Genomic DNA, 113,057 nt, shown 5'->3' on the forward strand with positions numbered 1-113,057 from the left:
CATGTCTGATGCTACCCACAACCAGTCGCCTGAGGACCCGGTCTGGGACGCGATGACCCCTCAGGACGAGACGGCTGAAGCGCCCGACGGCGCTGATCACGAGTTCACAAACAACACCAATGGGCTCGCCGACGAGCCGGCCGAGGAGCCGGAGGCTGAGTCAGACACTGATGACGAGGACATCGATGACATCGCTGGCCTGAGCTGGGCGTTGCGGCAGGGGCTGCTGCGTGGTTACCGGCTGATGGCGGTGTATGAGCATCTGCGCCAGGCGGTCGACTGGATGGCCGCGGAACTGAAAGCGCAGGAGCGGATCCTCGAAGACGCCCGTGACCTCGACGTCGACGACGCCGATCGAGGCAAGGGCGAGGCGGTGTTCGCCGATGCCACCGCGATGACCGCGGCGATCGCCGGCGAACGGGATCGTGCCGCGGAAGTGGTGTGCGCGATCTTCGGTCAGAACGCGTTCAAGACGGGCCAGGTCCACAAGACCTTCTACAAGGCCCAAGCAGCCCTCGACGACGTCGCACGCGCAACCTCCGACACCCATGGAGGTGGCAACGATGCCGCGTAAACGAGGAGGCCGCAGTAACCGGGCGCGTGCGGTGGAGAACGTCAAACCCCGCATCCACCAACGCTGGGGCGCGCAGCTGCTGCTCGCGTTCTGGCGGTGGCTGCCCGAATTGGCACTCGCCGGCACCACAGGGACGGTGTTCGTGTATCTGGTCCAGATGGACCTGCCCGCCTGGGCAGCCGGATCAGTGATCGTCGCACCCGTCGCCGTGGCGCTGGTGGTGCCGTACTCGGGCAGGGTGCTCGTGGCGGTGTTCTGGGTCGACGTGACCCGGCACCGGCTACGCACCTTCATGGCCGAGAACGGGCTACGCAACCGGTCCGGCAGGCTGCCGTGGCTGCTGTTCATCTACCCCACCAGGGTCGGTGAGCGGGCATGGATGGTCCTGGTCGGCGGGATCTGCGTGGAAGACGTCGAGGAACGCATCCGCTCCCTCGGCTCCACCTGCTACGCACGCTCCGGCCAAGTCCAGGTCCACCGCAAGTGGACGCACCTGATCCGCATCGACATCACCCGCCGGGACCCACTCGACTCCAAGACCCCTGTCGAGTCCGGCCTCATCCCCAAGGGCACCGAACAAGCCCTCATCCCCGCCAACATCCCCACCGCCGACCAGGCGGCTGGTGTGCGGGCTTCTGAGTGGGCCGTCGGCATCGGCCTACCCCTCGCCGACAGCGAGGACACAACTGAGATCCCCAGCCGTATGGGCGTCCGAGGTGGCGCCGGCGGCAAGGCCAACGGCCAGGCGACCGACACCACTTCTACGTCGGGGTTCGCCGCTGCGAAGGAGACCACCAGGAAACGAACCACGACCAGAAAGGAGACCCCGGCACCGACGCCAGATCGACCGGCTCCGGTGTTGTCGGCCTCCGGTGAGGACGTGTCCGATTATGTCTAGCCGCCATCTCGGCGGAACGGTTCTCCCCGGCCCACGGGCCGGGGGCAACCCCCCATCCGCCCTCAACGAACCGACTCAGATCCTCCCCACCTACCCGCCGGCCGACGAACTCGCGCCGGCGCCTGCCGTCCCGCGGCGGCTGCTGCGTCGTCGACTCCGCCGTAACGGCGCGTCGGTGTCGGGGCTGTCGGCCTACGACAAGGTGCACTTCGGCATCGACGAGTACGGCCGCCCCCTGCGCGTCGAGCTCGCCTCCCGCAGCCTCCTGGCTGGCGGGTTGTCCCGCTCCGGCAAGTCGGGGTTCATGTCTAACGGGGTCGGTCACATGTCCCAGTGCACCGACGCCCGCATCATCCTCATCGACGGCAAGATCGTGGAACTGATCCTGTGGAAGGAGATCGCCGACTTCTTCGTCGGCCCCGACGCCCACCTCGCCAATCACGTCCTCCAAGTGCTCCAGCAGGAGATGGACCGGCGGTATGAGTGGCTGACCGAACGGCGGCGGCGGAAGGTCGTCAAGGGCGACGGCATGGACCTGATCACCGTCTGGATCGACGAACTCTCAGTCTTCACCTCCGTCTACGGCACCAAGGAGTCCCAGGAGCGGTTCCTGTCCCTGCTCATGGACCTCGTACAGCGAGGACCGGCCGCCGGGATCGTCGTCGTCGCCGCGACACAGCGCCCGTCGGCCGACATCGTGCCCACGAGGGTGCGGGACGTGTTCTCCTACCGGGTCGCCTTCCGCTGCGCCACCGAAGCGTCCTCCGACATCATCCTGGGCACCGACTGGGCCGCCCAGGGCTTCGACGCCTCCAAGATCCCGCCGAACCGGCCCGGCGTCGGGTACTGCCTCGCCGACGAAGGCCGGCCGTTCCGGTTCCGGTCGGTGTATCTGACCGATGACGAGATCGACACCCTCGTCGCCCGCTCCCTGTCCATCCGCGGCGGCCTCGGCGGTGCCGCATGACCACGTACAAGCATGAGGCCGCGGCTATCCAGCTTCCTTACGAGGATCTGGCCGAACTTGCCCGCCGTATCGAGGCGCAGCGCCTGACCAGCTGGGACTACGCCTACGGCTACGTCGACCCAGGCGGCCCGACCGAGAAACAGATCCAGGCACACAAAGACGCAGCCGGGCAGGTCGCCGAATGGCTGATCCGCCACGGCTACGACTACCTCCGGGCTCACGCCGAGAAGAAGCGGCCATGAGCATCTACAACGGACCCCGCAACGGCGGGCGCCGGCGGGCTCGTCGACGTCCTGGTGCTCGTCGACGTCGACGACTCGACACCCGCTTCTACGACCCGACCGGCGCCAGCCACGGCGGCACACCCACCTACCCGTGGCGGATGGCACCCGACGGGCTCGCCACCAGGCGGCAGCTGCTCGCTCTCGAGCTCCGACCGGGCGGCCAGCCCATCGCGGCGCAGATCCTGTGGATCCGTCGCGGGAAGCCGGCTGTGGCCTACCTGTACCGGGTCGAGCAGGCGAAGCCGAAGCGCATCCCGTCGCTGGCGCAGCTGCACGCCATCGAGAAGGCCCTCGCGGCACGACGGGTCTGTCCCGACTGCGGCAGGGACGTCGGTTACACGATCCCGACGTCGCTGGGCTGCTGCGTCGACTGCCACCAGGCCCACCAGGCCGCTTCGGGCAGCAGGGCAGCGGCATGACTACGGGCGACAACGGCGCCGGCCGGGAACAGGCATACGCACAAAGGTTCAAGGCCCGGCTGATCCAGCGGGGCTATGACCGCGACACCGAGCAGGGCAACGCCTACACCCTCGGCGTCCTGCACTACATCCTCACCTCCGCCAAGGCCGCCCCGACGGTCGACCTGATGCGGGCGGAGGTCGACAAGGGCCTCGACGTCCTGGCTGCACTCGACGAGCTCACCGACCACCAAGACACCAACACGACGAAGACGAAGAAGGGAGGTGGCAGGCCATGACCGTGCGCTCGTACCAGGTGTGGGGCGCGGCGTGTGACTCCTGCGACGCCGAGTTCGAAACCAGCCACAATGAGCTGCCCTGCGACCGCGAAGACCTCGCCGACTTCGGCTGGGCCGTCGACGGAGACAACGCCCTCTGCCCCGCCTGCGCCGCCAGGGAGGGCACCCGACCCGAAGACCGCAAAATCACCCACCTCGCCGACAGGCGCAACAGCGCTGGACGGCGCGGGTGACCGACTCGACGACGACCATCACCCCCGACACCACACCCACGGTGCCGGGGGCGGTGGCCGCTGCCGAGAACACCACCACCACCACCACCACCACCAACCGAGGTATCCCGTGGCTGGCCGACTACGACGAATGGCTCGCCGGCCGGGCGGAGCTCGTCGACGACCAGGACCGCTTCGCCACCCATTCGGCGATGCGACGGGCCACCCGCGACGACTACGGCCGCTGGCTGTCCCACGTACACTCCGCTGCTGGCTGCACCAACCCCGTCCGTCTTGCCGGGAAGTTCCGTACCGCGACCGTCAACACCACCACCGGCGAGGTCACCGGCGAGGGCCTGGCACGTGCGACAGCTGACATGCCGGACGGGGTGATCTACAAGGCCTGCGGCAACCGCAGGGCGAGCGTGTGCCCGTCGTGTTCGGAGATCTACCGGGCCGACGCCTATCAGCTCGTGCTCGCCGGAATGCGCGGCGGCAAAGGCGTGCCCGAGACCGTGTCCGGGCATCCGGCGGTGTTCGCCACCGTCACCGCCCCCGGCTTCGGCATCGTCCACACCACCCGCACCAGCAAGAAGGGCCAGCCCGCACCCTGCCGGGCCCGCCGGACACCGGACCTGTGCCCGCACGGTGTCGACATGCGATGCATGACACGACATGGCGACGGGGACGAGCGGCTCGGCCGGCCCCTGTGCCCGGACTGCTACGACTACGACCACCACGCCGTTTGGAACGGCCTGGTCGGCGAACTGTGGCGCCGCACCACCATGAAAGCCAACCGCGAACTCGGCAAGTGGGCCCGTCGCCACGGCTTGGCTGAGCGGGTCGTGAACCCGAAGACGGGCAAGGTCACCTCGAAGGTGCCGGTGCGGATCTCGTTCGGGAAGGTCGCGGAGTTCCAGCGCCGCGGCCTGGTCCACTTCCACATCCTCGCCCGCTTCGACGGTATCCACCCCCTCGACCCCGACCAGGTAGTCGCGCCACCGGAGTGGGCGACCGTCTTCCTCCTGAGATGGATCCTCGAACACGCCGTCGCCGACACCACCTGGCGAACACCGCCCCTCGTCGTCCACGGCCGCCACGGACGCCTCCTCGTCGACAAGCCCGACGGCTGGCTCCTGGCGTGGGGCGAACAGGTCGACGTCCGCCCCGTCCGCCTACGGGGTGAGGACCAGCTCACCGGTGAACGGGTCGTCGACGAGCTCGACCACGCCGACGGGGCCAGCCAGACCGACAAGCACGGGCGCCGGCGGCTCCTGTCCGGCCCGGCTGTGGCCGGATACCTCGCCAAGTACGCCACGAAAGCGACCGAGGCGACCGGGCACACCTCCCGCAAGATCACCGACGAGACGGTCGACTTCTACGCCAACGACACCCACCCCGGCCGCATCATCGAGGCCTGCTGGCGGCTCAGCCAGAAAGGCCGACAACCAGCGCAGGAGTGGCGCGACAGCTGGTACTACGCGCTACGCAGATGGGCGCACATGCTCGGCTACGGCGGCCACTTCTTCTCCAAATCCCGCCGCTACTCCACCACCTTCAAACGCCTCCGCCAAGCCCGCATCGACTACCGCAGGGCCCACCACCAAACGTCGGATCACCTCGAGGAAAACGAGGTCCTGGAAGTCATCGGCGAACTCGTCTACGCCGGCACCGGCTGGCACACCACCGGCGACGCCATGCTCGCCAACACCGCCGCCGCCATGGCCCGCGAACAACGCCAAACTGCACGACTTGAGATCGCAACATCAGGTTGACACCACAATTCCCCAGCAAGGAAGGAGAAAACGCCGCATGGAACAGCTACTTCTGACGACGGCAGAGGCCGCGGAACGTCTCCGCATCGGCAAGAGCACCTTGTACGACCTGATCAGGTCCCGGCGCCTGCGGACGGTGAAGATCGGCAAGCGCCGGCTCGTGCCCGTCGACGCGCTGCCCGAGGTTATCGCCCGCCTGGTCGAGGAGGAGTCGGCGGCATGACGGAGCGGCAGCGGGAAAGCCGCAAGCGTCGCGCCAACGGCAACGGCACCGTCTACCAGCGCAGCGACGGGCGCTGGGTGGCGCGGGCGTACGTCCTCATGCCAGACGGCACCACTGTCCGGCGTGATTACTACGCCACCAACGAGAAGGCAGCAAACCGCAAACTCGTCGAGGCGATGTCCAGGTCACATCAGGGGATCCCAGCCGAGGCCACGGGCTGGACTGTCGAGCGGTTCCTGCTCTACTGGCTCGAACACGTCGTCCGGCCAGCGCGTAAGCCCAAGACACATCAGGGCTATGGCGTCGTGGTGCGCGTGCACCTGATCCCACAGCTGGGGCGGAAGAAGCTCCACCTGCTCACTGGTGTCGACGTCCGGCAGTTCCTGGCCAGGCTCCGCAGCACCTGCCTATGCTGCCTGCACGGCGTCGACGGCCGGCGACCTGAGGGCGAGCGGAAGTGCTGCGCGATCGGACGGTGTTGCGAGCGGGTTCCGTCGGACCGCCTGGTCCAGCAGGTGCACTCGGTGCTGCGGAACGCGCTGCAGGCCGCCGTCCGAGAGGAGCTGTTGGCGCGGAACGTCGCGAAGCTCGTCCAAGTCTCCGCTCCCACGTACGAGGTGAACCGCGGCGTCGGTGTCGCCGAGGCGAGAAGGTTGCGGGCCGTCGTCGAACATGACCGGTTCTACGCGCTGTACGTTCTAGCGCTGTACGTCGGGCTGCGCCGCGGCGAGCTGCTCGGGCTCCGCTGGGAGGACCTCGACCTCGACGCCGGGCTACTCGAAGTTCGTCGAAGCCTGCAACGGGTCGACGGTCAGCTCCAGGCAGTGACACCCAAAACCAGAACGTCGCGGCGGACCGTGCCGCTGGTCGGGGTCTGCGTCGACGCGCTGAAGGATCACCGGGAGCGGCAGGGCAGAGAGCGGCAGCTGGCCGGCACGGCGTGGGTGGACTCCGGGCACGTGTTCACAAGCAGGACCGGGACGCCGGTGGAGCCGGACAACCTGCGGCGCAGCTGGTATCCGATCCGAGAGGCGGCCGGGCTGAACGGGGTCCGCTTCCACGACCTGCGGCACAGCTGCGTGACCTTGCTCCTGGAACTCGGCACGCCCCCGCACATCGTCCGGGACATCGTTGGGCACTCCGACATCGACGTCACGATGACCATCTACGCGCACGCGTCATTGGAGGAGAAGCGAGCAGCGCTCAGGAGGCTCGATGAGCGACTCCAGTAAGGCCGGCGGACGCTGTTGGCGTCAGCGCTGGCGTCATTCCGGCCAGCGCGGATTCACGTCGAAGGTGAACCCGCAGGTCAGAGGTGGTGGGCAGGGGCGGGGTCGAACCGCCGACCTTCCGCTTTTCAGGCGGACGCTCGTACCAACTGAGCTACCTGCCCATACAACAAGGTGATCGGCTGTGCCGATCACCCAGCGACCCCGACGGGACTCGAACCCGCGGCCTCCGCCGTGACAGGGCGGCGCGCTAACCAACTGCGCTACGGGGCCATGCGTCATGCGTTCTTGCCTTGCGACGTTGAATGCTATCGCACCCATCGTGCGTGCCCCCAACGGGATTCGAACCCGTGCTACCGCCTTGAAAGGGCGGCGTCCTAGGCCTCTAGACGATGAGGGCAAGTCCAGCCGGATCTCTCCGCCGTCAGGGACCGCACAAGTGTATGGGTAGGCCGTCTGGCGGGCCAAACCGGGCACCCTCGAGCGCCCACGCTACCCGAGCTGGCCCCGCTGACCTGCGGATTTGCCCCTATTGAGGCCGATCAGCGCCGGTCGACGGCCAGATCATCCCGGGTTCGGTACGCCCTGCCTGGCCGCCCCGGCCGGCTCCCCGCCCGGCGAGGAGGTTTCGGACGGAGTGGCGGGCGGCGACCCCGCCGGAGTCTCGCCCGGGGTCTTCGACGGCTCCTCGGTCGGCAACCGGGTGATCGTCGGGGTCGGCAGCGGCGAGTCGGGGTACGGCCCGGTCGGGGTGGGCACCGGGCTCGGCGTGGTCGCCTTCTCCGGCTTGACCTGGTGGCGTTCGATCTGGGCGGACGTGAGCCCGAGCCCGCCGAGGGTGATCTCGTCCCAGGCCTCGAGTTCCTGCGTCGACTTGTCGAGGTACAGCACCGACATCTCGATCGGCGCGGGCTTGGACTTCTCCAGCGCCCGCAGGCCGGCCCCGCCGGTCGTACCCTCCTGCATCAGCAGGCTCCCCTTGGGCAGCGTGAGGTTCAGCCGCTTGTGGGCGTGCCCGGTGAGGATCAGCGACGCCTTGCCGTCGACGATCGCTGCGCCCGCGCTGTCGTGGTAGACGATCGCGTCGATCGCCGGCCGCGGGTTGAGGATCGGCTCGCCGTTCGGCCCGACCGTCTGGCCGGGCGAGGGCGTCGATCCAGGGGTCTCCCCGGGTGTCTCCCCAGGCGTGGCGGTGGGGTCCGGCGTCGCCCCGAGCTCCGACGGCGGCTCGTCCTTGTGCGACGCGTCGTACTTGTCGGCGACCCTGCCCAGCCCGATCGCCTGACGTACGACAGCCTCGGTCTCGGCCGGGATGTTCCGGTTGCTCCGGTCGGGGGTGAACCTCGGGTCACCCGCGCCCAGGAAGGTGATCCCCTTCACCTTGCGTACCGAGCCGTCCAGCACCACGACGTTCGGCAGCGCCTTCATCGCGTCCTCGGTGACGGTCGAGTCGTGGTTGCCGCGCACCCAGACGTAGGGCACCTTCAGCGACGGGATGCGGTTCAGGAAGACGTTCTCGGCGCTCGTCCCGTGGTCGGTGATGTCGCCGGAGTCCACGATGACGTCGACGCGGTACTGCTTGACCACGGACGCGATCACGTCCCACGCGTGCTCGCCGAGGTGCAGGTCGGAGACGTGCAGGACGCGGGTGACGTTGGAGTCCGGCTGGTACGCCGGCAGGGTGGCGGTGACGTCGTACAGCTTGGTGACGTTCGTGACCAGCCGCACGAGCTCCTTGGAGTACGCGTCGAAGTTGTGCGCCAGGTCCTCCGCGTCGCCGATCAACGACGGGGCGCCGGTCAGCAGTCCGGTGTAGCGGGGCTCGGCGATCGCCCGGGGATGCAGCGTGAGCCCGGCGAACGAGTAGATCCCCGCGATCGCCACCGCGGCCGCCCCGCCGGCCACCAGCGTCGGCCGGGGACGCCGGACCGCGATCAGCGTCACCAGCATCGCGCAGGCGGTCCCGGCGACCAGGCCGCGCCCGGCGGTGGCGTACACACCCTTGCGGACGTCGTTGATCACCTCGCCCTCCAGGCCGGCGAGGACGGTCGGGTCCTCGAAGATCCGCTTGGCGGCGTCCTGGTTGATCCGGTCCACGGTCACGTCGAGTTGCAGCGGCCCGTCGTGGCTGTTGATCGCCAGCGTCCCGAGTGGCGGGAGCGACAGGACCGACTCGCCGTGCAGGGACGGCGCCAGCCGCATGGACGTCTCCACCGGACCGATCGGCCGGCTCGTCGTACCCAGCACCGCCATTCCGAACCACGCGCCGGCGCCGGCGAGCAGCACCACCCCCGCGACCATGGCGGGCCGCCGGAGGTACGCCCCGAGCAGGACGAGGAGTTGCGCCACCGCCCGTACGGCATTGGTCACCGTGCGCCTCAGCGCGGCCGTACGGGCGGCGAGATCGGAGCCGGGGGGCTGGTTCGGCTGGTCAGGCATCCCCACCGTTGTACCCCACGTCGCCCACGCCGTCGTACGGAGCGGCAGGGGAGCCGGGGGTGCCACGGCAGCTTGCCGGGTCCGATCCGGATTCACCGAGCATGATCAAGCGTCCAGCCGGGACCGTCCCGTTGTGCTCGAATGAGTACGTGCTGGAGATCTCCCGCGAGCAGTTCGAGGAACTCGTCGGCATCGCCTTGGACGAGGTGCCGCCCGAGCTGGCCGCCCTGATGGACAACGTCGCGGTCTTCGTGGAGGACGAGCCTCCGGCGGGGGAGCCGGACGACCTGCTCGGGCTGTACGACGGGACACCGCTCACCGACCGGGACCACAGCTACGCCGGGGTGCTGCCGGACCGGATCATGATCTTCATGCACCCGACGCTGCGGATCTGCGAGACGTACGACGACGTGGTGGACGAGGTGCACGTCACCGTCGTGCACGAGATCGCGCACCACTTCGGCATCGGCGACGCCAGGCTGCACGAGCTGGGCTACGACTGACCCCGAACGTGCGGCACCCGCCGGCCAGGACCCTCCATGGTCTTGACCGGCGGGTGCCGGTGTCGCCTCTCAGGCGGCGCGTCAGCTACCGGCCACCTGCACGATCTCGACACTGAGCTCGCCGACAGGTGCGGCGTAGGTGACCTTGTCGCCCACCTTGTGGCCCATCAACGCGCGACCGAGAGGGCTGCTCGGGGTGAGGGCGACCACGTCGTCGGCCTGTTCCTCGATCAGACCCACCTGGTAGGTCTCGGTGCTGCCGTCGTCGAAGCGGAGCGTGACGACGGATCCGACCGCAACCGTGTCTTCGGGTGCGTCACTGGCCACGGTCGTCGCCGACAGGAGCTCGCGGATGCGGCTCAGCCGGCGGTCGATGGACTCGATCTCGATCTGCTGCGTCGCGAAGGACGCCTGGTCGACGAGATCGCCGCCGGTCTCGCTGCCCTGCTCGGCGACGAGCTCGGCCCGCCGGGCGGTGAGGTCGATTTCGTCCTGCTGCAGCCTCTTGCGCGCAGATGCGGAGAGCTGGTGTATTTGATGGTCGAGGACACTCACGGCGACCACACTCCCTTTTACCCCCAGACGTGCCCGCGGGCAGGCGCACACACACCTGTCGGACCCCGGTACGCCGTCGTCGATGAAGGCACCTATCTTCTCACGGCGAAGGCGATCGCGCTGCTACGTATCAATGCCTGGACGCCGTAAGTGAGTAGCCGGTTACGCACCGCTGGCATCGGATGGGACGGGGTGGAACCCGAGTGCAGCCAGCGTGCGACCGGCGTGCGACCGGCGTGGAACCGCCGCCCGAGGTGAAATGTCGTGGCCGGACCGGGCAGAGTGAAGGGCGTGTCCGAGACCGGAGGCGAGATCCACGCCGAGCACCCGTTCCTGCCGCCCCCGCACGAACGCAACCCGATCCGCCGGCTCCGCGGCCGGCTGGCTGCGCCGGTCACGTTGTGGACGGCCGCGCTGGGTTCGAGGCGCGCGGGACTGCCGGTGTCCGGACTGGTCGTCGCGGACGGCGAACCCGGCAAGGTGCTCGGCCTGGTGGACGAGGACTCCGACCTGTGGCCGGTGGCCGAGGCTTCCGGCAGGTTCGCGTTGTCGGTGCTGCGCTGGGAGCACCGGTCGCTGGCCGACGCGTTCGCGGGCCTGATGCCGGCGCCTGGCGGGGCGTTCCGGCTCACCGAGTGGCGCGACACCGACTGGGGTCCGGTGCCGGTCTCGGTGCAGACCTGGGCCGGCTGCCGCGTGCTGGACACCCGGCCGATCGGCTGGGCGCTCGCTGTCGAGGCCGAACTCGAGCACATCGAACTCGGCGAGGAGAACGACCCGCTCCTGCACCGGCGCGGCCGCTACTTCACCGCGTCGGGGGAGTAGCCGGGGCCGGAGGACAGCCGGCCGAAGACCGCCGCCGACCTACATGCCGTACGTCTCGAGCAGTCGCAGCCAGACCTCGCTGACCGTGGGGTACGCCGGAACCGCGTGCCACAGCCGGTCCAGCGGCACCTCGCCCACGATCGCGACCGTCGCCGCGTGCAGCAGTTCGCCCGCGGCCGGGCCGACGGCGGTGAACCCGACCGGGACCAGTCGCTCCTGGTCGACGACCAGCTTGGCGTGCCCGGTGTAGCCGTCGACGTAGAGCGCGGCGCCCGCGACGTTGCCGATCTCGTACTCCGCGACACGTACGGTCATCCCCTGGTCGATCGCGGCCTGCTCGGTCAGCCCGACCATCGCCACCTCCGGGTCGGTGAACACGACCGCCGGCACCGCGCCGTGGTCGGCGGTGGCGGCGTACGGCGACCAGGCCACCGGCGCGGCGTGCTCCCCGCGCGCCCGGGCGGCGATGGCGTCGCCGCAGACCCGCGCCTGGTACTTGCCCTGGTGGGTGAACAGCGCACGGTGGTTGGTGTCGCCGGCGGAGTACAGCCAGCCACCCTCGACGCCGTTGACCCGGCAGCTGTCGTCGACGTCGAGCCACCTGCCCGGCTCGAGCCCGACGGTCTCCAGGCCGAGCTCGCCGGTGGAGGGTTCGCGGCCGGTGGCGGCGAGGATCTGGTCGACGACGATCTCGCCCTGGTCGGTCTGGACGCTGAGCGGGCCCACGTCCCCCTCACCGCCGCCTGTGCCGGCGAGCCGGGAGACCGACTGCACGGTGACGTTGGTGCGTACGTCGATGCCGGCCTCGACGTGCGCCTTCGCGACGTACTCACCGGCGAATGGTTCCAGCGTGGGCAGCATCCGGTCCTCGGCGACCAGGAGCGTGACCTGCGATCCGAGGTCGTTCCACGCCTGGGCCAGCTCGCTGCCGACCGGGCCGGCGCCGATGACGGCGAGCCGGCGGGGCGCCTCCTTCGCGCTGGTCGCGTCCCGGCTGGTCCAGGGGCGGACCTCGCGCAGGCCGGGGATGTCGGGGATCCGGGGGAGCGAGCCGACGCAGGCGGCCACTGCGTGCCGGGCCTCCAGCGTGCGTTCCTCCCCGCCGGTGCCGCCCGTGCCGCCCGTGCCGCCGTTGCCGGCGTTGCCGTCGTTCAGACGTACGACCACCCGCTTGGGGCCGTCGAGCCGGGCGCGGCCCTTCAGGACGGTGATCCCGGCGCCGTCCGCCCACTCCCGCTGGCTGGAGTCGTCCCAGTTCCTGGTGAACGAGTCGCGGCGTTCGAGCACCGCGGCCGCGTCGAGTTCGCCGGTCACCGCGGCCGAGGCGCCCTTGACGTTCTTCGCCGCGCGGAGCGCCTCGCCACTGCGCAGCAGTGCCTTGCTCGGCATGCACGCCCAGTAGGAACACTCGCCGCCGAGGAGCTCGGACTCGACGATCACGGCCGACAGGCCCCGCTTGACGACGCGTTCGGCGAGCACCTCGCCCACCGCGCCGCCGCCGATGACGATCACGTCGTAGGTGTTGTCGGCCATCGGTGAACGACCCGCCTTCCGGGAGAGATCAAGGCTATGAGAGTAGTTACCGTTTCCTCCTGCGACCAACCACGCGGCGCCAGGGAGCGTCGGGTAGGGGTCGGGACCTGAAAGGCTTGGTGCGTGCACGTTCGGATGTTGGGCCCGCTGGAGCTGCGGGACGACGAGGGGCGACCGGTCGAGATCGGCGGGTCGCGACTGCGTGCACTCCTGATCCGGCTGGCCCTGCACCCGGACGCGATCGTCACGGTCGAGGCGCTGATCGACGGGCTGTGGGGTGAGGAGCCGCCGTCCGGCGCGTTGAACGCGCTGCAGTCGCTGGTGTCCCGGCTCCGGCGCGCGCTGTCGCCGGGCAGTCCGGGCCCGGGCTCCAACGCGGGTGCGGGCTCGGCGGCCGGCGGCCCGGCGCTGATCCAGTCGCATCCGGCGGGATACCGGCTGGTGGTGGACCCGGATCACGTGGACGCGCACCGGTTCGAACGCCTCGCCGCGAGAGGGCGGTCCGCGCTGGCGGCGGGAGAGTACGCCGAGGCGGCCGCGGTGCTGCGTACCGCCGAGGATCTGTGGCGCGGGCCCGCGCTCGCGGACGCGTTGGACGCTCCCTTCGCCGAGGCGGCCGCGGCCCGGCTGGCGGCTCTGCGACTGTCCGCCACCGAGGACCGGCTGGAGGCCGACCTGGCCTGCGGCCGGCACGCCGACGCGCTCGCCGAGCTGGAACGCCTCGCCGCCGCCCATCCGCTGCGAGAGCGGCTGCAGGGCCAGGCGATGCGCGCGTTGTACGCGGTGGGGCGGCAGGCGGACGCGCTGGCGACGTACGAACGGGTCCGGGTCGCGCTGGCCGACGAGCTGGGCGTCGACCCCGGCGCCGGACTCGCCGACCTCCACCTCGCGATGCTGCGGCAGGACCCGAAGTTGCTGCCGGCGAGCGCGGCCGGAAGGACGGGGTTGGCGGGGGCGGACGGGACCTCGGCGGGAGTGGGTGGCGGTACGACTCACGAGGCCGGTTCCGACGCCGGTTCCGACGCCGGTTCCGGTTCCGGTTCCGAGGCCGACGCCGACGCAGGCTCCGGCTCCGCACGCGAGCAGGCGCGGACCAACCTGCGCGTACCCCTCACCAGCTTCGTCGGCCGCGACGCCGAACTACGCAGCCTCGGCAAGCTGATCACGGAGGAACGCCTGGTCACCGTGGTCGGCTCCGGCGGCGCCGGCAAGACCCGGCTGGCCCTCGAGCTCGCCGCCCGCACCACGCCCGGGCCGGCCGAGGAGACGTGGTTCGTCGAGCTCGCGGCGATCGCCGAGCCGGGCGAGGTGCCGCAGGCGGTCCTGTCCACGCTGGGCGTACGCGACCTGGCGTTGCTGGCGTCGTCGCAGCTCACCGGGGCGCAGCTGGAGTCGGTGCCGGTACGCGATCCGGTGACCGTGCTGGTCGAGGCGTTCCGGGCCAAGCAGATCCTGCTGATCCTGGACAACTGCGAGCACCTGGTGGACGCGGCCGCCGCGCTGGTCGACCGGCTGCTCGGCGCGTGCCCGGGGCTGCGCGTGCTGGCCACCAGCCGGGAGCAGCTCGGCGTACCAGGTGAACGTCTCTATCCGATCCCGCCGCTCGGCCTGCCGCCCGAGCCCGAGGTGGCGAGCACGGATCCGGTGGCCGGCGCGCTGGCGTACCCGGCGGTCAGGTTGTTCGCCGACCGTGCGGTCGCGGTGCGCCCGGAGTTCCAGATCACGCCGGACACGCTCGGGTCGGTGGTGGAGATCTGCCGGCGCCTGGACGGCATCCCGCTGGCGATCGAGCTGGCCGCTGCCCGGCTGAGGTCGCTGTCGGTAGGCCAGATCGCCGCGCGGCTGGACGACCGGTTCCGGCTGCTGACGGCGGGCCGGCGTACCGTCCTGGCACGGCACCAGACGCTGCGCGCGGTGGTCGAGTGGAGCTGGGACCTGCTGGAGGAGCCGGAGCGGATCCTGCTGCGGCGGCTGGCGGTGTTCCACGGCGGCGCGACGCTGGAGTTCGCCGAGCTGATCTGCGCCGACGACGGCGGCTGTGCCGCCGATGGTGCTGGCGACGGCGACCTGCCGCGGGAGGCGGTGCTCGACGTACTCGCAGCGCTGGTGGACAAGTCGCTGGTGGACGCGGTTATCGACCGGCGGCGCGGTGCCGGTGGCAGCGGCAGCGGTGGTGGCGCGGGCGCCGGCGGCGACGCCGGGGAGGTGCGGTACCGGCTGCTGGAGACGGTTCGGGCGTACGGACTCGAACGCCTCACCGAGGCCGGTGAGTCCCAGGCGATGCACGCGGCGCACGCCCAGTGTTTCGCCCGCCTGGTCGAGGAAGGCGTCCCCTACCTGCGCGGCGGCGAGCAGGTCGAGTGGATGGCCCGGCTACGCGCCGAGCACGACAACGTCCTCGCGGCCATGCGTACCGCCGTGGACTCCGGAAACGCCGATCTGGCGGTACGCCTGGTCGCCGGGTTCTCGTGGTTCTGGTTCCTGGAGGGGCACCGCTCGGCTGCCACGAACTGGACCCGCGCGGCGCTCGCCGTACCCGGGGAGGCCCCGCCCGGACCACGCGCCCTGCTGCTGATGCTCGCCGGGTTCGGCTACCTCACGGCGGGGGACGCCGACGCCTGCAAGCGGTCGCTGCGGGAGGCGCTCGCGCTCGTCGACGCGCCCGGGTCGACGATCCGGGACGAGTTCCCCGAACTCGGGTTGCTGGAGTCGATGGCGCTGACGTTCGAGGGCGACAGCGAGGCCGGGCGGCGCCGGCTGGAGGAGGTGTTCCCCGCCCTGCGTCCGTGGGGGCAGGGAATGGCAAAGCTGTTCCTCGGCAACATCGAGGACAACGCCGGCAACACCGAGGTCGCCGAGGCCCATCTGCTCAGCGCACTGGACCGGTTCACCGAACTCGGCGACCGGTGGGGGCGGGCGTCCGCGCTCCGCAGCCTGGCCGGGTTGTGGGGGAGAGCCGGCGGGTACGCACGGGCGATCAACGCACGGGAGGAGGCGCTGGCGCTGCTGAGGGAACTCGGCAGTGACGCCGACCTGCCTGTTGCTCTGACCCAGATCGCCGGCGACCGGGCCCGCACGGGGGACCTCGAAGGCGCCCGGGTCGACCTCGCCCGGGCCTACGCCCTCGTGGAGGCGGGGCAGGCGCCGGAGCTTGCGGCGTGGGTACGCCTGGGAGGGGCGGAGCTCGCGGTCCGTACCGGCGATCTCGCCGAGGCCCGGCGGCAGGCCGACCTGGTGCGCACGGACCTGGCCGGGCGCAGGCCGATGCCGCTGCCGATGCGGATCGTCATCGTGGCCGGACTGGGGTTGGTCCTGGCCGCGGCGGGCGAGGTCGACGCGGCGGCGGACGTCCTGCGGGACGCGAGAAACTTCGCCGCCCACGGCCACGACCGGCCCATGCGGGCGATGGTCGTCCACGGCCTGGCGGCGGTGGCGTACCGGTCGGGTGATCCCTCGCGGGCTGCCTTCCTGCTGGGGGTCGCCGAGGCGGTCCGCGGCAGGCCGGACCGCAGCGGCGACGACCCTGGTCGTACGGCGGAGGAGGTCCGATCGCTGCTGGGGCCGGAGACGTACGACGCGGCCTACGCGCGGGGTGCGGGAATGTCGGACGAGGAGATCGTCGCCCTGGTCGGGCTGGAGCAACCGGCACCCTGACCTGGGCTCATCCGCGTCATTTGGCGGGCAGCACGGAGCGGAGCCTGTCGGCGAACGCCCGTGCCCGGCCGAGGTATCCGGTGTGGTCCCCGGCGAACTCCACGAACTCGGCGTACTCCGATCCGAGGCGTTCGGCCAGGGTCGCGCTCGCGCGATACGGGTAGTGGGCGCTGCTGCCGTGCCCGCCACCGAGGACAAGCCGGAGGCCGGCCTTGAAGCTGCGGTACGCAAGGCAGCGAGGTCCGGCTCGTAGCGTACGACCGGCAACAGCTCACCCAGGAACGTCTCGACGTTGTCCCCGAAGCGACGCTGGAGGTCGGGATCGGGCGGGAACTCAGGGTCGTACTCGAACTCCGGAGCGTCGCCGCCGGAGTAGTCCGCGACGAACGCGGCCATCGCCTGGTCCGAGCCCTCGCTGAGGTAGAGCGCGTGGATCTGTTCGAAGCGGGCCAGGCGTTCCTCGGCCTCGGGGAGCACGGTGACGACCGGCGGTTCATGCGCGACGAGGGTGCGTACCCGCTGCGGGTGCCGCGTGACGAGGTCGAGGCCGACGATCGCGCCGCTGCTGCCTCCGAGGACGTACGCCGGGACAGGCTCGAGCTCGTCCGCCTGGGCTCTGCCGTACTGGCCGGCGTCGCCGACCGCGTCCAGGATGGCCAGCGCGTCGGCTGTCTGCTCCTCGATGCGGGCCTCGCGCGGTGGGCTGGCGACGGTGCTGCGGGAGTTGCCACGCCGGTCGTACGTCACGACCCGGTAGGTGTCGGCGAGCGCCGGTGCGAGCGAACTGAAGACGCCGGCGTCGCCGAGGCCGCCCGGGATCAGCAGCAGGAGCGGTTTGGTGGAGCGCTCGGAGTTGTCTAGGCGTTCGAAGCCCCAGGTCTCGTAGTACAGGTGCGCGCCGGGCACTTCGAGCGTGCCGGCCGTCCTGCGCGGCCTGGTGGTGGCGGGGCCGACGTTGTGGCTGCTCATCCGGGTTCCTCTCGGGCGTTGGCGGGCGGGTCCGCCCTTCACAGTGGCCGGAGGCGCTGAGAATCCCCGTACAGCCGACTGACGCCTGCTGACGATCAGGTCCGGTACGCCGTCAGTGGACGCGCCGCGGGCGGTCGGTGCGGTTCCGGACGCGCCGTGACCAGGCGTACGCCCAGGCGCCATCAAGGCCGTCCCGCCCGGTAGGCTGCCGGATCACCGGGCCGTTAGCTCAACTGGCAGAGCAGCGGACTTTTAATCCGCGGGTTCTGGGTTCGATCCCCAGGCGGCCCACCGCGAAATGACCTGCGACAGCCCGTCCACCTGTCTCAGTCCGGATACGTGCGTGACACCAGCCATGGCACGAACTTGCTGATCTTCGTGTCTCTTCTGAGGTCCTCTGGACCTCAGAAGAGACAGCGCGGCTCGATCGACGTGCTACCGAGCGGGGCACTTTGAGTCCGTGTCTTCGCCGGAACCGATCCGCTCACCAAGCGCCGGCTCAGCCTCACGGAGGTTGTGCCGCCCGGTCCCAAGGCAGCGGCGCAGGCAGAGGGTCAGGACGCGCCTGCTCAACCAGGTCGACGCTGCGGACCTACCCGGGCTACGTCGAGAGGCACATCCGGCCGCTCATTGGGCACGTGAAAGGTTGGCGCCCTGGACGCCGACTGATGGACTCGTTCTACGTCGAACTCCGACGCTGCCGCGGTCATTGCGATCAACGTACCGAAACCCGGCGCCAGCGCACCGCCGTCTTGAAGGCCCCATGGATACTGCTTCGACCTCGGCAGCGGGCCAACGATCTTCCTGGTCAAGGTAAAAGAAGGCGGAGACGCGAGAGTTTCGTACCTTACCCATGACTGGGAAGGCCCTGATTACGATATGCAATTGGTTACCTTCGGATCCAAGGACACAGAAGACACGTGGCGGAAATTGAAAGAGCACGACGTAACGGGTCCTGAATTGAGAACATACGATGGAAATCGAAAGAATTTCAATTCTACGACTTGAACGAAAACAGATTCGACGTTGGTCGGCTTCATTGTGCTGCTAGATCAACTCCTGACAGACCTTTGCGGAACTGGACTTTCTGGTGGGGTTGATGGAACCCCGGCCGGTCCATCTGGTCACCCTCGCGCCGAAGGTGGAGGTCTGCCGGCAGCGGAACGCGACCCGTGAACTCAGCGAACGGTGGGAGTTCGACGGCTGCTGCCTTCGGCGCCCTCGTACTTGACGCCTACCATCCCCGATGACGGCCTATGCCCGCCGGTAAACGTTAGGCAATGAGTCTGACAACTTGTGCGACTCCCCTTGATCATGAGGGGACGTGGCGCGCATTGAAAGGGCTGGGGGCCGCAACATGAAAGTCACTCGTCATCGGGTTGCCGGTTGCTGCCGTGAGGCACGCACGCGATAGGGCACCGGGGATCCTGACTCGATAGTTCACCGCAGGCGAGTTCACCGCGGGCGGTTCTTTCCGCCTGTCACAAGCCGGAAACGAGACACCCCGGCGTCGTCCCTGCTCGCTCCGTCGCGCCCGCTCACTGCCATGCCCGACCGCTCTCGTGACTCGCTTACCTGGTTCAAGGAAGGAACACGATGGATTCCGCCCGCAACGACGCTTCCAATGACACGGGTGCCATGGAAGCGGGGTTCGCGCCGCAACCGTTCCCCGGCTGGCCGTTCCCGCACCGGCCGTTCCCGCCGGACCCGCAGCCGACCCCAGCGCCGCCGGCGTTCCAGGCAGCGCACTACACCGCCCGGTTGGAGTCGATTCAGATCCTCAACACCCGGTCACGACACGAGGACAGCGACAAGGCCTCGGTGACGGTTGCCGTCAACAACAATCAGCCGGTGACCGTCACCAAGGACCTCGGTGACCTGAACAACGGCACGTACCAGGTCGGCCTCCAGGTGCCGAACGTGTCCATCACCGCGCCGACGGACAAGTTCGCCTTCAACTATCTCGTGGTGAACAGCGGACACGCCGACTGGGAGAAGACCAACGCCACGCTCCACCAGATCGGCGGACAACTGGCGTCCGCTGGTGCCAAGGCAGCCACCACAGCCGCCGGCACACTCATCGGCGCATCCATCGGCGGCCTCGTCATGCCGGTCATCGGCAGCATCCTCGGCGCCGCCGCCGGCTGGCTCGTCGACCAGGTCACCTCCCTGCTCACCGCGAACTGCGACGGCCCGGTCGCTCTCGAGCAGGTGGGGCTCACCGGTGAGCAACTGTGGTTGAACACCCTGCACGGCGCCTTCCGGCACACCACCTACCACCCCGGCATCGATTCCAACGCCGGCTGCGGCAGCAACTCGATCTACCTCGCTACCTGGTCGATCAGCCGCAGCTGACGCCAACCCAGGCGTTTCCCCGACCGCGTGGATCCGAGCCGTCCACGCGTTGGACGGAGTCGGCTGGGCTCGACGGTTCGAGCAACACCGAAGGGGCGGCCGAGCGCGGCCACCGCCACCTGGCGGAAGGTCACCCGGGCGCCCCTTCGCATGCCCGGACCCGAACACCGGCAGGTGCGTGCAGCACGACCTCTTCACATTGCCGGAGTGCGACGAGCGCACCAACCGGTTGGTGCCGGCTGCGGCCGCCTTGGGTAGGGATGACCACCTGGCCGGGTCGTGACAAGGGCGGAGGCGGCCACCCCTGGACGCGCGCCAGTCTCGTGCAGCGGGTTAGCCTGGGCTCGTGGTCGCCCGATGAGAACCTTCCGGTTGGCGCGATCACTCTCCCCGGCGGTGCAGGTGCTGCTGGTCAACTCGTTCGGCATCGCGTTCGGGTTCTTCATTCTCATCCCCTTCCTCGCCACGTACCTTCGCGACGAGCATCACCTCACCGCGGCCGCCGTCGGTGCAATCCTCGGCCTCCGCGTGTTCTGTCAACAGGGCCTGACCCTGGTCGGGGGTATAGCGGCTGACCGGTTCGGCGCGCGGCCGGTGATCATCATCGGATGCGGGTTGCGTTGTGTGGCGTTCGGCATGTTCGCCGTCGTCGACCAGGTGGTCGGACTCGTCGCGGCGTCCATGATGGTCGGCCTCGCCGGTGCCTTCTTCAGTCCGGCGGCGCGGGCCTACATAGCGGTCGAGGCGGGAGAGCGACGCCTCGACGCCTTCGCGTTGCAGAACATCGCGAGCACTGTCGGTGCGCTCACCGGCCCGTTGTTGGGCAGTGTCCTCGTCGCGGTGGACTTCCGGTGGACGGCCGGCGTCTCGGCTGGCATCTTCGCCATCCTCACCGTCTGGCAGTGCTTCGAGCTGCCGTACCGCCCGGTCGAACCGCTCGCCACCAGAGCGCTTGGCGTGGCGGTGCGCGACGCCCTGCACAACCGTTCGTTCCTCGGTTTCGCCGTAGCGACGTCCGTGCTCTTCCTGCTCTACAACCAGTTCTATCTGTCGCTTCCGCTCGAGGCCACGCGCGTCACGGGATGGGCAGGTGCGGCCGGGTGCGTGTTCCTCGTGTCCACGCTCCTGACCCTGGGAACCCAGCTCCGGATGATCAAGTGGCTCCACCGACTCCTCGCACCGGGGATGGCGATCGTCTGCGGTCTCGTCGCCATCGCGGCGTCGTTCGTCCCGTTGGCGTGGAGTACTACGTCGACGCCGGCGGACAGTTCGGGCAGTCCGTCCACAGCGTGGGCCGTCGGCATCCTCGTAGCGGCGGCGCCGGTGCTGGTGGCGACACTGCTGTTGACGTTGGGGCTCGACGTCGCGCAGCCCTACGCGCTCGACCTCGTGACCGGCTTCGCGCCGGTCGGGCTCACCGGGACCTACATCGGGCTCGCGACGACTGCGGCGGGTATCACCACAGCGCTCGGCAACACCGCCATCGGCTATGCCGACGACCTCGGCCGGCAGTGGTCGACACCCTGGATCAGCCCCGTCATGTTGGGAACCCTTGCAGTCGGGGCAGCGATCGCCGTCGCGGTGTTGCAGCGACGGGGACGGCTCAGCCTCGACCCACCGGCGTCGACCTGACAGTTCCGACGTCCGCAATGGCCACGACGCAGCGGCGACCTTCCGCTCTTCAGGGCCACGGACACACGTTCGCCCGATCGTCGAGGCTCAGCCGCCTACCGCGTTGTGCGGGAAAGCTTCGGCGGCCAACGTCCGTCCAGGGCGCATCCGCGGTGCCGTCGGCATCACGATCGCGCGGCGGACCGGAGACAGGCGGGCCATCAGCTCCTCCGACGGCAGGTAGTTCATGCGCGGTGCGAGTAGATGCGGTGCGTACCGGTAGATCAGCACCCGCCGCTCGCCCGGATTCGTACGCGGCATCGAACCGTGGCAGATCCCGTCGGTGAACATCACTGCGTCACCGGCGCGCAGGTGCACCTCTCGCATGCCGATCGCCTGGTCCGCGCTGTGCCCGGCACTCCAGTTGCTGTGCGGATGCACGCTGTGCGCCTTGTGGCTGCCCGGCACGATCGTCGTCGCGCCGTCGCCGTAACCGATGTCGGTCAGCGCCATCAGGACGTTGATCTGGCCGACCGCCCAGTTGCCGTTGTGCCAGCGGAACAGCCCGGTGAACCGTACGTTGTCGCCGCCGGAATGGATCGGGATGTAGCCGCCACTGCGCCGGACGTTCAGGAAGCACTCGTCGATCCGCAAGTGCTGGTGCGCGCCGGAGATGATGTAGCGCCGCACCTCGTCGATCCATGATGGATGGTCGATCAGTTCCTCGAAGGCCGGCCCACCCTCGATGATGTTCTGGAAGTTGACGCCATCCTCCGCGCCGTACGTGTGCACCTCGACGTCGCCGATCCATTCGCCTGGACGCAGGGCGCTGGGGTCCTGCGCGTCAACCCAGGCGTTGATCGCCTGCAGCTGGTCTCCGCTGAGCGCGCCACGCAGGACGCGGTAACCGTTGACGTCGAAGAGGTAGTCGCGTTCCTGCCGCGTGAGCGCTTCGTCGCTGGGCGAGACGACATCGGCGTTGGCCACTGTGGTCATCTGGTAACCTCCGAACGGATGGAGCCGCCTTTGCTACCGCAACAGGCTGACATGCTCCAAAGCGTCTCCGCATTACCGCTCGTTCTGTCTTTATTGCATCTGGTCAGGTGAGCTCACTATGCCGGTACGCGCAGCGGCCGAGCTCCAACCCGCCACCGATCTGCGGATCGCGCCGGACCGGGACGGTTGGACGAGCCTGCACCAGGCATGGGCGGTACCCGCCATGCGTCGGGATCATCGGCACGACGAACTCGAAGTCAACCTCGTCCTGGACGGGTGGGCGGAGTACCTCGTCGCCGGGCTGCGGGTCCACCTGCCGCGCCATGGCCTGGGCTGGTTGCTGCCCAGCCAGCCGCATCGGCTGATCAACCGTTCTCCCGACCTGCAGATGTGGATCGGTGTGTTCTGTCCCGCGCTGGTCGCGTCGAACGCCACACCTGCGGCCGACGGCGCCGGCCCTCCGGTCGCGTGGCTGTACGAGTCGCCGGAGGAGACGCTGGTCCGCGTACCCGGCACGTCCGAAACCCGTGAGTTGGCGAGGCTTTTCGCGCAACTGGACGATCCAGGCATGTCCACGAAGCGGCATCGGATCGGGCTGGCATGGCTGCTGGCGGAGTGCTGGCGAGCATTCCAGAGTGCCGATCTCGCACTCACCGGAGATCACCTGCATCCGGCTGTCGAGCTCGCAGCGCGATGGCTGTTCGACCATTCCGGCGACGCCGAGGCCAACGACTTGGAGGCGCTGGCTAGCCGCTGCGGGGTAAGCCGTCCGTGGTTGAGCACCCTGTTCCAGCAACAACTCGGCGAGTCGATGACCGACTTTCGCAACAAGCAACGCCTGCAGCGTTTTCGTGAACTGATCGCCCACCCGATGGGCATGCCCATGACAGCAGCCAGTTTCGCCGCGGGGTTCGGCAGCTACGCCCAGTGCTACCGCACCGTACGCCGCTACACGGGACTCTCCCCACACGATCTCCTCACCGAGGCCCTCGCCGACGGCAACAGATGATCGCCGCCGAGCCGATGAATGCCGGGGTCACGGTCAGGTTCGCAAGATGACGCACAGCGCGGACAGCTATCTTGATCAAATCCGCGAGTTCTGGGTTCGATCCCCAGGCGGCCCACCAATCCCCAGGTCCGAGCGGGTCCCCCGCTCCTCGTCCTGGCGGGCAGGCCAACCGGGCGAAAGGAGCACCGGTGTTTTCGATTGACGAGCTCGCAGCTTGTGTGGATGCGGACCTTCGCGCACTGAGCGACCGCTGGTCGGTCGAGATCGTGACGACGGAGGGCGTGCCCGATCAGGTACGCGAGACCGCGGCCTCGCACGGGTTGAGTATTCCGGAGCTTTTCCCGCAGGCAGTGTCGGTTCGGCATGACGGATTTCCGTACAGCCGGTTGACCCTGAGTTCTGGGCCCGACGAAGGCGGCGAGCAACTCGAGGCGTCGATCGAGCAGCTGAAAACCTTCGTCGCCGAGGTGACTACCGAGGAATGGCCGGGATGCCCGCACCACCGCCATGCACTGGTGCCGACGTACGAAGACGGCTCGCTCGGCTGGGCATGTCCGTCGTCACACGAGGTGCTTGTCCCGCTCGGTGGCCTGTCCCAGCTCTGAACACGTCCGGCGTGTACGTGGCCGGGCTGCTCGTCGGCACGCTCACGCACGTGAGCGACCTCGTCCGGTATGGCCTGTATCCGTACGCCTGGGCGCCGGACTGGCTGAACGTCTGCTGGACCTCGCCTTCCTCAGCGTCGTCACCGACCTCGCCGCCAACTTCTACGCCACGTACGGCAACCAGCACCTCGACCTCGGATCCGCCCCGGGGCTCCAGCGGCTCACGGCCTTCACCCTTCTCCTGCTGGGAACGGCACCTCTCGTACGCAGGCATCTCGTAGGTCCTTGCGCAGCAGGACGCACGTCGTCTCGATCCGGGTGACCGTGCCGTCGGCCAGTTCGTCGTCCCACGCGCTGGTCTTGCTGCGCTGGTCTTGCCGCGCTGGTCTTGGTGCCGTACGTGCCCAACAGGTCGCGAATCGTGACGTCCAGGGTCATACGGACGGGTTCGGTTGCTCGTCGCTCGTTCACCCGCCCGATTCTGCTCCGCGAGCCTCGGGCGGAGGTGAGGTCAGGACGGGGTGCCCGGGCCAGGTAGCCTCGACGGTCGACGGCACCGGCGCCGTCGTTCCGACATCCACACTCGGCTGCTGACCCCGGCCGGGACGACGTGTGCCTGGAGGATGCGCGGTGCGCGACCTCGACGAGAAGCTTCACGACATCTACGCCGAAGTACTCCGCCGCAACCCTGGCGAGCAGGAGTTTCATCAGGCTGTCCGAGAGGTCCTGAGCAGTCTCGGGCCGGTGGTCGCCAAGCATCCGGAGTACGCCGACGCGGCCGTCATCCGCCGCCTCTGCGAGCCGGAACGGCAGGTCATCTTCCGCGTACCGTGGGTCGACGACGCCGGGCAGGTGCAGCTCAACCGCGGTTTCCGCGTGCAGTTCAACTCCGCACTCGGGCCTTTCAAGGGCGGATTGCGCTTCCACCCGAGCGTCTACCTCGGAATCGTCAAGTTCCTCGGCTTCGAGCAGATCTTCAAGAACGCCCTCACCGGGATGCCCATCGGCGGCGGCAAGGGCGGCTCCGACTTCGACCCGAAGGGCCGAACGGACGCGGAGGTCATGCGCTTCTGCCAGTCGTTCATGACGGAGCTGTGCCGGCACATCGGCGAGTACGTCGACGTTCCGGCCGGCGACATCGGCGTCGGTCGGCGCGAGATCGGCTACCTGTTCGGCCAGTACAAGCGGCTGACCAACCGGTACGAGTCCGGCGTCCTCACCGGGAAGGGCCTGGCCTGGGGTGGTTCGCAGGTACGCCAGGAGGCCACCGGCTACGGCGCGGTCTTCTTCGTCAACGAGATGCTCAAGGCGCGCGGCGAGACGTACGACGGAAAGCGCGTCGTGGTGTCCGGATCCGGCAACGTCGCCATCTACGCGATCGAGAAGGTGCACCAGCTCGGGGGCACCGTGGTCGCGTGCTCCGACTCCGACGGCTACGTCGTCGACGAGAAGGGCATCGACATCGAGTTGCTCAAGGAGATCAAGGACGTACGGCGCGGCCGCGTCCGCGACTACGCCGAGGCGCGCGGCAGCTCGGTCGACCACGTGGTGGGCGGGACGATCTGGGACGTTCCCTGCGACATTGCCCTGCCGTCGGCGACGCAGAACGAACTCAACGGCGCCGACGCCCTCACCCTCGTCAAGAACGGCTGCCGGGTCGTGGGTGAGGGCGCGAACATGCCCACCACGCCGGACGCGATCAAGGTCTTCGACGACGCCGGGGTCGGGTTCGCTCCCGGAAAGGCCGCCAACGCGGGCGGAGTCGCGACCAGCGCGCTGGAGATGCAGCAGAACGCCTCGCGCGACAGCTGGAGCTTCGAGCACACCGAGGAGCGGCTCGAGGAGATCATGCGATCGATCCACGATCGCTGTGCCGAGACCGCCGAGGAGTACGGCACCCCCGGCAACTACATCGCCGGCGCGAACATCGCTGGGTTCATCCGGGTCGCCGACGCCATGCTCGCCCTCGGCATCATCTGATCTCGCTTATTGCACGCTTGGTACGCCGGGCGCTGGATCAGTGCCGCTTCCTCATCTGAGGCGCATTGGACTGGTCCGGGATCGAGTTGTCCCGGGCCCCGTCGCGCGCGGATTTTACCGCGCGGCAACCGACCAGGCCGTAGCTGCTGTGTTCCGGGCTTCCAGTCCGGGACATTGTGGATCCAACGGCCTTGAGCGCCGACCCGAATAATCTCGTGACCGCACGCGCAGGAGGTGGTCTGCACCAGATCCTGCGTCAACCGCTGCGCTGGCGTTAGGGCCTCCGTTCCGTGGTGTCTTGGCTTGCTGTCGCCCAGTGGAGTCGAATCCGGCTCGCGGCGGCGCACCGGTGACACGGGCTGCTTCGGCGCGTACACGGGTGGCGGTCTGCGAGACCAGCGCCACGCGGGTGGAGCCGGTCCAGATCCTGCACGAACGCCATCTCGCGCAGGTCGTGACCAGCACTGAGGTTACTTTTGGGTACTCCCAGCGCGACGGCTGGTGCGCCTATACCTGCAGTGCTCGTGGTGAGCTGCACGGCCAGGTTGCCCACGGTGCCGCCCCTTCGGCACTGACCGGCCGAGGATTTACCCTCACACTGACTAACCCGGCACCCATTGAGATGACTCACCCGCCCATGCGGTAAAGCAGGTGATTCGCCGACTCGGGCCATGCCAGCGTCACGTCATACTTTGCGGCCAGGTCAATCCATCGGTGCTCTCTAGGCTTGCCTTCAACGTACAAAACCGGACTAACGTCCTCCCCGCGCGTCGTGAGTGTGTCCGTGTAATCAAGTACCTGTCCGAGGCCCATACGGAGTTGACGCACCTGGTTCGCAGCAGTGAGACTTTTGACTTCAACTACGACCATCTTGCTGCCGGCATGCCAGGCGAGGTCGAAATCGGGGTCATGGACCGAAGGTGATAGCGGGGTTAGGCCGGAGTCCTTAACATGTGCCGCGAGGAGATTCTGAAGTCTTCGATGGGCCGACAGGCCGCGGCCGTAGGAGTCTGGATCAGGGCTACGGGGTTCACTCAACTTGGGAAGGACGAGCTCGTCCTGGTGTCGGTACGGTGCCCCTAGGTCCTTCTTCGGTAGTGACGTTGGAGGGGACGAGACCGGGCGCAGGCGGAAGATGATCACCTTTCTGAGCTTGTCGCTATCGGTCTGGGCGGCCATCGCATATTGATACGGCTGTACATCGTCGAGGACGAACTCGCCAACGTACGTGACAAATCCGCCGGCACCTTCAAAAAGCCGGAGGGCCCGACCATCCTCTGCGTGGTCCCGGATGGCTTTATTGCCGCTAACGAACTGTTGATCGCCGCGTTGACCGCGGCCCGTGTAAAGGAAACTGCCGTCCGTGTCCCACTCGTCTTCGTAGCCATGTCGTGACCCGGACCTGGGGTCAGTAAATAGGAAGACATTAGCGCTCTGGCGCGAAGGGCTTACTCCGTCCTGACCGGAACCACCATATTGGGCATGAAGCTCAGTTCGCTTGATAATTTCGCCCGGCACCAAGTGCCACTCTTTTGCTGATGTGGAGAGGCGCGACTGTTCAAATGATCCTTGGAGTCCCTCGGGGTTAGCGACGGTGAAACCGAGTTTCTCAAGGAGGGAAAGAACCGTCTTCTCGCCACCAGAGAATTCGGACGCAGTAAGCGCTCGCTCACCCGGGTACTGCTTCGAGTATGCCACTCCCACGATCGCCTTGGAAGGATATCTCCTGTCTCCCAAATAGAGTTCATATGACCTTGCTCGGCCAAAGCCATATCGCTTGTGGAACGTCTCTTCGCCAAGCTCGTCATACTCAGCAGCTGCCGCAATAATCGCTGCCGAATCCGTGACATCCGATAGTCGACGCGTGCCCAACTTAGGTTCCCCCCGGAACGCCCGTGCACCCCAGCAGCCAGGCGGTCCGGTTAGGCCAGCGCCAGCTGCTCCATGATCATCTTCGTTGATCTTACGGCACCGCTCCGCCAGAACGCCGTCTTTGTCAAGGTCCGATGACCGCCCCAGATACGTTGCGGGCGGCCACGCCGGGTTACCCGACGCGCTCGCCCTGCATGCGGTGTCAACGTCGTAGAGCATCCGAGCGACCGCGTTCGTGGGGCGACTGCTATGGGCGCCCGCCGTTGACCGGTGAGCGCCTGTAGCTGCAGCGGAGGACTACTGCTGGCCGAGCCAGAGGTCGGGGCCGAAGACCTCGTAGTGGATGGCTTCCGGAGTCAGGCCGAGGGCCAGCAACTGTCCTCGTACGGCTCGCAGGAAGGGCAGCGGCCCGCAGAGGTATGCGGTCGCGTCGGACGCGATCGACAGCCCGCTCAGATCGACGAACCCCGTCCGCTCAGCCGGCCACTCACCCTCAGGAACCTCGTACCACACCGCGGCCTGGGCGTTGCCCAGCTTGGCGACCAGCTGTTCCAGGTCGGAGCGGAACGCGTGCGTCGCGGGGGAGTAGTCGCCGTGGGCGACGGTGACGTGCCGGGCGGAGTTCGTGGCGGCGAGGTGGTCGAGCATGCTCATGATGGGCGTGCAGCCGATGCCCGCGGAGGCGAGCACCACCGGGCCGTCCGCGTCGTCCAGGCTCACGTCGCCGAACGGCGCGCTCACCCGCAGGACGGCGCCCTCGTGCACGCGGTCGTGCAGGAAGTTGGAGACCTCGCCGTCCGGGGCGCCGACGATCCGCTTGACCGCGAACCGCAGGGCGTCCGGCGCGGTCCCGGACAGGCTGTACTGCCGGATCTGGTGCGCACCGTCGGGCAGTTCCACCTGCACCGAGACGTACTGTCCCGGACGAGCCGGCGGCAGCGGGCCCTCGTCCACCGGGCGTACGAGGAACGTCGCCACGTCCGCGGTCTCCTCATAGCGTCCGACGACGCGGTACTCGCGCCAGGTGTCACCGTTGACGGCGCCGGCCTCGGCGTAGAGGCGGGACTCGATGGCGATCAGTGCGTTCGCCATCAGCCAGTACACCTCGTTCCACGCCTGCGCGACCTCGGGCGTGACCGCCTCGCCGAGCACCTCCGCGATCGCCTCGAAGAGGTACCTGTGCACGATCGCGTACTGGTCACGGGTGATGCCGAGTGACGCGTGCTTGTGGGCGATCCGGGAGAGCATGGCGTCCGGCCGTACGTCGGGATGCTCAACGAGTGCCGAGGCGAACGCCGCGATGGAGCCGGCGAGCGCCTGCCGCTGGGTGCCGTTCGCCTGGTTGCCCCGGTTGAACAGGTCACGGAGCAGTTCGGGGTGGGCGGCGAACATCCTGTCGTAGAAGAGACCGGTGATGTCGCCGATCGCCGCGCCGACGGCGGGGAGAGTGGCACGAATCATGGCAGCCGACTGCTCGGACAGCATGGCCTACCTCCAAGGTGACTTTGGGTCGGGACAGTGGTGAATCGCGTTGCGGTGTTGATGCTTCGCGCACATGCGCACTCAGCTCGCCGCGGATCGTGCGGTCAAACTGAGAAGAACTGGGCCCGTGGGTGAGGCCACGAGATCGTCGACAGTGACGGGATCGAGCGTGGCGTAGAACGCCTCCTGCGCCTTACGGAGCAGCGAACGCAGCCGGCACGCGGCACGCAGCGGACAGGGCGGGTCGTCCTCGCAACCCACGACATCGCGCACGCCTTCGAGTTCGCGAACGAGCCAACCCACGGAACTCGCGCGGCCGGCCTGGGTGAGTGTCAACCCACCGTTGCGTCCGCGCCGGGCGTCGACGACGCCGAGGTGCTGCAGGCGAGTGACGACCTTCGCGGCGTGGGTGTACGGGACCGCTACGGCATCCGCCACCTCGCGGGTGGTGGGCATCGAGGTTACGCCGCCGTTCCCGTCCTCGTCCCCGTTCGCCACGGCCAGCCGCATCACCACGCGGAGGGCCAGGTCGGTGCTCGCCGTCATTCGCATGGCTTCAGTGTAGATAAAGACGATTCTAGGATTCCACTTTTGCTGAGTGTTGGGTACGTCACGCCCGGGTGGACGGCTGGCTGGGTGGGTCAGGCGCGGGCGAGCAGGCTGACGCCGAGGCCGAGCAGAGCGATCACTTTCACGACCTCACAGGCGACATACGCGAGGTGGCCGTGCGAGCGGGGCTGCTCGGATTCGGTGCGTACGTCCGTTCCTGTAGGGGTCTCCGCTTCGGCTCCTACGTCGAGACGAGCGCCGGCGAGAACCACATCCGAACGGCGGTTCAGCCGCGGACGGATCACGGCGAGCTGCACAGCTAGCAGTACCACCACGACTGCGGTGAACGCGACGACAACCGCCGAGGGGTCGCTCAAGGCCACTGCGACCACGATCACCAGGGCGAGCACCGCCTCGACGGCGTTGAGCGCCCGGAAGACCAGCCTGCCAATGCCGAGCCCGATTGGAATCGTCACGCCGGGAGCGCGGAACTTCAACGGCGCCTCGAGGAACGAGATGGCGAGCACCATGCCCAGCCACACGAACGTCACGGCGCCCGCGACGGCAGCAGCAGTCGAGCTCATCAGGGGACCCGTCCTCGCTCTCGCCTTCCCGCATTCAGCCGTACGGCATCGAGATTACGTCCGTCATTCGGGGGGTGAAACAGGGCCCTCGCCCGCCCGACCCCGAGGCTACGCCCCGCTGGTCGTGCGGCGGTGAAGGCCGACACGCTGTCAATCGTGGCTTTCCGCGATGCCGGTCAACTCCTGGTTGATCGACAAGGGCATCAAGGAGAAGATGTAGCCGCGTTGCCGAAGCGGTCAATCGCCGGTTGCGATGATGCTCGGACTGCGCTGTTCTGCAGCGGTCCGAACAGCACCGGAAAGGTCTCGCCAGTGCTCGCCTCGCCCGGTACGCTCGCGACGTTGTTCGAGGCCGGGAGTCGTGACGCTCGACGTGTGGCGATCCGGCGGTCCAGTTTGAACGTTAGGTTTCGTCAATGGCATGTCGGATCAGTGAGCTCGTACTCGGTTGTCGTGACCCTGAGACGCTGGCGAAGTTCTGGTGCGAGGTCCTGGACTTCGTCGTGCTCGACCGCGAGGGCGACGACATGTTCGAGATCGGGCCGCGGGAAGGGTTCGGTGGCCCGCAGCCGACAATCATCCTCAGCCGCAGGGATGAACCGGAGAAGGGCAAGTCGCGGTTGCACATCGATGTCAACGCCACCGATCGCGATCAGGACGCCGAGCTCGAACGCCTGCTCAAGCTCGGCGCTCGCCGAGCGGACATCGGGCAGACGGGAGAGGAGTCCTGGCATGTCCTGGCCGACCCCGAAGGCAACGAGTTCTGCCTGCTGAGGGCCCGACTCGCTCCGCTCTGACGCCCGCCGCTCACAGGCGGCTACCCGGCGTCGTCCCGGAACCAGCGCCGGCCCCGCTCGCAGAACGCCTCCACCTGCTCGCGCGGCGCCTCGTAGTCCGTCACCATCATCGCTGCCTGCAGCTGCTCTGATCGCCGTCCGCCAAAGGCTCGTACGACGTCAGTCGTCACCGGCTGTACGACGAAGTGCAGGTGCTTGCGCGCGGGCTCACCATGCGACCACTGGCACACGTACACCTGCTCGGGCTCGCACAGCGCCTCGACCATCCGCGAGGCGTCACGCAGCACCCGTCCCAGCTCCTCCGCGGCCTCGACGGACAACTCGGCGACCGCCACCACGTGCCGGCGCGGCGCCACGACGAGCGTGCCGAGGTTCAGCGGGCCCACGACGTGGTTGACCACCCAGTGATCGGTCTGGTGGATCACCCCGCCGGGAAGTTCACGTCTGCCCGCCAGCAGGTCGCACCCGAGACATCCCGTTACGTCGTTCTGCGCGTCCATGCCACCAAGCCTTCCACCGGCCACCCGGGTGCCGATCATGGGCCGGCACGCCGCTTGCGCGTGAGGCGAGAATCAGGCGCCCGCCCGAGGAAGACAGGTCCCTCCGACGAGCGAGCCGGCCAGCCCTCCGCTGGGAGAGGTTCGAGTGGTTGTCCATGGGAAGCCTCGTGGGAACCGCGGCCGGGAAGCTTCCGGAGTGGTTCGGACCCTGGGCCGGGGATCGCGCACGGTTCGACCTCGACGCGCACGGCGATCCGATGAACACCACCGGCACGTTCAGGGTGTTCCACGGCGTGGGTACGACCGACGAGGCCCGGGCCGAGTTCGAGGGCGACATCACCTGCCTCACGGTCGCCGGCCCGGCGGCCATCGCCACCGGCGTCATCACCCACGGCTACGCGGACCTTCCCCCACTCCCTGACCCGGACGTGACGGGGAAGAAGGTCTCCTTCACGGTGCTCGACCACGGCGGCCGGGACCGGATGTACTGGGCGTGGGAGTTCGTCGGCGCGCCGATCAACGACTGCCAGGGGCTCGCTCCGATGTTCAGGCCCAGCCACGGTGGCTTCCGGGTAGGCACCGACGACTGACCGTCACCAGGACCAGCCCCGGCCACGGGGGCTTCGCCACGGGTGCAAGTCCCGGCAGGTGTGGTAGCTTCGATCCCGGTTGGGCAGCTAGCCATGCGGCGTCGCCGCGGCAACTTCGAGCTGCGAGGCGAAGCATGAGCGAGCCCGCCAAGTTCCGCGAGTCGGCCCGGATCCCTTTCTACGAAGGGAAAACTCTTCGCGCCGTCCTCGCCACGGACGATCGTCGACTCGGCTTCCGACGGCTCCGACGCCTACCTCGCCGATGCGCACCGAGACAAACCATGGCGCCCCGAGCGTCCGATCACCCACATCCAGACGTGCACCCAGACCCTGTGCCTACCCGGTGGAGACCCGAGCGGCGACGACGCCTCCCGGATGCAACCCGCCCATTGGGCAGCCGACCCGGACCCCGTCGGCTGCCCACCCATCCCGATCGGGGTACCCGAGGAGTCGTTGTGACCGACCTCGACGAGCCCCGGCAGGGGAGCGCGGAGCCACGTTCGGCTCTCGCCGCCAGGAACGTGACCGGGCATCAAGTTCTGCTGATCACCATCGACGAGGACCTCGGGACCGCCAAGTACACCTACGGCTATCGGGCAGTCTCCGACGTCATCACCGGCCCGGACGGACGGCGGACAGTGCAGGTCACCCCGGACTCCACCCGTCCCACGCGCGCGAACAGCGTCACCTGGCCGGCCGAACTCGTGCTGGTCACCTGCGCCCCGGGATGCGCCTGCCAGTCCTGACCGCCGGTCAGCCGGTCGGTCAGCCGAGCTCCTCGTCGTCGAGCGGGACCCGCCGGGCCACGACGTCGCGTGCGAGTGCGAGCAACGGCCGCTCCTCGGCGTAGGCGCGGGCGCGCAGCCGCGTGAACGCCTCGTCGAGTTCCACGTCCAGATGGGCGGCCAGCATCCCGGTGGCCAGATGCACCTCGTGGTACGACAACGGCAGCTCGCCATTGTCCTGCGCGGGATCCGCTTCCTCCTCCGTGGATCCACTGCTGTCGGGTCAGCGACCTGACGCAGGAGCGCGGACGTTGCCAGGTCGGCGAAGATCGCGGCGTCGGTCAGCGCCTGAGCCGCCAGGCGGCCGGCCTCCCGGCTGTAGAGGTCGAGGGTGCCCAACCGGATCGCACCGACCTGCATGGGAAACGCGAAAGCGGCACCCAGTCCGAGACCCGTCACCGCCTGGGTGAACGCCGGCCAGCGGGTTCGTTCGGAGGCGAGAAAGGGAGCGAGAACGACGTTCCCGCTCTTGAACGCCTCCTGCCCCGGACCTTCGCCGAGGGTGTACTGCAACTCCTCCAGGCTCGCCGCCCAGTCGTCGCTGGCACCCCAGGTCTCCTGGACACGCGAATCCACCCGCATGGTCAGCGCGGCGGCGTCCACACCGTCGACCAGCGACACTGCAGCCACACACACCGAACCGGCCCAGTCGGCCGATCCGGAGGTCTCCGCCCGGTCGGCGATGGTGCGCCAGAGCTGTTGGTAGCGCTCCTCGTCCAAAAGACCTGCTCCTGACTGGTCAGACGGGCACCTTCCTTACCCGGCAAAACGCGTTCTCACAGGCGGTGCTCAGCGGCCCCAGACGGGGCAAAAGCCGCCACCGCTTGGTGGTTGGGTCGTGTCTCGTCTCCTCGACAGTTGGTGCCTCAGGCCTGCTCGGCCGACGGGTCCAGGTCGGCCGGACGCAGCGATCCGCTGGTGATGGCATGGGCCACGATGTGCAGGGCCACGTGGTGACTGCGCGCGTGGTGGCGGACGATGGTCCAGGCTCGGTCGACGTCGATGTTCAGGCCGCCGGCGACCATGCCTACCGCCTGGCCGAACTCTGCCCGGGCGTTGACCGCGGCCAGCGTGCGTTCGAAGAGTCTTTCCGTACGCCGCACACTGGGCTCCTGGGCAAGCCCCAGGGCGGCGAGGGAGGCCAGCGACCGCGCGGCGTCCAGGCGCCACTGCGGGGCCTCGCCGGGGTCGGCGAAGAGGAGGTTCAGGCCGCCGACCGGCTTGCCATCCAGCCGTAGAGGGACCGCCTCCACAGCATGGAAACCGGCCGCCATCGCCGCCGGGGCGAAGCTGGGCCATCTGGTGGTTTCGCGGGACAGGTCGGTCGCCACCACGAGCTCACCGGAGCGCACGCAGTCCACGCAGGGTCCCTGATCGATCTGGGCCTGCAGCAACTCCACGAACTCCGCCCGCTCGTCGGACGCGGTCACCAGCCGGATGATCCCTCGCGGGTCGACCATGAGCAGGCCGGTGGCAGAAGCGCCCAGCACGTCCACGCAGGCGGTCGTGACCTGGTACAAAACTTCCGGATCGCCTCGCTCGTCAGTGAGGCCGTCGGTGATCTCCACCATGCTGGCGGCGAGACGATCCGTCATCTCAGACACACCTACCAGCCTACTCTGAGGCGCGGGCCGGTGACCGGTCCGGCTTCGGAGCGGTTATCACCGCGCACCGGGAATCTCGCCGGTGTAGATGATCTGGTGTGCCACCTCGCGCAACTTGATGTTGCGGTGCTGGGAGATCCGGCGCAGGACGTCGAAGGCTTCCTGGCTGTTCAGGCGATAGCGTTCCATGACTATTCCGACCGCTTCGCTGATGTCGGAGCGGGTCTTCAGCGCCTCGGTGAGCGTCTCCGCCCGGCGGGCCGCCGCGATCGCCACGCTCGCGTGTGCGGCGAAGATCGCGCCGACGGCCCGGGACTGCTCGGTGAACGCCAACGGCCGATCGGCGTACAGGTTGAGCGCCCCGATCACCTCGTCGCGCGCACTCAGGCGGAACGACAGCATGGCCGCCACCCCGAGCTTCGTCGCGGCCGGACCGAACCTCGGCCAGTGCGGATCGTTGGCCAGGTCGTTGGCGAGGTTCACCAGGTTGTCGTCCACCGAGGCCACGCACGGGCCTTCGCGTAGTGCGTACTGCGCCTTGTCGACCTCGGACACGAAATCGTCGGTCGCAGCCGCGGTGTCGAACCGGCCGCGGGCACGTCGCAACGAAACGCCTGCCGCGGAAGCCCCTGGAACGCTGGTGGCGGCGGCCTTCACCACCGAGAGTAAAGTGGACTGTTCGGAGTCCGCCGCCCACAGCTGTTCCATCAGTTGGGCGAATCCCAGGGCCAGGCGTTCACCCTCGAATCCCTGCGCATCCATAAGGCGGGACTACCCGGCCAGTTGCCTGCAAAACGACAGCCGTGCCCACGAAGGAACGGGTCGCTATGCGTACAGGGGTTGCTGGCGGGTAGCCACGGAGGTGATGTTCCCGCCGGCTCAGAAGGAGCGCCAGATGATCAACGCCACTGCCGCCCTCGGCCGACTGGCGAACGAGGAGCACGCGTACGAACACGGCCACGAGCGGCCACTGCGCGGGTACCTCGCGGCGATGGCGGTGTTCGCCGGCGGCACCGGAGCCGTCGCCGCGCTGGCCCGGATGACCGGCCGGCAACTGCCCGAACGCATCGCGCTCACGGACGTGATCCTCGGCGGCGTGGCCACCCACAAGTTCGCGCGCATCCTCACGAAGGACGCGGTGACCAGCCCGGCCCGGGCGCCCTTCACCCAGTACGAGGAGCCGGCCGGCTCGGCCGAGCTGAACGAGAGCCCGCGCAAGGACAGCGAGCTGCGGCACGGGATCGGGGAACTCGTCACCTGTCCGTTCTGTCTCGCGCCGTGGATCGCGACCGGGTATGTCGCCACGCTGACGTTCGCGCCGCGGGTGGCCCGGGCCTGGTCGGCGGTGATGACCACCGTGGCGATCTCGGACGCCCTCCAGCACGTGTACGCGCGGATCCGCACGGAGTGAGGTGGACCACTGCCGCGAGTGCGGGTCGCGTCCTCGTGTACGGGGGTAGTCATTGCCCTACAGGGAACTCGACTGGATCGCGTCGACGAAGGATCCGTCCGGTGGAGCGAGGGCACGTCGGTGGAGGTTGTCGAGCTGGCACCGCGCGTTGTAACAACGCACCCAGGTGGCGGCGACCTCGGCCGTACTCCGCTCTGCCGCAGAGAACGCACGGCAGCGCTCGTAGTCGTCGAGAAACGCTCGGACCTCCGCCGCCGTCGGTGCGTCCGGCGGCACCGGTGACCCCTGTGTGAAGGCGCCGGCGCTGAGCCCGACCACCACTGGCTCGGGGGCGTACACGAGGCTGTCCCAGTCGTATCCGGCGACGAATGCACCGTCGACGACACAGACGTTCTGCCATACCCAGTCGCTGTGTCCGATCACGTTCGGACTGTGGTGGGTGGAACGCAGGACGGCCGCGGCGGAGTCGGCGGCTTCGTCCAGCCACTCGTATCCGGGGACCGGGGTGGAGAAGTCGAAGACAGAGTCGTGCGGCACTGGCCACGCGCCCCCACTCCAGTCCGCCCATGCCGGGCGGCCGGCGACGAGATCAGTGCCGTCCACAGTGCGCAGGGCATCGATCTGCGCCGCGAGCGCGGCCGCCATGGCGGTCCTTGCCCCCGGATCGTGCGGGCTGCCGGTCGAGGTGCAGGAGAGGCGTTCCTCGACCACCGCGAGTACGCCGTCCGTACGTGACGGGCCGTCGAGGACACGGGCGCAGCCGAATCCCGACACGGCAAGCGCGTTCTGGGCGCGTACGACGGCCAGCAGGCGACGGGCGTCCGCACCCGGCCGCAGTGCCTTGAGTACCACCTCTCGACCGTCGCGCAGCCTCAGCCCGAAGACCGCGCCAATGTCGCCGCCGGTGAACAGAACTCGGTCGATGTCGGCGCCGAGATGCTCGCGCACGTGGCGGGTCAACCAGTCGGACACCTGCGAGGCGGCGTCCGCGCCGAGGACTGCCCGCTGCACACCGCTGACCTCATCCATGCTGCACAACGCTACGGCTTGCCCGAGCCGAGTGCAGGAGCGAGCACGACTGTCAACGAGCAATTGCGTGACGCCCAGCGCCCGGCACAGTCGATGCGGCGGCGAGGCGGACCCTTGCCGCCCGGCACCGGAAAGCCGAAGGTGGGGAGCCCGTCTTCGGACTCCCCACCTGTCAGCAAGCGCGACAGCTCGCCTTACCTAGCGGCTCTGACCACCCTCGCGGCCTGCTTCGCTGGCACGCTGCGGGTCGTTGGCGAAGTTGCCGCCGCTCGCGTGGCCGCCCTTGCTCGCGATGTCCTTCTGCTGCTCCTCGGACATCCCCGCAAAGCCACGGTTGCTGTTGTCCTGCGCCATGGTTCGTGCCTCCGTCCTTCTGGACTTCAACTTGCTGACTCCCATGTACCTACGCTCATGATCGGCAAACGGGGGGATCCAGCGATTTCTGGTTCCTCTTTCTGGGAACGGGGACAAGCTGCCGAACAACCGCCCAGCAGCTCACGCAGGTGTTCTTTCCGTACGCAGATCTGTTGCCTGTAAGACGATCCGCCCGAGCGAACGCTCGGGGGGATCGTCATGGGTGGTGCGGGCAGCCGACGGGGGCTTGAGCCGACTGCCCGGTCCTTGGGAGGAATCTCCGACCGGTCAGGTGGAGTGGAGTGGACGCCCTGCTCCGGTCGTGGAAATGGATATGGCCTCGCGTCGAGCGACCCCGGGGCCAGAAGGCGAGAAGCAATGTCGAGGCATGCCGACCTCACGCCCGTCGTGCGGGAGGAACCGCATCGGCTGACTGCTCAACCAACAGCGCACCTACCCGGGTCGATCGATCACAACCGTTCGCGGCGGAAAAAGATCGCAGCGGTTCGCGAACGAGCGTCACATCCGCTGTTCGGACACCTCGCTCGGGCGGGCCGCGGGGTTGCGCCGGCTGCGGTCGGCGTTCCGGATCCGGACGGTCGTCTCGTCGAGGGAACTGACGCGTTCGGCGAGGGCCCGGTGCTTACGCCGCAGCGCCGGCTCGGTGGCGCGCAGAGGTGCGAGGAGTGCGGCGGCGTCGTCGTGACCGAGCGCGGTGTGGATGGCCTCGCGAGTGGCCCGTCCACCCTGGTCGCGTACCGGGAGCGCGCTGATCTGCCCGGCCAGCTCGCGAAGTTGCGCGGCGTTGGCTCGGGCCCACGCGGCGACGGCCCGGTCGCCCGAACGCCGGTCACGGGTGGTCTGGACCCGCTGCTCACGGGTCGTTGCGGCCTGGTCCCCGGCCTGGGGGTTGAGCCGCAGGAAGCGGCGTTCGGCGGCCTGGCGGCTGGCGAGGCCGAGCGCCGGCGCGATCTCGGTCCAGGTCAGGCCCTGTGCACGGGCAGCCTCGATGAGGGCCGGCTCCCAGGTCGCCAGCTGCTCGCGGAGGCGGCGGAGCGTGCCCAGAGCGTCCAGGATCGCCTGCCCGTCGGGCACCTCGTCGGGCACCCCCTCGGGAGCCCCCTCGACTGGCCTCGGCCCGCCGGCTCCCGGCGCGTACGCCTGGTCGAGCCGGGCCATCACCTCGACCAGGCCGGCCAGCGCCTCCGTCGCGGCGCCCTCCCCGGCACCGGTCGCTGCCGCGACCGGTGCCGAGCGCCGGGTCCGCCGCGGCGTCGTCCGCCTGGGTGAGTCTGGCGTTCGGACCATCGGCGCTCCCGGGATCGAGGAATTGTCAGCGCGATGCTGACGTACGGGGTTGTCATCGATTCGATGACATGGTACAAGGAACTCGTGCATTGACGAACTCCCGTCCAAGTCGACGATCAGGAGGTGCAGGGGACGATGTTGATGCGCACAGACCCCTTCCGGCAGTTGGACCGGCTCGCCCAGCAGGCCTTCGGTGGGGGTAACTCTCCCGGTACGTGGTCCCGGCCGAACCCGATGCCGATGGACGCCTACCGCTCCGGCGACCACTTCGTAGTCGCGTTCGACCTTCCCGGCGCCACCGCCGACGCGATAGAAGTCGACGTCGAGCGCAACGTTCTGACCGTGCGTGCCGAACGCCGCCCGCCCGAGGTGGGCGAGGATGTGGAGATGCAGGTCTCCGAACGGCCACTCGGGGTGTTCTCCCGGCAGCTGTTCCTCGGTGACACGCTGGACACCGACCACCTCGAGGCCTCGTACGAAGCCGGCGTTCTCACATTGCGGATCCCCGTCGCCGAGAAGGCCAAGCCCCGCAGGATCTCCATCTCCAGTGCCGATTCGGAGAAGAAGCAGATCAACGCCTGAGTGAGCACTCCGGCGCTGATCGATGAGGAGACGACCCGCAGCGGACGTGGTGAGAAGGGCTGGTGCGGACAGTGGCTGGTACGCACATCGCCGGCGAAACGGCGGCTTTCCTTGACCTCATCTGCGACGACCCGGCCCTGCTCCGCGCGGAGTTCGACGAGCTGATGGCGGCGTGCTGGGAGGATCCCCCCTCTCCGCCCGCACGCCGCCCCAGCCCACCACGGCGGCCGCCTCGGCGACCGCGAGGGCCGAGCGGTGTGCGGCGGCGGACGCGCCCAGGTGGGTACGACTCCTCGGCAGCGACCCGTCGCCCAGGTGGCCGGCAACGAGGCCCGCCGAGCGCGGTTCGCCTGCGGATGCACAGGTGAAGAGCGATGACCAGTGACGACCCGTGATGAACCGGGAGGTGATGTCCACCCGTCCGAGAACCTCTCAACGCACATGATTCCGATCCTGAACGCGATGCGGTGCCGGCCGGGTCTCGCGCGACCCGAAGGCGACGACGCGCACAGCTCTCGCTCATCTGTCCAGAACTCCCGGACGCCGGCCGGCCCCGCATCGCGCGCGAATAGCCGAGGCAGTCCATATCCATGGGTGCGCGTGCCCATGGCAGTCACGACCCGTCAGGTCCACGGAGGAAGCTCGACATGGCCGTCACCGATCTTGCCCCCGCCGCGAAGTCGCGGACCACGAACGCCGAGCCCCTCGCGCGTCGCCTGCGCTGGCTCGAGGACGTTCTGGACACCCTCGCGGCCTGGGAGGACGCTGACGACTTCCTGATCCTGCCCGAGCCACTGGCCGGACAGCAGACACTGCACGCCGTGCGCCGCGTCCAGGACGGTCTGGTCACCGGCCGGCCCGTTCGGAACGCCGACGTCCACCTGCTACGCCGCGCGCTGCACGTCCTGCGAGACGGTGCCGCTGACGGTGACGAGAACCTGGCCGAGGCGCTGCGCGTTCACGCCCCTCTCGGCCGGTCACCCGTCCACCCGCTCGCCGAACTCCTCGGCGACCTCACCGACCTGGGCGCGCTAGCCGACCTGTCCGCACTCTCCGACTTCGCGGCCGTCGAGCCCGCGCTCACTCGGTCGGCGGCATAGTCGGCCACCGGGTCGACCAGTCGTCGTGAAGGCTGCGACCCCAGCCCGGGGCACCTGTGGCTCACCACATTGGAGGAGGCAGAGTGTCGATCGGCGGACACCTCGTTCGTCACTGTCGTGAACGGGCCGACCGGGCCCCACCCGAAACGGACAAGTCATGGCGAAGTATCTGGTTCTCATCTACGGCGACGAGCAGAAGTGGGACGCGTTGACGGCCGAGGAAGTGCAGGACTACATGAGGGCGCACGGCGAGTTCGCCGCCGCGGCCGGGTCCGGCCTGCTCGGCGGGAACGAGCTGGAGTCGACCAGCGCGGCGACCAGCCTGCGGAACGATTCCGCCGGGCGGCTGATGGTCACCGACGGGCCGTTCGTGGAGACCAAGGAGGTGCTCGGCGGCTACTACCTGCTGGAGGCCGCCGACCTCGACGAGGCGATCAAGCTTGCCTCCCAGCTGCCGGAGGTGCAGACGCGTCACGGCGGGGTCGAGATCCGGCCGGTCCGCGTCCGGAGCTGACGCCTGCCTGACCACACGAGCCGGCGTCAGCGGTTCAGGCCGGCGACGAGGTTGATCAGAAGTGCCAGGATGACCGCGCCGAACAGGTAGGACATCAGTGCCTGGCGCAGCACGTAAGCACGAAACGCGGAGTTGCGCAGTTCGGTGTCGGAGACCTGATAGGTCATCCCGACGGTGAAGGCGATGTAGGCGAAGTCGACGAAGCGCGGCTGGGCTTCGGGGTCGCTGTCGTGGAAGTTCACGCCACCGCGGCCGTCCGAGTAGTACAGGCGGGCGTACCGCAGCGTGAAGATCGTGTGCACCACCACCCACGAGACGATCACGCTGACGACCCCGAGCCCGACGTGCAGGACGACATCGAGCGGGTGCCGGTCGTTCGCCGTGACGATCATCCAGCCGATCGCCACCAGGCTGGCCAACGCGGCGACGAGCAGCGTCAGGTCCGCGACAGCTCGCGTGGGGTCCTCCCGGCTCGCGTCGGCAGCGGTCGCCGGGCCGTCGAGCGGTCCGATGCGCCGCCAGATGACGAACAGGAACACCAACGCCCCCACGTCCCAGCCGATCAGCGGCAGATACGGCGCCGGCAACGCGACCGAGGCGATCGCCGCTGCCGCCAGGCCGCATCCGGTCGCAACCAGCACGGCCCGGCGTGCCGAAGCCCCGGCCGCTTCCGACACCTGCCTGGACCGCGTCACCCGCACCGCCTCTCGAAGATCATCTGAACGCCTGCCGGCGCAGACCTGTGGCATGCAGTACCTACCGACCAGGCGGCAGGGCAAACCAGCGCGGCGGTCACGGGAGAACGGCAGGGTGTTGACGGGCAGATCCGGACCGCGTCACCGCAACGCCGTGGAGATCCGATGCCGCCCGGAGCCGAGTTCGTGCCGCCGTCCGTTCGGCAACGTCACCTCGGCGACCGCGTTCACCGGCACGCCGACGTACAACACGACGAGGTCTCCGTCGCGCCGCCAGCCGACGAGGACCCGGCCGCGTACGGTGTCCAGAGTGACCCTGGCCCACGGGAGTCGACCGAACGCTGTCGGAGCGACCCTGAACCGTGCCCATCCCGGCTCCAGCACTTCCACACCCGCGACCCGCTCCACCAGCCAGGCCACCGGCCCGCTGAGCGTCGCGTCGTTGTGCGCCCGGGCGTCTGCCTCCCAGGACTCCCAGAATGTCGTCGCTCCCAGGCCGCGCAGGTAGCCGTAGGAGGGGTGGTCCTGCCGGTCGAGGACGGCCAGCGCCAGGTCGGAGCGTCCGTGGTCGGACAGTGCGTACGGCAGCGTGGCAGTGCCGACGTTCCCGGTGTTCAGATGCCGGCCCCTGGCTTCGATGTCGGCAGCGAGGTTCGCCACCACCGCGTCGACGTGTGCCGTCGGGACGAGGTCGAACGCGAGTGGAACGGCGTTGCTGGTCTGGCGGTATCCGGCGTCGGCGACCTCGGTCCGGTACAAACCGGCCTTCCGATCAAGGAAACGGTCGTTGAACTGCCTGACGAGCTCGTCGGTCCTGTCCCGCCAGGCGGCGGCCCGTCGAGTCCTGCCCAGGAGCTCGGCGAGTGCGGTGCCCTGGCGCAGACTCTGGATCACGAACGCGACGCCGACCAGGCTGCCGCCCTCGCGACCGCGCGGGTACTCCTTCGGCGGATTCGGCGGGTACCAGTCACCGAACTGGTCGTCGCTGACGCCACTGTCCAACTTTGCCACGCACCAGTCGACATACTTCCGCACACTCTCGAAGTGCCTGGCCGGCAGCGTGCGGTCACCGTAGGCCAGCCAGTAGCGGTGGACGAGGTAGGGGTACACACCGGTCGAGCTCGGTGTGAACAGGAATCCGCCGGTCGTCGCGGCCGGCGGTGCGATCAGCGGGATCTCACCGTCAGGTGCCTGGCCGAGCCGAAGGTCGTCGAGCCACTTCGCGAACACCGTCTGCATGGCGAACCGGTAGAGCATCGGCTGCGACGACCAGTGCGTCATGCCGGTCCAGCCCACCTTCGCCAGCGGCGACCCGTCCGGGAACCCGTGCAGGCCGTTCGCTGCGGTCCGGGCGAACGTGTCGACGATCCACTGCAGTACGGGATCGCCGAGCTGGAGGTTCATCGTGTCGGCGACGTCGCTGTTGAGCTGGACGGCGACCAGCTCGAGCGACTCCGATGCACCGCTCACCTCTACGTACTGGAAACTCTTGTAGGTGAAGGAGGGCTGCCAGGTCTCCTCGCCCGCACCGCTCGCTGTGTACTCGTCGAGCTGCAACCTGCCCTCCACCGAGGGGTTCTCGTTGCCACCGGGCACGCCCACGCTGACACGGCCGTCCGCAGCCAGTTTCTCGCCGTACTGGATCCGGACGATCGTTCCTCTGGGCAGTCGTCCACGCAGCCGCACCCGGCCGCTCATGACGGCGCCGAAGTCGAGCTGCCGGACGCCACCGGGAAGCAGTTTGTCGCCAACGGGGCGGACGATCCGGGTTGCCCGTACCGGTTCGCCCGCGAAGGCTTCCAACCTGCCGCCGGGTTCCCTGGCGAGGATGACCGGCTTCCAGCTCGTCTCGTCGAAGCCTGGTGAGCTCCAGCCGGAAAGGTCGGCGGCACGCCTGGCGTCGTGGGACTCGCCGTTGAACACGCCGTCGTAGGTGGTGGGCCCCTCGATGTAGTGCCAGGTCCGGTCGCTGCCGATCGTCACCCGGCGCCCGCCGGCAAGGCGTACCTCCAGTTGCGCCCTGACCTGGGGCTCGGACACCCACGGCTGCAGGTTGCTGCCGTCGGTGTCGGGCGCGCGGGTGGCGAAGAATCCGCGGCCGAGTGCGACGCCGATGGCGTTGTTTCCTCTGCGCAGCAAGGACGTGACGTCGTGGGTCGTATAGAGCAGTCGGCGGTCGTAGTCGGTGGTCGCCGGTGAGAGTTCGGCATCGCCCACCCGTCTGCCGTTGACCCAGGCCACCCCGTGGCCCAGCCCGCAGATGTAGAGCCGGGCTGACATGACGGCCCCGTCCAGGTGAAACTCCCTGCGGAGCAAGGGATCTGCGGGCGGTGGCGGTGGGATGGTGCAGGTCCAGCGATCGACGTTCACAGGTTCGCCGTCGGCGTAGCCGGTGCCGTCGGGATACGGGTCCTGCCGCGGATCGTCGTGGCGTACGCCCAACCAGTGCACCGATCCGCGCGGTTCGGACAGTTCGAGGTAGTAGGTCCCGGCGCCGACAGGTTCGCCGAAGTCGAGCCTGCCCTGCGCGTTGCCGTACCCGTCGGCGGTCAACCCGGTGAGCGCTCTGCGCGCGATCACCGCGCCGGTCGGCCCGGCTGCCCGCAAGGTCATCACGCAGTCCGCAGTGCCGGGCCCGATCGACAACAGGACGGCTGCCGCGACCGACGGGCCAGGAGTGACGAAGGTCTGCCCGAGGGTACTGCCCGGCCGGAGAGCGAAGTCCTCGAAGCCTGCCGGGCCCAGTACGCGGACGGCGGACGGGATGTCCAGTCCGCTCCCGATCCACTCCGCGGCCCAGTCGCCGGGTGACAGCATGGCCGTCTCGAACCACGCGATCCTGCCGTATGGTCCGGGCCGACCGGCCTCGTCCCATGCGCGCACCGTCCAGTAGTAGCGAGTACGGGCGCGTAGCACCGGTCCCCCGTAGACCTGCGCGGTCTGTTCGGTCGACTCCACCCGCCCGGAATCCCAGACGTCTGCCCGGCCCGAGCGCAGCAGTCGTCGTCGGCTGGCGACCAGGATCTGGTACGCCGTCTGCGCGCGGCCGGTCCCTGTTCCCTCGAGTCGCCAGCCGAACCGTGGCGCGGTGGCGTCGATGCCGAGCGGGTCGACGAGATGTTCGGTGGTCAGTCGCACCGAGCGAAGTCCCCGTTTCGGAGTCGACGTCGATGCGGACGGAACCCCCGGCAGGGTCGGCAGGGCCGTGAGCGCAGCCGCTCCGGCTATTCCTCCCACCACGGTCCTGCGGCCTACCTCGGTCACGACGGTGTCCTTTCGCTCGCGGTGCCGGCCCTTCGGATCCTGGCCCTCAGCGAACCTGCGCACATCGCCCCGGCGGCGACATCCGCGCTACGTCGGCCGACGTACGCACCGAGACGTCTTTGTCGGGCGGGAGGGCCCCGGTAGGTCGATCGCTCACGGGGTGCTGGGGTTGCGAGGAATGGAGTTGCCCGCTGTACGCCGCCGCAGGCATGCTCACCCGATGACGGCTCCACGGCTGGTGATGGTGGAAGGCGTCGCGCCCGGGATCGGGAAGTCGACCCTCGCCACTTCGCTTGCCCGCGTCCTGCAGGCGGACGGCACGCCTGTCGACCTCTTTCCGGAGGAGGAACCGCGGGCATGGCGAGCGACCTACCGTGGGCGACGTCGGAACCGCCAGGCTCCGGAGTTTGGTGCGAGACGTACGCCGGCTCGCCGACGACATGATGCCGTTGCTCCTGTTCCTGCATGGCGACGTTCGGGAGTCCACCAGACGGGCCGTGCCCGAACGCGGCCGGAGCTGGGTCGACTACTGGTCTCGTGTCGCCGAGGAGGACCACGCGGTCGGCGGGCCGGCGCTCGAGCGCATAGTCCACCACCAAGAACGCAGCCAGGCGCAGAAGCAAGCTGACCTCGACATTCTTCGGTCCACCGGCTGGTTCCTCCTCGACCTGGACGCGACGGCACCCGCTGAGGACGTACTAGCTCAGGCGCTGGCGGGTCTCGGGCTGTGGAGACCGGCATGAGCTCACCAGGCTGGGCGGACAGTCCCATCAGGGTGGTCAGTGGCACGTTCAGCTGGATCTTCGCGCGTGTTCGTATGGGCCTCCAGCTCGGTTGTGAGGAGCACCAGGGTGGTGTTGGTGGTGTCGGGTTGCCTGTCGGTGGATCAGGCGGACCCGGCGGGTCGGCCGTTTCGTCGGGTCGGCGGTTCTGCCGCGGGATCTGACCCACGGCTGCGTTCGTTGCCGCGTGGCGCTCCGCGGCGTCGTGTGCTGCGCTGTCGTGGGCGGTGGAGCAGTGGCAGGGCGTGTAGTCAGCCGTTGCATTCCCGGCTCCGGCGGGAGCGCAGTCACCGCAGTCACAGCCGGCACTGTGCAGGTCGTGGTCGGGGTACCGGTGTACCGCACAGCACCCCTGCTTGGTCTCACCCTGCGCCTCCTCGTCCGGCTCCTCAGCCTCGTCCTGCTCGGCCTCGTCCTGCCCAGCCTTGTCCTGCTTGGTTTCGCCGTGCGTTTGTTCAGCGAGCGGTGGGGCGGGGCAGTCTTTGATGTCGGCGGTGCCGGTGAGTAGGGCGGCGGCGACGTCGGCGCGGAGTTGGCTGAGGGTGCGTGGGTCGCCGGTTGCTTTGGCTGCGCGGGCGATGGCGTCGATGTAGCCGTACGCTTCGGCGGCCTGGTCTGCGGACAGGCCGCGGATGGCGAGGTCGGCGACGCCGTCGACGGCGGGCCAGATCGCCACGTTGCGCCCGGACCTGGCCGCCCGGTGACGTTTGGCGGCGGCGTCGGGGTCTGCCGTGACGACCTCGGCCTCCACCTTCGCCCGCAACAACCCGCCCCGCAGTTCCAGGACTTTGGGGAAGATCGCGTCCTCGATGGCACCCCACACATCGGGTTCGGCATCGGTGATGCGATCCACGATCACCCGCACATCGTTGAGCTCCAACTGCCCGCTGGCCAACGCCTCACGTACCCGCGGCAGCCAGGGCAGCGTGGTGGCCAGGGCCACGTACTGGTGCGCCCGGTAGCCGGTCCACCCCAGCAACGGCTCCAGGACCTCCGGAGTCATCGGATCCGGCGTCACCCTGCGTCCGGCCGGCCCGTCAACCCTTCCGGGCTCGGCGTAGACCAGCGCGTTCACATCGGACAGGCACTCAGCCTCCAGCCAGCAGCCCAGCCGCCGTGCCTTGATCAGCTCCTCCAACTCGAACCCGTTACACCCAGCCACGTCGACCGACGCCACCGCCGCCGCCAACCCAGGACCCGCCGGCAGATCAGCAAACCCCGCGGGCAGCACCCGACGGCCACCGGGCTGCCCGCCCAGGTGGCCGTCGAAGCACTCACCGCCATCGCTCACGCGTTCGATTCTACCGAACAAGATCGGCTCATGTGAGCCGGAAGCCCCTTACCCACAAGGAAAACTGATGTCAATCACAACCTGCGAGCCGTTCGGGTCGCGCCATCCCGCGTGCACGAACTGGCGCGTGACCGGCGGACTCGCCATGGCCTGACGTATGTCGCTGTCGAAATCGATCGATTGCCGAGGTCGGCCGCAAACAACGGCCGCCCTTTACACGCAGATTCCGTACGGACACGATGGGCGCACGCCAGCGGGGGTCCCGACTCCGACGAGGAGCGTGCGTCATGAGAACAGCCGGAACACCGAACCACCGGCCGGGCCGTACGCCGGAGCGAGCGCCGGATCGCGCGCCGGAGCGAGCACCAGCCCATACGCCGCAGCGAACGCCGAGCCGGCGCGACCTGTTCCGGTTCGGGCTCACGTCGGTCGCGGCGTTCTCCGTCGCCGGATGCTCCGCGCTCTCGCTCAACCCGTCGGACAAGTCCGGCGGCAAGGGCGGAGGCAAGGACGCCGGCAAGGCCGGCACCGGGCTCAAGGAGGCGCCGGAACTCAGCGACCAGGTCAAGGCCGGCAAGCTTCCGCCGCGCGCCAAGCGGATGCCGGCCAAGCCGATGGTCATCCGCCCCACCGAGCCGGGCGGTGTGTACGGCGGCACGTGGAACACCATCCTGACCTCGGTGGACGCCGACCCGCACCTGGTCGGTTCGTTGTCGTACGAGCCGCTCGTGCGGTGGGACGTCGACCAGACCAAGATCTCGCCGAACGTCGCCGAGTCCTGGGAGATCGGCCAGGACGGCCGCGTCTACACGTTCAAGCTGCGCGCGGGCATGAAGTGGTCGGACGGAAAGCCCTACACAGCAGACGACCTGGTGTTCGGATACGAGGACGTGCTGAGCAACACCGACCTCTACCCGGTGATGCCCTCGCAGTTCGCTCCGGACGGACAGCCGGCGAAGCTGGAGAAGCTCGACGACACCACCGTGCGGTTCACCTTCCCCAAGCCGCAGGGTTTGTTCCTGGACCAGGTAGCGTCCTCCGGTGGCGCCGTCCTGCACTGCCTGCCGAAGCACTACCTGAAGCAGTTCCACAAGAAGTACAACCCGGACGCGGACAAGCTGGCGAAGCAGGAAGGCCAGCCGGACTGGACCAAACTCTTCCTGAACAAGGGCGGCAACGGCCCGACGGAGTTCGGTTCCTGGCAGAACACCGACCTGCCGGTCATCTACCCGTGGAAGCTGTCCTCCCAGTCCGGCAACCGCCTGGTGGTCAGCCGCAATCCGTACTACTGGAAGTCCGACACCGAGGGCCGGCAGCTTCCCTACCTCGACCGGGTCGTGTTCGACATCATCACCGACCCACAGGTCAGCACGCTCAAGCTCAGCCAGGGCGACTACAGCCTGGTCACACCCGGGCTGGTCACGCTCCAGAGCAAGCCGGTCTTCGCGCGCGGGCGGGAGAAGGGACGCTTCCACTTCATCGCGATCGGTTCGTCGCGGATGAACGACGCGACGTTCCTGCTCAACCAGACGCACAAGGACCCGGCGATGCGGCAGGTCATGCAGAACAAGGACTTCCGCATCGGTCTGTCGTACGCGCTGAACCGCCAGGAGATCATCAAGGTCGTACTCCTCAACCAGGGTGAGCCGTGGCAGACCTCGCCCCGCAAGGAGTCCGGGCTCTACCTCCAGCAACTCGCCAAGCAGTACACCGAGCACGACCCGGCGAAGGCGAACCAGCATCTGGACAAGGCCGGTTACCGCCAGCGCGACAGCGACGGGTTCCGGCTGCGCCCGGACGGGAAACGGCTGGGATTCACCGTCGAGGTGCGGACGAACTTCAACCCGCTCTGGGCCGACGTCGCCCAGCTCGCGTCCGGTTACTGGAAGAAGGTCGGCGTCGACGTGCAGGTGAAGGTGGAGGACGCCACCCTGTTGTTCAACCGGGTGGCCGCCAACAACCACGACGCGGTGATGGACGACGGCGACGGCGGTGACCTGCCGATGCTCGGCCCCGGGTGGTACTTCCCCGTGGACGCCGGTGCGGCATACGCGGTCGAGTGGGGCCGGTGGTACGAGTCGAAGGGCAAGGAAGGGGAGAAGCCACCGGCCGGCCCGCTGCGGCAGATGCGGTTGTTCGACCAGATCAAGGTCACACCGGACAAGCAGAAGCGCGACGAGCTCTTCATGCAGATCCTGCGCATCTCCCAAGAAGAGTTCTACGTGATCGGGACCGTGCTGCCCGAGGCGAGGTACAACGTCGTCCAGAACGACCTGCACGGTGTCGGCGGGGAGATGATCGACGACTGCTGCGAGCCCGGCCCGTCCGCTCCGGAGCAGTACTTCTGGAAGAAGACGTAGGGCGCCCGCTCCCCGGCCCTCTCCAGGCTCCCTTGCCGGCCCTGCCCTTTCCGGCCACGCGTTGTCCTGGATGGGGCATCTCCGGGCATCGCGCGGGGGCCGGTATCCGGGTAGCGTGCAGCACAGTTTCCCGGGGCGTGGTCGACCCATGCCCTCATGGCCCGAGGTGATACGAGGGGCAGCTTTGCGAACCGTCTCCGTGAACCGGCTGACCGCCGCGTACGACGTCGGCCGACCGGTCCTGCAGGACGTGACGGTGACCGTGGAACCGGGCCACATGCTGGCGGTCAGCGGACGCTCGGGCGCGGGCAAGTCCACGTTGCTGTCCACCATCGCCGGCCTGCTGCGCCCGGCCGAGGGAACTGTCAGTCTGGACGGCGAGCCGCTGCGTGACCGCGACCACGCCGTCTCCCAGGGCGTGGTGCTGGTGCCGCAGGACAACGGCCTGGCCACGTTCCTGACCGCTGGTGAGAACGTCGAGGTGGCGCTGCTGGCCAACGGCCGCGGCCCGGCGGAGGCGCGCCGGCTCACCGTCGAGTGCCTGACGGCACTGGGGCTCGCCGGACAGCGCGACCAGTTGGTGGAGGAGCTGTCCGGCGGACAGCAGCAGCGCACCGCGATCGCCCGCGGTCTCGCCCTGCGCGGTGACGTCCTCCTCGCCGACGAGGTGACCAGCGAGCTCGACGCGGTGTCGCGGCAGACGGTGATGGACCTGCTGCGCAAGGAAGCCGATCGGGGCGCGGTCGTGGTGTTCGCGACCCACGACCCGGACGCCGCCGCCTTGTGCGACGCCGAGCTGCACCTGGTCGACGGGCGCGCCGAGATCGTCCGGTCCGAACCCGTGGTGGACGCGCCGACGGTGAACCGGCCGAACGCCTCCACGACGGCAAGGGCGTAGGCCACGGCATGTGGGCAGTACTTCGGGGCGCACTGGCTGCCCGGCGCGGGCCGGCGATCGTGGTCATGTTGGTGGCGCTGCTCGCCGGCGCGGCGGTGACGGCCGCACCCTTCTACGCGGTGAAGGCCCAGCAGCAGGTCGGGGTGGCCGCGGTCGGGAGCGCCCCGGTCGCGCAGCGGCTGGTCTCGGTGAGCTGGCTGTCGGCCTGGCGCGGCACCAACGACACCGCGTCCGAGGCTGCCATGAAGGACGCCCGGAAGGCCTTCCGCCCGCCGGGGTTTGCCTCGATCGACGGCGCGTTCGCGCCGGGCGGCGTGCGGCGCGCGGGGTCCAAGGCGCCGGCGGCGGTGGTCAAGGTGGCCTACCGCGACGACGTCTACCGCCACCTCACGATCACCGGGGACCGTCCCACCGGTGCCGGTCAGGTCGTACTCCCGGCGGCCTTCGCCGGCCAGCTCTCCCTGAAGGTCGGTGACGACCTCACGCTCACGGGCGGGAAGAAGCCGAGCCGGGCCCGGCTGGTCGGCGTCTACCGCGTGATCGACCCGAGCGAGCCGTACTGGGCGGACGGTTACCTCGTCGGCCTCGGTTCGGACGACCGCAGCAAGCAGGCAACGGCGTTCACCGTCCCGGCGACGATGCGCGGCTGGGAACAGACCACCTACACCTACGACCTGCTGGCCTCACCCGCGGCGTTCGCCACGATGAACACCGACGGGCTCGCCGGCCAGATCAACGCCGACCTGTCCACGCTCGGGCAGCAGGGATTCTCCACCAGCATCACCGGGCTGGACGGCCTGCTCGACCGGATCACCCAGGACCGGCGCAACGTCCTAGCCGGCGTGGGGGTCGGCGTCGCGGTGCTGTTGCTGCTGACGTGGTTCGCCCTGGCCGTGGTGGTCCGCGAGGCGGCGGTGCAGATTCGTGGCGACGTCGGCTGGTGGCGGCTGCACGGTGCGCCGTCGGGCCGAGGGTGGGTGCTCGTCCTCGGCCAGAGCGTGGTGCCGCTGGTGGGTGGAGCGGTGGTCGGTGCCGCCGCGGGCTTCGCCGTCGGCCGCTCGATGGCCGGCACCCTCGACCCCGCCGGTCAACGTACCGCGCTACTGCTGTCGCTGTTGCTGCTCGGGCTGACCCTGGTGGGCGGGCTCGTCGCGGTGGTGGCCGCCCAGGTCGGCACGTTGCTGACCCCGGCGCGCGACCTGCTGCGGCGCATTCCCGTCCGCCGTCCCGGCTGGCGGCGTTCGCTGGTGGACGTCGTGCTCGTCGGCCTCTCGGTGTACGGCGTCGTCCAGGCCGTCGTGGTGGGCGGCAGCGTGGAGGGACTCCCACTCCTCGCACCCGGCCTGGTCGCGCTCGCCGTCGCATTGGTGGCCGCCTGGGGAGTGCCGCCGCTGGCCAACTCCCTGACCCTTCGCGCCCGCCAGGCCGGGCGCCCGGCGATGGCACTGATCGCGGCGCTGACCGCGCGGCGGCCGGAGACGCATCGGCTGTTCGCGTTGGTGGTGGTGGCGATCGCCCTGGTCACGACCGCGTTCGTCGGCTGGGACACCACCACCCGCACCCAGGAGCAGCGGGCCGCCCTCGAACTCGGTGCCGACCGTGTGCTCACCGTGGACGCCGACGATCCCGCTCAGCTGATGGCCGCGGTGCGTGCCGCCGACCCGAGCGGGAAGTACGCCATGGCCGTCGTCGATCAGCCGGGGGAGAGCACCGGCGACCCGTCGGTGCTGGCGATGGACACCACCCGGCTGCCGGTGGTCACCGGATGGCGTAAGGAGTACGGCGGAGACCCTGCGACGGTCGCCGCTGCGCTGCGGCCGTCCGCGCCGCGCCCGGTCACCCTGCACACCGGCCGGCTCGTCGTCGACGCGTCCGGGCAGGACCCCGACGGTGAGCCGCTGCACCTGCGGGTCCGGTTGCGGACCGCCGAGGACGGCAAGCCGGTCGACGCCATCGTCGGCCCACTGACCGGCACCCGGAAGGCGTACTCCGCCGACGTACGCAACTGCACCGCCGGCTGCCGGCTGGTCGGCGTCCAGGTGCTCGGCGACCGGCGGGCCGACGGGGCCACCGGTGACGTCGCCGACCCGACCGGCGTGGGGTACGAACCGGCGACCGCGGGCGCGCGGGTCGACCTCTATCCGGCGGGCGGCGGGAGTACGGCCGGCGCCGCCGGCACCGGTGTCCGCGCCAACGACTCCGCAGCCGCGCGCGGTTCGTCGCTGCCGGCGGCCCTGCTCGCCGCGCCCGAACGCTGGCGGCCCGCGGTCGGTCCCCGCGACCTCGGCCCCACCATCGCCGCCGGGAAGGGCAGTCTGCGCCTCACCGTGTCCCAGCCGCCGGAGAACGTCCCGCTCGACCGCAACGACTGGGCGTTCGTCGCGGACACCCCGGTGCTGCTGCCCGCTCTCGTCGCCGGCTGGCGGCCCGACCCGGCGGAGGAGACCCGGCTGATTCCGCTGCCCGGCGCGGCGGTGCCCGCCCAGATCGTCCGCACCGGCTCACTCGTACCCCGCCACGACAAGGTCGGCACGATCGTCGACCTCACCTACGCCGAGCGGCTGGTGCCGTTCCCGCTCGCGGGCTCGGGGTTCCCGCAGGTGTGGCTGTCCGCCGACGCGCCCGCGTCCGTCGTGGCGGGCCTGCGCGACCACGGGCTCACGACCCTGCGGGAGGAGTCGATGTCCACCCGACTGACCCAGCTGCGCGCGGAGGGCAGTGCGGTCGGCGTACGGTTCCAGGTCGCGGTCGCGCTGGTCGGCCTGCTGCTCGCGGCCGGTGCCGTCCTGATCGACGCCGCCCGCGAACGCCCCGGCCGGGCGGCCGAACTCGCCTCCCTGCGCGCCCAGGGCGTCGGCGCGCGCGCCATCCGTGCGGTCGGCTACGGCTCGCTCGGCGCCCTCGTCGGTACGGCAGCGGTGATCGGGCTCGCCGCCGGAGTCGCCGGCGCCGCGGTCGACAGGATCCTGTACCCCGGCTTCGTCGACGGCTGGAACGTCCTGCCCACCGTGGACACGCGCGGCTACCCGGTCCTGGCCGCCGCGCTGGCCGCCGTCGTCGTCCTGGGCTCGGTCGTCGTCGCGTCCGGTTCGGCTCTCGTACGCCGGGCGCGGCCATGATCGCGGTCGTTCTCGCCCAGCTGGCCACCCGCTGGGGTCAGGCGCTGACGCTGTTCGTCCTGTCCATGGCAGCCACCCTCGCGGCCGTGTGCGTACCCGCGTTCGCGGTGGCCATCGACCGGGCCGCCATCCGCAACGAGGTCGCCGTTGCCGACAACGCCGACCGCACGGTCTCGATGCCGCCGCTGTCGGTGGACTCGCCGAACCCGCGTACCGACGTGCTGGAGTCGGCCGACGGCCTGCAGACCCTGACTGACGCGCGCTCCCGGCTGAAGGGCTTCACCCCGGTCACCACGGCGCAGGTCCACGTTCGCGGGATCGAGCGCGGCCGCCCGAACGCCGAACCGCGGAGCCTGCTCGCCCGGGACGGCTTCTGCCGGCACGTGACGTTCAGGCAGGGCCGGTGCCCGGTGGGCAGCCGGGAGGTGGCACTGCCGGCCTCGCTGGTTCCCGAGGCCAAGGTGCACGCAGGCGACGAGGTGACGCTCACTCCCGTACGCCGCAAGGACCAGACGTGGGAGCCGGACGGTCCGCCGGTCGCGCTCACCGTCGTCGGGGTGTTCGAGGCCGACCATCCGAAGTCGGCGTACTGGTCGCTGGAGGACCCGCTCGGCCGGCTCGGACCGGCCGCGATCATGACCAACCGGGCCACGACCGGGAGCCTGCTGCACCGGCAGGAGACGCTGTACCTCGACTCGGTCATGCCCACCGGCCTGCTCACGCCCGACCGCGTTCCTGTGGTCAGGGCCCAGCTCAACGCGGCAGAACGCCGGCTCCTCGAGGACGACCCGTACGGCGGCGGCCTGCTGTCCACCCTGCCGTCCCTGCTGGACCGGATCGAGTCCCACGGCAAGCATGCCCGCGCACTGCTGCCCATCGCCGCGGCGCCGCTGATCGCCCTGTGCTGGTTCGTCATCCACCTCGCCGTCGGGCACGGCGTGTGGGGGCGCCGCCAGGAGATCGGCGCGGTCGCGTTGCGGGGTGCCCGCTGGCCGACGCGGGCGCTGAGCATCTCCGCGGAGAGCCTGCTGCCGCTGCTGGCCGGCGTACCCGTCGGCCTGCTGGTCACCGGTGCGCTCGTCGCGCTCACCGTGTCGGGGGAGGCCGGCCCGGTCGGCGTCGACCGGGCCCAGTTGCTCGCCGCCGCAGTAGCGGCCGCCGGAACGATCGTCGCCGCCCTGCTCGCACTGCGCCGTGAGCTCTCCGCGCCGGTCGGCACGCTGCTGCGCCAGGTGCCCTCCCGCTCCCGTCCCGTGGTCGTGGCGGCGGTGGAGGTCGTCGTGGTCGCGCTCGGCGTCGTGGTCGTGGCCGAGACGCGCTCCCTCGGCGGCTCGCTGGTCGGCGTCATGGTCGCCGCTCCGGTCGTGGTCGTCCTCGCCGTGGCGATGCTGGTGTCGCTGGCGGTCCGCCCGCTGATCGGCATGGCCGGCCGTTGGTCCCTGCGCCGTGGGCGGATCGGGCCAGCGGTGGCGGCGTTCTACCTCGCCCGCCGGCCCGGCTCGGTGCAGCTGCTGGTCGTACTCGCCCTGGCGTTCGGCACCTTCGGCTTCGCGGTGACCACGACGGACGTGGCCGCGCAGGGACGGCAGGCAACCGCCGAGCAACTGCTCGGAGCCGAACGGGTACTGGAGGTGCAGGACGTCGACCGGACCGAACTCCTGCGTGCGGTGCGGGCCGCCGACCCGTCCGGCCGGCACGCGATGGCGGTGGTCTCCGCGCCGAGCGGTGACGGTTCCCAGCCTCCGGTGCTCGGTGTCGACGCCACCAGGCTGGCGAAGGTCGGCCGGTGGCCGGAGGGCACCGGCAACGGCGACGGGCCGAGCCCGGCGAAGCTCGCGAGCCTGCTGCGCCCGCCCGCGCCGGAGACGATCATGGTGGGCAACGGCGAGTTGACAGTACGACTGGAGCCGGACCCGTTCACCGCCGACAGGACGCTCTCGGCCACATTGCTGCTGCGTACCCCGAAGAACGACCAGGTGGCGGTCAAGTTCGGGCCGGTCTCCGGCGGGCAGCCCCTCTACCGCGCCACGCTCAGCGAGTGTCAGGACAAGTGCCGGCTGGCCGGGATCAGCATCAGCACCACCGCGGTGGGAGCTCAGCGGATCGGGGTGAACCTCGCCGCGCTGCGGCTGGACGGCCGAGACGTACTGACCCGCGCCGAGCTCGCCGACCCTCGCCGCTGGCGTACCTCGGGCAGCGGACCGGTCACCGACCAGCTCCGCATCATCGGCGACCAGGACGGCCTGCTGATGACCCAGTCGTCGCCACGGCCGGGCCACGACTACGTACTCCGCGCGGTCGACGTGCCGTACCCGCTGCCCGCGATCACCGCCGGCACCATGCCCGGCAAGCAGTTGCCCAACATCGACGGCGAACCGGTCGACTTCGTGGCGAAGGCGAAGGTGGCGACCCTGCCAGGCGTCGGCGCGAAGGGCGCACTTATCGACCTCACCTACGCCGAACGCCTGACCGCAGAGCCCGGCTTCGCGACGACACCACAGGTCTGGCTGGCACCCGGCACTCCCAACACGGTCCTCGACCGGTTGCGCAAGGAGGGGTTGGCGGTCGTCACCGACCGGACGGTCGGCGGGGTACGTGACTCGCTGGAGAAGTCCGGGGCCGCGATGGCGTTGCACGCCTACCAGCTCGCGGCCGGGGTGACCGTCCTCGTCGGGCTCGGCGCCCTGGCGCTGGTGGTGGCCGTCGACCGCCGGACGTGGAACCCCGGCATGCGCGCGCTTCGCATCCAGGGGGCGACCGAACGCCTGACGACGGGCGCGGCGCTGTGGTCGTACGGCGGCATCGTGGTGACCAGTGCGGTCACGGGTGCGATCGCCGCGGTCGTGGCGTGGTTCGCCACCAGCAGACGGCTGCCGCTCGGCGTCGACGCGTCCCTGCTGGCGAACTGGCCGCGGTGGCCGCACGTCGCGGTGCTGGAGCTGCTGGTGGTGGGAGTACTCGTGGCGGGTGCGGTCGCCGGCGGCTGGTGGCAGCGCCGCCTGGTCGAGGGACGGCTGGTCGAAGGGCGGCTGGTCGAGGGACGGCAGGAGGCTGGTGGCTGATGGGCTTGGCGGTGGCATGCCGAAGGGTCGTGCACATCTACCGGATCGAGGGCTCCGACGTCGTCGCGCTGTCCGGTGTCGACCTGTCGATCAACTCCGGTGAGATGGTCGCGCTGGTCGGCCCGTCCGGGTCCGGGAAGTCGACGCTGATCTCCTTGCTGTCCGGGCTGATGCGCCCCTCGGCGGGGCGGATCGTGGTCGGCGGGTACGACATCGGGAAGCTGAGCGACGCGGAGCTGAACCGGCTGCGCGGCACCGAGATCGGCGTCGTGCTGCAGGGCTCCGCGCGCAACCTGCTGCCGTACGCCACTCTGGTGCGCAACGTCTGGCTCGCCCAGCGCAGGGCCGCCGCGACCAAGGGCATCGAGCTCGCCGAGCCCGAGCAGATCCTCGACCTGGTGGGGCTTTCGGCGATGGCCAGGTCGAAGCCGCCCGAGCTCACGCGCGGGGAACAACAGCGCGCTGCCCTGGCCGTCGGCATCGCCGCCGGACCTGGCCTACTGCTCGTGGACGAGCCGACCAGCCAGCTCGACACCTCCGGCCGCGACGAGGTGGTGGCCGCGCTGAAGTCGGTGAACGCCGTACGCGACACCACCGTCGTCGTCGTCACCCACGACCCGGAGGTGGGCACCCAGCTCGGCCGGGTGGTCACCATTCGCGACGGCCGCGTCGGTGCGGAGGGACGCGACGGGCAGGACTTCGCCGTCGTCGCCGGTGACGGCACCGTCCAGCTGCCGCCGGAGACGCTCGGCGAGTTCCCACCCGGGACGCTCTTCCTGGTCGACCACGAGGAAGGGGTCGTTCGCCTGCACTCCGACGGCGACTGACCCGGGGAGGTCTCGGGCGAGGGCTCCCGGTGCCGTTCCGACCGGGTGATAATTCGAGCCATCGTCCGTACCTGTGCGTCTCGGCACACGTTCGCCTGGAGTACGCGATGGGCTGGAAAGCGACCGACCTCACCACACCTGTCACCCCGCCGGCTTTCGCCGACCCGACCGCCAACGCGGCCGGTGGAACGCAGCGGATCTTCTTCGAGGCGATGAGGTGCAGGGTGCCGTTGCCACCCTGGTTCACCGACCTGGCGAGCTACTACTTCCCGGCCGAGAACAGCCAGCATCTGGACTACAGGTCCGGCGGGCACGTTCACGAGATCCTCTTCGACGAGAACGGCTGGAGCACCCACGACCTCAGCAGTGACGCCAGCGCGCGGGTTCCGGTGCTCGAGGGGCCCTCGGCGATGGAGTTCGAGGGACTCCAGCAGGCGTTCTACCGAGGCCTCGACTCCCACGTTCACGAACTCTGGTGGGACATCGCCGGATGGCACCACCGGGACCTGACCGCGCTGACCGGCGGTCCGTTGGTGCATGCGAGTGGCCCGGCCTGTTACGGCTTCCTTTCCCAGTCCACCCAGCACGTCGTCTACGTCGCGAGCGGTCAGATCACCGGCGGCCACGTCCACGAACTCTGGCGCGACAGTCATGGAGGCTGGCACCACGGCGGCAGCCTCACCGGCATCACGGGCGCGCCCCTTGGCGACGGCCAGCCGACCGGGTACGCCTACGAGGCGCAGTACACCCAGCACGTCCACTACCGCGGTGTCGACGGCCGCGTTCACGAACTCCGCTGGGGTACGGACACCAACGGCTGGCACTACTGGGGCAGCCCGAGCGACCTGGCCGGCGCGCCGGCGGCGTCGAGCGACCCGAGGGGTTACGTCTTCGCGCCCCAGGACACCCAGCATGTCGTCTACACGGGCGTGGACGGGCACGTCCACGAACTGTGGTGGGACGGCGCCTGGCACCACAACGACCTGACCGCCGCGACCGGCGCACCGATCTCGGGCAGCGCTCCGATCGGCTACCCTTCGATTTCCTGCGCGACACCCAGCATGTCGTGTACAACTCCGACGACCACCACGTCGTCGAGCTCGCCTGGACGCCCCTGGCGACGAACCCGAAGGCGCTCGCCCGCCTTACCAGGAACGAACGATCCGACATCGTGGGGTTCGGCGATGCCGGGGTCTACGTCGCGCTGAGCCGTGGGGACGGGACGTTCGACTACACGCCCGCGCCGGTGGTCGGTGATCTGGGATACGTCAACGGTGGCTGGCGGGTGGATCGGCATCCGCGGCTGCTCGGTGATCTGACGGGTGAGGGCCGGGCGGACGTCGTGGGGTTCGGCGATGCCGGGGTCTACGTCGCGCTGAGCCGTGGGGACGGGACGTTCGACTACACGCCCGCGCCGGTGGTCGGTGATCTGGGATACGTCAACGGTGGCTGGCGGGTGGATCGGCATCCGCGGCTGCTCGCCGACGTGACCGGCAACGGCCGGGCGGACATCGTCGGCTTCGGCGACCACGGGGTCTGGGTGGCGCTCAGCCGCGGCGACGGCACCTTCGAACCACCGCGGCTGGTCATCCCCGACTTCGGCTACGTCGCCGGCGGTTGGCGGGTCGACCGGCATCCGCGGTTCCTGGCCGACCTGCGGGGAATCGGGCGTGCGGACATCGTGGGTTTCGGCGACGCCGGAGTCTACGTCGCGCTGAGCCGTGGGGACGGGACGTTCGACTATTCCCCGCAGCCGGTGATCGGTGATCTGGGATACGTCAACGGTGGTTGGCGGGTCGACCGGCATCCACGGTTCCTGGCCGACCTGCGGGGAATCGGGCGTGCGGACATCGTGGGTTTCGGCGACGCCGGGGTGTATGTGGCGCTGAGCCGTGGGGACGGGACGTTCGACTACACACCGCAGGTGAGGCTCGCGGACTTCGGTTACGCCGAGGGCTGGCGGGTGGACCGCAACCCGCGCTTGCTCGCCCAGCTGACCGCCACCGGGCGCGCGGACATCGTGGGCTTCGGCGACGTCGGCGTACGCACCTCGCTGAGCAACGGCGACGGCACGTTCGCGCCGAAACGGCTCGCGGCACCGGACTTCGGCTTCGAGGTCCGGTCCTGGTGAGTGAACGCCCCGCCCTCTACGAGGAGTGAAGCGTTTGGTCGTCACGCGTTGTTCAGCCGGTCCAGCTGCTCTGCGTCCAGGCTGATCTCGACCGCGCCCAGCGCCTCCTCCAGCTGGGCCAGGGACGAGGCTCCGAACAGCGGTACGACCACCGGGTCGTGGTGCAGCATCCACGCCAGCACGACCTGGTTGGTGGTGGCGCCGACTTCCTGGGCGACCTCGCGCAACACCTGGAACCGCGCGTACGCGCTCGGGTGTGCGTACCCACGCGCGGCCGGGAAGGGGCGCTCGGGCCGGCCGTACGAGCCGGTCAACAACGGCTGGTACGCGACCAGCGTCAGATCCCGGTGCTCGCCGAGATAGTCGAAATGCTCGACCCCGGCGTGCTGGTAGTTCGGGCTGCCGAGCCGTTGGGTCCGGCCCTGCACCAACGGGCTCGGCCACAGGTAGGTGTAGTGCTGCTGGATCACCGAGTAGGGCTCGACGCCCTGGTCGGCAGCCAGCCGCCGGGCGCGTTCCAGTCGCCAGGTCGCGGTGTTGCTGCAGCCGAGCACGTCGACCACCCCCTCGGCGGCGAGACGCCCGAACGCGCCGACGGTCTCCTCGAGCGGCGTGGTCCGGTTGTCGATGTGCGCGTAGTACAGGTCGATGCGGTCGACGTCCAACCGGTTGAGGCTGCCCTTGACGGCGGACTCGACGGCCGCCGCGCCGAGTCCTTCCCAGTTGTCGTTCGGGGTGCCGGGCACGGTCGTCCTGGCGCCGCACTTGGTGGCGATGACCAACTGGTCCCGGTTGCCGCGGGATCGCATCCAGCGACCCAGGAGTTCCTCGCTCTCGCCGCCGTTGGCCATCCACTGGTTGTAGTTGTTCGCGGTGTCCACGAACGTTCCGCCGGCCTCCACGAACCGGTCGAGAATCGCCGTCGAGGTCTCCGGGTCCGTCGTACTGCCGAAGTTCATCGCGCCCAGGCACAGCGCGCTCACGGTCCGGCGGCCTCCGATGGTGCGTTGCAGCATTCGGTGCTTCCCCTCAGCTGGTGGACTGTCGAGTCAGGATGTGAACGGCGTGAACGACTACGCCGGCTTCGCCGACGATGCCCCTTGCCGGTATCCCGCGATCTTGCGGTCGACCACTTCCAGGTCGCGGTGGAGGTCGGCGATGTGGCTCAGAACCCGATCGCGGTGGACCTCCAGCAGCCGCATCCGCTCCGGTTCGGTCAGCGAACCGGCGCGTACGAGTTCGGCGTAGCGCTGCATCTCGCTGACCGGCATACCGGTCGCGCGCAGCCGCATGAGCATTGTCAGCCGCACCAGGTCGGTGCGCGTGTACCGCCGGTGGCCCGACGGGCCGCGGGTCACGCCCTCCAGCAGACCCACCCGCTCGTACCAGCGCAGCGTGTGAGGCGACAGGCCGGTCAGCTCCGCGACCTGGCTGACGGTGAGCGGTCCGTCGACGTCCGGTACGAGTTCGTCGACACCGCAGGTTTCGGCTTGCGAGGCGTCGGAGTTCACGCCGTCAGACTGCTCCTTGGAGTGCACTCCAAGTCAAGCCGCTTTTGCCCGTGCGGCCGGGCAGGCGTTCAGTCCGGAAACGGCAGTGGGTCGTAGCCGGCGCCGTACGGTGCGTCGGGCCGTTCGAACTCGCCCATCAAAGCCCGGCGCATGGGTGTGGTGCGTTCCAGGAAGTCGGCCGAGTTGCTGAACCGGTCGGCCGGGCGTACCCATGGCGGGCTGTAGACGTAGTGCGCGGTGTAGCGGTCCCGGTCCCCGTCGTGGCGGTACGTCCGGTGCCAGACGCCGTTGTGGAACACCAGTACAGATCCGATCGGTGCGCAGATCACGTGCCCGATCGGCGTGTCCCCACGAGCCGCACGGATGCCGGCGGGCAACGGTACCGAGCTGCGGTGGCTGCCGGGGATCAACTCCATGTTGCCGCTGCCCGGCCTGGTCTGGTCGGTCAGCAGGAACGACACCCGCAACTGGATCAGCGGCACCGGGCAACCGAGCTTGCCGAAGTCGTACGCACCCGAACCGTCCTGGTGCCAACCGCCCGTCCCGCCGTGCGCGGGTTGCATCGTGTTCCAGCTCGCCTGCAGGACGAACCGGTCGCCGAACAACCCACGGATCTTGGGGAGTACGGCCGGATGGTCGATCAGGCGCTCAAGACTGGGCTCGGTCTCGTAGCCGCGACCGAGCTGGCCGAACTCCCTGTCCCGCGTGGCGTGCAGGCGCTCCGAAGCGTCGTAGCACTCCTCGGCCTCCGCGGCGGTCAGTACGTCCGGGATCACCAGGTAACCCCACGACTCGAACACGAACCGGTCCAGCTCGGTGAACGCTCCCGGCGCCACCTCGGGATTCAGCATCGTCCGAAACTCCTTGCCCAGCAGGGATCTGGCGAAGACGTGGACCTGGTGCCCAGGCTCCGGCGGTCGGCGACTCAGCCGAAGACGCCGGTCGCGATGGCGTGCTCCTGCTCAAGACAGTCCCACTCGTTGGCGTTGGCCCCGTCGTAGACGAGGGCGAGCGGCCCGGTGTAGTCGGCCTGGCGGAGCGCCTGCAGGGAGCGCGTGAAGTCCTCGCGGTCGGGACCGTCGGCGTCGAAACGGCACTTGGCGTGACAGGTCTCGCTGCGCGGTGCGACCGCGGCGAGCTGGTCGTACTTGTCCGCACCGGTCCAGTTGCCGAGGTCGACGAGCAGCCCCACCTGGCGGTCGGCCGCGTCCAGGATCGCGTGCACCTCGTCGGCACCGGCGGTGAGCGCGAACCAGTTCTCGGTGACGACGCGGATCTCGGGGTGATCCCCGGCGAGCTTGCCCAGCCGGCGGCCGCTGTCCTCCAGCCGCGACGGGCTCGGCGACTGCTTTCCGGCGATGACCCGCGCCCGGCGTGCGCCGAGCGTGATGGCAACGTCGAGCCAGCCGTCGATCCAGTGCTGGTGGGCGTCCGCGTCGGCCGGGTGGGTGAGATCGCCGTCGTCGACGAGTACGGCATCCAGGGTGAGGTTCTCCGACTCCAGGGCCGACCGGAGCTCACCCAGGTAGCCGGGATCGCGGCTGGGAAGGTGGAAGTGGCACAACTGGACGGTGTCGTAACCGCGGCGTCGCAGCTCCGCCGGTAGGTCGAGCAACGCCATCCCGGCATCGGGTTTCGCGAGGTCGTCAGGCCCGCCGTCGGCCTGGTCGCCGGACATGTACGAGCCGAGGGTGCGGTGGAGGGACCAGCTGGAAACAGCTTTCACGGCTCCCACTCTGGGTGGTGCGGCGCCGATTCAGGCGGGAGCTGTCCTCAACCGGCCGGTCCGATCCCAGTCCCGGCTCAGACGTGTGCGGCCTTGCGCAGTTTGCGAACGCGGCGGCCCGCGTTCTTGCGGGCCTTCCGGGCACTCTTGGCCGCGCCCTCGAACTGGTCACCGGCGCCCTTGCGCGCCTTCCGGAAGCTCTTCCGGGCTCCCTTGACCTCGCTCGCGGTGTCCTTGCGTACCTGCTTGGTCTTACGCCCCCACAGCTTGTGCAGCCCGCGCTGCACTTCCTGTGGACGCGGCAGCAGCATCTTCGTGCCCTTGCCGTACAGCCGCATCGCGAGCAGCGCCAACGGAATCCCCAACGGGAGCAGCACCACGGTCACGCAGCACACGAGCGAAACGATCATGAGGACGGTGGCGAGCAGGAACACGCCCGCGGCGCCAATCCCTCGCGCGAGTCTCACGGCAGAACACCTCCCTGTGCGTCCCCGGTGTCCCCCGATGGCCACCCTACGCCGAGCGTCCGCCCGAGTTCGGTTGGGCTACTTCGCCCTCGACGGAGGAAGGGGCTACTGCCTGACCACGCTCAGGCGCTCGGCGAGGACCTCCCGGGCGATGGCTGACAGGTCCTTGCGGCCGATCTCGTTCATCGGCACGAAGACCATCGCCTGACCCTCGCCGAGCACGATGTCCTCGTCCTTGGCGTCCGTGGTCCCGGCGAACACGTGGTAGCGCACCGAGGCCGGGCCATGGAACTGTCGCTCGATCACGCGTTCCAGCGACAACTCGGCGCACCGAAGGCCGGTCTCCTCCCGCAACTCCCGGTGGGCGGCGGCCTCGGGGTCCTCTCCGGGCTCGATCATGCCGCCGGGAACGGTCCATTGGCTGGGATCGGTCGGCGCGTCGTCGGTCCGGTGCTGCATGACGATCCGCCTGCTTCGGTCGGTCAGAATCACCAGCGCAACCTCGACCAGTCCCATGTCGATCACCCTAGTCGGCGCGGGAGATCGCCACGGCCGAGCCGGTGCGACTCGGGTCCGAGGTAGGTCGGATCGGGGGCCCAAGCAGGCCCAGGTCGCGGCGGCGTCACTTGGTGTGGAACGCCGCGATGCCCCCAGGATGAGCTGGATCAGGTCCAGCAACTGCCGCCTGGATGTAGATCTCGGCGGTCTACACGTCCGGGATCCTGCCCCGCTGTCGTACGGCGAAGCGGGTCGGACGGAACGCCGGCGGGCTCTGGTGGGAACCCGCCGGAACGGATCGGCCGTCGGTCAGAGACCGAGCTTGCCTCCGATGTCCTTCGCCGCGCCGCCGAGGCCGCCCTCGGTGAGCTGACTCGGGTCGACCCCGTGCTTCTTCAGGAGGTCGGCGTGCTGGTCGGTGTCGATGGTGTCCGGGAGGTGCTGCTCGACGGCCTGGGCCTTGTCGGCCTGACCGTGCTGCTTGAGGAGGTCCACGACCTGACTCTTCTGAATCTGCATGGGCCCGGGCCTACCCTGCCCACCCGGTCGCAAACGGTGGCTCGCCACCGCTCGGTCAGCGGTAGAGGTGGGCGGCGGGCGGCTTGCCGGCGTCCTGGACCTCCACGATGTAGCGCCACGCGTCCGGGACGCTGCCGTCCAGGTCGGTGAAGCCGTACTCCTTCGCCAACTGCCCCGACGACAGTGACGCCTGGTTCCACCGGGCGACCTCCGGGTCGGCGGCCAGCGCGGCGACCGCCCGGCCCACGAAGTGCGGGGTCTCGGAGATGCCGAAGTGCCCCGGGTCCGGGAACGCCGGCTGGACCGGACGGTCGAGGACCTCCCGCCAGGACTCCTCGGTGACGCCGTAGTGCTCGAGCATCATCTCCGAGCGCAGCCAGCCCGGAGTGAGCGCGACCGCCGTACACCCGTGCTCGGCGAGCTCCTTGCCCTGGATCCAGGCCAGCCGCAGCACCGACCACTTCGCCAGGTCGTAGAACGCGGAGACGCGGTAGGTCTGCGCGTTGTAGTCGTACGTCCCGTCGGTCATCTCCACCACCAGGCCGCCCGGCTTCCGGGTGAGCAGCGGCAGCGCGTGATGGCTGGTGATCAGATGCGTCTCCACTGCCAGCCGGAGCAGCCGCAGACCGTTGTCCAGGTCGTGGTCCCACAGCTTCGCGTCCCAGTCGAACAGCAGCTCGCCGCCCCAGATGTCGTTGACCAGGACGTCCAGCCGGCCCGACTCGCGCTCGATCCGGCGTACGAGGTCGGCCACCCGGTCCGGCTCCTGGTGATCCACGGCCACGGCGGTGGCGGTGCCACCCGCGGCGGTGACGAGCTCGGCGGTCTCCTCGATCGTTTCCGGTCGGTCGTACTCCGATCTGCGCTCGCGGGTGGTGCGCCCGGTGACGTAGACGTGCGCTCCCGCGGCGCCGAGCTCGACCGCGATGCCGCGCCCGGCGCCGCGGGTACCGCCGGCGACCAGGGCGACCCTGCCGTCCAGTGCGTTCACGAGACTGTTCCTCCTACCCGACGTATGTGACCGACCGTTCGTTTATATATGGTGGCTGCCATGCCCCGCAAGCGAACAGTCCCCGATGAAGCGCTCCTGTCCACCGCGCTGTCGATCGTGCGGACCTCGGGTCCGGACGCGCTCTCCTTCGGCTCGCTGGCCGCCCGGGTCGACCTCGCCGCCTCGACGTTGGTGCAGCGGTTCGGGTCGAGGGCCGACCTCCTGCGGGCGGCGTTGCTGTTCGCCTGGGACCGGCTCGACGAGGAGACCGCGCGGGCGTGTGCCGAGGCGCCGTCCGGTGCGGCTGGGGTTGTCGACCTGCTCGTACGGCTGAGCGGGCAGTACGACGCCGGCGACAGCGACGACTTCGCCGACCAGTTGATGTTGCTCCGTGAGGATCTGCGCGATCCGGTACTCCGTGCTCGTGGGCAAGCCTGGCTTGACACCCTTTCCGCGGCCGTCGAGGAACGCCTGGATGACGGGTCCGGTGACGTGCCGGGTGGCGTGCCCGGCCTCGGTGAGCTCGTGGTCGCCCAGTGGCAGGGATCGCTTACTTTGTGGGGATTCCGGCGTCAGTCGGACGCGGTGACGGCCGTTCGCCGGGCACTGGATACGCTCCTGGCCAGGATCTCGGTGGCTTCGTGACCGAAGTCCTGGAACCGATTCCACCTCATGACGACGACACCTCATACGACGACACCTCATGAGGACGATGCTCCAAGGCGACGGCACCGGATGCGGTGTCAAGGAGGACGCATGACCTCGCACGCGACCGGCCGGCACGCTGGTTCTCCGATCGAGAACCGCGTGGGCATGGTGTTCATCCCCGTGCGGGACATGCGGCGGTCGATCGAGTGGTACTCCGCGTTGCTGGGCCTGCCGGTCGGGGACGCCTCCCACGAGGACACCATCTACGACCTGCCGACCTCCGGCGAGGTGGGCCTCGCGCTGGACGCCAACAAGCCCGACTTCGACACCGCCGGGCCGCCGCGGTTCTTCTGGTGGTCGACCGACCTCGAGGCCTGCCTCGCGCACCTCGAGGCCAACGACGTCAGGGTCGAGAGCGACATCGAGGACATCGGCAGTGTGTCGTTCCTTCAGTTCCGCGACCCGGACGGCAACCTCCTGATGGTCTGCAAGCGCAACTGAGTACGGTCAGGTGCTCAGCCGGAACGCCCGGCCAAGGTCGTCGGGTGCGTGTAGTCGGGCAGTCTGATCCCACTGCTGACGTTCTCACCGGCCTTCAGCATCAGGTTCAGCAGAAACCTGTTGCTCAGCATCCCGTTGCGCATCCTCGCGCCGAACCGGCTCGCGGGGGCGAGGAACTTGCCGGTCCGGTTGCCACCCACCTGACACCCGCGCGCGTAGTCGCGCACCAACGCCTCGTACCGACCGAACGCCATCCGGTGGTCGTTGCCCGCGGTCGCCAGCTCACCGGCCAGGACGTACGCCGCGACGATCCCGGTGCCGGTGCCCATGCCGCCGATGGTGGCACCACACGCGGCGTCGCCGACCAGGCCGATCCGTCCTCGTGACCACGGCTGGATGTCCACCCGGCTGATCGAGTCGAAGTAGAGCTCGGTCGCATCCCGCAGGGATGCCAGCAGTCGCGGTGTCTCCCAGCCGACCCCTTCGTAGGCATTCGTGATCAGAGCGCGTTGCCGGTCGAGGTCGTGCCGGGCGTACGCCAGCTTCGGCGACTTGAAGATCATGAACGCCCCGGCCCGGTCTGCGTCACGGAAATCGCAGGCGATGGAAGCCAGTCGGCCCGGCACGTTGTAGCCCAGCGAGCCCGGCGGCAGCCCGAGGTAGTTGGGCAGATCCCACGTCGCGGCGTAGTAGCCGAGATGGCTGACGAACTGGTCCTCTTCGCCGAAGGTGAGCCGGCGAACCTGGGAATGCAGGCCGTCGGCACCGATCACCAGGTCGAACCGGTCCTCGGTGCCGGACGCGAAGGTGACCTCCACGCCGTTCGGCGTCTCGACCAGTCGGCTGATGGAGTCCCCGAAGACATACTTCGCCCGCTCCCTGCTGTGCTCGTAGAGCACCCGCGACAGGTCCGAACGCAACACCTCCACCTCGCCGCCGGCGAAGTCGGCCGGCAGGTGCAGGAGAGTGCGTCCGCGCTCGTCGACGAACGTCATCGGAGAGCCGCCGGTCTGGATCTCGCGCAGGCTGTCGAGCAGACCCATCCGTCGCAGGACGGTCAGGTGTGCCTCGCCCCGGAAGTCGACAGCGCGGCCGCCGCCGCGCAGCGCGGGCGCGATCTCGACCACGGTGGGTTCGAATCCGTAGTGGCCCAGCCAGTAGGCCAGGGCGGGCCCGGCGACGCTGGCGCCGGAGATGAGGACCTTGCGCATGTGCCTGCTCCGTTCTCGCGGAACTGTGTCCGGTGGAATCAGTTAAGTTCTGTGTACTCTAGACGCAGTTTCTTCGCCGGGGCAAGAAGGTTGGCCGAGCAAGCCGGAGGTGCCGATGGACATCCAGGTCGCCGACCAGGCAAGAACCGTCGAAATCCTGTGGGGTAGGCGACCCGGGCCCCGGCGCGGACCCAAGCCCGCGTTGAGTCTGGAGGTCGTCGCGCGGACCGGCATCGGGATCGCCGACGCCGAAGGTCTGGCCGCGGTCTCCATGCAACGGGTGGCCGCCGACCTCGGCTTCACCAAGATGTCGCTGTACCGCTACGTGCCGGGCAAGGCCGAACTCGTCGCCGTGATGGCCGATTTCGCGATCGGTGCACCGCCCGCGGGCACCCGTGCGAAGGACTGGCGTGATCGGCTGGACGAGTGGGCGCACGCGTTGCTGCCGAGATTTCGGCGTCACCCATGGGTGGTGGAGGCCACCACGGGCCCGAGGGTGTTCGGTCCGAACGAACTGGCCTGGATGGAGCGGGCGGTGTCCGCGCTCGAGGGCATCGGCCTACGTGGTGGAGAGCAACTGGACGCGGTGGTCGTTCTCGTCGGGCACGTCCGCAATCTCGCTCACCAGACGCGGGGCGGCCCGGATGCGAACCGAACCGAACGGCGGATCAGTGCGCTGATGAGTGAGCTGATGCGCGAACACGGCAGCGAATACCCGGCCGTCCAGGCTGCGTTGACGGCGGCTGCCGAAGGTGGGGGACAGGACCAGGCGCTCGACTTCGGTCTCGATCGGATCCTCGACGGAATCGCGGCCCTGGTCGACCGTCGGGCCAAGTCCTGAACCGCACTGACCCCCGTCGCCAGTCGCGAACGGGGGTCAGTGTGTGGGTCGGATGCGTGGTCGACGTCAGGTCACGGCGCGGTGGTGAACACCAGCGCAGCGTTGTGGCCGCCGAAGCCGAACGAGTTGGCCAGTGCGGCGTTCAACTGCATCTTCCGCGCCTCGCCGGCCACCACGTCGAGCTTCACCTGCGGGTCGAGCTGGTGCAGGTTGATCGTCGGGGGAACGACCTGGTCGCGCAGCGCGAGGATCGCGGCCATCGCACCGATCGCGCCGGCGGCCCCGAACGTGTGGCCGGTCATCGACTTCGTAGCGGTCACGGCCGGGTGGGGACCGATCGCCTCGGTGACCGAGCCGGCCTCGGTGACGTCACCCAGCGGCGTGGAGGTCGCGTGCGCGTGGACGAGCCCGATGTCTTCCGGAGCCACCCCGGCGGACCTGACCGCCATCCGGATCGCGCGGGCCTGACCTTCCTGGCTACCGGCGGTGATGTGCCCGGCGTCGGAGGTGAGGCCGGACCCGGCGAGAGCGGCGTGCACGCGCGCCGACCGGGCCGCGGCGAAGTCGGCGCGCTCCAGGACGAGGACGGCGGCGCCCTCGGCGAAGACGAAGCCGTCCCGGTCGACGTCGAACGGACGGGAGGCCTCCTGCGGTGCGTCGTTGCGCATCGAGTGGGCGCGAGCGTTGGCGAACCCGACCAGTGGCAGCGCGTTGATGCAGGCTTCCGTACCACCCGCGATCACCACGTCGGCGCGGCCGAGCCGGATGAGGTCGAGCCCGAGGGCGATCGCCTCCGCGCCGGACGCGCACGCACTGACCGGGGTGTGCGCGCCACCGCGGGCACCGAGATCCATGCTGACGTACGCCGCGGGGCCGTTCGGCATCAGCATCGGCACCGTGTGCGGGGAGACCCTGCGTACGCCCGACGTCTCCAGCACGTCGTCCTGGGCCAGGGTGGTGAGCACGCCGCCCACGCCGGTACCGATCGCCACCGCCAGCCGCTCCGGCTCCACCTCGGGGCGGCCGGCGTGCTCCCAGGCCTGCCGGGCGGCGATGAGGGCGATCTGCTCGCAGCGGTCCAGCCGCCGGGCCTCGACCCGGCCCATGACTTCGCTGGGGTCGACCTTCAACCGGCCCGCGATCCGTACCGGGAGGTCGGCCGCCCACTCGTCCTCGAGCGGGGTGATCCCTGATTCGCCCGCGAGCATGGCCGCCCACGTCGAGTCGACGTCCCCTCCGAGTGGTGTCGTCGCGCCGAGTCCGGTTACCAGGACGGCCTCGTTGCCAGCAGTCATCAGCGCACCCCTTCTTCGTGAAGCTCCACTATCCGCCACTTTGCCAACTCGTTCACGCCTCATCAGCGCGGCAGCCCACGGAGTCGGCCGCGCGGATTTGTCCGATCCTCACAAACGGCCACGCTTGGCGCGGCAGGCGGGCACCAGGGGCTGCGTCGCGGTGCCTGCGGAGCGGCGGCGACAGTGGGTCCGGGGTAGACAGTACGGTCGAGCGGGCGACCGGCGTCGAAGCCCCCCACCTGCACGTGACCAGGACCGTCTATGTCAACGCTGCATTGACGGGTGGAACCGCACCTCGCGGTACTTCCGCGACGGGCCGTCGAGCAGCGGCCGGTCCCGCCCGCGCAGGTGCTGGTCGAAGAACGCACCCACGTAGGCGTTCGTGATCCGCACCGCCCGGGCTCCGGCGATGGTCTGCCCGATGTCGACACCGAGCTGGTCGGCCAGCGTCGCGTAGTCGGTGAAGGAGGAGTGCGCACTGCCGCTGACGGTGATCCAGCGCTTCCATCCGGTCAGCCGTTGCCAGTCCCGGTCCCAGGTGGTGTCCTCGCCACCCGGGGAGTGCCCGTCCTCGGTTCCCAGGAACATGAAGGGCACCGCCAGGCCGCTCTCCGGCAGTGGGTCGAACTGCGTGCCGTCCAGGTTCACCGCCGCCCGGACGCGCGGGTCGCGGACCGCGGTGGGTCCGCTGGAGGCGCCGCCGACGGAGTGGCCGGCCATCCCGATCCGTGCCGGGTCGATCAGGTGGGCGAGCCGCCAGGCCGGGCGCGGCCCGACGAGTTCGTCCAGCACGAACGAGACGTCGGCCGCTCGTCCCTGGATGATCCGTTGCGGTGTCGTGTCCGTCTCACACGCCATGCAGGTGGTGACGCGGCCGTCCGGGAAGGTGGTGGCCACCGACTCGTAGGTGTGCTCCACGGCGGCGACGACGTAGCCGCTGCTCGCGAGGTCCTCAGCCAGGGCGGTGAGGGAGGTGCGCGGAAAGCTGAACCCGGGCGAGAGGACGACCAGCGGGTAGTTGCGCCTGCCCGCCCGGGGCGCCGCGCCGGATCTGGCGTACGTACGAACAGTGCTCAGGGCGTCCGCGGGTACGTCGGTGACGCCCTGGCTCTCGAGGAGCAACCCGGACTCGCGCGGTGTGACGTACCTCGCCGGCGTCCCCGACGCTCGGCGAGCGGGGTAGTACATCGAGACCATGAGCTCCCTCGGCCCCGACTCCGGCACCCACGGATCCGGCCGGTCGGCGTCGACGAGGTGCAGTGTGTCCGTTCCCACGCCGTACGGTCCGGATGGTCGCGGGAGGGTGAGGGAGGTGGCGGGAAGCTGGTCGACGGGGTGGTCGGTGGTCCCCGCCTGGGCGACACCGGGCGCGAGGAGCCCCAGGGCCGCGAGACTGACGCCGGCGGTGAGGGCCGCGCGCCGAAGAGTCGTGGTGATCATGAAACTCACCCTGCCGACAGAACGCGGCTGCCACATCGTCCGGAGGTCGCGGCCGACCCCACCGCAGGGTGCGGTCGCCGCCCCGGGTCAGGGACCCGTGGGGGATGGACTGTCAGGGCTGGTAGTAGCCCTGCACTGACCTCCGGCTCGTCGTTCGCCGCCGGCTCATGACGGCGGTGGCGACGATCGCGATCGCACCGGCGACCATCAGGATGGCGCCCATCGCGTCGTCGGCGATGTAGGGGAGATCGGCGTCGACCGCGAAGTACAGGATCGCCCCGGCCGCGAGCAAGAGGATGCCGGTCCCCACGCCTGCCTCCGGCCGGTCCGCCCGCAGCACCACGGCGACGATGACGACGGCGAGGCCGGCCAGCAGCAGGATCAGTCCGAGCGCGTCGTCGTCGACGTAGGGAAGATCGACGTCGACGGCGCCGTACAGGATGGCGCCGACCACGATCAGGAAGATGCCGCTTCCCAAGCCCATTGCTTCCAGCCTCCACAGGGGTAGGACCACGAGATCCGCCGGACTCTACCGAGATCCGCGGCGTCCGCCCAGCCTGGGACGCCGGCCCGGTCGGGCGGCCTGGTCGGCGGCCCGGTCGGCGGCCCGGTCGGCGGCCTGGTCGGGCCGCTCGCAAGGGGGTTGGTCGTGCCCGGCGGCTCGCTCACCTAGACTTTCCGGCGGCACACAGAGCGTACGGCGGTAAGCCCCGCTTCACCGCTCGTACGACGGGGGCCGCGCTGCGCGGGTGACCAACTGCTCTCGGTGACGAGGCACACAGTGACGTCGATGATCGGACAGCGAGGATGACCCCCAACGACCGGGCACAGTCCGGCCCCACCGACGACGCGGAGCGTACGGTTCCGCGGCGCATACTCGGCGGCCGGTACGAGCTCCACGAGGAGCTCGGGCACGGAGGCATGGCCGTGGTGTGGGCGGGTATCGACCTGCGGCTGGGTCGCCGCGTCGCGGTGAAGACCCTGCGCCCCGAACACGCCGCCGACTCGACGTTCCAGGCGAGGTTCCGCCGGGAGGCGCAGTCTGCCGCGTCGCTCAACCACCACTCGATCGTGGCGGTCTACGACAACGGCGAGGGTGACCTGAACGGCATCTCCGTGCCGTACATCGTGATGGAGTACGTCGAGGGCCGCACGCTGCGCGACATCCTCCGCGAGGGCCGGCCGATCCTGCCCGAGCGCGCCCTGGAGGTGGTGGCGGAGATACTCGACGCCCTCGAGTACAGCCACCGGGCCGGGATCATCCATCGCGACGTGAAGCCGGCCAACGTCATGGTGACCCCCGCGGGCGACGTCAAGGTCATGGACTTCGGTATCGCCCGGGCGATCAGCGACGTCTCGGCCGGGCTCACCCAGACCTCCGCCGTGATCGGCACCGCGCAGTACCTCTCCCCGGAGCAGGCCCGCAGTGAGCAGGTCGATGCCCGCAGTGACGTCTACTCCACCGGCTGCCTGCTGTACGAGCTGCTGACCGGCCGGCCGCCGTTCACCGGTGACTCGCCGGTCTCGGTCGCCTACCAGCACGTACGCGAGGAGCCGCGTCCGCCGTCCGCGGTCTCGCCCGGGGTGCCGCCCGAGGCCGACCGGATCACGATGCAGGCGCTCCGCAAGGACCCGGCCGACCGCTACCAGAGTGCCGCGCAGATGCGCGCCGACATCGAGCGCGCGCTGGCCGGGGAGAACGTACTCGCCTCGGAGGCGCCGACCGTGGCGGCCGCGACCGCTGTCGCCCCGATGCCGGCGGACGCGACCGCGCAGTTCGCGCCCGCCGCGGACCCGGAGCCCCGGTGGGGCGAGACCGCCGAGCAGCGGCGGTGGGCGCCCGACGACCGCGACGGCCCCGACGACCGTGACGAGGAGAAGCGCCGGGCGCTGCCGTGGGTGCTTGCCCTGGTGGGACTCGTGCTGCTCGGCATCCTGGCCTTCGCGGCGTACCGGCTCATCGACGGCGGGTCGGCGCAGACCACCAGCGCACCCAGCCTGATCGGCAAGACCGAGTCGCAGGCCAAGGCGGCTCTGGCGGCGAAGAACCTCAAGCTGGGCGACACCTCGGAGAAGCCCAGCGAGGACGCTCCGAAGGGCCAGATCATCGCTCAGGATCCCGCCCCGGGTGGCTCGGTGCGGGTCGGCGGGGCGATCGACGTGACGCTGTCCAGCGGGAAGCCGGAGGTTCGGATCCCAGAAGTGGTGGGCGACCAGGCGGCCGACGCGCGCACGAAGCTGGAGGAGGCCGGGTTCCGCGTCCGGGACAAGGAGGACAAGCAGTCCAGCAAGCCCGGCGGTGAGGTGACCAGGGTCGACCCGCCGGAGGGTTCGCTGGTGGCCAAGAACTCCCTGGTGACGATCTACCACTCCACGGGCCTGACCGAGGTGCCCGACGTGAGCAAGAAGGACGAGGGCGAGGCGAAGGCGATCCTCGAGGACGCCGGCTTCAAGGTGCGGGTGATCCGGGAGGAGAACGCCGACGCCGACCCCGGAACGGTGGTCTCGCAGATCCCCGATGCCGGTTCGCGCAGGGAGGCCGGGACCCGGGTGACCATCGTGGTGGCGAAGGAGCCCAAGGCCACGTCGGAACCGACCCCGACGGACACGCCGACGCCCACGGACTCCCCGTCGCCCTCCCCGTCCCCGACCGACGACAAACACGACAACAACGATCACGGGTTCCCCGACCTGCCCGGGCTCCCCTGAGCGGACCACCTCCCAGGTCTCTCTGGCTACTCCCGGACGGCCGTCCCCACGGTCGGCCGAGCGGCGGACCATGGTCGGCAGTGCTTACCCTGCGCCGTGCTGGTGGTGCATACTGTGGCGGCATCACCTCGTACCCGCCACTTCCGTGTCGCCGTTCTGTCGCCGTTCTGCCGTAGCTGCCGTAGCTGCCGTCGCTTCCTGTCGCTTCGCCGTCGCTTCGCCGCCGCCGTCCAGGAGTGCCCATGGGGATCAGCCGTCGTCAGTTGTTGTCCCTCCTGCCGACCGCCGGACTGGTGACGGCCATCACGCCCGAGGTCGCGCAGGCGCAGCCGACCGCCGCCGGTGACCCGGGTTCGGGTGCCGCGGATGCCGATGTCGCCCGGCTGCTCGCCAACACCGTCGCGATGTTCGCCGGCGATCCCGAGGTCAACGGCCGGGCCGAGGTCGCTCCCAAGCTGGCCGCCATCGACAAGACCGCACGCACCTGGCTGGCCGCGATGAAGGACACCGACGGCCCGGGCGGCGAACTGTTCGCAGGCATTCCGCTGGGCACCAGCGACCCCAACCTCACCGCGTCGTTCCAGCACCTGTACGAGATCGCGCTCGCGACCGCCGTTCCGGGTGGCCCGGGTGGCCCGGCTTCGGACCTGGCCGGCAACACCGACGTGCGACGCCGGGTGCTCGACGGCCTGGCCTGGCTGCACGAGCACTACTACGGCGACCAGGCCCAGGGCTACTACGGCAACTGGTTCAACTGGGAGATCGGCATCTCCACCCACGTCAGCAGGACGCTGGTGCTACTGGCCGAGGAGGTACGCGCCTACCGTCCCGCCCTCGCGCGGACCTACGTCGCGTCGATGGACGCCTACCTGCGCAACGGCAAGGAGGGAGACGTCGACCTCGACTCCCGCTTCCACACCGGCGCCAACCTCGCCGACATCACCACGAACCGCATCCTGCAGGGTGCGGTGCTCGCCGACGAGGCCCGGGTGGGCAAGGCGGTCGCGGACCAGCTGACGGTCTTCGCCACCGTGGATCCGTACCACCTCCAGCACGGCGTGACCGACGGCTACTACGCCGACGGTTCGTTCGTCCAGCACGACTCGGTCGCCTACACCGGTTCCTATGGCAAGGGCCTGTTGACACGGGTCGTGCAGACGCTGAAGATCCTCGACGGTACGAGCTACATGCACGGCGACGGTCTCGTGTCGGTGGTGGACGGCTGGGTGCGTAACGGCTTCGCGCCGTTGATCTTCGAGGGCTGGATGATGGAGGTGGTCAAGGGGCGCGCGGTCTCCCGGACCACCACCGGGTACGCCGACGTGGCGGTGGTGGTCGAGGCGGTCGTCGACCTGTCCGGCTGCGCCGGCGGCGACGCCGCCAGGGCGTTGAAGAGCTACGTGAAGTTCATCGGCGAGACCTCGCGGGCCGCGCTCGACCCGACCCGGTTCGTCTCACCTGTCAGCATCGCGCGGTACGCCGACATGGTCGCGGACGACACCATCCCTGCCCGTGATCTCAACCCCGCTTCGCGAAGTGTGGCGTTCAACGCGATGGACCGGCACGTCCACCTGCGGCCCGGCTACGCCTTCGCGCTCGCCCGCAGTTCCAATCGGATCAGCAAGTACGAATACATGAACGGCGAGAATCTCCAGCCGTGGTTCTCAGGTGACGGCGCCTACTACCTCTACCTGTCCGGCCAGGACCAGGCCCAGGCGTACGGCGTCGACTACTTCACCACCGTGTCGCCGTACGCGCTGGCCGGCGTCACCTCGCCGGTCGAGCATCGGCGGACGATCCCCGAGTTGTACGGAACGCCGTACTACGACAACCCCGACCACCCGCTCCACTTCACCTCGTCGTCGGAGTCGCAGAACACCTACGTGTACTTCCCGCGCGGCACGAACCGGCACTCCGGCGGTGCGGTCCTCGGTGCTTTCGGCGCGGCCGCGATGGTCCAGTCCGACGACGTCGCCTGCGCGGCCAAGCGGGAGGGCCTGCTGCCGGAGGACTTCGTGGCCTACCAGAACGCCACCGCGCACAAGTCGTGGTTCATGCTGGACGAGGAGATCGTCGTACTGGCGGCGGGAGTCGGTGACCTGTCCGGTCGGGCGGTTCTCACCACGGTGGACTCCCGGACCGCGGCGCCGACGGACTCGATCACGATCAGCGGGGCGCGGCGCGACGGAAGCGCGTGGGCGGGTACGGGCACCGCCGACCTGGCGTGGTTGCGGTACGCCAACGCCGACCAGGGCACCTCGGTCGGGTACGTCTTCCTCGACACCACCGGACCGGTGCGCGTCGCGAACGAGCAGGTCACCCGCAGCCGGCGGGTCGTGCGTACCGCCAATCCCGACACCGCGGTGACCAGGTCGGTGTTCGGGGTCCACCTGGACCACGCGCCCGGAGTCGCGCCTTCCTCACTGGCGTACGCGATGGTGCCGAACGCGACGGAACGCCAGTTGGGCTCCTACGGCGAAGGCCGCGTCGTCGTGGTGGCGAACACCACGCAGGTGCAGGCCGTCCGGCACACCGGGCTCGGGCTGACCGCGGTGAACACCTTCGGTGCAGGCCCGCACAACGTCGCGGGCCTGCGGGTCTACGGCGCGGCGTCGGTGCTGGTGCACCGACGCCGCGCCGGGCGGACCGAGGTCGCCGTCGCCGATCCCACCACGGACCGGGAGACGATCTCGGTGGTTCTGCGCGGCCGGTCGCTGACCCCGGTCGCGCCGGCCGAGGGTGTACGGGTGAGTGCGGTCGCGGGTGGTACGCGGCTGGACGTCGACACCTACCAGCTGTACGGGCGCAGCTGCACGGTCGCGCTGGAGCTTTGAGGTCCCTGCTCGGTACTCCGAGATGCGTGGATAGGGCTTGACTTATATAAGGCCAGGGTGAAACGCTCGGTCGCACACGTCGTTCGACCCTGGAGGAGAGCAGCTCGCCATGATCGTCAGTACGCAGAAGATCACGACGTTCCTCATGTTCACCGGGCAGGCCGAGGAGGCGATGACCTTCTACACCTCGCTGTTCCCCGACTCCGAGGTGCGGTCCGTCACCCGTTACGGCGCGGACGGCCAGGGAGCCGAGGGAACCGTGCAGCACGCGACGTTCACCTTGGCGGGGCAGGAGTTCATGTGCATCGACAGCCCCGTCGAGCACGCGTTCGGGTTCACCCCGTCGGTCTCGTTGTTCGTGACCTGTGAGACCGAGGAGGAACTCGAACGACTGTTCGCCGCGCTGTCGGAGAAGGGTCAGACCCTCATGCCGCTGGGCGCCTACGGATTCGGTACGAGGTTCGGCTGGGTGAATGACCGGTTCGGTGTCTCCTGGCAGCTCAACCTGCCGTAGGAGGCTTGGGTCGGTCCGCCCTAACCGCCGGCGCCCTGGGTGAGTTCGGCCATGGCGTCGTCGACGTCGACGTCCCCTCGCGCCACGGCGTCGAGCAGTTGGCGCCGCCTGGTCTGCCGGTCGACCGGCGGGGTGGTGGCCACGCCGAGTGCCGTGAGGAGTTCGTCCAGCCGGGCGCGCGCGGTGGGGTAGCTCACTCCCAGGTGGCGTTCGAGTTCCTTGGTGTTGCCGCGGGCGGCGAGGAACACCCGCAGCAGGTCGCGCTGGGAGTCGTCGAGGGCGCAGAACTCGCAGTGCCGGAAGTGCCCGCGAACCTCGGTGTCGCAGCGGTCGCAGTGCAGCCCCGAGACGGACAACGGTGCGTGGCAGGTGGGGCACGCGCTCGGCGGGGTGTGCTGGGTGGGCTGGGTACGCGTTGCCATCGGCTCAGCCCACCCTGACCGAGACCTCGGCGAGGTTGCCGTCGATCTCCAGAAGGGCGGTGCCCTCGCCGAGTACGTACTCGCCCCGGCCGGCCTTGGTCAGCCGGTCGTCCATGCCGTACTCCGCCGGGCACCGAACGACGACACGTACGTCCGAGTCCGGTGAGAGGACGACGGTGACGTTGCCGGCGTTGGCGTCGAGGTGGGACTCGCCTTCGGTCAGCTCGGCCTCCAGCCGGACGTCGCCCACGTTGAAGTCGCCGTGGAAGGATCCACGTAGTCCGCGGACCAGGGCGTCGCCGCCGTTGAGCTCCAGGTGCAGCTGGGCATTCGCCGGTACGACGAGAAGGGTGTCGTCGCCGACCTGGCCCTCCACGTGCACGTTGTCGCCGTCCCGCTCGATCGAACCGCGGTACGGACCCTCGAACCAGACGTCGTCGGCTTCCCCGTCGCAGGCAACCTCGATCGTCCCGGCCGCGTTCAGGCTGGCGTGGACCGTCAGGGTCGACGACTCGGTGGTCGACTGCTCGACGGTCGCCGGCGCGGCGGGCATCGGGGGAGCGGCCGGCGCCGCCGGGGTGGCCGGCGTGGCCGGCGTCGGGGGAGCGGCCGGCGCCATCGGGACCGGCGGGACCGGCGGGACCGGCGGATCGCTCGGGTTCGGCTGCTGACTCGGGTCCAGGGACGCCAGCTCACGCTCGGCGTCGTCGGGCGAGATCTCGCCCCGTGCCACTCTCTCCAGAATTGATCTCTGCTGCGCAACAGTCATGGCAGGTAGTAAAGCGTGAATTTCCAGATTGTCAACCAGTTGCGCCTGCTACTTGCCAACTTGTCCGCTGCCCCCCGCTACGGGTGTGCGGGGGACCGGTTGGGGTCGGTGCTCAGTTCGGCGAGGTTCATCGCCACCGCCTGGCGGACGGCGGGGATCCGGTCGAGTACGCGCAACCCGGCGTTGCGAACCTTCTGCAGCGGCCGGCTCCGCATCGTGGCGAGGCGCGTCAACCGGTCCGTCATGGTGAGCACCCGGGCGGCGACCGGTCGCCGTTCGGCCTCGTACGCGTCAAGCTCCCCTTGACGGGTGTCGTCCTCGACCAGGGCGCTCAGGTGAGGGGCAAGGGCGACGGCGTCCTGGATGCCGGTGTTCATGCCCTGTCCGCCGGCCGGGCTGTGCACGTGCGCCGCGTCGCCGGCCAGCACCAGCCGCCCTGAGTGGTAGTGGTCGGCCAGCCGGTGGTGCACGTGGAACCGCGAACCCCACACCACGTCCCGTACGCGCGCCGGGGTTCGCTGTGGCCCCCGGGCGTCCAGAACGGCCTGGATGTCGTCCGGCGTGGGGTCTTCGGGCGCGGGGTCGAGCGGAGCGACGATCCGGTGCCGCCCACCTGGGAGCGGTGCCACGACGAGCAGGCCGGCGGAGTCGAAGAAGAGCTGGGTCTCGTCGGTGGGCAGATCCCAGTCCAGGTGGACGTCTGCGAGCACGAACGACACGGCGTAGGCCGTGCCGGGGAAGGCGATGCCTGCCTGCGTCCGCACCGTGCTGTGCATGCCGTCGGTCCCCACGACATAGGCGGACCGGATGGTCTGCCCATCGGCCGTGGTGACGACCACGTGGTCGGCAAGCTGCTTGACGTCGACGACCTGGTGTCCGTAGTGCACCTGACCTCCGAGCTGGTGCAGCCGCTCGGTCAGCACGTGCTCGGTGACGTCCTGCGGAATCATCAGCGTGTACGGGTGGGTGCTCGGCAGTCCGCCGAAGTCGACCGACAGCAGGGTCCGGTCGCGGTCGCGCACGGTGAACCGAGGCGCGATCAGGCCGAGCCGTAGCAACTCGTCGTTGACGCCGAGGTCGGTCAGGACCTCCAGCGTACGGGCGTGGATCACGGCGGCCCGCGAGGTGTCGGCGGGACCGCTTCGCTGGTCGACGACGGTCGCGTCAACGCCGCGAACCCGCAGGGCGACGGCCAGGGTCTGGCCGACCGGTCCGCCGCCCACGACCAGGACCTGGGTGGAGGCGGGTAGCGGGGCGCTGGTGGGGTGGTGAAGGGAGTTCACGGCTGCCTCCGGGAAGTCCGGCAGAAGTCCAACGATTGTTTGCCAACGCTTGTTGACTCCACCGTAGTCCGGCTCGGCTGGATTGCCAACACCCGTTGGCCTACATTTGTGGGCATGCCTTTCACCACACGTTCGGACCAGACCCGGGAGGCGATCCTGCGGGCCGCCCGCCGCCGTTTCGCGGCGGAGGGATACGAACGAACCACCATCAGGGCCGTGGCGGCGGACGCGGGGATCGACCCGTCGATGGTGATGCGTTACTACGGCTCCAAGGACGGCCTGTTCGCGGTCGCGGCGGACATCGACCTGCGGCTGCCCGACCTGTCCGAGGTTCCCCGGAGGAAGGCGGGTGAGCGGTTGGTCCGCCACTTCTTCGAACGCTGGGAGGGTGAGCTCGCCGACGACGTGCTGGTCGTGGCGTTCCGGTCAGCGGCGACCAACGAGGCCGCGACGGAGCGGCTGCGCGAGGTGTTCGGCAACCAGGCACAGGTGGCACTGGCACGCGTGGTGGCCGACCCGGAGGAGGCACCGGCGCGTGCGGCGCTGGTGACCTCCCAACTGCTGGGGCTCGCCATGTGCCGTTACGTTCTCAAGCTGCCGCCGATGGTGGCGATGGACACCGAGACCCTGGTGGCCTCCGTCGCACCCACGGTGCAGCGCTACCTCACCGGTCCGTTGCCAGGTTCGAGACCGCGGACATCGTGAGCCAGGAGAATTGTCGGCCCGTCAGAATGTGCGGGTACTGCCACGGCTTCGAGGGGTGAACGTGCCGGACACCACGAGTCCCAACGTCGTCGTCATCTACGCGGACGATCTCGGGTGGGGAGACGTCGGGTGCTTCGGGGCGGACGACCTCGAAACCCCGGTGCTCGACAGCCTGTGCGCCTCGGGTGTCCGGCTGCCGCAGTGGTACTCCAACTCGCCTGTCTGCTCTCCCTCGCGAGCCTCGCTCCTGACCGGGAAGTACCCCGCGCACGCCGGAGTCGAGACGATCCTCGGAGGCGCGCGCGGCACGCGGGGCCTCCCTCGACAGGAGACGCTGGCCACCCAACTTCGCCGCCGTGGCTATCGGACAGGCATCTTCGGCAAGTGGCATCTCGGGGTGGCGGAGGAGTTCGGTCCCACACGCCACGGATTCGACGAGAGCTTCGGCTTCCGGGCGGGATGCGTCGACTACTACTCACACATCTTCTACTGGGGCAGGCACAATCCCGTGCACGACCTCTGGGAGGGCGACGAGGAGGTGTGGCTCAACGGCGAGTACCTCACCACCGTGATCGGCGAGCGGGCGGCCCGCTTCGTCGCGCAAGAAGACGATCGGCCGTTCTTCTGCTACGTGCCGTTCAACGCGCCCCACTATCCGCTGCACGCGCCCCCCGAGTACGTGGATCGGTTCGCCCACCTCCCCGAGGGCCGCAGAACGACGGCCGCCATGATCGCGGCGATGGACGACGCGATCGGGCTGATCGTCGACGCGCTGGACGAGCGGGGCCTGCGGGAGAACACCCTGGTCTTCTTCTCCTCCGACAACGGTCCGTCCAGGGAAAGCCGAAACTGGCTCGACGGCGAGGAGATCTCCTACGACGGCGGGTCCACCGGCGGGCTCCGGGGAGCGAAGGGGTCCGTGCTCGAAGGCGGAGTTGCGGTACCCGCGATCATGTCGTGGCCGGCGGAACTGCCGGCCGGAGTCGACTACCCGGGTGCCGGCCTGATGATGGACCTGCTCCCGACGATCCTCGAAGCCGTCGACGGCGCACCTGCCGAAGTCGCCGACGTCGACGGCCGCTCGCTCCTTGCGGGGTTGCGGAAACCCAGCACACCCGCCGCCCTCGACGACCGTGCCGTCTTCTGGACGTACGACGGGCAGTGGGCGGTGCGCCGCGGACGGTTCAAGCGGGTCCATCGCGCTCGCGAAGGAATGACGCCGCCCCACGTCGTCGAACGCGCCCTGTTCGATCTCGCCGAGGACAGAGCGGAGGAGGTCGACGTCGCCGAACGGTTCCCGGAGACGGCCGACGAACTCGACCGCGACCTGGCGGGTTTCCGGAGGCAGCACGGGAACTGGAGCGGTGCTGCTCCAGGACAGACCCTAGGAGGTCGCCAGGACGCGCCGTAGTTCGTGCCAGCGCCGGTTGAACGGTACGAACGGCCCGGGCCGGACGAACTGGCGTACCCGGTCGTTGCCGTGCAGGTAGATCTCCTCGGGCAGCCAGGTGGAGTGCGCGGCGTCGAACGTGCGGATGTCGGCAGCCAGGTCGAGGTCGTCGATCGCGAGCGGGCTCACCGAGCGGTAACCGTCGACGAAAGCGGAGCACAACTCGGGGGCGAGAAGCAACGAGTAGTCGAGCGCCCGCAAGATCTCCTCGGCCGGCCACCGCACCTCGGCTTTGTCCCAGTCGATCACCGCGGCCACCCGTACCTCGGAGGAGGCGCCGGCGCCGGCGCCGGCGAAGAACACGTTGGTCTCCTGGTAGTCGCCGTGGGTCAGCCGGGCCGCACCCGCCGGGGCCTCGGGCAGTGTCAGCTGGGCACCCTCCGACGCGAGCCAGGTCATCCTGCTGCGCAGCCGGTCCACCATCCAGGCGTCGCACTGATCGAAGGTGTGCTCGCGGTCCCGGCGTTCGATCAGCGCGACGAGATCCTCCATCCGGCGCAGGGACTCCTCCGGCGTGGGCGCCGGCTGGTTCTTCGCGGGCGGAGGATGCGGGACGTCGGCCAGTGCGTGGTGGATGTGGGCCAGCGTCGTCCCCATCGCCCGGGCATGACCCGGGCGTAGGCACGTCCTCTCCACCTGCTCGCCGTCGGCGTACGTGAACAACGAGAACCACCGGCCGCCGTGACCGACGACGAACTCGCCGTCGGGTGTGGAGATGGCAGCGGGCACCGGCACGCCGCCCGCACGGACGTGCGCGACGACCTCGTGCTCCCATTCGATCTGGCGGCGGTCGGTGCGGCGGTGGCGACGGAGTACGACCCGGCGGCGCGCGGTGGTGACGACGTAGGTGTCGTTCATCGTGCCGGACTCGGTGCGCTCGATCGTGCCGGCGGGTTCGAGTCCCCAGCGGTCGAGGACCAGGTGGAGCTCGGACGTCACTACAGCGGCTGTCCGGTGTAGAAGGCGGTGGTGCGGGCGGCCGCCTCCGCCGCGGTCGCCTCGTCCTCGCCGTTGGCGGCGTTGGCTGCGCCCCACCGCTCACTCGACGACGCGATGAACTTCCGGCCCTCCTCCGACAGCGGCCAGGCCGCCGCCTCGGCCGGGTCGAGGTCGCCGGCTCCGGACAGGTGCGTCGCCAGGCCGAGCAGGGCGAGATCCCAGCCGACACCCACGGCACCCGGGCCGAACTGCTTCCAGCGTCCCGGGTCGACGTGGGCGGAGTGCTCGAGGTCGAGCCGCGTCCGGCCGGGCTGCTGCTCGGTCAACCGGACCTCCAGCCAGGTGACCTCCTCGGCGGACTCCCAGGTGGCCGCCAGATGCGACGGCGGCGCGCACGCGAGAATCTCGCCCGAGGCGTTCCCCTCGAGGTGGTAGCGCCCGCCGACCCGCAGGTCGCCGGTGACCGGAAGGAACCAGCGGGGGAGCCGCTCGGGATTGGTGAGCGCGTCCCACACGTCGTCGACCGCGCCGTCGTAGGTCTGGCTCACCGCCACCACCCGGGTGGGGAGGCCGTCACGCTCTCCGCTGCGCACGGTGCGGTCGACCGCGCCGAGGTGGTGGGTCACGTCGTCGATCACGTCGACTCCTTCGACTCCTGCTGTGGGACCGATTGCCGACCGCTCAGCCTGCCAGGCGGCACTGTATCGGCCAAGCCGATCCACCGCTTGTCGGGCAGAACCCGACTGCTCCACCCGCCGGCCAGAACCGCGCTGTCGACGCTTTCCACGACAGGCCCAGCTTGTTAGCCGTCGCGAGACCCATGGGTACGAAGAAGACGCCCGGTGCGGCCACGTCGTGCCCCTACAAGGCCACGTTGGACGAGCCGCAGAACGGGCTGACCAAACGGGCTGCAGATATTGGCGGGGGGATTCCAATGAGGCGTTTCGTACGCCGGTTAGGGCTCACGGCCGCGCTGAGCGCGGTCGCTGTCGCAATCGCGGCCGGGGGTGCGCAGGCGGCGACGGTGCACACCCAGTAGTCCTGTCCGGCAACTACCTCGTGCCGCTGAACTGAGCTCCTGCCGCCGAGCTGAACTCGGCCCGCCACCGGCCCGGATCGTCGGCGTCGTTGCGTACGCGCTCGATGCGTACCGGCCGCAGGTCTCCGGTCGCGAACGCGTCGATCTCGGCTCGGCTCAACGGCCACGGCGGACCCTGCTGGTGATCGCTGTCGCCATCCCCGGCGATTTCGATCACCAGCAGCGTCCCGCCCGGGGCCACCAGCGCCCCGATCCGGGCGATGGCGTCCGCACGCGGCGGGTCGGGAAGTGCCTGGACGTTCATGCTCTCCACCACCAGGTCGTACGCACCCACCCACTCCGGCGGCAGGTCCAGCAGGTCGGCGGTGACGTAGCTGACGGGTGAGGTCGGGTGCCGGCGCCGCGCCTCCTCGACGGCCGTCGCGGACACGTCGAACGCCACGGTGTCGTACCCAAGTCGCGCGACGAACTCCGCGTCCCGCCCGAAGCCGCAGCCCACCACCAGTGCACGCCGGCCCTCCCCCGCCAGGCGCCGTCCCTGCGCCCAGTCCACCAGCAGCGGGTGCGGAGTGCCGCGGTCCCAGGGGATCGCGGATCCCTCACCCGGCTCGGAGCGGCCCGCGCTCGCCGCCTCGGCGTACAACCGCTCGAACCAGCCGATCGGGTCGTGCGCGGTCAGCGACTCGGCGGCCAGCCGGCGTATGCGTTCCTCGGGGCGTTCAGGCATCGACGTCGGTGACGGGTTCGAGAACGACAACTGGAATCCTCCGGGTCGTGCGGGTCTGGTAGTTGGCGTATCCCCGGTAGGAGGCGACGATCCGCGGCCACAGAGCCGCGCGCTCCTCCTCTCCGGCGGTCCGGGCCCGCATCGTACGGGTGGTGCCGAACCCGGTCACGCGGACGGTGGGGTGGGCGCGGAGGTTGAGGTACCACGCCGGGTGGCGGTCGTCGCCGCCGAACGACGCCACCAGGACCAGCCGGTCCCCGTCCACGACGGGGACGGTCAGCATGGTGGAGCGCTCCTGGCCGGAGCGGCGCCCCACGGTGATCAGCTCGATGGCCGGCATGCCGAGCGTCCGGCCGAGGACCCGACCCTTCGTGGCGGTGAAGAGCGCCCGGTGCGCGCCGGTGGCCATCCGGAAGAGGCGGTCCTTGACGGCCGTACGGGTCTTCATCGCGGCGCCCTTCTCGGCTGCTCGGGTCACTTCGGCCCGTACTGCACCACCATCGCGCGGACGAGCTTCTCGGCGTCGTTGATCGGGATGGCGAAGCCCACGCCGATGGAGCTGCCGCTGGTTCCCTCGAAGACCGCGGAGGTGATGCCGACGACCGTCGCGGTCTGGTCGACGAGCGGGCCGCCGGAGTTGCCCGGACTGAGGGCGGCGTCGGTCTGGATCGCGCGGTAGGTGACCGGTGGGCCCTGGCCGGCCAGGCCCAGGCTCGGCCCGGCCACCCGCACCAGCCGGTCCAGCGCGCTGACGATGCCGAAACTTGCCGTGCCCTGAAGACCGGACGGCGCGCCCATCGCGATCACCGGATCGCCCACGGCCAGCCGGTCGGAGTTCCCCAGCGGTGCCGGCACGAGGCCGCTGGCGTTGTTGACCCGGATGACGGCGAGGTCGGCCTTCGGGTCCGCGCCGATCAACGTGGCCGGTCGGACGGGGCCGGACGTGGCCGCGGTGCCGGTCTGCACGGTGATCCGGCCGGCGGGGGAGGCGCCGGAGATGACGTGGAAGTTCGTCAGGACCAGCCCGTTGGAGGTGAGGACGATTCCACTGCCGATGCCGCGGCCGCCGAGGGAGGACGTACGTACCTCCACCACGGCCGGGCTGATCCTTTGCACGATCCGCGGCAGCCCTTCCGCCAGGACGACCGGCCGGCCCGTCGGCTCCTGGGAGGGCCGGCTGCCGAGTCGCGAGACGGCTGTCGCGCCCACGGCGCCGCCGACCACGCTGCCGAGTACGGCCGCCAGTACGAGAAGGACGGCGAGGTGTGCGCGGACCCAGGGGAGGAGGGTACGGCGTACGCGGCCCTGATCGGGTCCGGGCGCGGGCTCCAACGGCCGGTCATCCCGTGCTGGTGTACCCGCCCGGCCGGTCGCACCGGGTGGGGTGGTTTCCGCACCCCTCGGCCTGCGTGCCTTCGGAACCCACAGTTCGCGGCGATTGTCCGATCGCTCACTCGGGGGAGCGTCGGCAGGGTGTGCGGAAGGCTTGTTCCGCCACCTCCACACTCTGCCAGTATCCCCGCCTCGTCCGCCGATCTGGCGAGCTGTGCGTGGGCGGTTTCCTACCAGGAGGCCAGAGCCGAAGGGCATCCGTCACGTCACCCGGCTCACCGCGGCGCCGCGCGGGGACCATGGCGGGACCATCGACCCTTGGTGCCCGGACCGGTCGGTGGACAGGGTGCAGTCAGCACCCGAGATGTCTGTGCCGCCGGCGGGAGCCCTCGGCGCGCACCCCGGACCGGAAAGCGAGGCGGCCATGCACGCGATAGTCGGCGACCGGATCATCGTGCAGGCGGAGGTGACCGACCGGCCCAACCGGCTGGGAACGGTGCGCGAGGTGCTGGGTACGAAGGGCGCCGAGCACTATCGCGTCGACTGGGACGACGGACACGAGTCCCTCCTCTACCCGGGCCCGGACACCCGGGTGCTGCCCCGGCAACGAGCCGGGGAGGAACCGACGGCGAGACCAGCGGAAGCGCCCGCGAGACCGGTGCGGCCCGACGATCCGGTCGAGCGGATCATGGGCGCGCCGGTCGCCAACGTCGACGCGCACGACTCGCTGCGCGTCACCGCGGTGTCCCTCGCCGACGCCGCGGTGGGAGCGCTGGTGGTGATGGACCAGGGTTCGCCGTTGGGGATGATCTCCGAGCGCGACGTCGTGCACGCCCTGGCCGCCGACGCCGACCCGGAGGAGGTCCAGGCGCACAACCTGGTCGGCGCCACCACCGTGTGGGCCAGCCCCGCCGACAGCATCAGCCGGGTGGCGGCGCTCATGCGCGACAGCGAGGTACGCCACATCCCGCTGCGCCAGGAGGAAACGGTCGTCGGTGTCGCCTCGATCCGCGACGTGCTGCGCGTCCTGCTGGACTACGCCGGCGAGACCCACCGGTTCGGCTGACCCACCGGGCCTTCTCGGCTCGGCGTGCTCAGGCAGCGCGAGCGGTAGGCAGTGGGGACGCCGAGTTCGCTCCGGCCTGGCAACACCTGCTGGCGCGAGCGGACGAAGCTGTCAAGGCAGGCTTGCGGACGTGGGCGCCGACTGGGGACACGCGTACTACTGCCCGGACCACATTGTGCTGCTGGACTTCGACCCCGCCCGGCCACACGAGCACCGATGCCCCGGCGGGTCGCGTGCGCTGGTGGCGACCTCGCCGTCGAACCCGCCGGCCGAACGGCAGTCGACGTTGCTGCGCCGGTCGCACGGGCCGTGGGTGAGCTACGCGGCGGTGGTGGAGCCGTTCGCCGCCGACCGACGGTAGGCCCGGCTCGGTGGCCGAGCAGCGCGCCGACGGTGACGTGACCACGTACGCCTGCGTCCTCCCCGACTCGTGGTGAACGCCACGGCGGAATCCGGACGTCCGGAACCGGCCCGGCCCAGGCGGGACGGCCCGCGCTCGCCATAACGTGAGCGCGAACTGATTGGGGTCGCATGAGCAGTGAGCAGGCGCAGCACCCGTCCCGGCTCAGCCGCCGGGCCTTCCTCCATGGTTCCGCCGTCGCTGCCGGTGCGGCGATGCTGGCCGCGTGCTCGGGTGGCGGCGCCACCCCGGCCGCGAAGGGCGGACCGGCCACATCCGCCGCCACCGGCAAGGGGTCGAGTACGAAGGCGTTGCCGACGCCGAAGAAGTTCTCCGAGTCACCGCTGCTGGCCAAACAGGTGAAGGCCGGATCCCTGCCCGAGGTGAGCGAGCGGTTGCCGGCGAACCCGTACGTGATTCCGCACAACTGGCTGCGGCGCGGCAAGTACGGCGGCAACCTGCGCCTCATCGTGGACGACACCGCCAGCGGCGTGGTCAAGGAGTTCATGTACGGCCACTCGCCGCTGCGCTGGCTGAACGACGCCCTCGACGTGGGACCTGGACTCGCGGAGAGCTGGGAGACCAACGCCGACCAGACCGAGTGGACCCTGCACCTGCGCAAGGGGCTGCGCTGGTCCGACGGCGAGCCCTGCACGGCCGCCGACATCATGTTCTGGTGGAAGGACATGGTGCTCGACGAGCGCCACCCGGAGGTCGCGCCGGCCGAACTCGTCGCCGCCGACGGCAAGACCGCGGAGCTCTCCGCGCCGGACGACCTCACCATCACCATCAGGTTCAGCACCTCCGCGCCGCTGACCGCCGCGTACATCGCCAACTGGGTGAAGAACGGCAACGGCCCGACGTGGATCGTGCCCAAGCACTACCTGGTGAAGTACCACCCCGCCTACACCGGCGGGCTCGGCGAGAAGTGGGCCGACACCTTCGAGTCCAAGCGGAACTTCGGGATCAACCCCGACTGCCCGACCATGACCGGATGGCGGCTGAAGTCCTACCACGAGGGCCGCATCATGGTGTGGGAACGCAACCCGTACTACTGGTGTGTCACCCCCGACGGCGACCAGCTTCCCTACGTCGACACGCTGACGTTCACCGCGGTGAAGGACCCCCAGGTTTCCAAGCTGCGCGTACAGAACGGCGACGTCGACTACGCGCACGGCACGTTCATGGGCATCTCGCTGGCGGACGTGTCCGGGCTCAAGGCGGTGACGAAGAAGAGCAAGCTGAACGTGCTGTTGTGGGACAGCGGTTCCGGCTGCGGTTCGCTGTTCTTCTTCAACCTGAACTACAAGGATCCGGCCATCCGCAAGGTGCTGAACGAGCCGAAGTTCCGGCAGGCTCTGTCCCACGGTGTCGACCGGGACGAGGTGCAGAAGGCGGTGTTCTTCAACACCGGTTACAAGACGACCGGCACCTACAACCTGAAGGCGTCGGACTGCCTGGCCGATCCCAACGGCAGGAAGACGTTCGAGTCCTGGCGGGACAGCTACGTCACCTACGACGTGGAGAAGGCCAAGAAGCTACTGGACGAGATCGGCGTCGTGGACCGCGACGGCGACGGGATGCGCGAGCTTCCCGACGGCGGACGGTTCAGACTGCGGTTGGACCAGGCGGCCGACGCCAACGAGGACGGCGACAAGATGGGCAACCTTCTGCAGAAGTACTGGAAGGCGCTCGGACTTGACGTCATCCGCAACCCCGTCCCGCCGGCGCAGTGGAGCGTGAAGTGGCAGGCCGGTGAGCTGATGGCCTACACCGCCTGGATGAACCCCGCGATGCCGGTACACGAGTGCCTGGTCAGCCCGGAGCTGATGGTTCCGGTCGGCAACGGGCTGAGCGCCGCCTTCTGGGCGCCGCTGTACGCGAACTACGCCATGATCCGCAACACGCCGGAGGAGGCGAAGGTCGCGAAGGTCGCTCCGTACGAACGCAACCCGCCCAGCATGAAGCCGCCGGCCGACGACCCGGTGACCCGCCTGTGGGAGATCTACGACAAGGCACGGGTGGAGACCAACGCAATGAAGCGGTACCAACAGGTGTGGGAGATGATCAAGATCCACATCTCCGAGGGCCCGTTCTACATGGGCGTGGTCGGCAACTATCCGTGCGTGGAGCTCGCCCACCAGGAGCTCGGAAACGTCCCTGCGCGGGAGAACCTCAAGCTGAACGGCCTGATCGCGCCGTGGCAGCACCCCACGCCCGCGGCGTACGACCCGGAGGCTTTCTACTGGACGAACCCGGCACAGCACTCCTGAGCGACCGCTCGGCGCCCACCGCGCCGCGTGGCAGACTACGACGATGACGCCAGAGCTTCTCCCCGTGGCAGTGCCGTCGCCGGCGACTGTCCCGGCCGGTGCGGCGTGAGCCGCGACATCCGGCCGGCACGCGCGGTCGCTGCGTTCGACTCCGCGTCGGCGATGCTGCGCGCGACCACGCGGGCACTGTGCGGAAAGGACTTCCCTCACCTGGGCCAGGGTGCCGCCCGGGCGCTGCCGGTGCGAATGTCACGTCTGCTGCCGGTCGAGCAACGGCGACGGATGTACGCCTGGAGCGGGGCGGCGGAGGGTGTTCCGGCGGACCGGCTCGGTGACGTCGACCTGGACGCGATCGCGCGCTGGGTGGTGGGGCAGTACTCCCAGTCCCCGGACCGCCGGTATCCCGGTGTCGTGGTCGGCTCGTCCAACGGCGCGGCCGTCCACCTCTACGCCGCGACGGGGATGGCCTGGCTGCCGCAGACCGTCCTGGTGCCCGTGCGCTGGGCCGGCAACGATCCCGACGATCCGCAGGGCGCGATGGAGTTCGGCCGGGAGGTGGCCGGCCCACTGCTGAAACGCAACCCGCACGTCGTCCTGCACCACATGCACGACGGCAACCAGGACCGGCTGATGGTCGCCGGCATGACGTACTTCCGGTTGAAGTGGACGAAACTTCCGCCTGCGTACGTGGAGTTTCTGGCCGGGCACCTGGAGCCGGGTGCTCCGGTGGTCACGTTGGAGGACACCTCCACCTGGCCGACCACGACGGTGGCGGAGCGGCACGTGTTCCAGACCGGTGCGCAAGGCGGGCTTGACGCGGCGGACTACCTGAACGGCTCGCCTCGGGTGACCGCCTTCCTGCACGAGCAGGGCTCCCCGCGCAGCCGCTTCGCCGCACCCGAACCCGACGGCCGGAGTCCTGAGGCGGAGTGGGGATTCGACCCCCTCCTCGGTCAGGACGTGGCCGACTGGGCGGAGCGCCACGGTCGCTCGCACGTGCGCGTCCGGATCCCTTCCCCGCAGGCGCTTTCCGGCCCGGTAGCCAGGTTGTTCCGGCGCCGGATCAGGGAAGCGGGGGGCAGCGGCGACCGGATGCTGGTCGAGTCGTTCGTCATGCTCGACCCGGTCCAGGCCGAGCGTACGGCGTCGGTGCCGTACTGGACGTTCTTCGGCGTCGAGCGCGCGCGTCAGGACGTGCTCCGCCACCTCGCCGCTGCCGCCGCCGCGGGGGACCCGTACGCCGACGTGGAGGTTCTGCTGTTCCCGCACGGCGTCGCCTCGTCCGGGGCGACGCCGCCACGGACGTGGGCCGAGCTCTCCCGGCACGTGACCGGCACCGTCCGCCTGCCCGCCTCGACGGTCGCCCGGTGGCCGGCGCACTTCGACGCGCTCGCCGACTACGGCCCGATGCTGACGGCGCTGCCCACACCTGCCCGTGGCGTATCCCCGTCCCCACTCACCGTGCGGGCGCTGCTCGACGGCCTGTCCGGTGAAGGGGTCGACGTGTCCGGCGTGCCCGACGCGGGCTGACTGGCCAGTTTCGGCCACTGCGGGCGTGTGATCGCGCCGACGCGGGGTACGCCCTCCGCAGGAGCCAACTGGAGTACGGAGATTGGAGTTTCCGATGCCACAGCAGGCTTGGAGTTCCAAACGCGAACGGCAGTACGAGCACGTCAAGGACTCCGCGAAGGACCGCGGCGCGGGTGAGGGCCGGGCCAAGGAGATCGCCGCACGCACGGTGAACAAGAACCGCGCCCAGTCCGGTGAGTCCGACCAGGCCAGCCCCGAATCCGTCAAGGACAAGTCGCCGCAGCAGCGTGGCGGCCAGCGTTCCGGCAACCGGACCGGCCCCAAGGGGCAGACCAAGCAGGAGCTGTACGGCGAGGCGCGGCGGCGCAACATCAAGGGCCGCTCCAGCATGACCAAGTCGGAGCTGGAGCGTGCGCTCAGCAAGTGACCACCGCAGCGGTTGGGTCACGAAGGGCCGGGTAGGACGCCCGCACGATCCGAGTACGGACCCTGCGCACGACCCCGTGCACGCTCCGTGCCCGATCGGACACGTCGGATGCTCTCGAACAGACGACAGGAGGCACATCCATGACGACTGCCCGCGACATCATGACTCCGGGAGTGGACTGCGCACACGTCGACGACACGATCGCCGACGCCGCGCGGAAGATGGCCGAGCTCGACACCGGCGCGCTGCCCATCTGTGGAGCGGACGACCGGTTGAAGGGCATGCTCACCGACCGCGACATCGTGGTGAAGGTGCTCGCCGCGGGCCTCGACCCGAAGGAGACCAGGGTCGAGCAGTTCCAGCAGGGCGACAAGCAGACCGTGACGATCGGCGCCGACGACGACGTGGACGAGCTCCTGGCCACCATGACCGAGCACCAGGTTCGTCGTCTGCCCGTGATCGACGGGCACCGGTTGGTCGGGATCGTCTCCCAGGCCGACGTCGCGCGTTCGCTGCCGAAGCCCGAGGTGGGCGACCTGGTCGCGGCCCTGTCCGTGGACTACTGAGCCCGGCGGCTCCCCTTACGGCTGCGGCGGCTTCCCGGACTCGCCGCAGCGTCGCGACAAGCGACTGACCAGGAACCATGGTGGAATGACGGCGCGGACCAACTCACCGCACCAAGTGACCAGAAATATCGGGGAGAGGAAATACACATGGCGGATGTCGTCGACCTGATCATGGCAGACCATCGCGAGGTCGAGCGGTTGTTCGACGTCCTGCAGAACGAGCCTGACAAGCGAGCATTGACATTGCCCGAGCTGTCGGCCCTGTTCGTGGCGCACTCCCGGGCTGAGGAAGCCGAGGTGTACCCCGTGGCTCGCAGCGAGGCTGCTGAGGCCGACGAGGTTGCGCACAGCCAGGAAGAACACGCCCAGGCAGAGGAACTCCTCGCCCAGCTGAAGGCCACCGACCCCAACGACCCGAGCTTCGAGACCAAGCTGAACGAGTTCGTCGAGGCGGTGCAGCACCACGTGGACGAGGAGGAGAGCCAGGTTCTTCCCGGCCTCCGCGACCGGCTCGACGAGGCGCGCCGGGAGGAGCTCGGCAAGGCGTTCGCGGCAAGCCGGGAGAAGCACATCGGCGAGCAGCCCGGTCAGGAGACCAAGCAGGAACTCCTCGTCCAGGCCCGCAACGCGGGCATCGAGGGCGCCGGGGGCATGTCCAAGGAGGAGCTGACCCAGGCTTTGAAGTCGCAGTAGTCCGATCGGTTTCAGCGTTGCCTGTCGGCCGGTCGTACGACCGGTTACGCGGCCGGTGACACGGACGCGGGTGCCGGATTGGCGCCCGCGTTCGTGTCTGCGTACCTTTTCACGATCTTTCCTGGGCCGGTTTCTCGATCGTTTTATGCATCTTCGAACTTTCGTAACAATCGACGAAGGAGACACCAGATGCGTCTGGGCTATTTCCTGTCCTGTGAGGAGTTCACCCCGGCCGAGTTGGTGGCTCAGGCCAAACTGGCCGAGCGGGCCGGCTTCGAGGCGTTGTGGATCTCCGACCACTACCACCCGTGGAACGACGAGCAGGGGCAGAGCGCGTTCGTCTGGTCGATGATCGGCGCGATCTCCCAGGTGTGCAGTCTGCCGATCACCACCGCCGTCACCTGCCCGACGATCCGTATCCACCCCGCGATCGTCGCCCAGGCGGCGGCGACCAGCCAGGTGCTGCTGGACGGCAGGTTCGCGCTCGGTGTGGGCAGCGGCGAGGCGCTGAACGAGCACATCCTCGGTGACCCGTGGCCGGCCACCAGCACTCGCCTCGACATGCTCGAGGAGGCGATCGAGGTGATGCGGAAGCTGTTCACCGGCAAGGTGGTCAACCACGACGGCCCGCACTACACCGTGGAGCACGCCCGCCTCTACACCTGCCCGGACCAGCCGCCGCCGATCTACGTGTCCGCGTTCGGTCCGGAGGCCGCTCGGCGGGCCGGGCAGGTCGGCGACGGCCTGTGCACCACGATGCCGGACGCGTCGTTGCTGGAGGAGTTCCGTTCCAACGGCGGCGAGGGCAAGCCGACGCAGGTGGGCTTCAAGGTCTGCTACGGCACCGACGCGGGCAAGGCGCGCGCCACCGCGCACCGCCTGTGGGCCAACGAGCAGCTCCCGGGCGAGCTCGCGCAGGTGCTGCCGTACCCAGAGCACTTCATGCAGGCGTCGAGTCTGGTCACCGAGGACATGGTCGGCGAGGCGCTGGTGTGCGGCGACGACCTCGACGAGCACATCTCGGCGGTCAAGGAGTACGCCGACGCCGGCTTCGACGAGGTGTACGTCAACCAGATCGGCCCGGACCAGGAAGCGTTCTTCGGCTTCTACGCCGAGAAGGTCCTGCCGCGGGTGCGTGGCCGCTGATCCGCTCAGGTGAGCGATCGGATGTCGGGGGGTACGTCGACGGCGTACTTGCGGAGCGTCTCCAGCGGAATGAGCTGCGTTGCCTGGGCGTTCGTCGCCTCCAGCACGACCGGCGGGGCCACGCCCGCCTCCAGCGCCTGCAGCCAGCGCGCGGCCACCACGCACCAGCGGTCGCCGGGACGAAGGCCGGGAAAGTGGAACTCCGGCCTCGGCGTGGACAGGTCGTTGCCGAGTTCGCGTTGCTGGGCGAGGAATTCCTGCGTCACCACCGCGCACACCGTGTGGCTTCCGAGATCGTCCGGACCTGTGCTGCACGTGCCGTCCCGGTAGAAGCCGGTCACCGGGTCGGTCCCGCAGGGGGCGAGTTCGCCGCCGAGCACGTTCCGATCGTCGTTCATCCCGCAAGCCTGCCATGTCACCGCCGAAGACGCCGCAACGACTGTCCGTGCGTGGCCTCGTCGTGGCTCTTTCCGTTACGGGGCGGGCTTCTGGGGAAGCGGGCGAGCGAAGAAGAGCGCGATCTCCCGTGGCCCGCTGGGCGGGTCGCCGTAGAGTTCCAGGTCGAGGCCGCAGGGTTCGAAACCCAACGCGCGGTAGGCGCGGATTCCCGGCACGTTCAGGTGCGAGGTCTCCAGCCACAGGCAGTGCCCCTGCTCACGGATCATCGGATCCTCGTCGATGTTCTCCAGCAGCGCACGTGCGACACCCCGGCCGCGGTGGGCGGAGTCGACGTAGAGGTGGTAAAGCTCGACCCGGTGGTTCCACCGGGAGAAGCGGACGGCGGCGAAACCCACCACGGTAGTTGGGCGGGTGCTCTCGGGGTGGTCACCGGTGTCAGCGGCTTCGGCGACCCAGGCCGCGTCCCACCGGCCGTGCTCGGTCTGCTGGTCGAGGTCGAGCGGGAAGACCTTCGTGAGCGGTTCGGCGCTCACCTCGGCGAGCTCGAAGCCGTCGTCTGTACGTGAGACCCGCACGGCCTCGTCGGTGACGAACGAACGGTCGATCGCGGCAACCGCATCCGTGTCGGTGGCCTTGTCGAACGGCCGGACTGTCACCGCAGGGTTCATCGTCGTCCATCCGTCGTCGCCGAGACGCCGAAGCGATCGGCGTGCTGAGTATCGTGCCAGCGTGCGGCCCGAGGCGGCCCGGGTGGGCGCTACTGCCGTGGTGCCGTACGGTGCTGCCTCCGCTCGATCTGAACGGGGCTGAGCGATCGGCCGGTTGGTGGTAGCTTTCCCCCGTTCAGCAAGGCCAGGTTGCGCATTGGTCCCGGTTCCGTACGTCGGACCGCCCCGTCGCACTCGAATCGGGAGGCATCTTGAAGCTCCTTCTCACCTCCGGTGGTGTCACCAACCCAAGCATCCGCGATGCGCTCGTCGACCTGCTGGGCAAACCGATCTCCGATTCGAGCGCCCTGTGCATCCCCACCGCGCAGTACGGCCATCCCTGGGTCGGCCCCGGCGTCAAGGCCTGGGAGTTCATCAGTGGAAACTCCCAGAATCCCATGGTCGACCTGGGCTGGAAGTCCGTCGGCGTGCTGGAGCTCACCGCGCTGCCCAGCATCGACGAAGAACGCTGGGTACCCCTGGTCCGGGAGACGGACGTCCTGCTGGTGGCCGGCGGCGATGTCCTCTACCTGTGCTACTGGATGCGGCAGTCCGGACTGGTGGACCTCCTTCCGTCGCTGAGCGAGACGGTCTGGGTGGGACTCAGTGCTGGGAGCATGGTGATGACCCCCGAGGTCGGAGAGGACTTCATCCAGTGGAGGCCACCGACCGGGGACGACAGCACCCTGGGCATCGTCGACTTCTCGATCTGCCCCCACCTGGCTCCGGACGGCATGCCGGGCAACTCCATGGCCGAGGCGGAACGATGGGCGGCCGGGATCTCCGGTCCGGCGTACGTGATGGACGACCAGACGGCCATCAAGGTGGTCGACGGCACCGTCGAGGTCGTGTCAGAAGGGCAGTGGAAGCACCTTCCTTCCTAGCTCAGCACTTGCGTGGGTCTGTCGGGGCTGGCGCAAGGTGAAGTTGCTACCCGGGATTCTTCGTTGTGGGTAAGGGGTTTCCGGCGCGCGCGGGTCGATCTTGTTCGGTAGAATCGAACGCGTGACCCTCTCCTCGGCTTGGTGTGGGTTGCTGGCCGGGCCGGGAGGGGCGGTTGGTGTGGATGGCTTGGGGTGTGGGGTGCGGGGCGGGGCATGAAAGGACGCGCACGTGGTTGCCCTTAGGTTCTGGGTGTCGAATCCTTAACCGTCTGGAGCAACGCACGTGCGCGTCAGCACAGTATTCAACCGCATCCTGGGTCTGCCCGGGGCATCGGTGTGCTCGGTGGAGTTCACCGGCGACGGCCTGGTTGTGGGTCTTCGGCGCCGGCGGGGTCGCCGCTACCGGTGCCCGTGTGGGTACTCGACCCGGGCCCGCTATGACATCTCCCGCCGCCGCTGGCGCCACCTGGACTTCGGGGCCACCAAGGTGTGGCTGGAAGCCGACATCGCCCGGATCGCCTGCCCCGCATGTGGGATCCGCACCGAGACCGTGCCGTGGGCGCGGCCGAACGCCCGGCACACTCGCGACTTCCAAGACGTGATCGGCTGGCTGGCCCAGCGCATGGACAAAACGAGCGTCGCGCGGCTGCTTCGGTGCTCGTGGGAAGCGGTCGACCGGGCAGTGAGAATGCTGGTGGCCGAGCACCTGCCCACCGACCGGCTGGACGGGCTGTATCGGATCGGGGTGGACGAGATCTCCTACAAACGTGGCCACCACTATCTGACCATCGTCTGCGACCACGACACCGGCCGGGTGGTGTGGGTCACCAAGGACCGCACCCGCAAAGCGTTCACCGACTTCTTCACCGCCCTGGGCCCTGACCGCAGCGAACAGCTCACTGCGATCACCATGGACGGCTCACCGATCTACATGCCCGTCGCCGAAGAGAACGCGCCCCAGGCCGCGGTGTGCCTGGACCCCTTCCACGTCATCAAGTGGGCCAACGAAGCCCTCGACAAAGCCCGCCAAGCCAACCCCGCCATACCGCCCACCCCGGCCACGCCGATCAAGCGGTCCGGGCCGCTCACCGTGGCCGAACAGATCAACGCCCCCGCCAAGGCGTGGCGACGACTGAAGACAGCGCTGCGCTCAGGTGCTGAGAACCTCACCGACGAACGCCGCGCCCTCATCAACGCCCTGCGCCGCCACAACTACCAACTCTTCCGGTCGTGGACCCTCAAAGAACAACTACGAGACCTCTACCGCATCCCACCCGAACAGGCCCGCCGATACCTCAAAAGGTGGATCATCCGCGCGTTCCGATCCACGATCCCCGCGATGCACCAACTGGCCACCCGCCTGACCAAGTACTTCGAACAAACCGTCGCAGCCGTCGAACTCGGCCTGTCCAACTCCCGAGCAGAAGGCATCAACAGCAAGATCCGAGTCATCCAACGCCGCGGCTACGGACACCCAGGACCCGACTCCCTCACCGCCATGATCTACCTCTGTCTCGGCGGGATCACCCTCAACCTCCCCACACAAACCTGAGGAGAGGGACGCGTGAGCGATGGCGGTGAGTGCTTCGACGGCCACCTGGGCGGGCAGCCCGGTGGCCGTCGGGTGCTGCCCGCGGGGTTTGCTGATCTGCCGGCGGGTCCTGGGTTGGCGGCGGCGGTGGCGGGGGTCGACGTGGCTGGGTGTAGCGGGTTCGAGCTGGAGGAGCTGATCAAGGCACGGCGGCGGCTGATCTGCTGGCTGGAGGCTGAGTGCCTGGCCGCGGTGAACGAGTTGGCCTACGCCGAACCCGGCAGGGTTGACGGCCCGGCCGGACGCAGGGTCACCCCGGATCCGATGACCCCGGAGGTCCTCGAACCGCTGCTGGGGTGGACCGGGTACCGCGCGCACCAGTACGTGGCCCTGGCCGCCACGCTGCCCCGGCTGCCGCGGGTACGTGAGGCGTTGGCCAGCGGGCAGCTGGAGCTCAACGATGTGCGGGTGATCGTGGACCGGATCACCGACGCCGAACCCGATGTGTGGGGTGCCATCGAGGACGCGATCTTCCCCAAAGTCCTGGAACTGCGGGGCGGGTTGTTGCGGGCGAAGGTCGAAGCCGAGGTCGTCAAGGCAGACCCCGACGCCGCCGCCAAACGTCACCGCGCCGCCAGGTCCGGGCGCAACGTGGCGATCTGGCCCGCCGTCGACGGCGTCGCCGACCTCGCCATCCGCGGCCTGTCCGCAGACCAGGCCGCCGAAGCGTACGGCCACATCGACGCCATCGCCCGCGCAGTCAAAGCAACCGGCGACACCCGCACCCTCAGCCAACTCCGCGCCGACGTCGCCGCCGCCCTACTCACCGGCACCGCCGACATCGCCGACTGCTCGGTCCCAGCGCTCGCTGAACAAACGCACGGCGAAACCGAGCAGGACGAGGCTGGGCAGGACGAGGTTGGGCAGGATGATGCGGAGCAGAAGCGGCCTGAGCAGGACGAGGCTGGGCGGGACGAGACGCGGCGGGACGAGAAGCCGCGGGAGACTGAGCAGTGCACCGCGGAAGGCGACGCCTGGCAGGAGCGCGGCGAGCAGGGGTGCTGTGCGGTACACCGGTACCCCGACCACGACCTGCACAGCGCCGGATGTGACTGCGGCGACTGCGCTCCCGCCGGAACCGCAAACACCACCGCCCACTACACCCCCTGCCACTGCTCCACCACGCACGACGCTGAAGCCCACGACGCCGCCGCGCGCGCCGCGGCCGCAGAGAATGCAACCGCTCGCACCATGGGGTCCAACACCTCCGGTCCCAACTCCGTTCTCCCCACCGCGGGTCAGATTCCGCGGCAGAACCGCAGACCCGATGAGCCGGCCGACCCGCCGGGTCTGCCTGATCCGCCTGATCCACCGACAGGCAACCCGACACCACCAACACCACCCTGGTGCTCCTCACAACCGAGCTGGGGTGCCATACGAACGCGCGCGAAGATCCAGCTGAACATCCCGCTCACCACCCTGATGGGGCTGTCCGCCCAGCCGGGTGAGCTCGGCGGGTTCGGACCCGTCATCACCGAGGTGGCCGCCAGGATCGTCGCCAACCACCTCGACAACCCCGAGGCGAGATTCAGTGTCGGGGTCACCCACCCGGTCACCGGACGCTTGTTGCATCTGCATCCGCTACCCACCCGATTCCTGCGCGGGCTGCAGGCAGAGCTCGTGCATGCCCGCGACCAGCGCTGCGCATGGACCACCTGCAGGAGACCGGCGGCGACCTGCCATCTGGACCACAACACCGAACACGCCCACGGCGGATCGACGTCTGTAGAGAACATCGCACCGCTGTGCCCGCGCCACCACAAGGCCAAAACCGACCGCGACTGGAAACTCCACCAGAGCGGACCCGGCGAACACACCCTCACCGACCCCCACGGCCGGCGCTACCGCAGCGGAACACCATCCCTCACCGACCCGGCCGTCGATGACCCAGTGGTCAGCGCCACAACGGGAACGGCCGACAACGACCTACCGCCGTTCTGAGGAAGCCAACCCCAGAACCCGGCTCAGTCGGTGGTGCAGTCGGCGGCGCGGCGCAGGAGCAGAGCGCGTTCGCGCTCGTTGCGGGTGAGCGAGGCGGCGCGCTCGAACTCCGCCCGCGCCTCGTCCCGCCGGTCCAGCTTCACCAACAGGTCGCCGCGCACAGACGGCAACAGGTGGTACTCCGCCAGCGTGCCCTCGGCGACCAGCGCATCCACCAGGGCGAGTCCCTCCGCCGGGCCCCGGGCCATTCCCACCGCGACCGCGCGGTTGAGCTCGACCACCGGCGAGGGGACCATCGCGGCGAGTACGCCGTACAACCCGACGATCCGCGTCCAGTCGGTCTCCTCCGGCGTACGGGCGCGAGCGTGGCAGGCGGCGATCGCGGCCTGGACGACGTACGGCCCGGCGGGCTGCCCCAGCGAGTCGGCCCGCTCCAGTGCGGCCAGTCCCCGGCGGATGAGCAGCTGGTCCCAGCGCCCGCGGTCCTGGTCGAGCAACAGCACCGGCTGCCCGGACGCGTCGACCCGCGCGTTCGCCCGCGATGCCTGGATCTCCATCAGTGCGACCAGGCCGTGCACCTCGGCCTCACCCGGTGCGAGCTCAGCCAGGATCCGCCCCAGCCGCAACGCCTCGTCGCACAGGGCCGGCCGCAGCCAGTCGTCACCGGCGGTCGCGGCGTACCCCTCGTTGAAGATCAGATAGATCACCTCGAGCACCGACGACAGTCGGGCCGCGCGGTCGGAACCCTCGGGGATCTCGAACGGCACACCGGACTGAGCGAGCGTGCGTTTCGCGCGCACGATCCGCTGGGCGATCGTGGCTTCGGGTACGAGGAAGGCGCGGGCGATCTCGTCCGTACGCAGGCCACCGATCACCCGCAACGTCATCGCCAGCCGGGCATCGGTGGACAGCACCGGATGGCAGGCGACGAAGATCAACCGGAGCAGGTCGTCCTCGATGTGGTCGTCCAGGGCAGCGGCCACCTCGTCGGCGTGGTCGCCCTGCTCGACGTCGAGGTCGCGGGCGATCTCGGCGTACTTCTGGTCGCGCCGCTCCTCCCGCCTCAGCCGGTCGATCCCGCGCCGCTTGGCGATGGTCATCAGCCACGCCGCCGGTTTCGGGGGAACCCCCTCGGTCGGCCACTGCTCCAGGGCGGCGACCAGCGCCTCCTGCGCGAGTTCCTCGGCCAGGCCGACGTCGCGCACGATCCGGGCCATCCCGGCGATCAGTTTGGCCGACTCCATCCGCCAGACCGTCTCGATCGCCCGGTGGGCGTCCCGGTGGGCGTTCGGACGACTGGTCGGATGGCCGGCGAGCTGGGATTCTGCCCTCACGGGCCCCATCAGACCACGCCCGCCGGCCGACGCCGGGACGGGCGCGGGTGACGCGAGCGGCGCGACCGAGCGTTATCGGCGAATCGCGCGCCGGTAGACCACCCCGGCGGACCGGCGCACCGGCCGCCGGCCCGAACTACCGCTGCGAGGTCTGTGCGCGCAGGCGCGCGTCACGCTCCCGGGCCTCCGGGGTGAACGCCTCGCCGAAGTCCTCCGGCTCGAACACCGGGCGGATCTCGATCTCGGAATCGGTGAGCATCGGGTTGGGGCACCGCTTCACCCACTCGACCGCCTCGTCCATCGAACGAACCTGCCACAGCCAGTAGCCGGCGACGAGTTCCTTCGTCTCCGCGAACGGCCCGTCGATCACCGAGCGTTCCTTGCCGGAGAAGCGCACCCGGACGCCCTTGGAGCTCGGGTGCAGGCCGTCGCCGGCGAGCATGACCCCGGCCTTGACGAGCTCCTCGTTGTACTTCCCCATCTCGTCGATCAACTGCTCCTCCGGCATCACGCCGGCCTCGGAGTCGTCGGTCGCCTTGACCAGAACCATCACGCGCATGTCGATCTCCTGTGTGCCTCGTCTGTGGTTGGGCCTCGACCCACCTTCCAACCACACTTCGAACGGCCGGGCACCGGTTCGACACGGTGTCCGAACTATTTTCTCCGGACTTCCCGTCGGACTCCTCCGTCGGACGCGCCTTCGAGGAGGTGGTACTTGTTTAAGCCCGACCTTATAGTCGAGGCTTCGACTTGTGCGACGAACAGGAGTGGTCCATGGCCGACACACGTGCCGACCTCGGCCGGGTGGTCCCCGAAGACGGCGAAGGAGCGGGCGTAGGCCTGGAGTTCCGCCGTACCTACCCGGACCCGGTCGAGGAGGTGTGGGCCGCCGTCACCGAGTCCGAGCGGTCGGCCCGCTGGATCGGCACCTGGACCGGACGTCCAGGCATCGCGTCGACCGTGGAGTTCACCATGACCGGCGAGGACGGCGCGGGGCCGGAGCCGGTGACCATCCTGGAATGCGACCCGCCGCACCGGCTGGTGGTCGACTGGTCCGTTCCGGGGGAGCCTCGTTGGCGGGTGGAGGTCACGCTCACTCCGGATGACCCAGAGGGCACCGGCACCAGCCTGCTCTTCGTTCATCGGCTGCCGACGGCCGCCGGCGTGACGGACGTGGCCGCGGGTTGGCACTACTACCTCGACCGGCTGGCCGCCGCGCTGGCCGGCCGCCCGGGACCGGAGTGGGACGACGTCGTGGCGGAGCTCACCAAGCTGTACGCACGGTAGCGGTCCCTCCGCCTCCCGGCGTAAACCAATTGCCGCGCGGCGGTCCGCCTCGTAGCGTCGAGGCGATCATGTCTACTTCCCCCTCCCCCCGTCGTGTCGTCCTGCGCCTGCTGTGGCCTGGGCGGCGAGCCGCGCTTGCCCTGGTGGCGGTGATCCTGGTCGCCACCGTGCTGCCGCTGCTGGCTCCACAACTCACCCGCAGGTTCGTCGACGAGGCGATCGCCGGCGCCGGCACCGGACAGCTCACGTTCCTGGCGGTCGGATACCTCGGGCTCGCGGTGTTCGGTCAGCTGGCCCGGATGCTGACCGCCTGGCTGGCCAGCCGGCTCGCCTGGGACGGCACCAACCGGCTGCGCGAACGCCTCGCCGAGCATGCCCTCGGCCTGGACATGGCCTACCACGGCAAGCGCACGCCGGGGGAGATGATCGAACGGGTCGACGGTGACGTGGTCGCGCTGGCCGACTTCGTGGTGGCGTTCCTGCTCGATGTCGTGGCCAGCCTGCTGCTCCTGGTCGGCGTGCTCATCGTCGTACTCAACGTCGACCTGCGCATCGGCGCCGTGCTGCTCGCGTACTGCGTCCTCATCGGCTGGTTCATGGTGCGTGCCCAGCGGGTCGCAGTGCCCGCGATGACACGCGTACGCGAGAAGTTCGCGGCGTTGTTCGGGGCCGTGGAGGAGCGGCTGGCCGCGGCGGAGGACATCCGGGCCAACGGCGCGGGCGAACACGTGGTCAGGCGGTTCCACCGCACCAGCGCCGACGTCTACCGCGCGGAGCTGCGCGCCGAACGCATCGGCGGCGGGCTGTTCGCCGTCACCAACCTCGCGTTCGCTGCCGGCACGGCGCTCGTGTTGGGGCTCGCCGCCTGGGTGCAGCAGTCGGGAACGCTGACGGTGGGTACGGCCGTGCTGTTGTTCCAGTACACCCAGATGGTGCGGTCGCCGTTCGAGCGGATCATCGACCAGCTGCAGCAGTACCAGAAGGCCCTCGCCGGAGTGGCCCGGATCGGCGGCCTGCTCGCCGAGGAACGCACGCTGCCCGAACCCGCCCACCCCACGCCGCTACCCGCGACCGGCCCCATGCGGCTGGAGCTTTCCGGTGTGCACTTCGCCTACGCCGACGACGACGAGCCGGTGCTCACCGATGTCAACCTCGAGTTGGCACCGGGGGAGACGCTCGGCCTGGTGGGGCGTACCGGCAGCGGGAAGACCACGATCGCCCGGATGGTGTTGCGGTTGTACGACCCGACCCGGGGGAGTGTCCGGCTCGGCGGGGTCGACCTGCGCGACACCGACCTCGCCTCGGTCCACCGCCGGATCTGCGTGGTGACCCAGGACGTCCAGCTGTTCGCGGCGAGTGTGCGCGACAACCTGATGATGTTCCGGCGTGACGCCGACGACGACCTGCTGCGGGAGGTGGTCGCCGAGGTCGGCCTGGGCGACTGGCTGGCGTCCCTGCCCGACGGGCTGGACACCGTGCTCGGGGCTCAGGGCGGTGGCGTGTCCGCCGGCGAGGCGCAGTTGCTGGCGTTCGCCCGGGCGTTCCTGTCCGACCCGGGCCTGGTCGTCCTCGACGAGGCCTCCAGCCGGCTGGACCCGGCCACCGAACACCACATCGAGGGCGCGATCGACCGGCTGCTGGCCGACCGTACCGCCGTGCTGATCGCGCACCGGCTGTCCTCCCTGGCCAGGGTGGACAAGATCGCCGTCGTCGAGGACGGCCGGGTGGTGGAGTACGGCCGGCGCGAGGTGCTGGCCGCCGACCCGGACAGCAGGTTCGCGCACCTGCTGGCCGCGGCGGGGCTGCGTCAGCCCCGGCCGGAGCGGCCGGAGCCCGAAGTGATGAGTGGAGTACGCCGATGAGCGCCCCGACCGAGACCACCACCGCGCAGCGCGGGAGCCGGCCGCCGGTGAGCTGGCGGTCCGGCGTACTCCTCGTCATGCGCCGGCTGGTGGGGTTCGACCTGCGCCGGTACGTCGTCGGCGGCCTGCTGTGGTCGCTGTTCTTCGTCGTACCCCTGCTCACCGGCCTGATCCTGAAGGGGTTGTTCGACCAGATCAGCGGTCACAGCGCCGCCGGCCTGGACACCGCGCTGTGGCTGTGCGCGGCGTTCGTCGCGGCGGAGGCCGCTCGCGGTGGGGTGTTCTGGTTCGCGGTGAACATCTGGCCGTACTGGTGGATCGGTGCGGGCACCATGCTGCGTTCCAACGCACTGCGGTCCATCCTCACCGCCCGCGGCCCGGCGGCGAGCCGGTTGCCGCACTCCTCCGGTGAGGCCGTGTCCCGCTTCCGGGACGATGTCGAGGACCTCGTGATCGCCACCGACAACGGCGTCGACCTGATCGGCGCCGTGCTGTTCGGCATCGGCGCGTTCGCCATCATGACCTCGATCGACCCGGTGATCACGGTCGTCCTGGTACTGCCGCTCACGGTCGTGGTGGTCCTCATCCGCGTGCTCAGCGAGGTGATCCGACGCATCCACGCCCGTGCCCGCGAGCTGGGCGCGGCGGTGACGGCGTTCGTGGGCGAGACGTTCGCGGGCGTGCTGGCCATCAAGACCGCCGGTGCGGAGAACGCCGTCCTCGACCGGCTGCGGGCACACAACCGCCGCCGCCGGCAGGCCGCTGTCAAGGACCGGTTGGCGATGGACATGCTGGACACCGTCACCGGCGCGACCGTCGAGGTGAGCATCGGTCTGGTGCTGCTGCTGGCGGCACCGGCGATGCGGCGCGGCGACTTCACCGTCGGCGACCTGGCGTTGTTCACCAGCTACGTCGGCTGGCTGACGATGCTGCCGCGCATCCTCGGCCGGATGCTCTACCGCATCCCCCAGGGCGCGGTCGCCACCGAGCGGCTCACCCGGCTGATGGCCGACCACGAGACCGCCGACGACCTGGCGCGGCACAGTCAGGTGTGGTTCGACGAGGAGCCGCCGCCGGTGCTCACCGAGGCGCCGGACCGAGCCGGGGCCGCCGACCGGCTGCGCACGCTGGAAGTGCGCGACCTGACCGTACGCCACCACGACGGCGGCCGGGGGGTCACCGGCGTCGACCTGCGGGTCGAACGCGGATCCTTCACCGTCGTCACCGGTGCCGTCGGGGCGGGCAAGACGACGCTGGTCCGCGCGTTGCTCGGCCTGCTGCCGGCCACCTCCGGCACGGTGCGCTGGAACGACGAACAGGTGGACGACCCGGGTACGTTCCTGGTGCCCGGCCGGGTCGCCTACGCCGGACAGGTGCCGCGGCTGTTCTCGGACTCGCTGCGGGAGAACCTCCTGCTGGGCTGGCCCGCAGACGGTGACACCCTCGCGAACGCCATGCGGCTGGCCGCGCTGGAGCGCGACCTCGCCGAGATGCCCGAGGGCCTGGAGACGGTGGTCGGGCCGCGCGGCGTACGGCTGTCGGGTGGCCAGGTGCAGCGGGCGACGGCGGCCCGGGCTCTCGTCCGCAATCCCGACCTGCTGGTGGTCGACGACCTGTCGTCCGCGCTGGACGTGGAGACCGAGCACCTGCTGTGGGACCGGATCGCCGACGCCGCCAAGGAAGGGCGCGGCCCGGAGACGGTGCTGGTGGTGTCCCACCGGCGGGCGGCGCTGCAGCGAGCCGACCAGGTGGTGGTGCTCGACCGCGGCCGGGTCGTCGGGAGCGGGCCGCTGCCGGACCTGTTGGCAACCTGCCCGGAGATGCGCCGGCTGTGGGCGGAGGAGCTGGTGGTGGAGGCCGAGGAGGACCCGGACCCCGCGACCGTGTGAGTGGTGGTGGGCCCCGGACCCGTGTGGCAGGGCCGGATCCGGCCGTCCTGGAACGTCGTCATCCCTGGAACGGCCGGGTACGCGTAACTACGCTCCGGGGCGGTTCGTGCCCGGGAACGGTCCACCAGAAAGGTCGTGCCGCATGCTCGGACGCAGCAGGCAGGCCCTCGTCGCGGTGTTCACGATCGCGCTGGCCCTCGCGTTGTCGTCCGCCGGCGGACCGGCCCTCGCCCAGGGACGTGCCATGCCAGCAAAGGACCTGCCCGCGAACGCCGTGCGTTCCGGCGACCTGCAGGCCTACGTCGACGCCATGCAGCCGGGCTGGAACCTCGGCAACACCTTCGACTCCACCGGCCCGGACGAGACGTCGTGGGGAAATCCCCGGGTGACTAGAGAGTTCCTGCAGAAGCTCAGGGCGCAGGGCTACCGCAGCATCCGGATCCCGGTGACGTGGTTCCAGCACATGGGTCCTGCGCCGGACTACACGATCGACCCGGCCTACCTGGACCGGGTGGAGCAGGTAGTCGACTGGGCGTTGCAGACCGGCTTCTACGTCATGGTCAACATGCACCACGACTCCGGCACCTGGGTCATCGAGATGCCGACCAAGCACGACGAGGTGATGGCGAGGTTCCGGGCCGGGTGGACGCAGATCGCCGACCGGCTGCGGGACAAGCCCGAGCGGCTGATGCTGGAAAGCATCAACGAGCCGCGGTTCTCCGGCGACTGGAACGCCGACAGCCCGGAGTACTTCCAGTGGCTGGACGAGTTGAACACGGCGTTCCACCAGATCGTCCGTGACTCCGGAGGGCGCAACTCCAGCCGCCCGCTGGTGCTGCCCACGCTCACCTGCTCGCCGTCACAGGCCCGTCTGGACGAGCTGAAGAAGACCATCGACAAGCTGCACGACAACCGGATCATCGCCACCGTTCACTATTACGGGTACTACCCGTTCAGCGTGAACATCGCCGGTGGCACCCGGTTCGACGACGCGGCGAGGCAGGACCTGACCGACGCCTTCGACCGGGTGCACGACACGCTGGTCGCGGCCGGAATCCCGGTGGTGGTGGGCGAGTACGGCCTGCTGGGGTTCGACAAGTTCACCGGGACGATCGAGCAGGGCGAGAAGCTGAAGTTCTTCGAGTACCTCGGCTACTACGCCCGCAGGCAGCACCTCACCACGATGCTGTGGGACAACGGCCAGCACTTCGACCGGGTCGCCTACCAGTGGCGGGACACCGACCTCTACGACGTGATGCGGACGAGCTGGGTCGGCCGGTCCTCCACCGCGAGCAGCGATCTGGTGTTCGTGGACAAGGACGCCGAGCCCGCCGACCAGACGGTCACCCTGAACCTCAACGGCAACCAGCTGGTCCGCATCGAGTACGCCGACCGGGTCCTGCGCGCCGGGCGCGACTACGTGCTGAACGGCGACCAGTTGACCTTCCGTGCGGGGCTGCTGGCGTCCCTAACCGCAGGCGGCGACTACGGAACCAACGCCGTGCTGACCGCGAGGTTCTCCGCCGGCTCGACCTGGAAGTTCGAGGTCGTCGTGGCGGACCGGCCCCTGCTGGCCGCGGCGACCGGGGCGTCGGACGCGTTCGCCGTGCCCACCGCATTCCACGGCGACCGGCTGGCCACGATGGAGGCCGTCTACCCCGACGGAAGTAATGCCGGACCGGCGGACTGGACGTCGTACAAGGAGTTCGGGGCGTCCTTCCTCCCCTCCTACGACACCGGCGAGATAAGGCTGCTGCCCGCGTTCTTCGCCGAACTGCACGACGGCACGGTGAACCTGCGGTTCCACTTCTGGAGTGGCGAGGTCGTCGACTACACGCTGACGAAGGCGGGTACGAGCATCACCGGAGCGCCCGCGGAGTGAGTGCACTCGCCGTGTCCGCGTTCAGCGGATTCGGACACCCGTGTCGGAAGCGACAGTTAGGCTCGGCCGATGATCTCCAACGGGGACTGCGACCGACTGCCCGGCCCGGCCCGGGTGATCCCTGCCCGGAGCCGCACACGCCTGCTGGCGGCCGTGTTCGCCGGCGTTCTGGCCGTCGCCGGGTGCACGTCGACGACGGCGCAGCGTGGCGATGCGGGCACCGACGCGGGCGCGGATGAGGGTGCGGGTGCGGGTGCGAAGGTGAGTGCGGACCGGTCGCAGGCCCAGGCCGTCACCGCAGAGCCGAAGGATGCGACCACTGTGGTCGACGGAACGACGGCGGCCCAACTCGCACTCGGCGCGAGCCAGGCCCTCTACAGGCGCTCCCCCGCAGTGGTCCTGGTTGCCGACGGCGACCAGGGCGGCCTGCCCCGGGCCGCTGCGGCCGCCGAGCGGCTCGGCGTACCGCTGCTGGTCACTCCGGCGGGTGGCGGCGCCCCCGCACGCACGGCGGGAGACGCGGTACGCGCCGAACTGGATCGGCTGGGGGTACGCACGGCCGTGCCGGTAGGTGCCAAGGCGACGACGTGGGCGAGGCAACACTCGGCCGGGTCGCCGGTGAAGGTGTCACCGGACGCGGCCCGCGGTGCGGAGACCGGAATCCGACCGCCCGCCCCGCTGAAGGGCCTGGTGGTCCTCGCACTCGACCAGCCCGCCAGCCGGGCGGCCACGGCCACTGCGCGTGCCGGCGGTGCGCGGGTGGTGCAGACTCGCGCCGCCGATCCGCGCGCCGAGGGCGGAACGATCAGCGCCCTGGCCGGCCACGGTGCTTCCCGCGTTCTCGCGCTGGGCAGCGCGTTCGGGCCCGCCGATCGGCTACGCGACCGCGTCGACGCGGCCGCGACCGGGGTCCAGTTGCCCGGCGGCGGCCAGCTGCTCTTTCCCGGCCGGCGCATGGTGGCGCTCTACGGCCACCCGGGCAGCACGGTTCTCGGCTCGCTCGGGCAGCAGCCGCTCGATGCCGCCATCGCCCGGGCCCGGCGGGTCGCGGCCGAATACCAGCCGCTGAGCAAGGAGAAGGTGATACCCGCCTTCGAGATCATCACCACCGTTTCCGCCGCCTCGCCCGGATCGGACGGCGACTACTCCCGCGAGACGTCGGTCACCAAGCTGCGGCCGTGGGTCGAGGCCGCGCACCGGGCCGGCATGTACGTCGTGCTGGACCTGCAACCCGGCTACACCGACTTCCTGACCCAGGCCAAGCGGTACGCCTCGCTGCTCGCGCTGCCGAACGTCGGCCTTGCCCTGGACCCGGAGTGGCGGCTCGAGCCGCCCGAGCGACCGATGAAGGTGGTCGGTTCGGTCGACGCGGCCGAAGTCAACCGCACGGCCGAATGGCTGGCGGGCTACACCCGGGAGCGTCACCTGCCACAGAAGTTGCTGATCCTGCACCAGTTCAAGCTCAGCATGATCGAGAACCGGTCCGCCGTGCACACCGACTACGACGACATCCAGGTGCTCATCCACGCCGACGGCTTCGGCACTCCGGGCGAGAAGTTCGAGACCTGGAACAAGCTGCACCGTGACGCCCCGCCCAACGTCCAGTGGGGATGGAAGAACTTCTACCGGGCGGACAGTCCGACGTTCACCCCGCGGCAGACCATGAAGGTCAGCCCGACCCCGGTCTTCGTCTCCTACCAATGACCGGGCGGGGTGAGCGCCCGCCGTCGGCCGCTTACCCCGTGACGTGGTGATCGGTAGGCTCACGTCGTGATCAGCAGGCGCACCGTAGCGGCCGCAGTGTCGGCCGCGGTGATGGCGTCCGGGGTGCTGGCCGCGTGCGGGAGCGCGTCCGCGCCGCACGGAGCGGCCGGTCGCCCGCGTGTCACCGCCACTCCGGTCCCCACGCCGACGCCGAGCGCGTCCCCGAGTCCCGTACCGGCCGCACACCTGGACTGCCGGCCGACGGTCGCCCCCACCCCGGCACCGCCTGCGAACGTGCCGCGGATCGTGGCCGTCAGGGACGACGACTGCGACCTCACTCCCGGCGGGCCGCCCGCGCGGTTCCGGGTCGACGTCACCAACCCGACCGGTCGTGCCGTGCCCGACGCAGGCCTGTCGTTCACCTACCCCTGGGGCGGGAAGGCCGACGCGCTGCGGCTTGAGTACGAGGAGAACGGCAGGTGGCGCCGGCTGGCGATGAGGTGGAACAGCCCGGACGAACCCGAACTCCTCTTCAGCGCACCGGTGCCGGTACGCCTGCGCCCGCACGAGACCCGCACCTACCACCTGCGGGTCGGCGTGCCGAAAACCTACCAAGCCGAGTACGGCATGGTGACCTTCGCCGGAATCGCCGGACTCGACCTCGGCCGCAAGGACCACCGCGACGACAGCAGCGCCCCGGGGCCGGTGTTCGCCTTGAACCCGCCCGTCGGCAGCCCGGTGAACATGACCTTGCCCGGGCCGGCGACGCCCGGTGGCGCGCCGGTCGAGTTCACCGCCACCGTCGACAACACCACCGGTCGCGCGTACGAACGGGTCGGCCTCGACCTCGGCATCGGCACCGCGGCAGCGGACCGGACGAGGCTGGAGGTACGTCGCGACGACGGCTGGCTCCGTCTCCAACTGCGACGCGTTCCGAACGAGCAGACGGTCCTCGCCTCGCCGACCGCCGACTTCGCGCTGCCGGCCAACTTCCACCGCGCCTACCGCTTCCGGCTCACCCTGGAACCCGGCGCGGTGCGGGGAAATCCCCTGGTGTCGTTCTCACTGCGGGATCGGTCCCGAGCGGGCTCCGCTACGCGGGCAGCCGAAGGCGCGGACCTGGGTACGGCGTACCGCATGCTGCACGTCCAACTCCCGAGCATCCACACACGTACGCCGAGGGGCGTCACGGTGCCGGGCACGGCGAACCTGACCGTCGGTTTCGCCAACGACACCGGCGTCTCACTTCCGCCTGTCCACGTGAGGTTGACCGTCACCAACCCACCGAACCGGGACTGGTTCGCCGTGAGCTTCCGGCCGGCCGGCAGCGGGAGGCCGTGGACGACGCTGCCCGTACGCGCGGACCCGGAAGTCTTCCACGCCTGGACGATCGACCTTCCCGCACCTCGGAAGGACAGCACCCCGACCGGGCTCCGTGCGGACTACGAGGTTCGGATCCAGGTGCGGACCTGGGACCTCGAGGTCGCCAACCTGCTGCACGTGGCGTCGGAGGTGACGCTCGCCGACGGTACGCCGGTCTCGGCCTCGACGGAGGGCGATCCGGCGCACGCCTACATCGGGGTGTCGACCCGCTGAGCGACTCCGGACCGGCGCAGGCCGCGTACCGAGGAGTCGGCGACGGTGAGCGCCACGACCACACCGAGGACGACGGCGCCGCCGACGATCACCGCCGAGGTGCCGAACACCGCTGCCAACGGGCCCGCCAGAAGCTGGCCCACCGGGACCGCGACCATCGAACCCAGCGCGTCGTAGGAAGCGACCCGGGACAGCCGGTCGGTCGGGACGTGCTCCTGCAGGGCGGTCTCCCAGCCGATGCCGAACAGGTCGGTACCCACCCCGACCAGGAAGCTGATCGCGAGCAGCGGTGCGAGGGTGGGCGTCAACCCCAGCAGCAGAAGCTCGAACACGGCGACCCCGCAGCCGAGCATGCCGACCACGAGCGGCCTGCGCGGCCGCCAGCGCAGCATCACCAGCGCGCCCACCACCAGGCCCACGCCACTGGCCGACTGGACCAGTCCCCAGCCCACCGCACCGAACGTCTCGTCGGCGACCACCGGACCGAGGGTCTGGAACGCCCCGGCGGTCACCGCGTTGAACACGCAGAACGCCGCGACGATCACCCACACCCAGCGCCTGGACACGAACTCCTGCCAGCCCACCCGCAGGTCGGCCCAGGTGGAGGACCGCTGCTGGGACTCGCGAGGGACCCCGGCCAGCCGGAGGCGAGAGATCAGCAGCGCCGCGACCCCGAACGTCACCGCGTCCACGGCCAGGCCCCAACCCGGCCCGAGGAAGCCGACCAGGGCCCCGCCCACCGCCCCGCCGCCGATCAGGGTGACGTTGCGGCTCAGGCCGTTCAGCGCGTTCGCCTGCTGGAGTTCGGATCGGTTCACCAGTTGGGGCAACAGGCCCTGCAGCGCCGGGAACGTGAACGCCGCGGCCGCGCCGTTGACCGCCTCGATCGCGGCGATCTGCCAGACCTGCGCCGTGCCCGTGAGCAGCAGGATCGCTGCCATGGACTGGGTGAGCAGACAGACCACGTTGGCCGAGACGAGTACGACGTCGCGACGGATCCGGTCGGCCACCACCCCGCCGAACAACACCAGCACGACCATCGGGATCGTCCGGGCGGCGAGCACCACGCCCAGTGTCGCGGGGGAGTGGGTGAGGTCGAGCACCGCGAACGCCACCGCGATGGGCGCGATCGCGCTGCCCAGCAGGGTGGCGAACCGGGCGCCGAGGAAGTAACGGAAGCGTTGGTGGCGCAGCGGCGCCAACGAGTGCCGGTCGATCATCGCCTGCTCTCCGTCTGTGCATTCTTACGGGCGAGCTCGAACAGCGCCATGGTCGCGTTGACCCGCATCGTGCCGGACGTGCGTGCCCGGCGGGCGTTCGTGTGCAGGAGGTTGGACGCCTCCGCGGCGAGCGCCACGGCCCGCTGCCAGGTTTCGGGGTCGACCCACAGCTCAGCGTCGGTGAGGAGCTCCGGCCGGCCGGTGCGAACCTGGTGGTGGGCGCGCCGGAGGAGTTCGTCCGCGATGGCCTGCCAGACCGGCAACTGCCGCGGGTCGACCTCGCCGGGCGGTGCCGCCGTGCCGGGCGATCCGGGCGCTCCGGGTGACCCGGGTGGGCGGACCAGATAGCGATACCTCTTCGCCACCCCACCGCGGACGTTCTCCTCACCGGCCGGCTCGAGCATGCCGGCCGACACCAGGAGCCGCAGGTGGTAGGAGGCGTTGGCGTGGGTGATGCCCAGTTCCTGGGCGAGTTCGGTCGCCGACATGGCCGCGCCCGTGAGCAGCGACAGCATGCGAAGCCTGACCGGATGGGCGACGGCCCGCATGGTCCTGATCTCCGACGGCATTCCGGGAAGGTAGCGGCTCGGCACGCCGACCGTCAAATGATTGTTGGGAGGTACGACTCCACGGGTGACTTCAGGTTGTAACCCCCGGCGTACGGGAGTTCACGTGGCGGCAACACCGGCTTCCTACCGTCCGGAGGAAGTCGTCTCGTACCTGCCACTCGCCTGGGGAAGGTGGCGCCATGAGAGCGCTCGTCGTGATCGACATGCAGAACGGCTTCTGTCATCCGGAGGGATCACTCGCGCACGTCGGGATGAAGCTCGCCGACGTGGACCAGGCCGTCCGCGCCACCGCCGAGGTGGTCGCCGACGCGCGTCGAAACCGCGTACCGGTGATCTT

General features: G+C 69.6%; 104 protein-coding genes, 4 tRNA genes and 1 pseudogene (1 of these 109 cut by a window edge). 62 read left to right on the forward strand and 47 right to left on the reverse strand.

The window, feature by feature from the left end; translation table 11 throughout:
* The first annotated feature begins 1 nt into the window (after position 1).
* From BLU27_RS07745 to BLU27_RS07790, 10 genes are read left to right on the forward strand one after another with little or no spacing between them, the layout of a single operon-like run.
* Positions 2 to 574 carry a hypothetical protein gene (locus BLU27_RS07745; protein ID WP_157728312.1) on the forward strand — a complete coding sequence of 191 codons (573 nt, stop codon included), beginning with the start codon at positions 2 to 4 and terminating at the stop codon, positions 572 to 574.
* Positions 564 to 1,472, forward strand: coding sequence for a hypothetical protein (locus BLU27_RS07750; RefSeq protein ID WP_157728314.1), 909 nt, complete (start codon positions 564 to 566; stop codon positions 1,470 to 1,472). Before BLU27_RS07745 ends, BLU27_RS07750 begins: the two co-directional genes overlap by 11 nt.
* On the forward strand, positions 1,465 to 2,439 hold the full coding sequence (locus BLU27_RS07755) for an FtsK/SpoIIIE domain-containing protein (RefSeq protein WP_092651941.1): 975 nt from the start codon (positions 1,465 to 1,467) through the stop codon (positions 2,437 to 2,439). Before BLU27_RS07750 ends, BLU27_RS07755 begins: the two co-directional genes overlap by 8 nt.
* The gene (locus BLU27_RS07760) at positions 2,436 to 2,681 is read left to right on the forward strand and encodes a hypothetical protein (RefSeq protein ID WP_092651943.1); all 246 of its coding nucleotides are present in this window, start codon (positions 2,436 to 2,438) and stop codon (positions 2,679 to 2,681) included. The genes BLU27_RS07755 and BLU27_RS07760 overlap by 4 nt, the downstream gene beginning before the upstream one ends.
* Complete coding sequence (locus BLU27_RS07765; RefSeq protein WP_197681733.1) at positions 2,678 to 3,142, forward strand: RRQRL motif-containing zinc-binding protein; 465 nt, start codon at positions 2,678 to 2,680, stop codon at positions 3,140 to 3,142. The genes BLU27_RS07760 and BLU27_RS07765 overlap by 4 nt, the downstream gene beginning before the upstream one ends.
* The gene (locus tag BLU27_RS07770; RefSeq protein WP_092651945.1) at positions 3,139 to 3,420 is read left to right on the forward strand and encodes a hypothetical protein; all 282 of its coding nucleotides are present in this window, start codon (positions 3,139 to 3,141) and stop codon (positions 3,418 to 3,420) included. The genes BLU27_RS07765 and BLU27_RS07770 overlap by 4 nt, the downstream gene beginning before the upstream one ends.
* On the forward strand, positions 3,417 to 3,653 hold the full coding sequence (locus BLU27_RS07775; RefSeq protein ID WP_092651947.1) for a hypothetical protein: 237 nt from the start codon (positions 3,417 to 3,419) through the stop codon (positions 3,651 to 3,653). Before BLU27_RS07770 ends, BLU27_RS07775 begins: the two co-directional genes overlap by 4 nt.
* Positions 3,650 to 5,407 carry a replication initiator gene (locus BLU27_RS07780; protein WP_197681734.1) on the forward strand — a complete coding sequence of 586 codons (1,758 nt, stop codon included), beginning with the start codon at positions 3,650 to 3,652 and terminating at the stop codon, positions 5,405 to 5,407. Before BLU27_RS07775 ends, BLU27_RS07780 begins: the two co-directional genes overlap by 4 nt.
* A gap of 37 nt (positions 5,408 to 5,444) precedes the next feature.
* Positions 5,445 to 5,630: a helix-turn-helix domain-containing protein gene (locus tag BLU27_RS07785; protein ID WP_092651949.1), complete on the forward strand. Its 186-nt coding sequence runs from the start codon at positions 5,445 to 5,447 to the stop codon at positions 5,628 to 5,630.
* The gene (locus BLU27_RS07790) at positions 5,627 to 6,862 is read left to right on the forward strand and encodes a tyrosine-type recombinase/integrase (protein ID WP_092651951.1); all 1,236 of its coding nucleotides are present in this window, start codon (positions 5,627 to 5,629) and stop codon (positions 6,860 to 6,862) included. The genes BLU27_RS07785 and BLU27_RS07790 overlap by 4 nt, the downstream gene beginning before the upstream one ends.
* Positions 6,863 to 6,946: 84 nt before the next feature.
* Here the strand turns inward: BLU27_RS07790 and BLU27_RS07795 are convergent.
* From BLU27_RS07795 to BLU27_RS07810, 4 genes are all read right to left on the reverse strand, one after another.
* A tRNA-Phe gene (locus tag BLU27_RS07795) sits at positions 6,947 to 7,023 on the reverse strand.
* A gap of 35 nt (positions 7,024 to 7,058) precedes the next feature.
* Positions 7,059 to 7,132 (reverse strand) — tRNA-Asp (locus BLU27_RS07800).
* Between the two features lie 54 nt (positions 7,133 to 7,186).
* Positions 7,187 to 7,259, reverse strand: a tRNA-Glu gene (locus tag BLU27_RS07805).
* 164 nt (positions 7,260 to 7,423) lie between these two features.
* On the reverse strand, positions 7,424 to 9,298 hold the full coding sequence (locus BLU27_RS07810) for a metallophosphoesterase family protein (RefSeq protein WP_092651953.1): 1,875 nt from the start codon (positions 9,296 to 9,298) through the stop codon (positions 7,424 to 7,426).
* A gap of 101 nt (positions 9,299 to 9,399) precedes the next feature.
* On the opposite strand from BLU27_RS07810, the gene BLU27_RS07815 reads away from it, so the two are divergent.
* Positions 9,400 to 9,801 (forward strand): metallopeptidase family protein, encoded by a 402-nt coding sequence (locus tag BLU27_RS07815; RefSeq protein ID WP_241827842.1) that lies wholly within the window; start codon positions 9,400 to 9,402, stop codon positions 9,799 to 9,801.
* An 81-nt stretch (positions 9,802 to 9,882) separates the two neighbouring features.
* On the opposite strand, the gene BLU27_RS07820 is transcribed toward BLU27_RS07815, so the two are convergent.
* Positions 9,883 to 10,356: a GreA/GreB family elongation factor gene (locus tag BLU27_RS07820; protein WP_157728316.1), complete on the reverse strand. Its 474-nt coding sequence runs from the start codon at positions 10,354 to 10,356 to the stop codon at positions 9,883 to 9,885.
* Between the two features lie 291 nt (positions 10,357 to 10,647).
* On the opposite strand from BLU27_RS07820, the gene BLU27_RS07825 reads away from it, so the two are divergent.
* Entirely contained in the window at positions 10,648 to 11,181 is a 534-nt protein-coding gene (locus BLU27_RS07825; protein WP_172804906.1) for a flavin reductase family protein, read from the forward strand.
* A gap of 39 nt (positions 11,182 to 11,220) precedes the next feature.
* Here the strand turns inward: BLU27_RS07825 and BLU27_RS07830 are convergent, their stop codons facing one another.
* Complete coding sequence (locus tag BLU27_RS07830) at positions 11,221 to 12,714, reverse strand: dihydrolipoyl dehydrogenase family protein (RefSeq protein WP_172804907.1); 1,494 nt, start codon at positions 12,712 to 12,714, stop codon at positions 11,221 to 11,223.
* Between the two features lie 123 nt (positions 12,715 to 12,837).
* Between BLU27_RS07830 and BLU27_RS07835 the strand changes: the two genes are divergently transcribed.
* Positions 12,838 to 16,368: an AfsR/SARP family transcriptional regulator gene (locus tag BLU27_RS07835; RefSeq protein WP_157728318.1), complete on the forward strand. Its 3,531-nt coding sequence runs from the start codon at positions 12,838 to 12,840 to the stop codon at positions 16,366 to 16,368.
* A 501-nt stretch (positions 16,369 to 16,869) separates the two neighbouring features.
* Here the strand turns inward: BLU27_RS07835 and BLU27_RS31165 are convergent.
* Positions 16,870 to 17,520, reverse strand: a pseudogene (locus tag BLU27_RS31165) (alpha/beta fold hydrolase); the annotation flags it as partial.
* A 35-nt stretch (positions 17,521 to 17,555) separates the two neighbouring features.
* Here BLU27_RS31165 and BLU27_RS07845 point away from each other — a divergent pair.
* From BLU27_RS07845 to BLU27_RS07860, 3 genes are all read left to right on the forward strand, one after another.
* Positions 17,556 to 17,628 (forward strand) — tRNA-Lys (locus BLU27_RS07845).
* Between the two features lie 1,305 nt (positions 17,629 to 18,933).
* Complete coding sequence (locus BLU27_RS07855; RefSeq protein ID WP_092651961.1) at positions 18,934 to 19,692, forward strand: hypothetical protein; 759 nt, start codon at positions 18,934 to 18,936, stop codon at positions 19,690 to 19,692.
* A 357-nt stretch (positions 19,693 to 20,049) separates the two neighbouring features.
* Positions 20,050 to 21,324, forward strand: coding sequence for an MFS transporter (locus BLU27_RS07860; RefSeq protein ID WP_092651963.1), 1,275 nt, complete (start codon positions 20,050 to 20,052; stop codon positions 21,322 to 21,324).
* Positions 21,325 to 21,411: 87 nt separating this feature from the next.
* On the opposite strand, the gene BLU27_RS07865 is transcribed toward BLU27_RS07860, so the two are convergent.
* A complete protein-coding gene (locus BLU27_RS07865) occupies positions 21,412 to 22,299 on the reverse strand; it encodes a phytanoyl-CoA dioxygenase family protein (protein ID WP_092651965.1) in 888 nt (295 codons plus the stop codon).
* A 118-nt stretch (positions 22,300 to 22,417) separates the two neighbouring features.
* Here BLU27_RS07865 and BLU27_RS07870 point away from each other — a divergent pair, with 118 nt between their 5' ends.
* The 3 genes from BLU27_RS07870 (at position 22,418) to gdhA (ending at position 25,893) form a co-directional block, all read left to right on the forward strand.
* The gene (locus tag BLU27_RS07870; RefSeq protein WP_092651967.1) at positions 22,418 to 23,308 is read left to right on the forward strand and encodes an AraC family transcriptional regulator; all 891 of its coding nucleotides are present in this window, start codon (positions 22,418 to 22,420) and stop codon (positions 23,306 to 23,308) included.
* Positions 23,309 to 23,589: 281 nt separating this feature from the next.
* The gene (locus BLU27_RS07875) at positions 23,590 to 23,913 is read left to right on the forward strand and encodes a hypothetical protein (RefSeq protein WP_157728320.1); all 324 of its coding nucleotides are present in this window, start codon (positions 23,590 to 23,592) and stop codon (positions 23,911 to 23,913) included.
* A gap of 630 nt (positions 23,914 to 24,543) precedes the next feature.
* On the forward strand, positions 24,544 to 25,893 hold the full coding sequence (gene gdhA / locus BLU27_RS07880; RefSeq protein WP_092651971.1) for an NADP-specific glutamate dehydrogenase: 1,350 nt from the start codon (positions 24,544 to 24,546) through the stop codon (positions 25,891 to 25,893).
* A 627-nt stretch (positions 25,894 to 26,520) separates the two neighbouring features.
* Here gdhA and BLU27_RS28880 read toward each other — a convergent pair.
* The 4 genes from BLU27_RS28880 to BLU27_RS07895 form a co-directional block, all read right to left on the reverse strand.
* Positions 26,521 to 27,984: a ScoMcrA-related endonuclease gene (locus BLU27_RS28880; RefSeq protein WP_157728322.1), complete on the reverse strand. Its 1,464-nt coding sequence runs from the start codon at positions 27,982 to 27,984 to the stop codon at positions 26,521 to 26,523.
* Positions 27,985 to 28,062: 78 nt separating this feature from the next.
* On the reverse strand, positions 28,063 to 29,250 hold the full coding sequence (locus BLU27_RS07885; RefSeq protein ID WP_092651973.1) for a globin domain-containing protein: 1,188 nt from the start codon (positions 29,248 to 29,250) through the stop codon (positions 28,063 to 28,065).
* 78 nt (positions 29,251 to 29,328) lie between these two features.
* Positions 29,329 to 29,799 (reverse strand): RrF2 family transcriptional regulator, encoded by a 471-nt coding sequence (locus BLU27_RS07890; protein ID WP_092651975.1) that lies wholly within the window; start codon positions 29,797 to 29,799, stop codon positions 29,329 to 29,331.
* Between the two features lie 89 nt (positions 29,800 to 29,888).
* On the reverse strand, positions 29,889 to 30,347 hold the full coding sequence (locus BLU27_RS07895; RefSeq protein WP_241827843.1) for a hypothetical protein: 459 nt from the start codon (positions 30,345 to 30,347) through the stop codon (positions 29,889 to 29,891).
* A 449-nt stretch (positions 30,348 to 30,796) separates the two neighbouring features.
* On the opposite strand from BLU27_RS07895, the gene BLU27_RS07900 reads away from it, so the two are divergent.
* Positions 30,797 to 31,177, forward strand: a complete 381-nt coding sequence (locus BLU27_RS07900) for a VOC family protein (protein ID WP_092651979.1) — start codon at positions 30,797 to 30,799, stop codon at positions 31,175 to 31,177.
* A 20-nt stretch (positions 31,178 to 31,197) separates the two neighbouring features.
* Here BLU27_RS07900 and BLU27_RS07905 read toward each other — a convergent pair whose 3' ends face one another.
* A complete protein-coding gene (locus tag BLU27_RS07905; protein WP_197681735.1) occupies positions 31,198 to 31,677 on the reverse strand; it encodes an HIT family protein in 480 nt (159 codons plus the stop codon).
* 155 nt (positions 31,678 to 31,832) lie between these two features.
* Here BLU27_RS07905 and BLU27_RS07910 point away from each other — a divergent pair, with 155 nt between their 5' ends.
* Both BLU27_RS07910 and BLU27_RS07915 read left to right on the forward strand, forming a co-directional pair.
* Positions 31,833 to 32,267: a hypothetical protein gene (locus BLU27_RS07910; RefSeq protein WP_092651981.1), complete on the forward strand. Its 435-nt coding sequence runs from the start codon at positions 31,833 to 31,835 to the stop codon at positions 32,265 to 32,267.
* A gap of 455 nt (positions 32,268 to 32,722) precedes the next feature.
* Positions 32,723 to 33,013 (forward strand): hypothetical protein, encoded by a 291-nt coding sequence (locus BLU27_RS07915; protein ID WP_092651983.1) that lies wholly within the window; start codon positions 32,723 to 32,725, stop codon positions 33,011 to 33,013.
* A 19-nt stretch (positions 33,014 to 33,032) separates the two neighbouring features.
* On the opposite strand, the gene BLU27_RS29820 is transcribed toward BLU27_RS07915, so the two are convergent.
* The 3 genes from BLU27_RS29820 to BLU27_RS07930 form a co-directional block, all read right to left on the reverse strand.
* On the reverse strand, positions 33,033 to 33,212 hold the full coding sequence (locus tag BLU27_RS29820; RefSeq protein ID WP_197681736.1) for an ANTAR domain-containing protein: 180 nt from the start codon (positions 33,210 to 33,212) through the stop codon (positions 33,033 to 33,035).
* Positions 33,213 to 33,918: 706 nt separating this feature from the next.
* Positions 33,919 to 34,647, reverse strand: coding sequence for a GAF domain-containing protein (locus tag BLU27_RS07925; RefSeq protein WP_092651985.1), 729 nt, complete (start codon positions 34,645 to 34,647; stop codon positions 33,919 to 33,921).
* A gap of 66 nt (positions 34,648 to 34,713) precedes the next feature.
* Positions 34,714 to 35,418, reverse strand: coding sequence for a GAF and ANTAR domain-containing protein (locus BLU27_RS07930; protein WP_092651987.1), 705 nt, complete (start codon positions 35,416 to 35,418; stop codon positions 34,714 to 34,716).
* A 133-nt stretch (positions 35,419 to 35,551) separates the two neighbouring features.
* On the opposite strand from BLU27_RS07930, the gene BLU27_RS07935 reads away from it, so the two are divergent.
* A complete protein-coding gene (locus tag BLU27_RS07935) occupies positions 35,552 to 36,067 on the forward strand; it encodes a DUF1360 domain-containing protein (RefSeq protein WP_092657360.1) in 516 nt (171 codons plus the stop codon).
* A 57-nt stretch (positions 36,068 to 36,124) separates the two neighbouring features.
* Here BLU27_RS07935 and BLU27_RS07940 read toward each other — a convergent pair whose 3' ends face one another.
* The 3 genes from BLU27_RS07940 to BLU27_RS07950 all read right to left on the reverse strand — a co-directional run bounded on the left by BLU27_RS07940 (position 36,125) and on the right by BLU27_RS07950 (position 38,758).
* The gene (locus BLU27_RS07940) at positions 36,125 to 37,096 is read right to left on the reverse strand and encodes a hypothetical protein (RefSeq protein WP_092651989.1); all 972 of its coding nucleotides are present in this window, start codon (positions 37,094 to 37,096) and stop codon (positions 36,125 to 36,127) included.
* Positions 37,097 to 37,294: 198 nt separating this feature from the next.
* The gene (locus BLU27_RS31170; protein ID WP_092651991.1) at positions 37,295 to 37,450 is read right to left on the reverse strand and encodes a con-10 family general stress protein; all 156 of its coding nucleotides are present in this window, start codon (positions 37,448 to 37,450) and stop codon (positions 37,295 to 37,297) included.
* 519 nt (positions 37,451 to 37,969) lie between these two features.
* The gene (locus tag BLU27_RS07950) at positions 37,970 to 38,758 is read right to left on the reverse strand and encodes a hypothetical protein (protein WP_241827844.1); all 789 of its coding nucleotides are present in this window, start codon (positions 38,756 to 38,758) and stop codon (positions 37,970 to 37,972) included.
* 135 nt (positions 38,759 to 38,893) lie between these two features.
* On the opposite strand from BLU27_RS07950, the gene BLU27_RS07955 reads away from it, so the two are divergent.
* The 3 genes from BLU27_RS07955 (at position 38,894) to BLU27_RS07965 (ending at position 40,954) form a co-directional block, all read left to right on the forward strand.
* Positions 38,894 to 39,340, forward strand: a complete 447-nt coding sequence (locus BLU27_RS07955) for an Hsp20/alpha crystallin family protein (RefSeq protein ID WP_092657362.1) — start codon at positions 38,894 to 38,896, stop codon at positions 39,338 to 39,340.
* Between the two features lie 647 nt (positions 39,341 to 39,987).
* A complete protein-coding gene (locus BLU27_RS07960; protein ID WP_092651993.1) occupies positions 39,988 to 40,440 on the forward strand; it encodes a hypothetical protein in 453 nt (150 codons plus the stop codon).
* 157 nt (positions 40,441 to 40,597) lie between these two features.
* A complete protein-coding gene (locus tag BLU27_RS07965; protein WP_092651995.1) occupies positions 40,598 to 40,954 on the forward strand; it encodes a YciI family protein in 357 nt (118 codons plus the stop codon).
* Positions 40,955 to 40,980: 26 nt separating this feature from the next.
* Here BLU27_RS07965 and BLU27_RS07970 read toward each other — a convergent pair whose 3' ends face one another.
* Together BLU27_RS07970 and BLU27_RS07975 are read right to left on the reverse strand one after the other, a co-directional pair.
* Positions 40,981 to 41,649 (reverse strand): DUF1345 domain-containing protein, encoded by a 669-nt coding sequence (locus tag BLU27_RS07970; RefSeq protein WP_157728324.1) that lies wholly within the window; start codon positions 41,647 to 41,649, stop codon positions 40,981 to 40,983.
* A 141-nt stretch (positions 41,650 to 41,790) separates the two neighbouring features.
* Positions 41,791 to 44,787 (reverse strand): alpha-L-rhamnosidase, encoded by a 2,997-nt coding sequence (locus BLU27_RS07975; protein ID WP_241827845.1) that lies wholly within the window; start codon positions 44,785 to 44,787, stop codon positions 41,791 to 41,793.
* A gap of 536 nt (positions 44,788 to 45,323) precedes the next feature.
* On the opposite strand from BLU27_RS07975, the gene BLU27_RS07980 reads away from it, so the two are divergent.
* The 10 genes from BLU27_RS07980 to BLU27_RS08025 all read left to right on the forward strand — a co-directional run bounded on the left by BLU27_RS07980 (position 45,324) and on the right by BLU27_RS08025 (position 59,383).
* On the forward strand, positions 45,324 to 45,656 hold the full coding sequence (locus BLU27_RS07980) for a hypothetical protein (protein ID WP_157728326.1): 333 nt from the start codon (positions 45,324 to 45,326) through the stop codon (positions 45,654 to 45,656).
* A gap of 349 nt (positions 45,657 to 46,005) precedes the next feature.
* Entirely contained in the window at positions 46,006 to 46,203 is a 198-nt protein-coding gene (locus BLU27_RS07985; RefSeq protein WP_092652001.1) for a hypothetical protein, read from the forward strand.
* Positions 46,204 to 46,504: 301 nt separating this feature from the next.
* Positions 46,505 to 46,657: a hypothetical protein gene (locus tag BLU27_RS30085; RefSeq protein WP_206744644.1), complete on the forward strand. Its 153-nt coding sequence runs from the start codon at positions 46,505 to 46,507 to the stop codon at positions 46,655 to 46,657.
* Between the two features lie 616 nt (positions 46,658 to 47,273).
* Positions 47,274 to 49,346 (forward strand): ABC transporter substrate-binding protein, encoded by a 2,073-nt coding sequence (locus tag BLU27_RS07995; protein WP_157728328.1) that lies wholly within the window; start codon positions 47,274 to 47,276, stop codon positions 49,344 to 49,346.
* Between the two features lie 184 nt (positions 49,347 to 49,530).
* Positions 49,531 to 50,244 carry an ATP-binding cassette domain-containing protein gene (locus tag BLU27_RS08000; protein WP_241827846.1) on the forward strand — a complete coding sequence of 238 codons (714 nt, stop codon included), beginning with the start codon at positions 49,531 to 49,533 and terminating at the stop codon, positions 50,242 to 50,244.
* Positions 50,245 to 50,252: 8 nt separating this feature from the next.
* Positions 50,253 to 53,363: a hypothetical protein gene (locus BLU27_RS08005; protein ID WP_092652009.1), complete on the forward strand. Its 3,111-nt coding sequence runs from the start codon at positions 50,253 to 50,255 to the stop codon at positions 53,361 to 53,363.
* Positions 53,360 to 56,425 (forward strand): hypothetical protein, encoded by a 3,066-nt coding sequence (locus tag BLU27_RS08010; protein WP_092652011.1) that lies wholly within the window; start codon positions 53,360 to 53,362, stop codon positions 56,423 to 56,425. The genes BLU27_RS08005 and BLU27_RS08010 overlap by 4 nt, the downstream gene beginning before the upstream one ends.
* A complete protein-coding gene (locus BLU27_RS08015) occupies positions 56,425 to 57,252 on the forward strand; it encodes an ABC transporter ATP-binding protein (RefSeq protein ID WP_092652013.1) in 828 nt (275 codons plus the stop codon). The genes BLU27_RS08010 and BLU27_RS08015 overlap by 1 nt, the downstream gene beginning before the upstream one ends.
* Positions 57,253 to 57,359: 107 nt before the next feature.
* Complete coding sequence (locus tag BLU27_RS08020; RefSeq protein WP_092652015.1) at positions 57,360 to 58,460, forward strand: PLL family lectin; 1,101 nt, start codon at positions 57,360 to 57,362, stop codon at positions 58,458 to 58,460.
* Positions 58,424 to 59,383, forward strand: a complete 960-nt coding sequence (locus BLU27_RS08025) for an FG-GAP repeat domain-containing protein (protein WP_092652017.1) — start codon at positions 58,424 to 58,426, stop codon at positions 59,381 to 59,383. The genes BLU27_RS08020 and BLU27_RS08025 overlap by 37 nt, the downstream gene beginning before the upstream one ends.
* Before the next feature lie 41 nt (positions 59,384 to 59,424).
* Here the strand turns inward: BLU27_RS08025 and BLU27_RS08030 are convergent, their stop codons facing one another.
* From BLU27_RS08030 to BLU27_RS08065, 8 genes are all read right to left on the reverse strand, one after another.
* A complete protein-coding gene (locus BLU27_RS08030) occupies positions 59,425 to 60,399 on the reverse strand; it encodes an aldo/keto reductase (protein ID WP_092652019.1) in 975 nt (324 codons plus the stop codon).
* A 57-nt stretch (positions 60,400 to 60,456) separates the two neighbouring features.
* Positions 60,457 to 60,894, reverse strand: coding sequence for a MerR family transcriptional regulator (locus tag BLU27_RS08035; RefSeq protein WP_092652021.1), 438 nt, complete (start codon positions 60,892 to 60,894; stop codon positions 60,457 to 60,459).
* A 68-nt stretch (positions 60,895 to 60,962) separates the two neighbouring features.
* Positions 60,963 to 61,745, reverse strand: a complete 783-nt coding sequence (locus BLU27_RS08040) for a phytanoyl-CoA dioxygenase family protein (protein ID WP_092652023.1) — start codon at positions 61,743 to 61,745, stop codon at positions 60,963 to 60,965.
* Between the two features lie 74 nt (positions 61,746 to 61,819).
* Positions 61,820 to 62,620: a sugar phosphate isomerase/epimerase family protein gene (locus BLU27_RS08045; RefSeq protein WP_241827847.1), complete on the reverse strand. Its 801-nt coding sequence runs from the start codon at positions 62,618 to 62,620 to the stop codon at positions 61,820 to 61,822.
* Between the two features lie 77 nt (positions 62,621 to 62,697).
* On the reverse strand, positions 62,698 to 63,087 hold the full coding sequence (locus tag BLU27_RS08050) for a hypothetical protein (RefSeq protein ID WP_157728330.1): 390 nt from the start codon (positions 63,085 to 63,087) through the stop codon (positions 62,698 to 62,700).
* A 105-nt stretch (positions 63,088 to 63,192) separates the two neighbouring features.
* Positions 63,193 to 63,603, reverse strand: coding sequence for an NUDIX domain-containing protein (locus BLU27_RS08055; protein WP_092657368.1), 411 nt, complete (start codon positions 63,601 to 63,603; stop codon positions 63,193 to 63,195).
* Between the two features lie 291 nt (positions 63,604 to 63,894).
* Entirely contained in the window at positions 63,895 to 64,104 is a 210-nt protein-coding gene (locus BLU27_RS08060; RefSeq protein ID WP_092652027.1) for a hypothetical protein, read from the reverse strand.
* A 55-nt stretch (positions 64,105 to 64,159) separates the two neighbouring features.
* Positions 64,160 to 65,095, reverse strand: a complete 936-nt coding sequence (locus tag BLU27_RS08065; RefSeq protein WP_197681738.1) for an SDR family oxidoreductase — start codon at positions 65,093 to 65,095, stop codon at positions 64,160 to 64,162.
* Positions 65,096 to 65,155: 60 nt separating this feature from the next.
* On the opposite strand from BLU27_RS08065, the gene BLU27_RS08070 reads away from it, so the two are divergent.
* Together BLU27_RS08070 and BLU27_RS08075 are read left to right on the forward strand one after the other, a co-directional pair.
* Positions 65,156 to 65,740: a TetR/AcrR family transcriptional regulator gene (locus BLU27_RS08070; RefSeq protein ID WP_092652029.1), complete on the forward strand. Its 585-nt coding sequence runs from the start codon at positions 65,156 to 65,158 to the stop codon at positions 65,738 to 65,740.
* 111 nt (positions 65,741 to 65,851) lie between these two features.
* The gene (locus BLU27_RS08075; RefSeq protein WP_092652031.1) at positions 65,852 to 66,244 is read left to right on the forward strand and encodes a VOC family protein; all 393 of its coding nucleotides are present in this window, start codon (positions 65,852 to 65,854) and stop codon (positions 66,242 to 66,244) included.
* 14 nt (positions 66,245 to 66,258) lie between these two features.
* Here BLU27_RS08075 and BLU27_RS08080 read toward each other — a convergent pair whose 3' ends face one another.
* The gene (locus BLU27_RS08080) at positions 66,259 to 67,455 is read right to left on the reverse strand and encodes an FAD-dependent monooxygenase (protein ID WP_092652033.1); all 1,197 of its coding nucleotides are present in this window, start codon (positions 67,453 to 67,455) and stop codon (positions 66,259 to 66,261) included.
* Between the two features lie 115 nt (positions 67,456 to 67,570).
* Between BLU27_RS08080 and BLU27_RS08085 the strand changes: the two genes are divergently transcribed.
* On the forward strand, positions 67,571 to 68,296 hold the full coding sequence (locus BLU27_RS08085) for a TetR/AcrR family transcriptional regulator (RefSeq protein ID WP_092652035.1): 726 nt from the start codon (positions 67,571 to 67,573) through the stop codon (positions 68,294 to 68,296).
* A gap of 71 nt (positions 68,297 to 68,367) precedes the next feature.
* Here BLU27_RS08085 and BLU27_RS08090 read toward each other — a convergent pair whose 3' ends face one another.
* From BLU27_RS08090 to BLU27_RS08100, 3 genes are all read right to left on the reverse strand, one after another.
* Positions 68,368 to 69,591: a beta-ketoacyl-[acyl-carrier-protein] synthase family protein gene (locus BLU27_RS08090; protein WP_092652037.1), complete on the reverse strand. Its 1,224-nt coding sequence runs from the start codon at positions 69,589 to 69,591 to the stop codon at positions 68,368 to 68,370.
* 264 nt (positions 69,592 to 69,855) lie between these two features.
* Positions 69,856 to 71,031: an alpha/beta hydrolase family protein gene (locus BLU27_RS08095; protein WP_092652039.1), complete on the reverse strand. Its 1,176-nt coding sequence runs from the start codon at positions 71,029 to 71,031 to the stop codon at positions 69,856 to 69,858.
* Between the two features lie 112 nt (positions 71,032 to 71,143).
* Positions 71,144 to 71,515 carry a DUF6458 family protein gene (locus BLU27_RS08100; protein WP_092652041.1) on the reverse strand — a complete coding sequence of 124 codons (372 nt, stop codon included), beginning with the start codon at positions 71,513 to 71,515 and terminating at the stop codon, positions 71,144 to 71,146.
* Between the two features lie 323 nt (positions 71,516 to 71,838).
* Here BLU27_RS08100 and pknB point away from each other — a divergent pair, with 323 nt between their 5' ends.
* The 3 genes from pknB to BLU27_RS08115 all read left to right on the forward strand — a co-directional run bounded on the left by pknB (position 71,839) and on the right by BLU27_RS08115 (position 77,088).
* The gene (pknB, locus tag BLU27_RS08105) at positions 71,839 to 73,740 is read left to right on the forward strand and encodes a Stk1 family PASTA domain-containing Ser/Thr kinase (RefSeq protein ID WP_092652043.1); all 1,902 of its coding nucleotides are present in this window, start codon (positions 71,839 to 71,841) and stop codon (positions 73,738 to 73,740) included.
* Between the two features lie 242 nt (positions 73,741 to 73,982).
* Positions 73,983 to 76,574, forward strand: a complete 2,592-nt coding sequence (locus BLU27_RS08110) for a polysaccharide lyase family 8 super-sandwich domain-containing protein (RefSeq protein ID WP_092652045.1) — start codon at positions 73,983 to 73,985, stop codon at positions 76,572 to 76,574.
* A 109-nt stretch (positions 76,575 to 76,683) separates the two neighbouring features.
* Entirely contained in the window at positions 76,684 to 77,088 is a 405-nt protein-coding gene (locus tag BLU27_RS08115) for a VOC family protein (RefSeq protein WP_092652047.1), read from the forward strand.
* 20 nt (positions 77,089 to 77,108) lie between these two features.
* Here the strand turns inward: BLU27_RS08115 and BLU27_RS08120 are convergent, their stop codons facing one another.
* From BLU27_RS08120 to BLU27_RS08130, 3 genes are all read right to left on the reverse strand, one after another.
* On the reverse strand, positions 77,109 to 77,510 hold the full coding sequence (locus BLU27_RS08120; RefSeq protein WP_092652049.1) for a DUF2089 domain-containing protein: 402 nt from the start codon (positions 77,508 to 77,510) through the stop codon (positions 77,109 to 77,111).
* Between the two features lie 4 nt (positions 77,511 to 77,514).
* Positions 77,515 to 78,279 (reverse strand): hypothetical protein, encoded by a 765-nt coding sequence (locus BLU27_RS08125; protein WP_157728332.1) that lies wholly within the window; start codon positions 78,277 to 78,279, stop codon positions 77,515 to 77,517.
* A 77-nt stretch (positions 78,280 to 78,356) separates the two neighbouring features.
* Positions 78,357 to 79,562, reverse strand: a complete 1,206-nt coding sequence (locus tag BLU27_RS08130) for an FAD-dependent monooxygenase (protein ID WP_092652053.1) — start codon at positions 79,560 to 79,562, stop codon at positions 78,357 to 78,359.
* 114 nt (positions 79,563 to 79,676) lie between these two features.
* Here BLU27_RS08130 and BLU27_RS08135 point away from each other — a divergent pair, with 114 nt between their 5' ends.
* Both BLU27_RS08135 and BLU27_RS08140 read left to right on the forward strand, forming a co-directional pair.
* A complete protein-coding gene (locus tag BLU27_RS08135; RefSeq protein WP_092652055.1) occupies positions 79,677 to 80,267 on the forward strand; it encodes a TetR/AcrR family transcriptional regulator in 591 nt (196 codons plus the stop codon).
* 61 nt (positions 80,268 to 80,328) lie between these two features.
* Complete coding sequence (locus tag BLU27_RS08140; protein WP_092657372.1) at positions 80,329 to 81,678, forward strand: sulfatase-like hydrolase/transferase; 1,350 nt, start codon at positions 80,329 to 80,331, stop codon at positions 81,676 to 81,678.
* Here BLU27_RS08140 and BLU27_RS08145 read toward each other — a convergent pair.
* The 5 genes from BLU27_RS08145 to BLU27_RS08170 all read right to left on the reverse strand — a co-directional run bounded on the left by BLU27_RS08145 (position 81,652) and on the right by BLU27_RS08170 (position 85,754).
* Positions 81,652 to 82,656, reverse strand: a complete 1,005-nt coding sequence (locus tag BLU27_RS08145) for a phosphotransferase enzyme family protein (protein WP_092652057.1) — start codon at positions 82,654 to 82,656, stop codon at positions 81,652 to 81,654. The genes BLU27_RS08140 and BLU27_RS08145 overlap by 27 nt on opposite strands.
* The gene (locus BLU27_RS08150; protein ID WP_241827848.1) at positions 82,656 to 83,294 is read right to left on the reverse strand and encodes an SRPBCC family protein; all 639 of its coding nucleotides are present in this window, start codon (positions 83,292 to 83,294) and stop codon (positions 82,656 to 82,658) included. Before BLU27_RS08150 ends, BLU27_RS08145 begins: the two co-directional genes overlap by 1 nt.
* A 414-nt stretch (positions 83,295 to 83,708) precedes the next feature.
* Positions 83,709 to 84,422 (reverse strand): class I SAM-dependent methyltransferase, encoded by a 714-nt coding sequence (locus BLU27_RS08160; RefSeq protein ID WP_092652061.1) that lies wholly within the window; start codon positions 84,420 to 84,422, stop codon positions 83,709 to 83,711.
* Positions 84,415 to 84,870 carry a nitroreductase/quinone reductase family protein gene (locus BLU27_RS08165; RefSeq protein WP_092657376.1) on the reverse strand — a complete coding sequence of 152 codons (456 nt, stop codon included), beginning with the start codon at positions 84,868 to 84,870 and terminating at the stop codon, positions 84,415 to 84,417. The genes BLU27_RS08160 and BLU27_RS08165 overlap by 8 nt, the downstream gene beginning before the upstream one ends.
* A 26-nt stretch (positions 84,871 to 84,896) precedes the next feature.
* Entirely contained in the window at positions 84,897 to 85,754 is an 858-nt protein-coding gene (locus BLU27_RS08170) for a S1C family serine protease (protein WP_157728334.1), read from the reverse strand.
* 346 nt (positions 85,755 to 86,100) lie between these two features.
* On the opposite strand from BLU27_RS08170, the gene BLU27_RS08175 reads away from it, so the two are divergent.
* From BLU27_RS08175 to BLU27_RS08210, 8 genes are all read left to right on the forward strand, one after another.
* Complete coding sequence (locus BLU27_RS08175; RefSeq protein ID WP_241827849.1) at positions 86,101 to 86,820, forward strand: DUF1918 domain-containing protein; 720 nt, start codon at positions 86,101 to 86,103, stop codon at positions 86,818 to 86,820.
* Between the two features lie 130 nt (positions 86,821 to 86,950).
* On the forward strand, positions 86,951 to 87,181 hold the full coding sequence (locus tag BLU27_RS08180; RefSeq protein WP_092652067.1) for a hypothetical protein: 231 nt from the start codon (positions 86,951 to 86,953) through the stop codon (positions 87,179 to 87,181).
* 170 nt (positions 87,182 to 87,351) lie between these two features.
* Positions 87,352 to 89,493, forward strand: coding sequence for an ABC transporter substrate-binding protein (locus BLU27_RS08185; RefSeq protein ID WP_092652069.1), 2,142 nt, complete (start codon positions 87,352 to 87,354; stop codon positions 89,491 to 89,493).
* Between the two features lie 105 nt (positions 89,494 to 89,598).
* A complete protein-coding gene (locus tag BLU27_RS08190; RefSeq protein ID WP_092652071.1) occupies positions 89,599 to 91,023 on the forward strand; it encodes a hypothetical protein in 1,425 nt (474 codons plus the stop codon).
* A gap of 94 nt (positions 91,024 to 91,117) precedes the next feature.
* Positions 91,118 to 91,450, forward strand: coding sequence for a plasmid stabilization protein (locus BLU27_RS08195; protein ID WP_092652073.1), 333 nt, complete (start codon positions 91,118 to 91,120; stop codon positions 91,448 to 91,450).
* Positions 91,451 to 91,590: 140 nt separating this feature from the next.
* Entirely contained in the window at positions 91,591 to 92,016 is a 426-nt protein-coding gene (locus BLU27_RS08200) for a CBS domain-containing protein (RefSeq protein ID WP_092652075.1), read from the forward strand.
* 147 nt (positions 92,017 to 92,163) lie between these two features.
* Positions 92,164 to 92,709, forward strand: a complete 546-nt coding sequence (locus BLU27_RS08205; RefSeq protein ID WP_092652077.1) for a hemerythrin domain-containing protein — start codon at positions 92,164 to 92,166, stop codon at positions 92,707 to 92,709.
* 189 nt (positions 92,710 to 92,898) lie between these two features.
* Positions 92,899 to 93,855 (forward strand): LLM class F420-dependent oxidoreductase, encoded by a 957-nt coding sequence (locus tag BLU27_RS08210; protein WP_092652079.1) that lies wholly within the window; start codon positions 92,899 to 92,901, stop codon positions 93,853 to 93,855.
* 5 nt (positions 93,856 to 93,860) lie between these two features.
* Here BLU27_RS08210 and BLU27_RS08215 read toward each other — a convergent pair whose 3' ends face one another.
* Positions 93,861 to 94,253 carry a DUF2237 family protein gene (locus BLU27_RS08215; protein WP_092652081.1) on the reverse strand — a complete coding sequence of 131 codons (393 nt, stop codon included), beginning with the start codon at positions 94,251 to 94,253 and terminating at the stop codon, positions 93,861 to 93,863.
* A gap of 75 nt (positions 94,254 to 94,328) precedes the next feature.
* A complete protein-coding gene (locus tag BLU27_RS08220; protein ID WP_092652083.1) occupies positions 94,329 to 94,922 on the reverse strand; it encodes a GNAT family N-acetyltransferase in 594 nt (197 codons plus the stop codon).
* A gap of 251 nt (positions 94,923 to 95,173) precedes the next feature.
* Between BLU27_RS08220 and BLU27_RS08225 the strand changes: the two genes are divergently transcribed.
* From BLU27_RS08225 to BLU27_RS30295, 3 genes are all read left to right on the forward strand, one after another.
* Positions 95,174 to 95,845 carry a Type 1 glutamine amidotransferase-like domain-containing protein gene (locus BLU27_RS08225; RefSeq protein WP_092652085.1) on the forward strand — a complete coding sequence of 224 codons (672 nt, stop codon included), beginning with the start codon at positions 95,174 to 95,176 and terminating at the stop codon, positions 95,843 to 95,845.
* A 283-nt stretch (positions 95,846 to 96,128) separates the two neighbouring features.
* Positions 96,129 to 97,397, forward strand: a complete 1,269-nt coding sequence (locus BLU27_RS08230) for an ISL3 family transposase (RefSeq protein WP_197681739.1) — start codon at positions 96,129 to 96,131, stop codon at positions 97,395 to 97,397.
* Between the two features lie 12 nt (positions 97,398 to 97,409).
* Positions 97,410 to 99,377 carry an HNH endonuclease gene (locus BLU27_RS30295; RefSeq protein WP_092652087.1) on the forward strand — a complete coding sequence of 656 codons (1,968 nt, stop codon included), beginning with the start codon at positions 97,410 to 97,412 and terminating at the stop codon, positions 99,375 to 99,377.
* 23 nt (positions 99,378 to 99,400) lie between these two features.
* Here BLU27_RS30295 and BLU27_RS08240 read toward each other — a convergent pair whose 3' ends face one another.
* A complete protein-coding gene (locus tag BLU27_RS08240; RefSeq protein WP_241828000.1) occupies positions 99,401 to 100,621 on the reverse strand; it encodes an RNA polymerase sigma factor in 1,221 nt (406 codons plus the stop codon).
* Positions 100,622 to 100,847: 226 nt separating this feature from the next.
* Positions 100,848 to 101,270 carry a YciI family protein gene (locus BLU27_RS08245; RefSeq protein ID WP_092652091.1) on the reverse strand — a complete coding sequence of 141 codons (423 nt, stop codon included), beginning with the start codon at positions 101,268 to 101,270 and terminating at the stop codon, positions 100,848 to 100,850.
* A gap of 215 nt (positions 101,271 to 101,485) precedes the next feature.
* Here BLU27_RS08245 and BLU27_RS08250 point away from each other — a divergent pair, with 215 nt between their 5' ends.
* The 6 genes from BLU27_RS08250 to BLU27_RS08280 all read left to right on the forward strand — a co-directional run bounded on the left by BLU27_RS08250 (position 101,486) and on the right by BLU27_RS08280 (position 110,931).
* Complete coding sequence (locus tag BLU27_RS08250) at positions 101,486 to 101,998, forward strand: SRPBCC family protein (RefSeq protein WP_092652093.1); 513 nt, start codon at positions 101,486 to 101,488, stop codon at positions 101,996 to 101,998.
* Between the two features lie 68 nt (positions 101,999 to 102,066).
* Positions 102,067 to 103,860 carry an ABC transporter ATP-binding protein gene (locus tag BLU27_RS08255; protein ID WP_092652095.1) on the forward strand — a complete coding sequence of 598 codons (1,794 nt, stop codon included), beginning with the start codon at positions 102,067 to 102,069 and terminating at the stop codon, positions 103,858 to 103,860.
* Positions 103,857 to 105,749: an ABC transporter ATP-binding protein gene (locus BLU27_RS08260; RefSeq protein WP_092652097.1), complete on the forward strand. Its 1,893-nt coding sequence runs from the start codon at positions 103,857 to 103,859 to the stop codon at positions 105,747 to 105,749. The genes BLU27_RS08255 and BLU27_RS08260 overlap by 4 nt, the downstream gene beginning before the upstream one ends.
* 142 nt (positions 105,750 to 105,891) lie before the next feature.
* Positions 105,892 to 107,631: a cellulase family glycosylhydrolase gene (locus BLU27_RS08265; RefSeq protein ID WP_092652099.1), complete on the forward strand. Its 1,740-nt coding sequence runs from the start codon at positions 105,892 to 105,894 to the stop codon at positions 107,629 to 107,631.
* Between the two features lie 69 nt (positions 107,632 to 107,700).
* Complete coding sequence (locus BLU27_RS08270; RefSeq protein ID WP_092652101.1) at positions 107,701 to 109,335, forward strand: hypothetical protein; 1,635 nt, start codon at positions 107,701 to 107,703, stop codon at positions 109,333 to 109,335.
* A 66-nt stretch (positions 109,336 to 109,401) separates the two neighbouring features.
* Positions 109,402 to 110,931, forward strand: coding sequence for a hypothetical protein (locus BLU27_RS08280; protein ID WP_157728336.1), 1,530 nt, complete (start codon positions 109,402 to 109,404; stop codon positions 110,929 to 110,931).
* Here the strand turns inward: BLU27_RS08280 and BLU27_RS08285 are convergent.
* Both BLU27_RS08285 and BLU27_RS08290 read right to left on the reverse strand, forming a co-directional pair.
* Positions 110,907 to 112,151, reverse strand: coding sequence for an MFS transporter (locus BLU27_RS08285; RefSeq protein WP_092652107.1), 1,245 nt, complete (start codon positions 112,149 to 112,151; stop codon positions 110,907 to 110,909). The two genes, BLU27_RS08280 and BLU27_RS08285, sit on opposite strands and share 25 nt — an antisense overlap.
* Positions 112,148 to 112,720, reverse strand: coding sequence for a helix-turn-helix domain-containing protein (locus BLU27_RS08290; RefSeq protein ID WP_092657380.1), 573 nt, complete (start codon positions 112,718 to 112,720; stop codon positions 112,148 to 112,150). The genes BLU27_RS08285 and BLU27_RS08290 overlap by 4 nt, the downstream gene beginning before the upstream one ends.
* Positions 112,721 to 112,899: 179 nt before the next feature.
* On the opposite strand from BLU27_RS08290, the gene BLU27_RS08295 reads away from it, so the two are divergent.
* Positions 112,900 to 113,057: the start of a cysteine hydrolase family protein gene (locus BLU27_RS08295; RefSeq protein ID WP_092652109.1), read on the forward strand. It continues 475 nt past the right edge of the window; only the first 158 of its 633 coding nucleotides appear in the window; its start codon is at positions 112,900 to 112,902; the stop codon falls past the right edge of the window.

The sequence above is a fragment of the Actinopolymorpha singaporensis genome (assembly GCF_900104745.1).
In the GTDB taxonomy this organism is placed as follows: domain Bacteria; phylum Actinomycetota; class Actinomycetes; order Propionibacteriales; family Actinopolymorphaceae; genus Actinopolymorpha; species Actinopolymorpha singaporensis.

Excerpts from the sequence above, each read along its gene's own strand:
- BLU27_RS08095 (WP_092652039.1), bottom strand. The coding sequence starts at position 71,031 with ATGATCACCACGACTCTTCGGCGCGCGGCCCTCACCGCCGGCGTCAGT.
- BLU27_RS08055 (WP_092657368.1), bottom strand. The coding sequence starts at position 63,603 with ATGGGACTGGTCGAGGTTGCGCTGGTGATTCTGACCGACCGAAGCAGG.
- BLU27_RS07965 (WP_092651995.1), top strand. The coding sequence starts at position 40,598 with ATGGCGAAGTATCTGGTTCTCATCTACGGCGACGAGCAGAAGTGGGAC.
- BLU27_RS08020 (WP_092652015.1), top strand. The coding sequence starts at position 57,360 with ATGGGCTGGAAAGCGACCGACCTCACCACACCTGTCACCCCGCCGGCT.
- BLU27_RS08240 (WP_241828000.1), bottom strand. The coding sequence starts at position 100,621 with ATGGAGTCGGCCAAACTGATCGCCGGGATGGCCCGGATCGTGCGCGAC.
- pknB (WP_092652043.1), top strand. The coding sequence starts at position 71,839 with ATGACCCCCAACGACCGGGCACAGTCCGGCCCCACCGACGACGCGGAG.
- BLU27_RS08265 (WP_092652099.1), top strand. The coding sequence starts at position 105,892 with ATGCTCGGACGCAGCAGGCAGGCCCTCGTCGCGGTGTTCACGATCGCG.
- BLU27_RS07830 (WP_172804907.1), bottom strand. The coding sequence starts at position 12,714 with ATGGCCGACAACACCTACGACGTGATCGTCATCGGCGGCGGCGCGGTG.
- BLU27_RS08220 (WP_092652083.1), bottom strand. The coding sequence starts at position 94,922 with ATGAACCCTGCGGTGACAGTCCGGCCGTTCGACAAGGCCACCGACACG.
- BLU27_RS07860 (WP_092651963.1), top strand. The coding sequence starts at position 20,050 with ATGAGAACCTTCCGGTTGGCGCGATCACTCTCCCCGGCGGTGCAGGTG.
- BLU27_RS07855 (WP_092651961.1), top strand. The coding sequence starts at position 18,934 with ATGGATTCCGCCCGCAACGACGCTTCCAATGACACGGGTGCCATGGAA.
- BLU27_RS08135 (WP_092652055.1), top strand. The coding sequence starts at position 79,677 with ATGCCTTTCACCACACGTTCGGACCAGACCCGGGAGGCGATCCTGCGG.
- BLU27_RS07815 (WP_241827842.1), top strand. The coding sequence starts at position 9,400 with ATGATCAAGCGTCCAGCCGGGACCGTCCCGTTGTGCTCGAATGAGTAC.
- BLU27_RS08195 (WP_092652073.1), top strand. The coding sequence starts at position 91,118 with ATGCCACAGCAGGCTTGGAGTTCCAAACGCGAACGGCAGTACGAGCAC.
- BLU27_RS08270 (WP_092652101.1), top strand. The coding sequence starts at position 107,701 with ATGATCTCCAACGGGGACTGCGACCGACTGCCCGGCCCGGCCCGGGTG.
- BLU27_RS08075 (WP_092652031.1), top strand. The coding sequence starts at position 65,852 with ATGACCTCGCACGCGACCGGCCGGCACGCTGGTTCTCCGATCGAGAAC.
- BLU27_RS08085 (WP_092652035.1), top strand. The coding sequence starts at position 67,571 with ATGGACATCCAGGTCGCCGACCAGGCAAGAACCGTCGAAATCCTGTGG.
- BLU27_RS08255 (WP_092652095.1), top strand. The coding sequence starts at position 102,067 with ATGTCTACTTCCCCCTCCCCCCGTCGTGTCGTCCTGCGCCTGCTGTGG.
- BLU27_RS07935 (WP_092657360.1), top strand. The coding sequence starts at position 35,552 with ATGATCAACGCCACTGCCGCCCTCGGCCGACTGGCGAACGAGGAGCAC.
- BLU27_RS08120 (WP_092652049.1), bottom strand. The coding sequence starts at position 77,510 with ATGGCAACGCGTACCCAGCCCACCCAGCACACCCCGCCGAGCGCGTGC.
- BLU27_RS08125 (WP_157728332.1), bottom strand. The coding sequence starts at position 78,279 with ATGACTGTTGCGCAGCAGAGATCAATTCTGGAGAGAGTGGCACGGGGC.
- BLU27_RS07790 (WP_092651951.1), top strand. The coding sequence starts at position 5,627 with ATGACGGAGCGGCAGCGGGAAAGCCGCAAGCGTCGCGCCAACGGCAAC.
- BLU27_RS07940 (WP_092651989.1), bottom strand. The coding sequence starts at position 37,096 with ATGGATGAGGTCAGCGGTGTGCAGCGGGCAGTCCTCGGCGCGGACGCC.
- BLU27_RS07770 (WP_092651945.1), top strand. The coding sequence starts at position 3,139 with ATGACTACGGGCGACAACGGCGCCGGCCGGGAACAGGCATACGCACAA.
- BLU27_RS07885 (WP_092651973.1), bottom strand. The coding sequence starts at position 29,250 with ATGCTGTCCGAGCAGTCGGCTGCCATGATTCGTGCCACTCTCCCCGCC.
- BLU27_RS08010 (WP_092652011.1), top strand. The coding sequence starts at position 53,360 with ATGATCGCGGTCGTTCTCGCCCAGCTGGCCACCCGCTGGGGTCAGGCG.
- BLU27_RS28880 (WP_157728322.1), bottom strand. The coding sequence starts at position 27,984 with ATGCTCTACGACGTTGACACCGCATGCAGGGCGAGCGCGTCGGGTAAC.
- BLU27_RS07765 (WP_197681733.1), top strand. The coding sequence starts at position 2,678 with ATGAGCATCTACAACGGACCCCGCAACGGCGGGCGCCGGCGGGCTCGT.
- BLU27_RS07760 (WP_092651943.1), top strand. The coding sequence starts at position 2,436 with ATGACCACGTACAAGCATGAGGCCGCGGCTATCCAGCTTCCTTACGAG.
- BLU27_RS08100 (WP_092652041.1), bottom strand. The coding sequence starts at position 71,515 with ATGGGCTTGGGAAGCGGCATCTTCCTGATCGTGGTCGGCGCCATCCTG.
- BLU27_RS08245 (WP_092652091.1), bottom strand. The coding sequence starts at position 101,270 with ATGCGCGTGATGGTTCTGGTCAAGGCGACCGACGACTCCGAGGCCGGC.
- BLU27_RS08165 (WP_092657376.1), bottom strand. The coding sequence starts at position 84,870 with ATGAAGACCCGTACGGCCGTCAAGGACCGCCTCTTCCGGATGGCCACC.
- BLU27_RS07775 (WP_092651947.1), top strand. The coding sequence starts at position 3,417 with ATGACCGTGCGCTCGTACCAGGTGTGGGGCGCGGCGTGTGACTCCTGC.
- BLU27_RS08205 (WP_092652077.1), top strand. The coding sequence starts at position 92,164 with ATGGCGGATGTCGTCGACCTGATCATGGCAGACCATCGCGAGGTCGAG.
- BLU27_RS08015 (WP_092652013.1), top strand. The coding sequence starts at position 56,425 with ATGGGCTTGGCGGTGGCATGCCGAAGGGTCGTGCACATCTACCGGATC.
- BLU27_RS07745 (WP_157728312.1), top strand. The coding sequence starts at position 2 with ATGTCTGATGCTACCCACAACCAGTCGCCTGAGGACCCGGTCTGGGAC.
- BLU27_RS08200 (WP_092652075.1), top strand. The coding sequence starts at position 91,591 with ATGACGACTGCCCGCGACATCATGACTCCGGGAGTGGACTGCGCACAC.
- BLU27_RS07950 (WP_241827844.1), bottom strand. The coding sequence starts at position 38,758 with ATGGTCCGAACGCCAGACTCACCCAGGCGGACGACGCCGCGGCGGACC.
- BLU27_RS07865 (WP_092651965.1), bottom strand. The coding sequence starts at position 22,299 with ATGACCACAGTGGCCAACGCCGATGTCGTCTCGCCCAGCGACGAAGCG.
- BLU27_RS08040 (WP_092652023.1), bottom strand. The coding sequence starts at position 61,745 with ATGCTGAATCCCGAGGTGGCGCCGGGAGCGTTCACCGAGCTGGACCGG.
- BLU27_RS07905 (WP_197681735.1), bottom strand. The coding sequence starts at position 31,677 with ATGGACGCGCAGAACGACGTAACGGGATGTCTCGGGTGCGACCTGCTG.
- BLU27_RS07955 (WP_092657362.1), top strand. The coding sequence starts at position 38,894 with ATGTTGATGCGCACAGACCCCTTCCGGCAGTTGGACCGGCTCGCCCAG.
- BLU27_RS08160 (WP_092652061.1), bottom strand. The coding sequence starts at position 84,422 with ATGCCTGAACGCCCCGAGGAACGCATACGCCGGCTGGCCGCCGAGTCG.
- BLU27_RS08115 (WP_092652047.1), top strand. The coding sequence starts at position 76,684 with ATGATCGTCAGTACGCAGAAGATCACGACGTTCCTCATGTTCACCGGG.
- BLU27_RS07910 (WP_092651981.1), top strand. The coding sequence starts at position 31,833 with ATGGGAAGCCTCGTGGGAACCGCGGCCGGGAAGCTTCCGGAGTGGTTC.
- BLU27_RS08030 (WP_092652019.1), bottom strand. The coding sequence starts at position 60,399 with ATGCTGCAACGCACCATCGGAGGCCGCCGGACCGTGAGCGCGCTGTGC.
- BLU27_RS07995 (WP_157728328.1), top strand. The coding sequence starts at position 47,274 with ATGAGAACAGCCGGAACACCGAACCACCGGCCGGGCCGTACGCCGGAG.
- BLU27_RS08005 (WP_092652009.1), top strand. The coding sequence starts at position 50,253 with ATGTGGGCAGTACTTCGGGGCGCACTGGCTGCCCGGCGCGGGCCGGCG.
- BLU27_RS31170 (WP_092651991.1), bottom strand. The coding sequence starts at position 37,450 with ATGGCGCAGGACAACAGCAACCGTGGCTTTGCGGGGATGTCCGAGGAG.
- BLU27_RS07755 (WP_092651941.1), top strand. The coding sequence starts at position 1,465 with ATGTCTAGCCGCCATCTCGGCGGAACGGTTCTCCCCGGCCCACGGGCC.
- BLU27_RS07870 (WP_092651967.1), top strand. The coding sequence starts at position 22,418 with ATGCCGGTACGCGCAGCGGCCGAGCTCCAACCCGCCACCGATCTGCGG.
- BLU27_RS08210 (WP_092652079.1), top strand. The coding sequence starts at position 92,899 with ATGCGTCTGGGCTATTTCCTGTCCTGTGAGGAGTTCACCCCGGCCGAG.
- BLU27_RS08110 (WP_092652045.1), top strand. The coding sequence starts at position 73,983 with ATGGGGATCAGCCGTCGTCAGTTGTTGTCCCTCCTGCCGACCGCCGGA.
- BLU27_RS07925 (WP_092651985.1), bottom strand. The coding sequence starts at position 34,647 with ATGACGGATCGTCTCGCCGCCAGCATGGTGGAGATCACCGACGGCCTC.
- BLU27_RS07810 (WP_092651953.1), bottom strand. The coding sequence starts at position 9,298 with ATGCCTGACCAGCCGAACCAGCCCCCCGGCTCCGATCTCGCCGCCCGT.
- BLU27_RS08250 (WP_092652093.1), top strand. The coding sequence starts at position 101,486 with ATGGCCGACACACGTGCCGACCTCGGCCGGGTGGTCCCCGAAGACGGC.
- BLU27_RS08060 (WP_092652027.1), bottom strand. The coding sequence starts at position 64,104 with ATGCAGATTCAGAAGAGTCAGGTCGTGGACCTCCTCAAGCAGCACGGT.
- BLU27_RS08290 (WP_092657380.1), bottom strand. The coding sequence starts at position 112,720 with ATGCCGTCGGAGATCAGGACCATGCGGGCCGTCGCCCATCCGGTCAGG.
- BLU27_RS08215 (WP_092652081.1), bottom strand. The coding sequence starts at position 94,253 with ATGAACGACGATCGGAACGTGCTCGGCGGCGAACTCGCCCCCTGCGGG.
- BLU27_RS07900 (WP_092651979.1), top strand. The coding sequence starts at position 30,797 with ATGGCATGTCGGATCAGTGAGCTCGTACTCGGTTGTCGTGACCCTGAG.
- BLU27_RS08185 (WP_092652069.1), top strand. The coding sequence starts at position 87,352 with ATGAGCAGTGAGCAGGCGCAGCACCCGTCCCGGCTCAGCCGCCGGGCC.
- BLU27_RS07750 (WP_157728314.1), top strand. The coding sequence starts at position 564 with ATGCCGCGTAAACGAGGAGGCCGCAGTAACCGGGCGCGTGCGGTGGAG.
- BLU27_RS07960 (WP_092651993.1), top strand. The coding sequence starts at position 39,988 with ATGGCCGTCACCGATCTTGCCCCCGCCGCGAAGTCGCGGACCACGAAC.
- BLU27_RS08090 (WP_092652037.1), bottom strand. The coding sequence starts at position 69,591 with ATGACTGCTGGCAACGAGGCCGTCCTGGTAACCGGACTCGGCGCGACG.
- BLU27_RS07890 (WP_092651975.1), bottom strand. The coding sequence starts at position 29,799 with ATGCGAATGACGGCGAGCACCGACCTGGCCCTCCGCGTGGTGATGCGG.
- BLU27_RS07785 (WP_092651949.1), top strand. The coding sequence starts at position 5,445 with ATGGAACAGCTACTTCTGACGACGGCAGAGGCCGCGGAACGTCTCCGC.
- BLU27_RS07930 (WP_092651987.1), bottom strand. The coding sequence starts at position 35,418 with ATGGATGCGCAGGGATTCGAGGGTGAACGCCTGGCCCTGGGATTCGCC.
- BLU27_RS08285 (WP_092652107.1), bottom strand. The coding sequence starts at position 112,151 with ATGATCGACCGGCACTCGTTGGCGCCGCTGCGCCACCAACGCTTCCGT.
- BLU27_RS08080 (WP_092652033.1), bottom strand. The coding sequence starts at position 67,455 with ATGCGCAAGGTCCTCATCTCCGGCGCCAGCGTCGCCGGGCCCGCCCTG.
- BLU27_RS08070 (WP_092652029.1), top strand. The coding sequence starts at position 65,156 with ATGCCCCGCAAGCGAACAGTCCCCGATGAAGCGCTCCTGTCCACCGCG.
- BLU27_RS30085 (WP_206744644.1), top strand. The coding sequence starts at position 46,505 with ATGGCACCCCACACATCGGGTTCGGCATCGGTGATGCGATCCACGATC.
- BLU27_RS08260 (WP_092652097.1), top strand. The coding sequence starts at position 103,857 with ATGAGCGCCCCGACCGAGACCACCACCGCGCAGCGCGGGAGCCGGCCG.